At 58.8% G+C, this 115,343-nt stretch carries 95 protein-coding genes, 3 pseudogenes and 1 riboswitch (2 of these 99 running past the window's edge); of the genes and pseudogenes, 52 read left to right on the plus strand and 46 right to left on the minus strand.

Translation table 11 applies throughout. The features are described 5' to 3' along the window. Positions 1-605: the 5' end (the start) of an ABC transporter substrate-binding protein gene (locus tag RBH71_RS05515; RefSeq protein WP_111802590.1), read on the minus strand. It extends 922 nt beyond the left edge of the window; 605 of the gene's 1,527 nt are visible here — the first part of the coding sequence; its start codon is at positions 603-605; its stop codon lies off the left edge, out of view. 516 nt (positions 606-1,121) lie between these two features. Here RBH71_RS05515 and RBH71_RS05520 point away from each other — a divergent pair. The 6 genes from RBH71_RS05520 (at position 1,122) to RBH71_RS05545 (ending at position 9,707) form a co-directional block, all read left to right on the plus strand. After that, a complete protein-coding gene (locus RBH71_RS05520) occupies positions 1,122-2,246 on the plus strand; it encodes a glycosyltransferase family 4 protein (protein ID WP_003510798.1) in 1,125 nt (374 codons plus the stop codon). A gap of 400 nt (positions 2,247-2,646) precedes the next feature. Beyond that, positions 2,647-3,045 carry an XRE family transcriptional regulator gene (locus RBH71_RS05525; protein WP_323687196.1) on the plus strand — a complete coding sequence of 133 codons (399 nt, stop codon included), beginning with the start codon at positions 2,647-2,649 and terminating at the stop codon, positions 3,043-3,045. A gap of 173 nt (positions 3,046-3,218) precedes the next feature. Beyond that, a complete protein-coding gene (locus RBH71_RS05530; RefSeq protein ID WP_162692249.1) occupies positions 3,219-3,362 on the plus strand; it encodes a hypothetical protein in 144 nt (47 codons plus the stop codon). 412 nt (positions 3,363-3,774) lie between these two features. Next, entirely contained in the window at positions 3,775-4,971 is a 1,197-nt protein-coding gene (locus RBH71_RS05535; RefSeq protein ID WP_013761539.1) for a polysaccharide biosynthesis/export family protein, read from the plus strand. Between the two features lie 294 nt (positions 4,972-5,265). Then, positions 5,266-6,567, plus strand: coding sequence for an efflux RND transporter periplasmic adaptor subunit (locus tag RBH71_RS05540; protein WP_111802591.1), 1,302 nt, complete (start codon positions 5,266-5,268; stop codon positions 6,565-6,567). Then, complete coding sequence (locus RBH71_RS05545; RefSeq protein ID WP_038494007.1) at positions 6,564-9,707, plus strand: efflux RND transporter permease subunit; 3,144 nt, start codon at positions 6,564-6,566, stop codon at positions 9,705-9,707. The genes RBH71_RS05540 and RBH71_RS05545 overlap by 4 nt, the downstream gene beginning before the upstream one ends. 56 nt (positions 9,708-9,763) lie before the next feature. Here RBH71_RS05545 and RBH71_RS05550 read toward each other — a convergent pair. The 5 genes and pseudogenes from RBH71_RS05550 to RBH71_RS05570 all read right to left on the minus strand — a co-directional run bounded on the left by RBH71_RS05550 (position 9,764) and on the right by RBH71_RS05570 (position 17,121). Then, a pseudogene (locus tag RBH71_RS05550) lies at positions 9,764-10,347 on the minus strand (invasion associated locus B family protein). Beyond that, positions 10,347-14,159 carry an autotransporter domain-containing protein gene (locus RBH71_RS05555; protein ID WP_416349304.1) on the minus strand — a complete coding sequence of 1,271 codons (3,813 nt, stop codon included), beginning with the start codon at positions 14,157-14,159 and terminating at the stop codon, positions 10,347-10,349. The pseudogene RBH71_RS05550 and the gene RBH71_RS05555 overlap by 1 nt, the downstream one beginning before the upstream one ends. A gap of 387 nt (positions 14,160-14,546) precedes the next feature. After that, positions 14,547-15,071 (minus strand): flavin reductase family protein, encoded by a 525-nt coding sequence (locus RBH71_RS05560; RefSeq protein ID WP_038494015.1) that lies wholly within the window; start codon positions 15,069-15,071, stop codon positions 14,547-14,549. Next, on the minus strand, positions 15,071-15,964 hold the full coding sequence (locus tag RBH71_RS05565; protein WP_019564643.1) for an aldo/keto reductase: 894 nt from the start codon (positions 15,962-15,964) through the stop codon (positions 15,071-15,073). The genes RBH71_RS05560 and RBH71_RS05565 overlap by 1 nt, the downstream gene beginning before the upstream one ends. Further along, the gene (locus RBH71_RS05570) at positions 15,964-17,121 is read right to left on the minus strand and encodes an LLM class flavin-dependent oxidoreductase (protein ID WP_003510817.1); all 1,158 of its coding nucleotides are present in this window, start codon (positions 17,119-17,121) and stop codon (positions 15,964-15,966) included. Before RBH71_RS05570 ends, RBH71_RS05565 begins: the two co-directional genes overlap by 1 nt. 100 nt (positions 17,122-17,221) lie before the next feature. Between RBH71_RS05570 and RBH71_RS05575 the strand changes: the two genes are divergently transcribed. From RBH71_RS05575 to RBH71_RS05600, 6 genes are all read left to right on the plus strand, one after another. After that, complete coding sequence (locus tag RBH71_RS05575; protein ID WP_003510818.1) at positions 17,222-17,926, plus strand: GntR family transcriptional regulator; 705 nt, start codon at positions 17,222-17,224, stop codon at positions 17,924-17,926. A gap of 332 nt (positions 17,927-18,258) precedes the next feature. Beyond that, entirely contained in the window at positions 18,259-19,335 is a 1,077-nt protein-coding gene (locus RBH71_RS05580; RefSeq protein WP_038495792.1) for an ABC transporter ATP-binding protein, read from the plus strand. Positions 19,336-19,389: 54 nt separating this feature from the next. Next, positions 19,390-20,625 carry an ABC transporter substrate-binding protein gene (locus tag RBH71_RS05585; protein WP_323687197.1) on the plus strand — a complete coding sequence of 412 codons (1,236 nt, stop codon included), beginning with the start codon at positions 19,390-19,392 and terminating at the stop codon, positions 20,623-20,625. Between the two features lie 174 nt (positions 20,626-20,799). Continuing rightward, complete coding sequence (locus RBH71_RS05590) at positions 20,800-21,711, plus strand: carbohydrate ABC transporter permease (RefSeq protein WP_003510821.1); 912 nt, start codon at positions 20,800-20,802, stop codon at positions 21,709-21,711. 4 nt (positions 21,712-21,715) lie between these two features. Then, on the plus strand, positions 21,716-22,573 hold the full coding sequence (locus RBH71_RS05595) for a carbohydrate ABC transporter permease (RefSeq protein WP_003500737.1): 858 nt from the start codon (positions 21,716-21,718) through the stop codon (positions 22,571-22,573). A 12-nt stretch (positions 22,574-22,585) separates the two neighbouring features. Then, the gene (locus tag RBH71_RS05600; protein WP_323687198.1) at positions 22,586-24,580 is read left to right on the plus strand and encodes an alpha-glucosidase; all 1,995 of its coding nucleotides are present in this window, start codon (positions 22,586-22,588) and stop codon (positions 24,578-24,580) included. 84 nt (positions 24,581-24,664) lie between these two features. Here the strand turns inward: RBH71_RS05600 and RBH71_RS05605 are convergent, their stop codons facing one another. Next, positions 24,665-25,954: a TadE/TadG family type IV pilus assembly protein gene (locus RBH71_RS05605; RefSeq protein ID WP_038494024.1), complete on the minus strand. Its 1,290-nt coding sequence runs from the start codon at positions 25,952-25,954 to the stop codon at positions 24,665-24,667. A 181-nt stretch (positions 25,955-26,135) separates the two neighbouring features. Continuing rightward, positions 26,136-26,238: riboswitch (TPP riboswitch) on the plus strand. Between the two features lie 128 nt (positions 26,239-26,366). Between RBH71_RS05605 and RBH71_RS05610 the strand changes: the two genes are divergently transcribed. Genes RBH71_RS05610 through thiD form a run of 5 tightly spaced genes read left to right on the plus strand, consistent with a single transcriptional unit; the run spans position 26,367 to position 30,279 of the window. Then, positions 26,367-27,152, plus strand: a complete 786-nt coding sequence (locus RBH71_RS05610; protein WP_038494027.1) for an ABC transporter permease — start codon at positions 26,367-26,369, stop codon at positions 27,150-27,152. Next, the gene (locus RBH71_RS05615; protein WP_038494029.1) at positions 27,149-28,093 is read left to right on the plus strand and encodes an ABC transporter substrate-binding protein; all 945 of its coding nucleotides are present in this window, start codon (positions 27,149-27,151) and stop codon (positions 28,091-28,093) included. Before RBH71_RS05610 ends, RBH71_RS05615 begins: the two co-directional genes overlap by 4 nt. Before the next feature lie 2 nt (positions 28,094-28,095). Further along, a complete protein-coding gene (locus RBH71_RS05620) occupies positions 28,096-28,836 on the plus strand; it encodes a hydroxyethylthiazole kinase (protein ID WP_038494032.1) in 741 nt (246 codons plus the stop codon). Next, positions 28,823-29,485 carry a thiamine phosphate synthase gene (gene thiE, locus RBH71_RS05625; RefSeq protein ID WP_038494035.1) on the plus strand — a complete coding sequence of 221 codons (663 nt, stop codon included), beginning with the start codon at positions 28,823-28,825 and terminating at the stop codon, positions 29,483-29,485. The genes RBH71_RS05620 and thiE overlap by 14 nt, the downstream gene beginning before the upstream one ends. After that, complete coding sequence (gene thiD / locus RBH71_RS05630) at positions 29,482-30,279, plus strand: bifunctional hydroxymethylpyrimidine kinase/phosphomethylpyrimidine kinase (protein WP_038494038.1); 798 nt, start codon at positions 29,482-29,484, stop codon at positions 30,277-30,279. The genes thiE and thiD overlap by 4 nt, the downstream gene beginning before the upstream one ends. 226 nt (positions 30,280-30,505) lie before the next feature. Here the strand turns inward: thiD and RBH71_RS05635 are convergent, their stop codons facing one another. Next, positions 30,506-30,964, minus strand: a complete 459-nt coding sequence (locus RBH71_RS05635) for an Lrp/AsnC family transcriptional regulator (protein WP_003500727.1) — start codon at positions 30,962-30,964, stop codon at positions 30,506-30,508. 127 nt (positions 30,965-31,091) lie between these two features. On the opposite strand from RBH71_RS05635, the gene alr reads away from it, so the two are divergent. Both alr and RBH71_RS05645 read left to right on the plus strand, forming a co-directional pair. Next, the gene (gene alr, locus RBH71_RS05640; RefSeq protein ID WP_038494041.1) at positions 31,092-32,258 is read left to right on the plus strand and encodes an alanine racemase; all 1,167 of its coding nucleotides are present in this window, start codon (positions 31,092-31,094) and stop codon (positions 32,256-32,258) included. Between the two features lie 7 nt (positions 32,259-32,265). After that, positions 32,266-33,522 (plus strand): D-amino acid dehydrogenase, encoded by a 1,257-nt coding sequence (locus tag RBH71_RS05645; RefSeq protein WP_003510835.1) that lies wholly within the window; start codon positions 32,266-32,268, stop codon positions 33,520-33,522. A 52-nt stretch (positions 33,523-33,574) separates the two neighbouring features. Here RBH71_RS05645 and RBH71_RS05650 read toward each other — a convergent pair whose 3' ends face one another. Then, a complete protein-coding gene (locus RBH71_RS05650; protein ID WP_025595694.1) occupies positions 33,575-34,285 on the minus strand; it encodes a GntR family transcriptional regulator in 711 nt (236 codons plus the stop codon). Between the two features lie 176 nt (positions 34,286-34,461). Here RBH71_RS05650 and RBH71_RS05655 point away from each other — a divergent pair, with 176 nt between their 5' ends. Continuing rightward, positions 34,462-34,974: a BA14K family protein gene (locus RBH71_RS05655; RefSeq protein WP_003510838.1), complete on the plus strand. Its 513-nt coding sequence runs from the start codon at positions 34,462-34,464 to the stop codon at positions 34,972-34,974. Positions 34,975-35,074: 100 nt separating this feature from the next. On the opposite strand, the gene RBH71_RS05660 is transcribed toward RBH71_RS05655, so the two are convergent. Next, the gene (locus RBH71_RS05660; RefSeq protein ID WP_111802592.1) at positions 35,075-36,439 is read right to left on the minus strand and encodes a sigma-54-dependent transcriptional regulator; all 1,365 of its coding nucleotides are present in this window, start codon (positions 36,437-36,439) and stop codon (positions 35,075-35,077) included. A gap of 1 nt (position 36,440) precedes the next feature. Continuing rightward, complete coding sequence (locus tag RBH71_RS05665) at positions 36,441-38,282, minus strand: sensor histidine kinase (RefSeq protein WP_038494047.1); 1,842 nt, start codon at positions 38,280-38,282, stop codon at positions 36,441-36,443. A 236-nt stretch (positions 38,283-38,518) separates the two neighbouring features. On the opposite strand from RBH71_RS05665, the gene RBH71_RS05670 reads away from it, so the two are divergent. Together RBH71_RS05670 and RBH71_RS05675 are read left to right on the plus strand one after the other, a co-directional pair. Continuing rightward, entirely contained in the window at positions 38,519-39,865 is a 1,347-nt protein-coding gene (locus RBH71_RS05670) for a dicarboxylate/amino acid:cation symporter (RefSeq protein ID WP_013761559.1), read from the plus strand. A gap of 192 nt (positions 39,866-40,057) precedes the next feature. Continuing rightward, positions 40,058-40,495, plus strand: coding sequence for an EamA family transporter (locus tag RBH71_RS05675; protein WP_019564660.1), 438 nt, complete (start codon positions 40,058-40,060; stop codon positions 40,493-40,495). 56 nt (positions 40,496-40,551) lie between these two features. Here the strand turns inward: RBH71_RS05675 and RBH71_RS05680 are convergent, their stop codons facing one another. Further along, positions 40,552-41,904 (minus strand): aspartate aminotransferase family protein, encoded by a 1,353-nt coding sequence (locus RBH71_RS05680; RefSeq protein ID WP_323687199.1) that lies wholly within the window; start codon positions 41,902-41,904, stop codon positions 40,552-40,554. Positions 41,905-41,942: 38 nt separating this feature from the next. Beyond that, entirely contained in the window at positions 41,943-42,677 is a 735-nt protein-coding gene (locus RBH71_RS05685; RefSeq protein ID WP_003510849.1) for an SDR family NAD(P)-dependent oxidoreductase, read from the minus strand. A gap of 233 nt (positions 42,678-42,910) precedes the next feature. Here RBH71_RS05685 and RBH71_RS05690 point away from each other — a divergent pair, with 233 nt between their 5' ends. Next, positions 42,911-44,557: a GNAT family N-acetyltransferase gene (locus RBH71_RS05690; protein WP_111802593.1), complete on the plus strand. Its 1,647-nt coding sequence runs from the start codon at positions 42,911-42,913 to the stop codon at positions 44,555-44,557. 60 nt (positions 44,558-44,617) lie between these two features. After that, entirely contained in the window at positions 44,618-45,772 is a 1,155-nt protein-coding gene (locus tag RBH71_RS05695) for an amidohydrolase (protein WP_323687200.1), read from the plus strand. Between the two features lie 30 nt (positions 45,773-45,802). Here RBH71_RS05695 and RBH71_RS05700 read toward each other — a convergent pair whose 3' ends face one another. The 5 genes and pseudogenes from RBH71_RS05700 to bcsN all read right to left on the minus strand — a co-directional run bounded on the left by RBH71_RS05700 (position 45,803) and on the right by bcsN (position 54,852). Next, on the minus strand, positions 45,803-48,145 hold the full coding sequence (locus RBH71_RS05700) for a cellulose synthesis protein (protein WP_013761565.1): 2,343 nt from the start codon (positions 48,143-48,145) through the stop codon (positions 45,803-45,805). Further along, entirely contained in the window at positions 48,142-49,197 is a 1,056-nt protein-coding gene (locus RBH71_RS05705; RefSeq protein WP_003510860.1) for a glycosyl hydrolase family 8, read from the minus strand. Before RBH71_RS05705 ends, RBH71_RS05700 begins: the two co-directional genes overlap by 4 nt. Then, positions 49,194-51,681, minus strand: a pseudogene (locus RBH71_RS05710) (cellulose biosynthesis cyclic di-GMP-binding regulatory protein BcsB). The gene RBH71_RS05705 and the pseudogene RBH71_RS05710 overlap by 4 nt, the downstream one beginning before the upstream one ends. Continuing rightward, a complete protein-coding gene (gene bcsA, locus RBH71_RS05715; RefSeq protein WP_038494060.1) occupies positions 51,678-53,867 on the minus strand; it encodes a UDP-forming cellulose synthase catalytic subunit in 2,190 nt (729 codons plus the stop codon). Before bcsA ends, RBH71_RS05710 begins: the two are co-directional and overlap by 4 nt. Before the next feature lie 82 nt (positions 53,868-53,949). Next, positions 53,950-54,852 carry a cellulose biosynthesis protein BcsN gene (bcsN, locus tag RBH71_RS05720; RefSeq protein ID WP_013761568.1) on the minus strand — a complete coding sequence of 301 codons (903 nt, stop codon included), beginning with the start codon at positions 54,850-54,852 and terminating at the stop codon, positions 53,950-53,952. A gap of 433 nt (positions 54,853-55,285) precedes the next feature. Here bcsN and RBH71_RS05725 point away from each other — a divergent pair, with 433 nt between their 5' ends. Beyond that, positions 55,286-56,470 (plus strand): AGE family epimerase/isomerase, encoded by a 1,185-nt coding sequence (locus tag RBH71_RS05725; protein ID WP_111802594.1) that lies wholly within the window; start codon positions 55,286-55,288, stop codon positions 56,468-56,470. A gap of 48 nt (positions 56,471-56,518) precedes the next feature. Here the strand turns inward: RBH71_RS05725 and RBH71_RS05730 are convergent, their stop codons facing one another. From RBH71_RS05730 to RBH71_RS05750, 5 genes are read right to left on the minus strand one after another with little or no spacing between them, the layout of a single operon-like run. Then, a complete protein-coding gene (locus RBH71_RS05730; protein ID WP_003510877.1) occupies positions 56,519-57,484 on the minus strand; it encodes a glycoside hydrolase family 26 protein in 966 nt (321 codons plus the stop codon). 12 nt (positions 57,485-57,496) lie between these two features. Further along, positions 57,497-58,000 (minus strand): DUF995 domain-containing protein, encoded by a 504-nt coding sequence (locus RBH71_RS05735; protein WP_323687201.1) that lies wholly within the window; start codon positions 57,998-58,000, stop codon positions 57,497-57,499. A gap of 15 nt (positions 58,001-58,015) precedes the next feature. Next, positions 58,016-59,944, minus strand: coding sequence for a glycosyltransferase family 2 protein (locus RBH71_RS05740; protein ID WP_038494067.1), 1,929 nt, complete (start codon positions 59,942-59,944; stop codon positions 58,016-58,018). Next, positions 59,941-60,924, minus strand: a complete 984-nt coding sequence (gene galE, locus RBH71_RS05745) for a UDP-glucose 4-epimerase GalE (protein WP_003510883.1) — start codon at positions 60,922-60,924, stop codon at positions 59,941-59,943. The genes RBH71_RS05740 and galE overlap by 4 nt, the downstream gene beginning before the upstream one ends. A gap of 1 nt (position 60,925) precedes the next feature. Continuing rightward, entirely contained in the window at positions 60,926-61,948 is a 1,023-nt protein-coding gene (locus tag RBH71_RS05750) for a UDP-glucuronic acid decarboxylase family protein (protein ID WP_003510890.1), read from the minus strand. A 396-nt stretch (positions 61,949-62,344) separates the two neighbouring features. Between RBH71_RS05750 and RBH71_RS05755 the strand changes: the two genes are divergently transcribed. Then, entirely contained in the window at positions 62,345-62,695 is a 351-nt protein-coding gene (locus RBH71_RS05755) for a hypothetical protein (protein WP_013761572.1), read from the plus strand. A 60-nt stretch (positions 62,696-62,755) separates the two neighbouring features. On the opposite strand, the gene RBH71_RS05760 is transcribed toward RBH71_RS05755, so the two are convergent. Beyond that, entirely contained in the window at positions 62,756-63,526 is a 771-nt protein-coding gene (locus RBH71_RS05760; protein WP_038494070.1) for a helix-turn-helix domain-containing protein, read from the minus strand. 908 nt (positions 63,527-64,434) lie between these two features. On the opposite strand from RBH71_RS05760, the gene RBH71_RS05765 reads away from it, so the two are divergent. From RBH71_RS05765 to RBH71_RS05785, 5 genes are all read left to right on the plus strand, one after another. Then, positions 64,435-65,397, plus strand: a complete 963-nt coding sequence (locus tag RBH71_RS05765; RefSeq protein WP_035199459.1) for a hypothetical protein — start codon at positions 64,435-64,437, stop codon at positions 65,395-65,397. A gap of 151 nt (positions 65,398-65,548) precedes the next feature. Further along, the gene (locus RBH71_RS05770; protein ID WP_038494074.1) at positions 65,549-67,570 is read left to right on the plus strand and encodes a hypothetical protein; all 2,022 of its coding nucleotides are present in this window, start codon (positions 65,549-65,551) and stop codon (positions 67,568-67,570) included. 76 nt (positions 67,571-67,646) lie between these two features. Next, entirely contained in the window at positions 67,647-69,869 is a 2,223-nt protein-coding gene (locus RBH71_RS05775) for a type I secretion system permease/ATPase (protein ID WP_038494079.1), read from the plus strand. An 8-nt stretch (positions 69,870-69,877) separates the two neighbouring features. After that, on the plus strand, positions 69,878-71,242 hold the full coding sequence (locus RBH71_RS05780) for an HlyD family type I secretion periplasmic adaptor subunit (protein ID WP_111802595.1): 1,365 nt from the start codon (positions 69,878-69,880) through the stop codon (positions 71,240-71,242). A 137-nt stretch (positions 71,243-71,379) separates the two neighbouring features. Continuing rightward, positions 71,380-71,874, plus strand: coding sequence for a hypothetical protein (locus RBH71_RS05785; protein ID WP_038494084.1), 495 nt, complete (start codon positions 71,380-71,382; stop codon positions 71,872-71,874). 19 nt (positions 71,875-71,893) lie between these two features. Here RBH71_RS05785 and RBH71_RS05790 read toward each other — a convergent pair whose 3' ends face one another. The 3 genes from RBH71_RS05790 to RBH71_RS05800 form a co-directional block, all read right to left on the minus strand. After that, positions 71,894-73,162: an O-antigen ligase family protein gene (locus RBH71_RS05790; protein ID WP_003510903.1), complete on the minus strand. Its 1,269-nt coding sequence runs from the start codon at positions 73,160-73,162 to the stop codon at positions 71,894-71,896. Positions 73,163-73,169: 7 nt separating this feature from the next. Further along, positions 73,170-74,456: a polysaccharide biosynthesis/export family protein gene (locus RBH71_RS05795; protein ID WP_013761580.1), complete on the minus strand. Its 1,287-nt coding sequence runs from the start codon at positions 74,454-74,456 to the stop codon at positions 73,170-73,172. A 194-nt stretch (positions 74,457-74,650) separates the two neighbouring features. Continuing rightward, positions 74,651-75,331, minus strand: a complete 681-nt coding sequence (locus tag RBH71_RS05800; protein ID WP_003510909.1) for a sugar transferase — start codon at positions 75,329-75,331, stop codon at positions 74,651-74,653. 361 nt (positions 75,332-75,692) lie between these two features. Here RBH71_RS05800 and RBH71_RS05805 point away from each other — a divergent pair, with 361 nt between their 5' ends. Then, the gene (locus tag RBH71_RS05805; protein WP_051489716.1) at positions 75,693-75,926 is read left to right on the plus strand and encodes a hypothetical protein; all 234 of its coding nucleotides are present in this window, start codon (positions 75,693-75,695) and stop codon (positions 75,924-75,926) included. Between the two features lie 21 nt (positions 75,927-75,947). Here RBH71_RS05805 and RBH71_RS05810 read toward each other — a convergent pair whose 3' ends face one another. Beyond that, positions 75,948-76,496, minus strand: coding sequence for a cupin domain-containing protein (locus RBH71_RS05810; RefSeq protein ID WP_003510910.1), 549 nt, complete (start codon positions 76,494-76,496; stop codon positions 75,948-75,950). Between the two features lie 146 nt (positions 76,497-76,642). Here RBH71_RS05810 and RBH71_RS05815 point away from each other — a divergent pair, with 146 nt between their 5' ends. After that, positions 76,643-77,977 (plus strand): aspartate aminotransferase family protein, encoded by a 1,335-nt coding sequence (locus tag RBH71_RS05815; protein ID WP_111802596.1) that lies wholly within the window; start codon positions 76,643-76,645, stop codon positions 77,975-77,977. Positions 77,978-78,123: 146 nt separating this feature from the next. After that, positions 78,124-79,945, plus strand: a pseudogene (locus tag RBH71_RS05820) (methyl-accepting chemotaxis protein). A gap of 109 nt (positions 79,946-80,054) precedes the next feature. Here RBH71_RS05820 and RBH71_RS05825 read toward each other — a convergent pair. The 4 genes from RBH71_RS05825 to RBH71_RS05840 all read right to left on the minus strand — a co-directional run bounded on the left by RBH71_RS05825 (position 80,055) and on the right by RBH71_RS05840 (position 83,237). Then, positions 80,055-80,840, minus strand: a complete 786-nt coding sequence (locus RBH71_RS05825) for a L,D-transpeptidase (RefSeq protein ID WP_035251547.1) — start codon at positions 80,838-80,840, stop codon at positions 80,055-80,057. A 19-nt stretch (positions 80,841-80,859) separates the two neighbouring features. Further along, positions 80,860-81,915: a L,D-transpeptidase family protein gene (locus RBH71_RS05830; RefSeq protein WP_038494094.1), complete on the minus strand. Its 1,056-nt coding sequence runs from the start codon at positions 81,913-81,915 to the stop codon at positions 80,860-80,862. A gap of 156 nt (positions 81,916-82,071) precedes the next feature. Beyond that, on the minus strand, positions 82,072-82,857 hold the full coding sequence (locus RBH71_RS05835; protein WP_111802597.1) for an SDR family oxidoreductase: 786 nt from the start codon (positions 82,855-82,857) through the stop codon (positions 82,072-82,074). Next, a complete protein-coding gene (locus RBH71_RS05840) occupies positions 82,854-83,237 on the minus strand; it encodes a hypothetical protein (RefSeq protein ID WP_038494099.1) in 384 nt (127 codons plus the stop codon). The genes RBH71_RS05835 and RBH71_RS05840 overlap by 4 nt, the downstream gene beginning before the upstream one ends. 97 nt (positions 83,238-83,334) lie before the next feature. Here RBH71_RS05840 and RBH71_RS05845 point away from each other — a divergent pair, with 97 nt between their 5' ends. Then, the gene (locus RBH71_RS05845) at positions 83,335-83,910 is read left to right on the plus strand and encodes a DNA-3-methyladenine glycosylase (protein ID WP_038495795.1); all 576 of its coding nucleotides are present in this window, start codon (positions 83,335-83,337) and stop codon (positions 83,908-83,910) included. Positions 83,911-83,913: 3 nt separating this feature from the next. Here RBH71_RS05845 and RBH71_RS05850 read toward each other — a convergent pair whose 3' ends face one another. From RBH71_RS05850 to RBH71_RS05860, 3 genes are all read right to left on the minus strand, one after another. Continuing rightward, the gene (locus RBH71_RS05850; protein WP_035251458.1) at positions 83,914-84,072 is read right to left on the minus strand and encodes a hypothetical protein; all 159 of its coding nucleotides are present in this window, start codon (positions 84,070-84,072) and stop codon (positions 83,914-83,916) included. Between the two features lie 233 nt (positions 84,073-84,305). Continuing rightward, on the minus strand, positions 84,306-84,503 hold the full coding sequence (locus RBH71_RS05855) for a hypothetical protein (RefSeq protein ID WP_003510923.1): 198 nt from the start codon (positions 84,501-84,503) through the stop codon (positions 84,306-84,308). Between the two features lie 173 nt (positions 84,504-84,676). Next, positions 84,677-85,690: a substrate-binding domain-containing protein gene (locus RBH71_RS05860; RefSeq protein WP_003510924.1), complete on the minus strand. Its 1,014-nt coding sequence runs from the start codon at positions 85,688-85,690 to the stop codon at positions 84,677-84,679. A 268-nt stretch (positions 85,691-85,958) separates the two neighbouring features. On the opposite strand from RBH71_RS05860, the gene RBH71_RS05865 reads away from it, so the two are divergent. From RBH71_RS05865 to RBH71_RS05890, 6 genes are all read left to right on the plus strand, one after another. Continuing rightward, positions 85,959-87,224: an ABC transporter substrate-binding protein gene (locus RBH71_RS05865; RefSeq protein ID WP_003510925.1), complete on the plus strand. Its 1,266-nt coding sequence runs from the start codon at positions 85,959-85,961 to the stop codon at positions 87,222-87,224. 64 nt (positions 87,225-87,288) lie between these two features. After that, positions 87,289-88,263 carry a carbohydrate ABC transporter permease gene (locus RBH71_RS05870; RefSeq protein WP_038494108.1) on the plus strand — a complete coding sequence of 325 codons (975 nt, stop codon included), beginning with the start codon at positions 87,289-87,291 and terminating at the stop codon, positions 88,261-88,263. Next, positions 88,260-89,093, plus strand: coding sequence for a carbohydrate ABC transporter permease (locus RBH71_RS05875; RefSeq protein WP_003510927.1), 834 nt, complete (start codon positions 88,260-88,262; stop codon positions 89,091-89,093). Before RBH71_RS05870 ends, RBH71_RS05875 begins: the two co-directional genes overlap by 4 nt. Positions 89,094-89,103: 10 nt before the next feature. Next, positions 89,104-90,132, plus strand: coding sequence for an ABC transporter ATP-binding protein (locus tag RBH71_RS05880; RefSeq protein WP_013761592.1), 1,029 nt, complete (start codon positions 89,104-89,106; stop codon positions 90,130-90,132). Between the two features lie 56 nt (positions 90,133-90,188). Continuing rightward, positions 90,189-90,974, plus strand: a complete 786-nt coding sequence (locus tag RBH71_RS05885; RefSeq protein WP_111802598.1) for a ThuA domain-containing protein — start codon at positions 90,189-90,191, stop codon at positions 90,972-90,974. 6 nt (positions 90,975-90,980) lie between these two features. Then, positions 90,981-92,030, plus strand: a complete 1,050-nt coding sequence (locus RBH71_RS05890; RefSeq protein ID WP_003510934.1) for a Gfo/Idh/MocA family protein — start codon at positions 90,981-90,983, stop codon at positions 92,028-92,030. Positions 92,031-92,132: 102 nt separating this feature from the next. On the opposite strand, the gene queE is transcribed toward RBH71_RS05890, so the two are convergent. Genes queE through queC form a run of 3 tightly spaced genes read right to left on the minus strand, consistent with a single transcriptional unit; the run spans position 92,133 to position 93,951 of the window. Beyond that, positions 92,133-92,888, minus strand: coding sequence for a 7-carboxy-7-deazaguanine synthase QueE (queE, locus tag RBH71_RS05895; RefSeq protein WP_013761593.1), 756 nt, complete (start codon positions 92,886-92,888; stop codon positions 92,133-92,135). Further along, positions 92,885-93,241: a 6-carboxytetrahydropterin synthase QueD gene (gene queD / locus RBH71_RS05900; RefSeq protein WP_003510937.1), complete on the minus strand. Its 357-nt coding sequence runs from the start codon at positions 93,239-93,241 to the stop codon at positions 92,885-92,887. Before queD ends, queE begins: the two co-directional genes overlap by 4 nt. After that, positions 93,241-93,951: a 7-cyano-7-deazaguanine synthase QueC gene (gene queC, locus RBH71_RS05905; RefSeq protein ID WP_003510940.1), complete on the minus strand. Its 711-nt coding sequence runs from the start codon at positions 93,949-93,951 to the stop codon at positions 93,241-93,243. Before queC ends, queD begins: the two co-directional genes overlap by 1 nt. A gap of 225 nt (positions 93,952-94,176) precedes the next feature. On the opposite strand from queC, the gene RBH71_RS05910 reads away from it, so the two are divergent. Together RBH71_RS05910 and RBH71_RS05915 are read left to right on the plus strand one after the other, a co-directional pair. Further along, positions 94,177-94,314, plus strand: a complete 138-nt coding sequence (locus RBH71_RS05910) for a hypothetical protein (RefSeq protein ID WP_174003429.1) — start codon at positions 94,177-94,179, stop codon at positions 94,312-94,314. After that, on the plus strand, positions 94,307-94,477 hold the full coding sequence (locus tag RBH71_RS05915) for a hypothetical protein (protein WP_013761596.1): 171 nt from the start codon (positions 94,307-94,309) through the stop codon (positions 94,475-94,477). Before RBH71_RS05910 ends, RBH71_RS05915 begins: the two co-directional genes overlap by 8 nt. A gap of 86 nt (positions 94,478-94,563) precedes the next feature. On the opposite strand, the gene RBH71_RS05920 is transcribed toward RBH71_RS05915, so the two are convergent. The 6 genes from RBH71_RS05920 to RBH71_RS05945 all read right to left on the minus strand — a co-directional run bounded on the left by RBH71_RS05920 (position 94,564) and on the right by RBH71_RS05945 (position 100,848). Then, positions 94,564-95,697 carry a Gfo/Idh/MocA family protein gene (locus RBH71_RS05920; RefSeq protein WP_111802599.1) on the minus strand — a complete coding sequence of 378 codons (1,134 nt, stop codon included), beginning with the start codon at positions 95,695-95,697 and terminating at the stop codon, positions 94,564-94,566. Between the two features lie 21 nt (positions 95,698-95,718). Beyond that, complete coding sequence (locus RBH71_RS05925; RefSeq protein ID WP_013761597.1) at positions 95,719-96,483, minus strand: sugar phosphate isomerase/epimerase family protein; 765 nt, start codon at positions 96,481-96,483, stop codon at positions 95,719-95,721. Positions 96,484-96,543: 60 nt separating this feature from the next. Beyond that, on the minus strand, positions 96,544-97,632 hold the full coding sequence (locus tag RBH71_RS05930; RefSeq protein WP_003510949.1) for an ABC transporter ATP-binding protein: 1,089 nt from the start codon (positions 97,630-97,632) through the stop codon (positions 96,544-96,546). A gap of 5 nt (positions 97,633-97,637) precedes the next feature. Then, complete coding sequence (locus tag RBH71_RS05935; RefSeq protein WP_003510950.1) at positions 97,638-98,579, minus strand: carbohydrate ABC transporter permease; 942 nt, start codon at positions 98,577-98,579, stop codon at positions 97,638-97,640. Continuing rightward, on the minus strand, positions 98,572-99,474 hold the full coding sequence (locus tag RBH71_RS05940) for a carbohydrate ABC transporter permease (protein ID WP_003510951.1): 903 nt from the start codon (positions 99,472-99,474) through the stop codon (positions 98,572-98,574). The genes RBH71_RS05935 and RBH71_RS05940 overlap by 8 nt, the downstream gene beginning before the upstream one ends. 141 nt (positions 99,475-99,615) lie before the next feature. Next, positions 99,616-100,848, minus strand: a complete 1,233-nt coding sequence (locus RBH71_RS05945; RefSeq protein ID WP_111802600.1) for an ABC transporter substrate-binding protein — start codon at positions 100,846-100,848, stop codon at positions 99,616-99,618. A 331-nt stretch (positions 100,849-101,179) separates the two neighbouring features. Here RBH71_RS05945 and RBH71_RS05950 point away from each other — a divergent pair, with 331 nt between their 5' ends. After that, positions 101,180-101,878: a CPBP family intramembrane glutamic endopeptidase gene (locus tag RBH71_RS05950; RefSeq protein WP_323687202.1), complete on the plus strand. Its 699-nt coding sequence runs from the start codon at positions 101,180-101,182 to the stop codon at positions 101,876-101,878. Positions 101,879-101,964: 86 nt separating this feature from the next. Here the strand turns inward: RBH71_RS05950 and RBH71_RS05955 are convergent, their stop codons facing one another. Continuing rightward, complete coding sequence (locus RBH71_RS05955; RefSeq protein WP_025595636.1) at positions 101,965-103,395, minus strand: mannose-1-phosphate guanylyltransferase/mannose-6-phosphate isomerase; 1,431 nt, start codon at positions 103,393-103,395, stop codon at positions 101,965-101,967. A gap of 267 nt (positions 103,396-103,662) precedes the next feature. Further along, positions 103,663-106,092, minus strand: a complete 2,430-nt coding sequence (locus RBH71_RS05960) for a glucose/quinate/shikimate family membrane-bound PQQ-dependent dehydrogenase (RefSeq protein ID WP_060642293.1) — start codon at positions 106,090-106,092, stop codon at positions 103,663-103,665. Positions 106,093-106,419: 327 nt separating this feature from the next. Between RBH71_RS05960 and RBH71_RS05965 the strand changes: the two genes are divergently transcribed. The 8 genes from RBH71_RS05965 to RBH71_RS06000 all read left to right on the plus strand — a co-directional run. After that, positions 106,420-107,394 carry a LysR family transcriptional regulator gene (locus RBH71_RS05965; protein WP_323687203.1) on the plus strand — a complete coding sequence of 325 codons (975 nt, stop codon included), beginning with the start codon at positions 106,420-106,422 and terminating at the stop codon, positions 107,392-107,394. Between the two features lie 160 nt (positions 107,395-107,554). Then, positions 107,555-109,843, plus strand: a complete 2,289-nt coding sequence (locus RBH71_RS05970; RefSeq protein WP_003510961.1) for an NADP-dependent malic enzyme — start codon at positions 107,555-107,557, stop codon at positions 109,841-109,843. A 268-nt stretch (positions 109,844-110,111) separates the two neighbouring features. Then, complete coding sequence (locus RBH71_RS05975; RefSeq protein ID WP_003510963.1) at positions 110,112-110,951, plus strand: transporter substrate-binding domain-containing protein; 840 nt, start codon at positions 110,112-110,114, stop codon at positions 110,949-110,951. A gap of 202 nt (positions 110,952-111,153) precedes the next feature. Further along, the gene (locus tag RBH71_RS05980; protein WP_003510965.1) at positions 111,154-111,897 is read left to right on the plus strand and encodes an amino acid ABC transporter permease; all 744 of its coding nucleotides are present in this window, start codon (positions 111,154-111,156) and stop codon (positions 111,895-111,897) included. Next, positions 111,894-112,676 carry an amino acid ABC transporter permease gene (locus RBH71_RS05985; RefSeq protein ID WP_013761604.1) on the plus strand — a complete coding sequence of 261 codons (783 nt, stop codon included), beginning with the start codon at positions 111,894-111,896 and terminating at the stop codon, positions 112,674-112,676. Before RBH71_RS05980 ends, RBH71_RS05985 begins: the two co-directional genes overlap by 4 nt. Positions 112,677-112,688: 12 nt before the next feature. Further along, positions 112,689-113,489 carry an amino acid ABC transporter ATP-binding protein gene (locus tag RBH71_RS05990; RefSeq protein WP_013761605.1) on the plus strand — a complete coding sequence of 267 codons (801 nt, stop codon included), beginning with the start codon at positions 112,689-112,691 and terminating at the stop codon, positions 113,487-113,489. Positions 113,490-113,493: 4 nt separating this feature from the next. Beyond that, complete coding sequence (locus tag RBH71_RS05995; RefSeq protein WP_111802602.1) at positions 113,494-114,840, plus strand: MmgE/PrpD family protein; 1,347 nt, start codon at positions 113,494-113,496, stop codon at positions 114,838-114,840. An 18-nt stretch (positions 114,841-114,858) separates the two neighbouring features. After that, a protein-coding gene (locus RBH71_RS06000) for an LLM class flavin-dependent oxidoreductase (protein WP_035199474.1) crosses the window boundary here: on the plus strand, positions 114,859-115,343 show its start. 835 nt of this gene lie beyond the right edge of the window; only the first 485 of its 1,320 coding nucleotides appear in the window; its start codon is at positions 114,859-114,861; the stop codon falls past the right edge of the window.

Raw genomic sequence — 115,343 nt, forward strand, 5'->3', positions numbered from 1 at the left:
CCGTCGAAACGGACGAGCTGGATATATTGGTCCGCCTTGCGTTCCTTCAGCATATACGGGCCGGTACCGACAAATTCTGTCATCGGCTCAGCCTGCTTTTCAGCGGGCAGAATGATGGCTGCGGAGTTGTTGAAAGCAAGCAGCGAGGTCAGCGGCGCATAGGGCTGCTTGAGGGTGATTGTCACCCTCTCGGCATCAGGCGCGGAGATATTGTCGATGAAACCGGCGACCTGTTTTCCGCGTGATGCGATCTTCATCCAGCGGCCAAGCGAGGCGACGACATCTTCCGAGGTCATATCGCTGCCGTCATGGAACTTGATGCCCTTCCGCAGCTTGATCGTGTAGGTTTTGCCGTCCGCACTGATGTCAGGCAGGCTTTCAGCCAGAAGCGGCGTCACCTTCCACCCCTTGTCGAAGGTGTAGAGCGTTTCGAAAATATGTTGCGTGACAATGCCGACGAGATCGGCCGTCGAGGCCATGGGATCGAGTGTCGGCGGCTCGCCGATCGTGGCGACATTGATGACCCCGCCCTTTTCCGCAGCCATCATCACGCCCGGCGCTAGCATCAAAGCGGCAGTGGCGAGAAATGCAAGTTTACGTCTCATTGTTAAGCTCCCAGCTCCTGGTTCCGACCTTATGAGTTCCATTATTATGTTATATCAATCTTTATAACAGAATAACTCGATAGGGCGCCTTGTCAATGACAATGCGGCGCGAGTAATGGTTTCCAAGACAGGCGAAATGGAAGACGGGCCTTCGCAAGAGGCGGAAACGGAACGTAAGTCGAAGGAAAACAAGCTATTTCGCCCGAAACACGGCGCGCGGCAAACACCGCTGCTGCCAGCCGGAACTGCGGAAAACTACGGCTGGCTTTCGACGGGAAAACGAAGAGGAGGAATTAAGAGGCTTTGATATTTCGCATTTGCGAACAAAGTGCTATTGAGGATCAGACCAAGACCAGATTACGACAGACATAATCTCGCATTCTTATTAATAGTTACGTTATTCGCCTTCCCAGCCGTGATTTTAAGGGCTGCAGACAGACCAGATATTCTAAACCGCCGAGCTTTATTCCAGGGCGGGTTATAAATTTTTATTACGTTGAAATTATTGAGGAAATCATGAAGACGGCAATCGTGCATGACTGGCTCACCGACAGAGGTGGGGCCGAAAAAGTGCTTCACAACCTTCTTGAGATCTATCCTGACGCGGATCTCTATTGCCTTGTCGATTTCATGAGCGATCGAGACCGGGGCTTTCTCGGTGGCAGGCCGGTCAACACCTCCTTCATCCAGAAACTGCCTTTCGCTCGTAAAAAATATCGCTCCTATCTGCCGCTGATGCCGCTGGCCGTCGAACAATTTGATCTCAGCGGCTACGATCTGGTGATTTCCTCAAGCTACGCCGTCGCCAAGGGCGTCATCACCGGACCCGGCCAGTTTCACGTCTCCTATATTCACAGCCCCATCCGTTACGCCTGGGATCTCCAGCACCAATACCTGAAAGAATCGAAGCTTAGTCGCGGTTTCGCCTCGTGGATCGCCCGTGCCGTTCTTCACTATATTCGCATGTGGGACATCCGCACCGCCAATGGCGTCGATCTCATGACGGTCAATTCCAAATTCATTCGCAGCCGGGTTCGCAAATGCTACGGACGCGACTCTACGGTTATTTATCCGCCAGTGGATACTTCCCATCTCTCCCCTTCCGACCTGAAAGGCGATTATTTCGTCACGGCTTCGCGGCTGGTGCCTTACAAGAAGGTCCACCTCATCGTAGAAGCCTTTGCAAAAATGCCCGATAGACGACTGGTCGTCATCGGCGACGGCCCGGACATGAAACGCATCAAGGAAATCGCCACTCCCAACGTCGAGATCCTCGGCTTCGTCGGCAATGACGAGCTTCACAAATACATGGCGGAAGCCAAGGCATTCGTATTTGCCGCCGAAGACGATTTCGGCATCGTCCCGGTTGAATCGCAAGCGCTTGGAACACCCGTCATTGCCTATGGAAAAGGCGGTGTACTAGAGACCGTTGTTCCTCTCGGCGCTTCCAATCAGCCAACCGGGCTTTATTTCCGCGAGCAAACGCCTGAAGCCATCTGCGCTGCGGTGCAGGAGTTTGTCGATAACTCCGACAGTTTCGACAAGAACGCCTGTGTCGACAACGCCGCCCGCTTTTCAAGTGAACGCTTCCTGCGAGAATTTGCCGATACCGTGAATTTCGCGCTGGCTGAACGGGCCTGACATGAAATTTTCAAGGTCGAATATATCCATATTGGATATACTCTGTTGACGTCGACAGAGCCACTCATAGGTAAAGCGAGTGGCGTCACCGGCCTTCTCTTATCCAGTGCAGGCTCGCCGTCGCCTTGTCCGCAATGCAGTCGCCGTGCATAATGATTCCTCGTTGTGAGCGAGGCGGCCCTGACCGGCCTACCTCATGAGTGATTTAGTCTTTGTACAAACAGAGGAATGTCACAAATTGGTATCTCGTAAATACCAAATCGTGATATTTATGCGGAATTATGAGCAGGAAACGCGTCGAGCCAAAGACGCCGTTGGGAAAACGGCTGACCGAGGTCCGCAAAGCACTGAAATTTGACGAGCGTGAGCCATTTGCCGAGGCACAGGCCTGACAGTTGCAATGCTTGGTTACTATGAACGGGGCGACCGTATTCCCGACGCTGGCGTTTTGGCTCTCTATCGTGAGCGGTTCGGCATCAATATAAGTTGGCTCGTGGCCGGTATGGGCGACATGTTTGACACCGCGCCAGCGGCACGTACTCTTGCCTACGACGTTGCCCTGCTGCAAAAAATCAGCGACCGGGTCGAGACGATCTTCGTGGAGTGTCGCCAAAAGTCGCCTACACGGTCTACAATAACGGAGGCCGCGCTTATTTATAACGAACTGGCCAAAACCATATCGGACATTCGCGACGTCCAGATGGTAGAGGCAATTTTACCCGTGCTTCTGCTACGCTTCAGGGAGCGTATAACGACAGCGGGATCGGGCCTCAGCAAATACGAATCTTCAGGGTTTTAATATTCAGCATATTTATACAGCAGCCACAATAGACAGATTTTTAATCTCATTCAATACTTCCTATACATGATTAGTATTTCATAATAAATTTTGCATCCACATCAACTAAATAGTTCACTAAATTATAAATAATTTTAAAATTTACATTAGGTGTTTTCATGGAAGATAAGGCGTTGCGTGATCACAGCTATGATATAGCCAAGGGTCTCGGCATTCTGGTCGTTTTTGACCACACGGGAATGATGGCCGCTATCCGTTTCGGGGTCAATGAGCGGCTGGCGCCGCAGACCAACCGGGGACTAAGGATCAGCCGCTGACTTAGGGAAAACATACTGCAAAACAACCAATTATCGTGTTTTTAAGTCAAACATGAAAGAAACTGGACAAGCGTGACAAAACTGCACTAGCGCTATTCGGTAATCGCAGTGATTATGCCGTCCGATTGAATATTGAAGAACGATGATACTGACGCCATTCGGGTTCGTGAAGATTGTGCATGCTACGGATTTCCCAGCGCAATTGAGCGACGACTTAACTTGAAGTATCGCCTTAAGTTAGGCAATAAGCCTGATGCCAGCGTAGACATTTCGTGACACGATTCTGCTGAACGGATGTAATGCCCGGTTGAGATTTGATTTACCGGTGTCAAATATGAAGTGCCGATTTTTATAAAACTATACGATGTCCGGTTTGTTTCTTTTTTCGGACGAAATTTATTTTGAGGACCAAATGCGTTTATTGAATGTTTCGATTCTGCTTGCCTCCGCAGCACTTGCGGGGTGCACCGTGACCGCGGCATCAGGCCCCGATGCGGCAACAATCGAATCCAACGCTTCAGTGAAATTCAGTTCCAAGGACAAAAAGAAAACTGCGGGCGTTGACTACGCTCTCATCGATATCAACAGTTCCGTCCTGAACTATGTCGGCGATACCACCACCGCTACCCTGCTCGGCAGTTTCGGCGGCGGCAAGGGTGGTGTTCCGGCGTTGCCGATGGGCGTTGGTGACGTGGTGCAGGTCGCAATCTTCGAAAGCCAGGCGGGCGGACTTTTCATTCCAAACGATGCGGGCAGCCGTCCCGGCAACTTCATCAGCCTGCCGAACCAGACGGTAGACCGGGAAGGCAATATCAGCGTTCCCTATGCCGGCAAGATCCGCGCAACAGGCCGCAATGTCGAGGATGTGCAGAGCGAGATCGAGGAGCGTCTGGCCAACCGGGCCATCGAACCGCAGGTCCTCATCACCAAGATTTCCAGCCGCTCCGCACAGGCATCGGTGCTTGGCGACGTCAAGGAGCCGACGAAGGTCCAGCTTTCAGAAGCGGGTGACCGCGTTCTCGACGTCATCTCCTATGCAAAAGGCCTCAGCGCCCCAAATATCGAATCCTATGTCACGCTGATCCGTCGCGGCAAGACCGCGCGCGTCAACTACAATCACCTTGTCAGCACGCCTTCCGAGAACATCTATGTGGTTCCGGGCGACACGGTCATGGTGGAGCGTGAACGCCGCACCTATCTCGCTTTCGGCGCCTCCGGCCTCAATGGTCGTTTCGAATTTGAGGACGCCGCGCTGAAGCTCTCGGATGCACTGGGCAAGGCGGGCGGATTGCTTGACTCCCGCGCAGACCCTGCGCAGGTCTATGTCTATCGTACCGTCAAACGCGATCTTCTCGTGAAGCTTGGCATCGACATGTCGAAGTTCCCGGGACAGGAAGTTCCGGTCATCTTCCGCGCCAACCTGCGCGATCCTTCAACCTTCTTTGCCACCACGAAATTCCCGATGCAGGATCGCGATATCATCTACGTCACCAACTCGCAGGCAACCGAACTTTACAAGTTCCTGGACCTCGTTGGCTCCGTTCCCGCAACGGCCGGCAACGTCTCCGAGGATGTACTTGCGACGCGCAACGCCATCCGGGCGTTCTGACCCTCGGCGACTCGCCGCTCCTGTTCAAAGCCGCCCCGGAAACGAGGCGGCTTTTTATTTTGGTCACGATTGGGGTCAAGTTCCGTGCATCGAGCCCGGCGACGGGCATATGCCCAAAACCGCCACAACCCTTGTTTCGCAAGGCAACATGGCGGCAGACATCGTCGCCGCCATTACAAAAGTTTAAGGTGATTTTGCAGCGCATTGGGTGTCTTGTGGGAGCTAAAGCTGCTCCCAGGGCTTGCCGAACATGTTCGGGAAACATGTATTGCTCTCATTTTGCGGAACCGTCAGATGAAACGTTTCTGGACCGCCCTCAGCGTTCTCGCCATCGCAGCCGCCGGCGCGTGGTATTTTAAAGATCGCCTGCCCCTTGATCAAATTCCCTACCTCAAACAATTCGCCAGCGTTTCGCCACATGCAGAAACGGCAACGGCCGATGGATCTGCCGGCAAGAAGGGCCAGACGTCGCAGAACGGTCAAGCCGGCCAGCAGACAGGCCAGAGGCAAGGTGGCGGGCGGCGCAATGGCGGGCCGCCTACCGTCAGCACCATCGCCGTCAACAAGGCGACGTTGCCAATGGACGCTACGGCGACGGGATGGGCGGTTGCCGCCGACATCACCAATATAGCGCCGCTTCAGGCCGGTCTCGTCACGGAAATCTCCGCGAAGGACGGCCAGCATATCAAGGCGGGTGATCTGATCCTCAAGATGGATGACCGTATCGCCCGCGCAGCCGTCGACAAGGACAAGGCCAATATCGCTGCCGATCAGGCAACGCTGGAACAGACGGAAGCCGCCTTCCAGCGCGCCGCCAATCTGGTCAAGCAGAGCGCAGAGTCCCAGCAGGTGCTGGATCAGGCAAGGGCAGCCAGGGACAGCGCCGCCGCAAAGATCGATGCCGACAAGGCGACTCTTGCTTCCGACCAAGTAACGCTCGAACATATGGAGATCCGTGCGCCCTTCGATGGGCGACTGGGCGATGTTACCGTCAGCCCCGGTGCCTATCTCAGCGCTGGCATCAATATTGTGACGATCACGAAATACGATCCCATCTCTGTCAGTTTTCGCCTGTCGCAGCGCTACCTGCCGCAATTGCGCGAAGGCGTTCAGAAGGACACGGCGGTCGATGTAGACCCGGCGGCAACCGGCGGCGAGCCCATGAGCGGCATGCTGCGTTTTTACGACAACGTCGTAGACCAAACGTCCGGTACCGTACTTGCCAAAGCGGAATTCAAGAACGATCGCGGGCTGTTGTGGCCCGGCCAGTCCGTCAACGTCACGGCTCATTTCGTATCCGACGCGGAGATGATCGTCGTGCCGACGGTTACCGTGCGGCCGGGGCCGAAGGGCAATTTCGTCTACATCGTCGATGACAACCACCGTGTTCATATGACGACCGTGGAGGTTGCCCGCTCCAACGGCGATATGACAGCCATTGCCAGCGGCCTCACCGGCGGCGAGCATGTGATCATCGAAGGCCAGTCGGGACTTGCCGACGGTCAACAGGTGGTCGAGCAATTCTCGGACAAGGGCGGCGCGGCCGCCAATCTGGCCGCCAATATTCCGCAGCAGGAACAGGTGGGTAACCCATGATCCCGAATTTCTGCATCAACCGACCCGTTGCAACCACCCTTCTCGCCATCGGCCTCGTGCTCGCCGGGCTTGCCGGTTTCCGCCTGTTGCCCGTCGCTGCGCTGCCGAAAGTCGATTTTCCGACGATCAGCGTTTCGTCGTCGCTGTCGGGCGCCTCGCCGCAAACCATGGCCACCTCGGTCACCACGCCGCTGGTGAAGCAGTTCGAGACCATTCCGGGTGTCAGCGAAATCAGCGCCACCAACACGCTGGGCAACAGCTCCATCGTGCTGCAATTCGATCTCAACCGTGACATCGACGCAGCGGCAGCAGATGTTCAGGCGGCGATTTCGCGCGCACAGCGGCAATTGCCAAGCAACATGACGACAACGCCGAGTTACCGCAAGACCAACCCGGCCGATGCGCCGGTACTGCTGCTTGCCATCAACAGCAAGGAGATGCCGACCAGCAAGGTGGACGAAATCGCCGAGAACATCATCTCGCCGCTGCTTTCAACCATCTCCGGCGTCGCGCAGGTGAGTATCTACGGCGCGCAGACCTATGCCGTGCGCATTGGCCTCGATCCCTCGCAGCTTCAGGCAAGAGGGCTTGGCGTCGATACCGTCACAACCGCCATCGCGCAGGCGAACAATCAGGTGCCCGTGGGCGCGTTGCAGAACGACAACCAGCGCCTGACGATAGAGGCAGACACCCAGCGCACCGATGCAGCGGCCTTCCGCTCGCTGGTGGTGGCGACAAGCAACGGTGCTTCCATCCATCTCGGCGATATCGCCAATGTCACCGACAGTATCGACAACCCCAATGCCGGCAGTTGGTTCGATGGCGAACAGGCGATCGTTCTTGCCGTGCAGCGCCAGCCGGACGCCAACACCGTTGATGTGGTGGATGCCATCCGGGCCAAGTTACCGGCGCTGCGCCAGCAATTGCCGCCATCGGTCAATATCAACGTCATGAATGACGCCTCGACCGCGATCAAGGACGCGATTGCCGACGTACAGTTCACGCTGCTCCTCACCATCGGGCTGGTGGTCGCGGTTATCTATCTCTTCACCGGGCATCTGACGGCGACCATTATTCCGGGCCTTGCCGTGCCGCTATCACTGATTACCGCCTTCGGGGCCATGTATGTTCTGGGGTACAGTATCGACAATATCTCGCTACTCGGGCTGACATTGTCGGTCGGACTTGTGGTGGACGATGCGATCGTCATGCTGGAAAACATCCTGCGACTGCACGAGGAAAAAGGCCTGACGATGCGCGAGGCGGCCCTTCAGGGCGCCGCGGAAGTCAGCGGCACCATTCTGTCCATGTCCATCTCACTGGTCGCAGTGTTCATTCCCATTCTGCTGATGGGCGGAGTGATCGGCAGGCTGTTTAACGAATTCGGCATGGTGGTCACGCTGGCGATCATGGCGTCGGCGCTGGTTTCGCTGACTGTCACGCCGATGCTCGCCTCACGGCTTTCGGGTCATTCCTCCAGACCGCCGGCCATCATCCGTTGGTTCGACGCCGGCTTCGAGCGCACGCTTCGCCTCTATGGCAAGGCCGTCGGCTGGTGCCTTTCCCATCGCCGCGTGGTTCTGGGCGCATTCCTGGCATCGGTTGCAGCATCGCTTTATCTGTTCGAGACTTTGCCTTCCAGCTTCTTCCCGCAGGAAGATATCGGTCGCCTTTCCGTGTCGACGCAGGCGCGTGAGGACATTTCCTATACCGCGATGCGCGATCTTCAGGCGCAGGTGGCCGATCAGATCCGCAAGAACCCGGCCGTGGTGCATGTGACCTCTACAGTCGGCGGCAACTCCCGCAACCCGCTGAATAACGGCTCGATGTTCGTGGAGCTGAAGCCGAAGGAAGAGCGTGCACCGCTAAGCCAGGTATTGGCGGAACTTGGCCAGGCGACATCGAAGGTGGCGGGCATCCGCACATATATCAATCCCCAGCAAAGCTTACGTTTGGGCGGGCGCAGCTCCGCCAGCCAATACCAGCTCGTCATTCAGGGCCTGAACGCCGACGCGACCAATGAATGGTCGAACAAGCTGATGGAGGCGATGCGCCGCGACCGCACATTCGCCGCCGTCAATTCCGACGCTCAGAACGGCGCAATTGCGGCGACGATTTCGGTCGACCCGGAAAAGGCAGCCGCCTTCGGCATCACCAACGACCAATTGCGCAAGACGCTGGAAATGTCGTTCGGCGGTTATACGGCGGCGCAAATCCAGTCGACCGGTGATAGCTATGATGTGATCGTCGAATTCGACAGTTCGAAACAGTGGAATGACGATTTCCTGAGCGACATCAACATTCTCTCGGCAAAATCGGGTGTTCTGGTTCCGCTTTCCAACTTCGCCACCCTCACCCGCACGCAGGCGCCGGTGACCATCAACCAGACGGGCCAGCTCGTTTCTACGACCGTCTCCTTCAACCTGCCGGATGGCGTGGCGCTTTCGGATGCGACGAGCCGTATTGACCAGATCAAAACCACCATCGGCCTGCCGCAGGACGTGTTCACCAGCTATGGCGGCACGGCGGCGATATTCCAGCAGAGCCAGGGCAATACCGGCATCCTCATTCTTGCGGCGGTGTTGACCATCTATGTGGTGCTGGGTGTGCTTTACGAAAGCTTCATCCACCCGCTGACCATCCTTTCCGGTCTGCCGGCGGCGGCTTTTGGCGCGCTGGTGGCGCTGAAGGTGATGGGCATGGATTTCTCGATCATTGCGCTGATCGGGCTGTTGATGCTGATCGGCATCGTCAAGAAAAACGCGATCATGATGATCGACGTTGCGGTGGAACTGATCCGCGAAAAGGCCGAACCGCCCACCAGCGCCATCCACGAAGCCTGCGTGCGCCGTTTCCGGCCGATCATGATGACGACCTTCTGCGCGCTGCTGGGCGCCCTGCCCATCGCCCTCGGCTCAGGCGCCAGCTCGGAACTGCGCCAGCCACTTGGTGTTGCCGTGGTCGGTGGTCTCATCGTCTCGCAATTGCTGACGCTGTTCATCACCCCGGTCATCTTCGTGGAAATGGACAGGTTGGGTACCTACCTCACCGGGCTGTTTTCGCGCAAGACATCGGCTAAAAAACACGCGGAACCGCAAAAGCCGGAAAGTGCCAGCGAACCCGATTCCGTCGCGGCATAGATCGTAGATACGCATTTCCGGACACAAACCGCGATGCGGTTTCTACCGGAAATGCTCTAATGCAAGCTTCCGAGGCGCTCCAGTGCCTCGGAAAATCCCTGTCCCTGCAACTGGAACGAAACCGTTCGGCCCTGCAGATCGGGGGCCTCTATTGTCAGGGTTTGTCCGGCCTTCAGCGCGGTTACAAGTTCGACGAACGGCGTGAAGGAAACGATGCAGCCCACGGGCAGACACGTGCTGACCTGAACTTCCTGCAACCGCACATTTCCGGATTTTACCGAAAACAGCTTTGTGACGGCAAGGCCGAAAGGCATGACCACGGTGCCGGAAAGCTTACCCGGCGTCCCGACATCATCAAGCCGGAACTCGACGGAGACGACCAGTTTGCGTGTCTTCTCCTCAAGCTGGACCTGAGCGATGGCGCAGAGCGGTTTTGCCGTCTCCGCCACCGGCTTACTGGCGTCATTATCATCTTTTTTCGCAGGCGCGACGCAAGCAAGCTGCCAACTCCCGTGAACCTCACGCAACGGCGCGTCCGCCTTTTTTCTGCATCTTGCGCGGGAGCACCGCCTGCCACCAAACCGGCGGACAGGAACACCGTGAGAGCCGTTTTCCAAAGCGTGTTTTGACTGCGCTTCATCAGAAACGAACTCCAAGTTGGGCTGAAGCAGATTGATCCAGAAGACCCGCGCCAAAAACCGCGCCGTAACGGAATGTCAAGGTGGCGGATGGGTTGAGATTGTAGCTAAGCCCCAGATTGATCAATGCCACGTCGCGCGCCATGGCAGCACTTGTCACAGAAAACGCACTGCCACCATCGTAGAACAGTGCACTCTCCATCATCGGATCGCCATAGGCATGACGCCACCCGATATCGAGCATCGCGCGTCCAAGCATCCCCTCCAACGCAATGTCACGGCTGATGCGCGCCCCGAGCGTCGAATAAAACTCGTCGTGGCTGACGGCACCCGAAGAGACGGCGGCGATACCGCCCATCTCCCGGAAAGCATCCGTCCGCGTATTCACGTAAGCGATATTGGCGTAAGGCTCGATATGGGTGAGATCGAAATCGAACCGCCAGGCGGCTTCGGCAAAGACCTGCGTGGTGGAAGCGTCGTAACCAGCGGTTAGGTCCTCCTTCAATGTTGAAAAGGAAACCGCCCGGCGCGTTTCGACATCCTGAAAGGCGTGGGTTGCACCAAGACGCAGGGATGCAGGGCCAATTGTTTTGCCCGCATAACCCGCCACATAGTAGCTGTCCACGTCAGCAGATGCCGCAGGAGAACCCTGGCTGATCACATCGCGGCCGTATCCGGCGGCCACCCCGGCACGCCAGCCATCAGCCAAATCTCCGTCAATACCAAAGAGGACGCCGCCGCCCTTCATGTCGGCCGATGCGCCGTTTCCATCGCCATCGATGCGGCCGCGAGAGCCGAAACCACTGGACCAGAACGTGAGTGAACCCTCGTCAATGTCAAACGGGTTTGATCCGCCTTCAGCATAGGCGACCGGCAGGATCGGGCGCGCATCGACACCTTCGAAAGCACTGCGCAGCCGGTTGAGAATGACATCGCGGGTGAGTTGGCTGCGGTTGATCAAAGCCATGGCAAGCGAGGGATGAATTTCCCCGGCAAGCTGCGCGAAGGCGGATTGGGTTTCGCCCTGCTGCAGAAACACGGCCGCCTCGTAGAGCGGCGAGCTTTCCCCAAGCGCCTCTATGGCGTTGGCGGCCCCGCGCGCATTGGCCGTCGATGTTTCAGCGGCCAAAAAGCCGGCATCCGGTGATGCCCGGGCGAAGGAAAGATAGGTGCTGCCGTCGTCGGCACTCCGGGCTACCCTTGCGGTCAGATAGGCGAAATTTTCGCCGACATTTGAAAACGTACCGGTAATTCCGCCCGTTGCCGTCAGGATCGTGTAGCGGGTGCTGAGGCTATAGGCAGTTTGGTTCGCCAGCGACGTAACGACAAGACTGACATCATTGTCGATGGTGATAGTTCCGGTCACGGCAAGCCTGTCGGAATTGCCGGCGGCGTCGATTTCAACCTCATAGCGAGAGCCACTAGCAAATGTTGCGCTGCCCGTGGAAGCCAGCGTGCCGATCGAATTGCCGGGCGCGAGCGTGCCACCCGAGCCGACGGTCAGGCCGCCGATGGTGCCGGAGCCGCCGAGTGTGGCACCGGTACCGACCGAAACAGCGCTTGCAACCGAACCATTGACGCTGAGCTTTCCAGAGGAAACCGCAGTGGTGCCCGTATAGGTACTATTTCCGGTCAAGACCAGATTACCATCGCCGGTCTTTTCAAAGGTGCCAGTACCGCTGATGGCATTGGAAAGCGTGCCGGCACCATCGACAACGAGTTGCGCATCATTGGCGATGCCGCCCGAGCCGAAACTTTTTGAGGTGCCTTTCAGCGTGCCGGAGGAAATCGTGGTGCCGCCGTAATAGCTGTTATTGCCGCCAAGCGTTGTGACGCCAGCTTCGGCAACGACTTTGCCCGCACCTGAAATATCGGCTGAGAGTATATAGCCGGTCTCGGAATGGTTGAAGACGATGCTGCCGTTGCCTGCACCGAAAGCAATCGTGCGCGCTTCCAACGCACCGGCTGAGCGGGCGGTTTGGCCCGCGGCAGCTCCGATGTTGAGCACGCCTGTGGAACCCGCCGATGCGGCAATGAGAATAGTGGGCGCAGCCAGCGAGGCTCCGCCGGTTATCTCCACGGAACCGTTTCCGGCATCGCCAACGACCATGAGATTGCCAACCGCAACGCGCGATCCCACACCGCTGACCAGAACGTTTCCATTCGATCCCGCCGCACTGCCCGCATAGAGATCATAGGCATCAAGCGATCCGCCATTCGTAACGGTCAAGCTTCCGGAACCTTCAAAACCCACATCGACGGAGCCGGAGTTCACAACGCCGTTGTCGATATAAGCGGTGACGTTCGAACCCGCTCCTGTGATCGTCATCGTGCCGGAGGAACCGCCAAGATCACCTAGCATCACCTTGGCAGCTTTGATACCGCCGCCGGCGCTGACCGACATATTTCCTGTAGTCCCGCCTCCGTATCCGACAAAAAACGTTCCGGTCATCGCCCAGCTCGATCCGTCGCCCGCCACCGTTACGGTGGAAGTGGAACCGCCATGGGACGCAACATAGCCGTCGCGGCTTTGCACCGTGCCACCGGCCTCGACGGTCATGGAACCGTTGCCGTCAAGGCCGACATTGAGATCGGCGCGGCTTTGCAATTTGCTGCCTGCGCCGGATACCCGGGCGGAACCAGTACCACCGGCATTTGTTCCGATGATGATATTCGCTGCATCGACAAGGCCGCCGCCCGTGACCGCCAGCGAACCCGTGCCATTTACCCCCACCTCGAGATCGCCACGGTTGACTGTCCAGACCGAGCCCTGCCCATCCACGGCGGCAGCGCCCGTTGCACCCGCCACAACGCCAAGCCGCGCCGTCGTACTATCAACGGAGCCACCTGCCAGGACGTTGAGCTTGCCGTTGCCAGCGGCACCGCCCAGATCGGCGGTGTCGCCGCCGATCTGCAGATTGCCGGTCCTCCAGTTGGAGCCGTCGCCGGTCACGGTCGCCTCACTCACCGAGTGGCGACCGATAATGGCCTCGCCACTGGTTACGGTCCCTGCGGCCTCTACGAGAAGCGTTGCAGCTCCAGAATTGCCAACGACGAGCGATCCGCCGCTTTGCAGCGCGGAGCCCAGACGGCTTACCGTCACGGAACTTCCGTCCGCAGAAGCCAGATTTGCAATCACCGTCGTTGTCTGACTGATGACCGTGCCGCCACCGGTTACGGTGAGCTTACCAACGCCTGCTTCGCCAACGACCATATCCCCGGACATGGTCCAGTGGCTGTCTTCACCGGAAACCAGCGCGGTTCCCGTCGTGCCGAGGTCTTCGGCCAGAACGCCTCTCGCGCTGTAAAGCTCGCTGGCGCCGAGCACCTCCAGATTTCCACCGCCGCCAGCTCCGGAAGACGACCCGCTCACAAAAACGGTGTCGGAAGTCGTGAGAGTGGAAGAGTTATCGAGCTTGAGGGAGCCATTTCCAGTCCCGCTTCCGCCAATAAGGACGTTCTTCGACGATGCCGTCGTGCCGTGCAAAAGGGAAAGGTTACCCACGCCGCTGCCACCGATGGAGACATCACCGTCATTCTGCCATTTCGCACCGATGAAACTTGCCGTGCCGGACGCGCCACTGACAGCGCCGAGAAAAACTGAATCTGTCTGCAAGCCGCCCTGCACTACCAGCGTGCCGGCCCCTGGCGCGGTGCCTATCAACAATTCACGGGCTTTGGCGCTCGTCCCTATCGTAATGACCGGCCCGTAGGTATCGATCATCACATCATCGCTGGCACCAGGCACGCGGCGCGACGGACCCCAGTCCGCGTCGGTAAACCAGTCACCCCCATCGGACCCCGTCCAGAGCAACGTTTCGGCGATAGCCTCCGATGTAGCGGCAAGCGAAAATATAAAGAAAAAAGACCCGCCGTCCCGCAGACGAAAAGCCTGCTTGGCGTCAAGGCACGCATTTCCGCTGTCGGACAGGTTTCCCCTTCCGAAACATGGCAGAAACAAGCGGACATTCAGTCTCCCTAACCCGCGCGACTTGCGGTCTTCCTTTGATCGAGCGAATCATTTTTTGAATCAGATCAACTACGCCAGTTTGAAAGATGATTTCCAGTATGAACAGCGCAAAGCGTGGTTTTTACTGACAGACGAAACAAAAACGGAGCACGACAGGCGTGCTCCGTTAAATAAGCAACAGATGGCTGGAGTAAATCTCTGCCGAGATCGAACGGGAAAATCCCGTTCTGCCTACTGCTTTGAAAACCGCCCGAAGGCTCCGCCTGAAAAGCACAGGGGATCGCCATCGCGGTGGGCGGCACGCAGCACTTCGCCGACGATGATGGTGTGATCGCCCGCATCATGGGCTGCCGCCTGCCGGCATTCGAAACGGGCGAGCGTGCCCGGAATGACCGGAACGCCCTCGTCGTTGATTTCCCAGTCAAGATCGTCAAATGCGCGGCCGCTGCGGGTGAAGCGGGCGCTCAGCACGTCCTGATCTGCGCTCAGCACATGGATGGCGAAATGCGTTGCGCCGCTGAAGGCCGGATAGCGCGATGAATTTTTGGCAGGCGACCACAGCACCAGCGGCGGATCGAGCGATACCGACGCGAAGCTGTTGACCGTCATACCGATCGGCCCTTCGGGCGTCGTTGCCGTCACCACCGTCACGCCGGTGGTGAAAGCGCCGAGCGCATTGCGAAAGCTGCGGCTGTTTTCGCCGCCGGGAACAAATACGTGCTCATTGGGCATTTTGATCGCTTCTGCGACTGTCATCACGGCACCTCGCTTCCAATTGCAAGTGTGTAAAGCTCAAACCATGTCTGGCGGTCGATGGTGACGCGCAGGGCATCGGCCGCCGTTTTTATGCGCTGAATATTGTTGGTGCCGAGCACGGGCACGATCTTTGCCGGATGCCGCAGCAGCCAGGCGATGGCAACGGCAGTGGCATCGACACCCTGCTCGTTGCCGATGCGCTGCAGGGCAGCCATGGTTCCACCATGCGCACCGGAAAACAGCGAACCGCCGCCAAGCGGCGACCATGCCATTGGTGAAACGCGCTTTTCCTGCAGGAAGGCCAGATCGCCATTGGTGAAGCTATCGGTAGCAAGCAAGCTCATTTCGATCTGGTTCGTAACCAGCCTATTGCTCATAGCCGATTGCAGCAGGGAGAAATCCCAAGGGCGAAAATTGGAAACGCCCACGGCCTTGACCTTGCCGGACGCTACCAGTGCATCGAGCGCCTTGCCGGTTTCTTCGGGATCGATCAGCGGATCGGGCCGGTGGATCAGCAACAGATCGACATGATCTGTGCCCATGTCACGCAAGGAGGCCTCGACTGAAGCGTTGATATGGCCAGCCGTGGTATCGTAATGCTTGACACGGGCGGCTGAGTGACGCCCGGCTGGCGCCACGATGCCGCATTTCGTCACGATCTCGATCTTGTCGCGAAGGGATGGAGCTGCCTTGAGGCCGGCACCCAGAATGGCTTCCGCCGTGTATCCACCGTATATATCAGCCTGATCCATGGTGGTGATGCCCTGCGCCAGGCAGGCTTCGATCTTTGCCTGTACATGGGAAGGCGAAGTATCAGCATCGTCGCCGATGCGCCACATGCCGTAAACGATGCGGCTAAGTTCCAGGTTTTCAGAAAGAGCGATACGTTCCATCAGTGGCGTTCCCCGTTGCCCAGCGGCGTGGCAGGTGTTTCAGAAGGCACCCGGCCGTATGCATGCGGCAGGGAGCAGGTTTTCATTTGCGGCAGGACCTTGGTTCCGAAGTGTTCAGCCTCGTCGAGATGCGGATAACCCGAGAGGATGAAGGCGCGAATACCCATTTTCTGGTATTCCTCCAGCGCCGAAAGGACCTTGTCGGTGGAGCCGACGAGCGCTGCACCACAGCCGGAGCGCGCCCGGCCGATGCCGGTCCACAGGTTGGGTTCGACATAACCGAACTTGTCGGCCAGTTCCCGGGCCCGCGCCTGATGCGACACACCGAGTGAGCCGCTGTCGTGGGCGCGGTTGCGGATTAGCTGGCCATATTCGTCGTCGAGCTTCGAAACCAGATGCTCGGCATATTCACGCGCTTCCTGTTCGGTATCGCGCACGACCATGTGGACTCGCAGGCCGTAATCCAGCGTGCGGCCATGGGCTGCGGCACGCTCATGGGCAGCGCGCATGCGGTCTGCGAGCTGGTCTTTCGTTTCGGGCCACATCAGATACACGTCGCATTGCGCGCCGCACAGCTCCAGCGCATCCGGCGAATAACCGCCGAAATAGAGCAGCGGACCGCCGTTCTGCTGGTACGGACGTGCAGGCTCGGTGGAGACACCCTTGAATTGGTATATCTCGCCGTCATGGTCAATCGTGTCACGGGTCCAGGCCTGGCGCAAAATCTGCACGACTTCATGGCTGCGTTTGTAGCGAAACGCGCTGTCAGCCACCTCGCCGGGAAAATCGGAGCTGATGACGTTGAGCGTCAGGCGGCCCTTCAGCATGTGATCGAGCGTCGCCACCGTACGCGCCAGCATGATCGGCTGCATTTCGCCGCAACGGATTGCAGCAAGGAAATTGATGCGGTCACTGATCGGAGCGCAACCTGCCACGAAGCTCAACGTGTCCTGGCCGACCTGATAGGAAGAGGGGCAGAGAATGTTACGAAAACCGAGTTCCTCGGCCTTTTTGACGATATCCGAGCAATGTTCGAAGCTGGAGCGCAGGCTACCATCCGGCACGCCCAGATAGGCGTAATCATCGGAACAAAGGGCAGAAAACCAGGAGACCTCGGCAGCATCGAGATCAGCGGATGTAACGGGTACGACGGTCATGCAATTCCTCCTCAAGGCCGCTCTCGTTTTTCTTGCATAACATCAAGAAATATGTAAATCAATGATGTATCAATTTTTGTTTTGCGGAGGGGATGGCATCATGAAACACACGGGCGGCAGCCTGCCTATGTATTTGCAGATCGCCGAAATGCTGGTGCGCGAAGTCGCTGCGGGCCGTCTGACAGATGGTGAAAAGCTTGCTCCCGAAAGGGATATGGCAGCCGATCTCGGCATTGCGGTCGGCACGCTTCGCAAGGCGCTTGCGGAGTTGCAGGAGCGTGGACTGCTGGAGCGTGTGCAGGGTTCCGGCAATTATATCCGCGCGGTCAGCGATCCCCAGAGCGTTTATGCCTTCTTCCGGCTAGAGATGATCGAGGGCGGTGGCCTGCCAACGGCGGAGGTGCTGGATGTTGCGCGCCTTGCCAAGCCATCCACCCTGCCCGCCTTTGGCACATCGCCGGAAGGCCACCGCATCCGCCGCCTGAGGCGTATCGCGGGGAAACCAGCGGCAATCGAGGAGATCTGGCTAGACGGTTCCTATGTCGACACGATTACCATCGAGAACCTGTCGGAATCGCTCTATCTCTATTATCGCACCCGCCTCAATCTCTGGATATCGAAGGCAGAAGACCGCATCGACCTCGGGGAAGTGCCAGAATGGGCGCCTGCACAATTCGGCCAGAAACCCGGCGCGTCGGTGCCGCGGGTCCTTCGCCTGAGCCAGGGTCAGGACGGAGCCGTAGCTGAAGTCTCATGGACATGGTTCGACCACACCGTCGCACGGTACGTTTCACGCATACGTTGAAAACGCACGAAATTCGCGTGATCCACATGGACAGAGAAAATTGACCACAGGCAAGGAAGCCGCGACCTGCCACGCCGGGGTTTTCGTTGAAATATTTCTACAAATCAAAGCTTTGCCGGTTTTTGATTTCTGTCAGAAATAAAATTGATACACTATTGATTTCCTTTTGACGAAAGGTAATATCACGGGCCTAGGGAGACAGGCGTTTGGCCGTCCCACGATATCGCCGGACGATCGGGATGATTTTTTCGAAAAGCGATGCGTGGATTTGAAGGTTGATGCCGGGTTTGCGTTCATCCGATTTTGGACGCCCCGGACGTGAGGAGGAAAAGATGGCTTCAGTCAGCCTGCGCAAGCTGGACAAGAGTTACGGTTCCCTGCGCATCGTCAAGGGTATCGACCTTGAAATCAACGATGGTGAATTCGTGGTTTTCGTCGGCCCCTCCGGCTGCGGAAAATCCACGACGTTGCGCATGGTCGCCGGGCTGGAAAGCATCAGCGGCGGTGAGGTGATGATCGGCGACCGCGTTGTCAACAAACTGCCGCCGCGCGAGCGTGACATCGCCATGGTGTTTCAGGACTACGCGCTTTACCCGCACAAGACTGTGCGTGAAAACATGGGTTTCAGCCTGAAGGTACGTGGTGTAAGCGCCTCGCAGGCCAATGCCAGCATTGATGAGGCAGCGAATATGCTGGGCATCAGCCATCTGCTGGACCGTCGTCCGGGCCAGCTTTCCGGCGGCCAGCGCCAGCGCGTGGCCATGGGTCGCGCCATCGTGCGCCGCCCGCAGGTGTTTCTGTTCGACGAGCCGCTTTCCAACCTCGACGCAAAACTGCGCGGACAGGTTCGCACGGAAATCAAGCGCCTGCACCAGCAGCTCGGCACCACCATCATCTACGTTACGCATGATCAGGTGGAGGCGATGACGCTGGCTGACCGCATCGTCATTCTGCGCGGCGGCGATATCGAGCAGGTGGGCACGCCGGACGAGGTCTATAACCGTCCGGAAAGCGTGTTCGTCGGCGGTTTCGTCGGTGCGCCTGCCATGAATTTCGCTCGCGCCAGAGTGACCGGCGACAGGCTGACATTTACGGACGGCAACTCTCTTCCACTGGCAGCAATCAGACCGTCCCGTGAAACGGCGCTCGATGGACGGGAGGTCATCGTCGGCATTCGCCCTGAACATTTCGGTCCCGCCGGGGGATTTGACACACAGCTCTCCGTCAAGGTGCAGGTGGTGGAGCCTTTGGGGTCGGATACGCTGGTGCATTTCACCCTCGGTGATGCGGCGCTGACGGCGAGAATGCCGCCAGAGATGAAACCGGCTCCGAATGAGGAACTGAAGATCGGCCTCGACCCATCGAAGGTGCACCTGTTCGACGTGACGACGGAACGCTCCATTCAGTGACAGGATCGGGCCGCCACCGGCCCGGCTTCAAGATTTCAATAACGGGAGGAAAACATGAAATTCAAAGCCCTTACGGGAGCGGCGCTCTGCGCAACGATGCTCAGCTTTTCGGGACAGGCCTTTGCCGACGCCGAACTCAAAATCTTCGTTTCCAGCCAGCATCAACCCGATGTGTGGCGCAAGGCGCTCGATCAATATGAGGCGAAGACGCCGGGCGTGAAAGTCGTGATCGAGACCGGCGGTAACACCTCCGAAATGCAGGCGCAATATCTCAACACCGTCATGTCTGCCAAGGATTCAAGCCTCGACGTGCTGATGCTCGATGTCATCCGTCCCGCACAGTTCGCAACCGCTGGCTGGACCAGCGATTTCTCCGGCAAAGACTTGTCCGCCTACCTGCCGACCTATGCAGAAGCAAACACCGTGAACGGCAAGATCGTGGCGCTGCCGGCGTTCGCCGATTCCATGTTCCTTTACTATCGCAAGGACTTGCTGGACAAATACGGCATCCAGCCGCCGACCACCTGGGATGAGCTGAAGGAAGCCTCAAAAAAGGTGATGGAGGGCGAAAAGAACCCCGAACTTCAGGGCCTCTCCTTCCAGGGTAAGGCCATCGAAGGTGCGGTATGCACGTTCCTGCTGCCCTACTGGAGCGAAGGCAAGTCGCTGGTTCAAAACGGCAAGCTGAATTTCGACAATCAGGCGGCCGTGGATTTGCTGAAGCTCTGGAAGAGCTTCGTCGACGAAGGCATTTCCAAGAAGAACATTTCCGAAGTGGCGACCGACGACACGCGCAAGGAATTCCAGGCGGGCAAGGTTCTCTTCGCCGTCAACTGGTCCTACGCCTGGACCCATTTTCAGGGCAAGGAATCCCAAGTGAACGACAAGGTTGGCGTCGCCCGGTTGCCGGCCGTCAAGGGCGGAGAGCAGACGACGTGCCTCGGCGGCTGGGAATTCGGCGTTTCCGCCTATTCCAAGCAGCAGGACGAAGCCAAGAAACTGGTGGAATATCTGTCCAGCCAGGATGTTTCGAAGTTCATGGCCATCAATGCCGCGCTGCTGCCCACCTATGCCTCGCTCTACAAGGATGCTGATGTGACCAAGTCCATCCCTTGGTTTGCGGATGCTCTTCCGGTTGTTGAAACGGCAAAGGCCCGTCCGGTCACACCGCGTTACAACGAGGTCAGCGAAACGATCCGCACCACCGTCAATGGCGTGCTTGCGGGCGTGATGTCGCCGGAAGACGGCGCAAAGCAGATGGAAAGCCGTCTGCGCCGCGTATTGCGCTAAGCCCTGTGGCCGGGGACGGCATGCAGGACATGCCGTTGCCGGCCCGTTTGGCCGAACCAGTGAAAATCGCCTGAACGGCGCGATAAACGGGCCGGGACTTAACCGGTCTGATCGGGAGACGATGACGTGAATTCAGTTGCGGGAGTGGCAGACGTGACGATGCCGGAGAGAACAATGGTCAGGGTGGACGAGAAACCGCAGCCGCGCTGGACGCGGTGGCTCGATCTCGGTGACCGGTCGCTTGCCGTGCTTTTGCTGGCGCCTGCAGCCATTCTTCTTTCGCTTATCATCGTCTATCCGGTGGCGCGTCTCGTATACACCTCGTTTTTCAGCCTTTCGCTGACATCGGGCCTGCCGGCGGAATTCATCGGCTTTGAAAACTACACGGCGATGCTCGATGACCCGATTTTCTGGGAAACGACCTGGAATACGGTGCTGATAACGCTGATAACGGTGCCTGGAGCGCTGTTCATGGGCCTGGGCCTTGCGCTCCTCGCCAACCTGCCGTTTTCGATGCAATGGCCGATGCGCCTGTCACTGCTCATCCCCTGGGCGCTGCCTCTGTCGTTCGCCGGCCTCATCTTCGCGTGGTTTTTCCACTACGAATACGGCGTGGTCAACGATGTGCTGAACCGGCTGGGCTTTGAAGGCATCATCTGGTTCAACTCGCCGAACTGGGCCTTCGCAGCCATCTGCCTGACGATCATCTGGAAGACCTCCTCCTTCATGGCACTGATGATCCTTGCAGGGCTGCAAACCATTCCGCGCTCGCTCTATGAAGCCGCCGATGTGGATGGCGCCGGCAAGCTCAGGCAGTTCTTCGAGATCACGCTGCCGCTCCTAAAGCCGTCGATCGTCGTTGCTCTCATCTTCCGTACGATTACGGCGCTGCAGACTTTTGATATTCCATACATGATGACCGGCGGCGGCCCCGGCACATCAACCACGACGCTCGCCATGTACATTCACCAGAACACTGTTTCCTTCCTCGATCTCGGTTACGGTTCGGCACTGGCGGTCATGATGTTTGCGCTCTCCATGTGCGTCACTGCCGTTTATCTCCGCATTATCAGGACGAAGGACTGATCCCATGAGCACCGTTGCGACCTCCTCCGGTCTGTCCTCCTTCTTCTCCGGCAAGCCGCTGCGCTTCATTGCGGCCTCCATATTGCTGGTCAACGGCCTGTTTCCGGCAATATGGATCCTGTTCACCTCGCTGAAAACTGAAGCGGAACTGACTGTGAAACCGATCACATGGTTTCCGCATGCGCCGACGCTTGCCAATTACATGCAGGCCTTTTCCGACCAGCCGTTGCACCTCTTCCTGTTCAACAGCTTCATGGTCGCGCTGCTTTCCACCGCACTCACAATTCTGATTTCGGTGCTGGCAGCCTATGCGCTGGCGCGGCTCGATCTCAAGTACCGGGCGCTGATCCTCTCGCTCATCATCGCCGTTTCCACATTCCCGCTGGTAACGCTGCTGGTGCCTCTGTTCGAGATCATGCGTGCGCTCAACCTGCTCAATAGCTGGACCGCTCTTATACTGCCTTACACCGTGCTCTCCCTGCCGGTCTGCACGCTGATGCTGGTGTCCTTCTTCGAAAGCATCCCGCGCGATCTGGAAAACGCCGCCATGATTGATGGCTGCACCCGTATCGGCGCGCTGTTCAAGGTTGTCGTGCCGCTATGCGCGCCAGGCGTCTTCACCGCCGGCATTCTCGCTTTCGTGAACGCCTGGGACGAATTCCTGCTGGCGCTTTCCTTCAATTCCAATCCGGCACTGCGCACGCTGCCGGTCGGCATCCAGCTTTACCAGGGTGAGTTCGCTTTCCCGTGGCCCGTCATCTCGGCGGCGCTGGTGGTCGGCATCGTCCCGGTTGCGATCCTGATCGTCATCTTTCAGGAACGCGTCGTCTCCGGTCTCACCGCCGGCGGTCTCAAGGGTTAAACAGGTACAGTCATGCAATTCGAAAAGACCAGAGACGGCTTCACGCTTGCGATTGGCAGCCACACCATTCTTTCTCATTCGCCTGAGAACCCGGCTTTCTTCGCCGGTTTCGGCAAGGAGCGGATGGATATGTATCGCGGCAATTTCGATATCGAGGACTATGTCATCGAACGAACTGCGCTCCGCCACGCCGAAGTCAGTGGCGACAGCGTTACGCTGTCTTCCGCACCCGGGCAGGCCGCACGCCTTCATCTGGCCCTGGATGGAAATGCCATCAGGGTCACGGCGCTGGATGAAACCATCAATCGGCTGTGGCTGCGGATCATCGCAGATGAGGACGAACATGTCTGGGGCGGTGGCGAACAGATGTCCTATTTCGACATGCGCGGCCGCCGCTTTCCGCTCTGGACCTCCGAACCCGGTGTCGGCCGCGACAAGACCGCTGAAATCACCTTCAAGGCTGACGTCAGCGGCAAGGCGGGTGGCGATTATTACAACACCAATTACCCGCAGCCGACCTATCTGTCGTCGCGCAAATATGCGCTGCATGTGGAAACCAGCGCCTATTCGGTCTTCGATTTCCGCAACGAAGATTTCCATGAAGTCGAGATATGGGCGATCCCCGAGAGGATCGAGTTTTTCACCGGCGATCGTTTCACCGATATCGTTTCCGCCCTCTCGCTGCGGTTCGGACGCCAGCCGGAACTGCCGGAGTGGGTCTATGGCGGCGCGATCATCGGGTTAAAGGATGGCGCCAACTCCTTTGCCCGGCTGGAAAAAATCCGCGCTGCCGGAACCAAGGTCTCCGGCCTGTGGTGCGAGGGCTGGGTGGGGCTTCGCCAGACATCATTCGGCGCCCGGCTCTTCTGGGACTGGCAGGCCAATGAGGCGCGTTATCCGCATTTGCGTCAGAAGATCGCGGAGCTTGCCGATCAGGGCATTCGTTTTCTGGGATACGTGAACCCCTATCTCTGCGTCGACGGCCCGCTTTTTCCGGAGGCGGAGGCGGCCGGTTATTTCGCCACCGGCGCGGACGGCAAGACGGCGCTCGTGGATTTCGGCGAGTTCGATTGTGGCGTGGTCGATTTCACCAATCCGGCCGCAGCCGAGTGGTTTGCCGAAGAGATCATCGGCAAGAATATGCTGGATTTCGGCCTTTCCGGCTGGATGGCCGATTTCGGCGAATATCTGCCGATCGACATCACGCTATCGAACGGCATCGACGCCAAGCTGATGCACAATGCCTGGCCGACGCTCTGGGCAGAGGTCAACGCCAAGGCTGTTGAAAGCCGTGGCAAAACCGGCGAAGCGCTGTTCTTCATGCGGGCGGGCTTTACCGGTGTGCAAGCCCACTGCCCGCTGCTGTGGGGCGGCGACCAGTCCGTCGATTTTTCCCGCCATGACGGTCTCGTCACCGTCATATGCGGTGCGCTGTCCTCCGGTCTTCTCGGCAATGCCTATCACCATTCCGATATTGGCGGTTATACCAGCCTGTTCGGCAATGTCAGAACCCCGGAACTCATCATGCGCTGGACGGAGATGGCAGCCTTTACTCCTGTCATGCGAACCCATGAGGGCAATCGCCCGCGCGACAATCTCCAGATCGATCAGGACGAGACCGTTCTTGGCCATTTTGCCCGCATGACGGCAATCTATGTCGCACTCGCCCCCTATCTGAAATCGCTTTCCACTGAAGCGGCCGAAAACGGCCTGCCGGTACAGCGCCCGCTTTTCCTGCATCATGAGAACGACCGGCAGACCTATGCCATTCAGGACAGCTATCTCTATGGGGCCGACATGCTGGTCGCACCAGTGTGGAAGGCGGGGGAGACGCAGCGCACGCTTTACCTTCCGGGCGATGGGGAATGGATGCATCTTTGGAATGGCGCGCGGTATTTTGGCGGGCACGAGATCACCGTGGAGGCTCCGATAGGCCAGCCGGCTGTGTTCTACCGCGCTGAAACGCCCTTTACTGCGTTATTTGAACAGCTTCGCAATATCGCTTGAAGCATCACCTTCCGGCCATTTCAAAAAACGCCGCAAATATTGCGGCGTTCAACCGATGCTCTAACAGGCCTCGCTAAACGGCCATCAGCCCGTCAGGCGTGGTGATGTAATGGCTTTCTTGAACAGCACCGTCATCGCGTCACTGATGCCCTGGGAGGGGCTGACTTCGAAATACAGGCCCGGGGAAGCGCAGCTCTGCATGCGTGAGCCGATTTCCGCCTGAAAGGGCTTGATCCAGCTATTATACCAGTCATTCGTCGGCAGCGGCAGATAGGTGGTATAAAGCACCGCGATACGAAAACCCTTTTCCTTCAGTTTCGTACAGTCTTTGATGTCGATCGGCTCCTGACAGCGGCCTCCCGTCAGTTTTTTCGTACAGGAGGACGGCTTGTAACTGTCGCCCACCCCGTCTGAAACAAAGAAAATAACCTTATCCGGGTTCGCCGAGCTTGCGCCCGTGCCCGAACTGCCGACCTTATCTCCAATCTGGATCAGTGCCCGGTCGAAATCTGTTTGCTGGTCGTTGTTGTATCCCTGATAGGGGATTGACATAAGGTTGATTTCACCAGCTTTTTTCTTTGCTGCGTCCAGATCCGATGTCAGCGAAACGACCTCAAGCAGCTTGGTATCTTCCGCCCGTTCCCCGAAGGTATAGACGGCCATGCGATATTGATTGCTGCTTTTGCGCGTGGACTTTGCCGTGTCCATCAGGCTGGCGGTTGCCTTGGCAACCACGTCGATACGCGTCGTAACCCCGAGTTTCTTGGCCTTGAAGTAATAGCTGTTCGGGTCTGCCACGCCGTCCTTCACGATGTGGCAGGCAAAAGCGCATTTATCGCCAGTGTTCGCAACCAGGGTGGCAACATCCGTGGGTGTCGCGCCCACTCCCATGGAGGGCGTATTATCAAGCAGAAGATAGAAATCGCTGAAGGTTTCCGTTTCGTATTTGGCCGTGGCCGTGCCGGCAACCGAAACGAAATCCTTCCCCAGAAGCCCTGAGAGGGTCGTGCTGACCGACGCCTTGAAGCTGACGGACGACTCGACCACATTGCCGTGCTTGATCACCGAGACATCGACAGAGGTAATGGTGTAGTCCGCGTCGCCGCGCTGATTGCCATCGAAGAATGCCCGGGCTTCTTCATTGCCGACGGGAATGACACCGTCCCCCGACATCTTCTTTGCCGCCTGAACACTTGCGGACATATCGGCGACTGCCGCCAGAGCCGCGGAATCCGCCGCCTGCTGCAGATCGGCTTTGACCGACATGCCGCGCGTAATATCGAGCGCCACACCGGCAGCCCCGCACAGAGGCACCATGAGCAGCGCGGTCAGAATGCCAAAATTTCCAGATTTCTCTCGCCAGAAGTTTTTCAAGTTCGCCCCCAACCAATCTGGGAGCTGAAGCTAATACAGCGGAATTGAAAAGCGGTTTCAATAAATAACTAATTTTTGATAAACTTAATATAATCGACAACTAATATGTTCGCGGCAAATTCGCCAATATTCTCGTTAACTTTCAACGTTGACATTACTTCAAAACCCTCCTAGCAAAACAGTCTCTTCCGAGGGGAGCACCTGACGGTGCTGAGATGGCGATGAGCCGGACCCTTGAACCTGATCCGGGTCATGCCGGCGTAGGAACGGAAACTGTAGCGCGTTTGCGGTACTGCCCTTTCTCTTCTCCGCTTTGCCCGGATCTCCGTGATCGCCACAGCTGGAGACCGAACGATGATGATGAAACATCCTTCCCTTCGTATACGGTACGGCTGCGTCTGAGCCCCGGCCGATGCGTGCCTCCCATGCGCTGAAGGGCGTCGTTCTTATTCTGATTGTCTGGCAGCTGGGCATCTGGCTGCTTGCACCGCCCCGCTACATCCTGCCCTCGCCGGCCGATGTTGCCGCAGCACTCCTGCGCCAGCCAGCCTTCCTGTTCGGACAGGCCATGGTGACATCAGGTGAAATGGCTGTCGGGCTTGCGGCTGGCATTGCCGCCGGCATTCTCGTTGCCTTTACGATTGCCGCCGTCCCGCGTTTTGGCCGCCTCGTCTGGCCCATGGTTCTCGTGTTGCAGGCATTTCCGGTCTTCGTGCTGGCCCCCATTCTCGTACTCTGGTTCGGTTTCGGCATGGCCTCGAAAGTTGTCATGACGGCGATCATCATCTTTTTCCCCGTCGCTTCAGCCTTCACCGACGGCCTCAATCGCACGGATCGGACAATCCTCGATGCCGCCTCGCTGACAGAGGCGAGCCACTGGCAAATCCTCACCCGGCTGCGTGTGCCGCTGGCGCTTCCCTCACTCATTTCCGGGCTGAGGGTCGCAGCTCCGCTCGCCCCGCTCGGCGCGGTCATTGGCGAATGGGTGGGCGCCTCCGCCGGGCTCGGTTTTGTCATGATCCAGTCCAATGCCCGCATGCAGACCGACACAATGTTCGCCGCCATGACCATTCTCGCCCTCATGGCGGTGCTGCTGCGGCTTGTCGTCGACCGGGCAACGGCCAACCTCGCCCCCTGGGCCAAAGAAACAGACCATCTCATTCCTTTCAAACATTTGCGGAGACTTTCGGCACCATGAAACGAACTCTTCTTTCCCTCGTCGTCGCGGCAGCAAGCGTGCTTTCGCCTGTGCAATCGCAGGCGGCCGACAAGCTTACCGTGTTGCTGGAATGGTTCGTGAACCCGGACCATGCCCCGATGGTGATTGCCAAGGAACGCGGCCTTTTCGCCGATGCAGGGCTGGAGGTCGAGTTGATCCCGCCCGCAGACCCATCCGCCGTACCGCGTCTGGTCTCGGCAAAGCAGGCCGATATCGGTGTACACTACCAGCCGAACCTCTATCTCGACCACGATGCAGGGCTGCCGCTCGTCCGTTTCGGCACGCTGGTCGAAACGCCGCTGAACACCGTCACCGTTCTGGCCGACGGGCCGATCAAGAGCCTGAAGGACCTGAAAGGCAAGAAGGTCGGCTTCTCGGTTTCCGGTTTCGAGGATGCGATGCTGAAGCGCATGCTGGAGAAGGAGGGACTGACAAAGGACGATGTTGAACTGGTCAACGTCAATTTCTCACTCTCGCCATCCCTGATCGCCGGCAAGGTCGATGCCACGCTTGGCGGCTTCCGTAATTTCGAACTGACGCAGATGAAGCTTGAAGGCCACGAAGGCCGCTCGTTCTTCCCCGAGGAACATGGCGTGCCCGCCTATGACGAGCTCATCTTCGTCACCCATCGTGATCTCGTGAAAGATAGCCGCCTGCCGCGTTTTCTCTCGGCCGTTGAGCAGGCTGCTATTTTCATCACCAACCACCCGCAAGAATCCTGGCAGCTTTTCATCAAGGCCTATCCGAACCTTGACGACGGGCTGAACAAGCAGGCGTTTTTCGATACGCTGCCGCGTTTCGCCAAACGTCCAGCCGCACTCGATCGCACCCGCTACACACGCTTCGGCACCTTCATGCAGGACATGCAACTGATCAAGCGGGCGCCGGCGGCGGAAGACATTGCCGTGGAGTTGCAATAACCATGGCAAACAGTTTTCCGACTGCGGCGAAGGCCGCAGAGATCCTCGAAAGGGTAAGGCAGACGCGCCCGCGCGTGCATTGCCTGATGAACACCGTGGTACAGAAATTCACCGCGGACGGCATTACCGTTGTCGGCGGCATACCCTCGATGACAACCTCACTCGAAGAAATCGGTGCTTTCGTCACGAAAGCCGATGCGGTAACGATCAATCTCGGCACGCTCGACGCCGACCGGCGAAAAGTCATTCGATTTGCCGTCGAGATCGCCCGCGCGGCTGGCAAGCCGTGGATTCTGGACCCCGTGCATTGCGACTATTCGCCATCGCGACTGGCGTTCGCGCGTGACCTGATCTCGCTTGGACCCACCATCGTGCGCGGCAACAGCGCTGAGATGAGCCTGATCGGTGCTGTTCCGAACGCCATCAGGATAGAGACCGGACCTGTCGATAACCTGCGCGACGCCACAAGGAGTGTCAGAATCGTCAACGGTCACCCGTGGATGGCGAAGGTGACAGGCACGGGTTGCCTATCGGGTGGGGTCATCGCCGCCTTCATGGCGGTGGAAAAAGACGCACTGACGGCCGCCGCCGCCGCCCTCGCCATCACGGGTGTCGCAGCCGAACTGGCAGCGAAAAACGCCAAAGGCCCCGGCACATTCGAGCCGGCATTTCTCGATGTGCTTTCAGAAATTTCCGGCGAAGACATAATAAACGATGCGAGGATTGAGCATGAACAAGGTTGATTACCGTCTCAACGCGTTGGTCGATGCGAGCCTCGGCGATGTTGCGCCCTTGGGCGAGCTTGCTCTGGCGGCCGCACTCAACGGCGCGACCATTCTCCAATATCGCGACAAACACGCCTCCACGCGGGAGATGATCGAAAACGCCAGCGCAATTCGCGAAGCCATTGCCGGCACGGGCGTGCCGCTGGTCATCAACGACCGGGTGGATGTGGCGCTCGCCTCTGGCGCGGACGGGGTGCATCTCGGCGCCGATGATATGGATGCCAAAACCGCCAGACGCATCCTTGGAGATAAGGCGATCATCGGCCTCACCGTCAAGAACCGCGCCGATGCCGAGCGGGCGGCCTCCATGCCCGCCGATTACGCCTGCATTGGTGGCGTGTTCGAAACCGTTTCCAAGGTCAATCCAGACAAGCCTGTCGGCCTCGACGGCTTTACGACGCTCCGCACTCTGCTCCGCGAATTGCGGCCGGGCATGCCGGTGGGCGCCATCGCCGGTATCGATCTTGCCCGCGTGCCGAACGTCATCGCCGCCGGTGCGGATGGTGTCGCCGTCATTTCTGCAATCTTCCGCGCAAACGATATTGCCAGCACAACCAGGGACTTCCGCGCGGCAGTCGATGCAGCGCTGAAAGCGAGACAGCCATGACAGCAATCGCATTGACCATCGCCGGCTCAGACAGCGGCGGCGGCGCGGGCATTCAGGCCGACATCAAGACTTTTTCGGCACTCGGCGCCTATGCCGCCAGCGTCATCACCGCCATCACCGCCCAGAACACCAAAGGTGTGACGGCAGTGGAGGATATTTCCGTCGCCACCATCGTCGCGCAGATGGACGCTGTTTTTTCCGATCTTGCCGTCAATGCGGTGAAGATCGGCATGGTATCGCGGATCGAAACCATCGCGGCCATAGCTGCAAGGCTTCGGCAGCAGCCCCAGCCGGTGGTGCTCGACCCCGTGATGGTTGCGACCTCCGGCGACCGTCTGTTGCATGCGGATGCGATCGAGACATTACGGCGCGACCTGCTGCCGCTCGCCACCATCGTCACGCCGAACCTGCCTGAAGCAGCGCTTCTCACCGGCTTGCCTATTGCAGACACCGAGGCGGAGATCACCCGTCAGGCCGAGATGATCCTAAAGGTGGGCGCGAAAGCCGTGCTCATCAAGGGCGGCCATGGCGACGGGCCGCAGAGTACGGATTATCTGTTTGCAGACGGCACCGTGCAGGCGCTTTCCGCTACGCGAGTTGACACGAAAAACGACCATGGGACCGGCTGCACGCTGGCGGCGGCGATTACGGCTCATTTGGCCAAGAGTTGTGAATTGCGTGAGGCGGTTGGTCTTGCGAAGGACTATCTGAATGGGGCGCTTAACGCTGGTCGGGGGCTTGCCGTCGGGAACGGTCGGGGACCGGTGCATCATTTTTATCGGTGGTGGGAGTGAAGGTTAGAGTGGAGCGTAGGGCTTACCCCCCTCTGTCCTGCCGGACATTTCCCCCTCAAGGGGGAGATCGACAAGTGGCCTGCCCCGGGCGTTTTAGTTGGCGGACGAGATCGCGATACCGACGTTAATGGGGACCGAGGCGAAAACCTCACCCGATCTCCCCCCTTGAGGGGAAGATGTCCGGCAGGACAGAGGGGGGTGAGCCCCACGCTCTGCGCATCCGCCTTCACCGCGCCTTCGGCGTCGCCAGCACATTCCTGATCGCAAAACTCGAATGAATCCGCGAAACACCCGGCAGCTTCGACAGAATCTCCTTATGGATGCGCTCGAAATCGCCCGCACTTTCCGCCTCACATCGCAGGAAATAATCCGACCCGCCCGTCATCAGGTAACATTCGCGGATTTCTGGATAACGCCGCACCGCGTTCTCAAACCTGTTGAGAAAATCCTCCGTCTGGCGGTCGAGCGTGATCTGCACGATGACCGAGATCACCTCGCCGCCGGCAAGGCCGCTGGTCAGCGCCGTATAGCCCCGGATGATACCCTCCCGTTCCAGAATATCGACCCGGCGAAGGCAGGCAGAGGCCGAAAGGCCGACTTCCGCAGCAAGTTTCGCATTGCTGATGCGGGCATTGAGCCGGAGCAGGCGAATGATGTGGCGGTCGGTCGCGTCGAGTGACGACATAGAAAATTCCAATATGACAATGAAAGTTGCGTATATTGCATTTTTATCGCATCTTATTCGAACAATAGCCAAGAAATTCGACAATCGTTGCAATACTCTCATGTGATAAAAATGAGGGTGAACGACCATGGACATGCAGATCAGCCGCCAGCAGGCAGCGGGTGGTGCAAGCGGCCATCTGACCATCGATCTTGGCGCATTGCGCGATAATTATCTCGCGCTTGCGGCAATGGCACCCACATCGCAGACGGCAGCGGTCGTCAAGGCTGACGCATACGGCCTCGGCGCGGATATCGTCTCGCAGGTGCTGTTTGAAGCGGGCTGCCGGAATTTCTTCGTCGCCCATATCGATGAAGCGCTGGCGCTCCGGCTGCGTCTTTCAGCGGAAGCGCGGATTTTCGTCCTCAACGGGCTTCAGCCCGGTAACGAAACCTCCTGCGCAGCCATGGCCGTCACACCGGTTCTGAATTCGCTCGAGCAGATCGCCCAATGGGCGACCCACGCCAAAAATCTTGGCAAGACATTACCCGCCGCAGTGCAGATCGATACCGGCATGTGCCGTCTCGGCCTCTCTCCCGAGGAGCTTGAAGTCCTCGCCTCCCGGCCGCAACTGCTTGATGGTATCGACATCGCCTTCGTGATGAGCCACCTCGCCTGCGCCGACGAGCCGGATCACCTCTCCAATGCCGCCCAACTCTCTGTGATGCGAAAAGCCGCTGCAGCTTTTCCTGATGTATCCGTCTGTTTTTCCAATTCCGGCGGCATCTTTCTGGGCAACGACTATCACAACTCCCTGCTACGCCCCGGCATTGCGCTTTATGGCGGCGCGCCCTCCGTTACCCGTCCCAACCCGATGAAACCGGTCGTCCGGCTTAATGTCGCCGTTATTCAGACCCGCGAAGTTCCCGCCGGATCGCTGGTCGGTTATGGTGGCTCTTTCGAAGCGGCCGGGCCGACGCGGCTTGCGACGATCGCGGCTGGTTATGCCGATGGCCTGCCGCGATCGCTCAGCAATCGCGGTGCGGCATGGTACAATGGCGTTCGCCTGCCCATTGCTGGTCGAGTTTCAATGGACAGCATCATTCTCGACATATCCGCCCTGCCCTTGGGAACATTGACGCAAGGCAGCTTCGTGCAGATGATCGGGCCTGACCAGACGCTGGAAGACATTGCCGAGGATGCGGGCACGATCGCCTATGAAATCCTGACCGGCCTCGGACGCCGTTACCGCCGCAATTATATTCAGCCGGGCGAAACCCCGGCCGTCGCTTCAACATCTGTCAGCCATAAGTGAGACGATCATGAACGTCACTATCCTCGGAGCCGGCGTCGTCGGCGTGACCTCCGCCTGGTATCTGGCCAAAGCCGGACACAAGGTGACGGTGATCGACCGCCAGCCGGCGGCAGCACTTGAAACCAGCTTTGCCAATGCCGGCGAGGTTTCCCCCGGCTATTCCTCGCCATGGGCCGCGCCCGGCATTCCGATGAAGGCCATGAAATGGCTGTTCATGAAACATGCCCCGCTCATCATCCGCCCGACCGCCGATCCGGCGGCGTGGCGCTGGATGAGCCAGATGCTGCGCAATTGCACATCGGCGCGTTATGCCATCAACAAGAGCCGCATGGTGCGCATTGCCGAATATAGCCGCGATTGCCTAATGGCGCTGCGCGACGAAACCGGGATAGAATACGACCAGCGCATGCAGGGCACACTGGAGGTTTTCCGCACCCAGAAGCAGTTCGACGCCATCGGCAAGGATGTGGACGTGCTGACGGCAGGTGGCGTGCCTTTCGAAATTCTCGACCGCGACGGCTGCGCCGCCATCGAGCCCGGCCTTTCTCCTTCCAGGGAAAAGATCGTCGGCGGACTGCGCCTGCCCGGTGATGAAACCGGCGACTGCTTCATGTTCACCACCGAACTTGCGCGCATGGCTGAAGAGGCGGGAGTCACCTTCATCTACGATACCGGCATCATGCGCCCCATCGTCGAGGCAGGCCGTATCAAGGCCGTGGAGACCACCAAGGGGCTGGTGGAAGCCGATATTTTCGTCGCCGCACTGGGCAGCTATTCCCCGCAATTCGTCCGCCAGCTCGGCCTTACCCTGCCGGTTTACCCGGTCAAGGGCTACTCCATCACGGTTCCGATCGTGAAGGAAGAACGCGCGCCCGTTTCGACCGTGATGGACGAAACGTTCAAGGTGGCGATCACCCGGCTCGGCTCGCGCATCCGCGCCGGTGGCATGGCGGAAATCGCCGGTTTCAGCAAGGATCTGCCCGCAGCAAGACAGGAAACTCTGGCCCATTCGGTGGAAGACCTGTTCGGCGGCGCAGGTGACCAGAGCCAGGCGAAATTCTGGTGCGGCCTGCGCCCGATGACGCCGGATGGTACGCCTGTCATCGGCGCCACCCGCTACAGCAATCTTTATCTCAACACCGGCCACGGTACGCTTGGCTGGACCATGTCCTGCGGCTCGGCCCGTGTGCTTGCCGATCTCATCAGCGGGAACAAGCCCGAGATAGACACGCACGATCTGGCACTCAGCCGTTACGCAGCCTGAAGTGCGACAGGGCGGCGCTTATCCCCGTCTTAAGGGCGCGGATGGTGGCCGCTCAAAGTGCCAGTGCATCCTTCAGCGCCAATCCTTCCTTCATGCGAAGGTCGAGATCGGCCTCGATGTGATCGAGGTGCTGCAGCATCAAGGCACGGGCCTTTGCCGCATCCTTCGCCTCCAGTGCATCGAGCAGGTCGGCATGATCGTTGTGGCCGCAGCTTGAAACGCCCGAGCGCCCGTAGAGCGCGATAACCAGCGACGAGCGGGCGACCAGTTCGTCCATGAATTTTTCGAGGATGGCATTGCCGGCAAGCGAGGCCAGCATCAGGTGGAAATCGCCTGATGCCTTGATTTCCGCGCGCCTGGCGTGCGGGCCGCGCTCATGCTGGTGGCGGCTTTCCTGAACCAGATGCTCTCTCAGCTGCTTCACCGCCGCAGGCGTGATCTTTTCGATTGCGGCGTCCAGAACGCCGGGCTCGATCAGCCGTCGCGACGCAAAAACCTGCCGCGCTTCGTCCGGTGTGGGATTGGAGACAAAAGCGCCGCGGTTGCGCTCGGCCTTGACCAGTCCTTCGTAAGCCAGCATCTGAAGAGCCGCCCGCACCACCGTGCGGCTGACATCGAACAGCGTTCCCACTTCCGATTCCGACAGCTTCGTTCCCGGGGCAAGCCGTCGGTCGACAATGGCGTCGCGCAGCGTATCTCGAATAGCCTGGGCACGGTCTTCGTGGGATGAATCGGAATTGACGGTTATATGGGCAAGGCTCATGGAATTGTCCTGTTTGAACTTGAGTTCTAGCGCGAAGCGCGGCTTGCGCAAACAGGAATTGCGAGCTGTCGCCAGCCGCCACAATTCATTCAGCGCCCGTTCAGCAGGCGCGCTATATTTCTTTAACCATCGAATTTGCAACTGGCAGCGCCCTGCCATCCGGATGGAAGAAGATCATGTCGTCCTTTGCAGCTAAAACCGTTCTGGCTATCGCCGTCGCCGCCGCCACCATCGTGCCCTTCAACAGCGCATCCGCCGATGACTGGGGCCGCCGCGACCGTCGCGATGCCGCTATTCTGGGTGGCGTGCTTGGCCTTGCCGCCGGTGTCGCCGTTGGCTCAGCCCTTTCCCGCCCGGCACCGGTAGACGACGAGCGCGTCTATATCGACCCACCGCGTCGCTATGAACCGAGCTACGTGTACGAAGAGCCGGACTACCGCTATTATCAGCCACAGCCGCAGCCCGTTTATCGACCCGCTCCGGTCTATCGTCCGGCACCGGTTTACCGTGCCCAACCGGTCTATGACAATAATTCCGGCTACTACCAGCAACGCCGTACCTACCGCACCATCGAGCCGTGGACGAACGCCTGGTACGATTATTGCTCGCAACGTTATCGCAGCTTCAACGGCCGCTCCGGCACCTATGTCGGCAATGACGGCCAGCGTCATTTCTGCGTAGCGGGTTGATCGGGGACAACGTCTGCGCAGTTATTGCTGTTAATAATCAGGCCGCGGACGGAAACGTCCGCGGCTTTTCATTAAGTGTCACCCCAGATCCTGCGGCACCTCAAGCAGCGCCGTTTTTCACATAATCCGCCCGGTTGATGCCGTGACGTTGCAGCTTGTCGTAAAAGGTCTTGCGGGCAATGCCGAGTGTCGCAATGGTTTCGGCCACGTCGCCATTCGATTGCACAAGCGTTTCGCGGATGATCTGCGCTTCTATTTCATCCATTCGCTCCGGCAGGGTGCCGGAAGCCGGAATGCTCGATTGCGAAACAGTCGTGGTGACCGCATCCATCTCCAGCCCCAATACTACCCTTTCAGCGAAATGCCCGAGTTCGCGCACATTGCCCGGCCAGTCGTAGTCGTTAAGGCGGCGGGAAACGCCGGCGCTGATCTGCGGCACAGTCATGTTGAACCGGTTGGCGGCCTTGGTGACGAAGTGCGAAAACAGCAGCGGAATATCCGCCTTGCGTTCGCGCAGCGGCGGTATCGACAGCGTCACCACATTCAGCCGGTAATATAGGTCCTCGCGAAACGTGCCACGCTCGGCCGGGTCGCCGAGATCCACCTTCGCCGCCGCCACCACGCGAATATCGACCGGTCGCTCCTCATTTGAACCGAGTGGCGAGACCTCGCGCATTTCCAGAACGCGCAACATCTTCACCTGTACGGCAAGCGGCATGCTTTCGATCTCGTCGAGAAACAGCGTGCCGCCGCTTGAATGTTCGATGCGACCAACGCGTTTTTTCTGCGCACCGGTGAAAGCACCCGGCTCATGGCCGAAAAGCTCGCTTTCGATCACCGTTTCCGGCAGCGCCCCGCAATTCAGTGCCACAAAATTGCCCCTCGATCGCTTCTTGCTCCAGCGATGCAGCGCCGTTGCCACCACTTCCTTGCCGCTGCCCGTCTCACCTGCCACCAGCACGTCCACGTCCGTATCAGCAATGTGCCGGAGCGTGGTGCGCAGGCGTTCCATGGCGGGCGTCTGGCCAATCAGCGGCAAATCGTCCTCGGCTTGAGCACTCGCCCGGCGAAGCGCGCGGTTTTCCAGCACGAGGCGGCGCTTTTCCAGCGCGCGGCGGGCGCTTTCAACCATGCGTTCGGCGGGGAATGGTTTGGCGATAAAATCATAGGCGCCGTTGTGCAGGGCATCGACCGCCATCGGCACATCACCGTGGCCGGTGATGAGGATAACCGGCAGATCGGCATCAATCCTGCGGACATGGTCGAAGAACTCAAGCCCGGTCATGCCGGGCATGCGCACATCGGTGATGACGACGCCGTCGAAATCCTCGTTGAGCGCCGCAAGTGCCTGTTCGGCGCGGGAAAAGGAGGTGACGGGCAATCCGTCGAGTTCCAACGTCTGCACCATCGCCTTACGCAGCTGGGAGTCGTCATCCACCAGAAATATGGTTCCACCTGCCATCATGTCATGCTCGCTTCAGATATACGGAAAAAGACGTGCCTGCCTCGCTGCTCGTTACCTCAATACGCCCGCCATAATCGGAGGCGATATCGTTGGAGATGACGAGACCAAGGCCTAGGCCGCTTTCCTTGGATGTATTAAAGGGAGAAAAAAGCTGGGCGCGGATCGCTTCGGGAATGCCGGTCCCATTGTCGCTGACCGAAAGCAAGACCATGTCCCCTTCCTCGCGCACCCGCACCTCGACACGCGCCGCATCAATCGCATCAGTGGCTTCCAGTGCGTTTTGCAGAAGGTTGATGAGAATTTGCTCGAGCCGGATGCGGCTGCCAAGCACCTTCAGGTCTTGATCCGGCAACACGATATCAAGTGCATCCATCTGTCCGGAAAAACGACTGCGCAACAGCATCACCGCGCCTTCGATGACCAGTTTGAGACTGACCGGTTCGGCAGCGGTGCGGCCCTTGCGCGCCAATATCTTCAGGTCGCCGGTAATCGTGCCGATGCGATCGGTCAATGCCGCGATGTTTTCGAGATTTTCGTTGGCCTCCGCCATGCGGTCGCGTTTCAGCAGGGTGCGGGCGTTGTCGGCAAAGGCGCGGATCGTCGCTACCGGCTGGTTGATTTCGTGGGCAACGCCCGCCGCCACCTGCCCTAGAATGGAGAGACGGTTGGCCTGCACCAACTCGTGCTGCACGTTGCGCAATTCACCTGTCGTCTTTTCGTGCAGGGCAATTTCCGCCTGAAGATGGTCGCGGGTCCTCGTCAGATCACGGGTGCGCTCCTGCACCTTCATTTCCAGCTCGGTGCGGGCGCGCTGCTCCTCTTCCTTTTCCCTCAGCGCCTTGTGCCTGCGCCACAGCCACAGAGCCGAAAGCGCCATCAGCGGCATCAGCGTTGCCAGCGCCACCACCCTGCCCTCGCGAATGGCGGCGTTCAGCGCCGGTGCCACCGGCTGCAGATAATGCAGTGTCCATGAGGTCGTCGGCACCGGCGTTTCCAACCGCAGATAATCGCCGCGCTCACTTGCCGGGTCATCGACACGGATGAGCGGAACGCCGTCGCTCGAGAGTCGCACCATCCGGAACGGCAGCGTCGTAAGCGCCTCGTTACCGAATTGCAGGCTTTCGGAAATGGCTTTGCGTCGCGCCTCGTCAATCGGCGCTACGGTCTTGAAGCGCCAATCCGGCACGCTCGTCATCAGCACGACGCCGTTCCTGTCAACCACATAGACCGGTTTGCCGCCGATGTTCCAATCCGCCTCCAGACGGTTGAACTCCACCTTGGCGATGACGACGCCGAGCGGCCGCCCGTCTGCGGCATCGATGCGGCGCGAGATATAAAGGCCCGGCCGGCGGCTGACATTGCCAAGCGCATAATGTTCGGACATGCCGGTATTCATCGCCGCCTGAAAATATTCGCGGAAGGCATAATTGGAGCCGACGAAGCTGTCGGCCTGTCGCCAGTTACTGGAGGCAATTGTCAAGCCGGTCGGTCCGGTCACGTAGATGACAGAGGACTGCGTGCCTTCGATCAGCCCCTCCAGCTTGCGGTTCAGCCGGTCAATGGCAGACGCGCCACCGCCATCCAGCGCAGTCGCAAGGTCGGGATCGCCGGACAGAACCAGCGGAATGGCTCGCGGCCGCTCCAGCGCGACATTCAGAAGCGCGATCTTGAGTTCGGCATCGGTGGAGGCCTCGGACGCGGCGGTGCGTATTGCCTGGTTTCGCGCAAAGTCATCGGCAACCAACAGAAGTCCCAGGCTGACGAGCAGCCACAAGCCCGCCAACGCCAGCCATTGAGCGCGCCGTCGTGCCTGGGAATGAGAGGCCTGATCTTCTTGGGTCATGCGACAATTGTGCGGATTTACACACAGACCGCAAGAGGTTTTGTCCGGATATCCGCACATACGCCGGCGAGCTGATACGGCGTCAATAAAAAGTACTTTTTAAATCAGCGAGTTACACCAAATAAGCAAGTCTGGCATGCGTATTGCACATGACTCCTCAATCGGCGCGAAGCCGTCAACGACACGGCGATCCCGGGAGGCCAATTAAGGCAGGGTGAGGCCGAGGAGGAAAAAACATGATCGATACAACAACCGTGGCGGCAGGCCACGCCAAGCAGCCATTCTACAAGCATCTGTATTTCCAGGTTCTGGTCGCCATTATCGCCGGTATCGCGCTTGGCCATTTCTATCCGGCCTTTGGCGAACAGCTGAAGCCGCTCGGCGACGGTTTTATCCGTCTCGTCAAGATGATCATCGCTCCCGTCATCTTCCTCACTGTCGCAACCGGCATCGCCGGCATGAACGATATGAAGAAGGTTGGACGCGTGGCCGGCAAGGCCATGATCTACTTCCTCGTGTTCTCCACCCTCGCGCTCATTGTCGGCCTCATCGTCGCCAACACTGTGCAGCCGGGTGCCGGCATGAACATCGATCCGGCCACGCTGGATGCCAAGGCCGTCGCGACCTACGCCGACAAGGCCCATGAGCAGACCATCACCGGCTTCCTGATGAACATCATCCCGACCACCATCGTCGGCGCATTCGCCAGCGGTGATATCCTGCAGGTGCTGTTCTTCTCCGTGCTGTTCGGCATCGCGCTCGGTATCGTCGGCGAAAAGGGCAAGCCTGTCACCGATTTCATGCATGCCATGATGTATCCGATCTTCAAGCTGGTCGCGATCCTGATGAAGGCCGCCCCCATCGGTGCCTTCGGCGCCATGGCATTCACCATCGGCAAATACGGCATCTCGTCCGTCACCAACCTCGCGATGCTGATCGGCACCTTCTACGTCACATCAGCACTGTTCGTGTTCGTGGTCCTCGGCGCTGTCTGCCGCTATAACGGCTTCTCGATCGTCGCGCTTATCCGCTACATCAAGGAAGAACTGCTGCTGGTTCTCGGCACCTCGTCTTCGGAAGCCGCCCTGCCGGGCCTGATGAGCAAGATGGAAAAGGCGGGCTGCAAGCGCTCTGTCGTCGGTCTCGTCATCCCCACCGGCTACTCCTTCAACCTCGACGGAACCAACATCTACATGACGCTGGCTGCCCTGTTCATCGCACAGGCGACCGGCATCCACCTCTCCTTCGGCGAACAGATCCTTCTGCTGCTCGTGGCCATGCTCTCCTCCAAGGGTGCTGCCGGCATCACAGGCGCTGGCTTCATCACATTGGCCGCAACGCTCTCCGTCGTGCCGTCGGTTCCGGTTGCCGGCATGGCGCTCATCCTCGGCATCGACCGCTTCATGTCGGAATGCCGCGCACTCACCAACTTCGTCGGCAATGCGGTCGCCACCATCGTTGTTGCCCGCTGGGAAGGTGAACTGGATCAGGAGCAGCTCGCCCGCGTTCTCAGCGGCAAGGAAGAATTCACCGGCATCGCCGATGTGGATTCGCTTCCGGGTGCGGTTCAGCCCGCCGAATAACACGACCTCCCAAGGTCCAGCCTGTCCCGGTTTGTCGGGGCAGGCTCTCGCATGAAGGCCGGCGCATCAGATCGATGCTCCGGCCTTTCATCGTTTGAAGCCCTCCCAACCGTCGAAAACGGTTTTTATCGCCGTGCGGATGTTATAGGCCAGAGCGAGCGAGAACGAATGCGAAAAACGGAGTAGGCCCTTATGAAGAACCTGTTTCTGGCCTGGCAATTCTGGGCACTGCTATCGGCGGCCTTTGCGGCATTGACCGCGATTTTTGCGAAAATCGGCATCGAAAACGTCAATTCCGATTTCGCCACCTTCATACGCACCATCGTCATTCTCGCTGCCGCTGGCCTGATGGTTTATGTTACCGGCAACTGGCAGCAGCCCTCCACCATTTCGGCGCGGACCTGGACCTTTCTCGTGCTTTCGGGGCTGGCGACCGGCGCATCTTGGATATGTTACTTCCGGGCGCTGAAAATCGGCGATGCCGCCCGCGTCGCCCCCATCGACAAGCTCAGTGTCGTGTTCGTCGCCGTCTTCGCGGTTCTGTTTCTGGGGGAACGGCTGTCGCTGCCAAACTGGCTGGGTGTGGTGCTAATCGCCTGCGGCGCGGTGCTTGTGGCATACCGGGGATAGTGCAAGCTGACAGCGGTGCCCGGCCGGACGAACCGGCCGGGACATTCGCAAAGTCATCAGGCGCGTGCGGCCGCAACCTTGTCCAGTCCCCGCTTAACGCCGGCGAACAGCTCATCAAGCTGCTCGGCCGTGATGATCAGCGGTGGACAGAAGCAGATCGATTCGCCGATCGGGCGAGTGATCACGCCCTCATCCTCAATGGCGGCGGCAATGGCGAGCGTCGCATCGCCCGGCTTCGTACCTTCCCACGGCTTTATCTCCAGCGCGCCAAGAAGACCGACGCCGCGCGAGGAATGCACCAGCGGATGGCCGGAAAGCGCTTTCAGATGATCGAGGAACTTGCCTTCCAGTCTCGCGACATTACCGACCAGATCGCGCTCCTGAATAATCTTCAGGTTTTCGAGACCGACGGCCGTCGCGACCGGGTGGCCGGAGGCGGTATAACCATGACCGAAGGAGCCGATCCGGTCGGATTCGTCGGCGATCGGCTGGTAGAAACCGTCATTCATGATGATCGCCGACAGCGGCATATAGGATGAGGATATCTGCTTGGAAACAACAAGCACATCCGGCTTGATGCCGTAGGTCTCGCAGGCGAACATCTTGCCGGTGCGGCCGAACCCGCAGATGACCTCGTCCACGACAAGCAGAATGTCGTATTTCTTCAGGATCGCCTGCACACCTTCCCAATAACCTTCAGGCGGCAGAAGAACCCCGCCGGCACCCATCACCGGCTCGCCCCAGAAGGCGGCAACGGTTTCCGGGCCTTCGCTGAGGATCAGATCTTCGAGTTCCTTCAGAATACGCGCGGTAAAATCCGCCTCGCTTTCACCTTGCTTGCCGAAGTGCACATAGGAGGGGCAGGCCGTATGCAGCATGCGGTCCAGCGGCAGGTCGAAGCTTTCATGGTTGCGCGGCAGGCCGGTGATCGAGGCAGAGGCAATCGTCACGCCATGATAACCCTTGATGCGGCCAATGATCTTCTTCTTCTCCTTTTTGCCCAGCGCATTGGAGCGATACCACACCATCTTGGCAACGAGATCGTTCGCCTCCGATCCCGAAGACGTGAAATGGACCTTCGACATCGGCACTGGTGCAAGTTCGATCAGCAACTCGGCAAGATCGACCGATGGGCCGTGCGTCTTGTAGGAGAAGGTGTGGTAATAGGGCAGCTTCTGCATCTGCTTCGTCGCAGCGTCCACCAGTCGCTGTTCACCGAAGCCAAGCGCCACAGACCAAAGCCCCGCCATCGCCTCGATATAACGCTTGCCGCTGCTGTCGGTCACATAGATGCCTTCACCACTTTCGATGACCAGACCACCGGTCTTTTCGAATTTACGCAGATTGACGTTTGGATGCATCTGGTAGGCGATATCGCGTGCCTCGACGGAATTCGGCAGAATGGTCATGGGATAAAGGCTCCGTTTCGGTTGGATGGACTGAAGCGTCAGACGTGCTGGCCGCCATTGATGAGAATTTCTGCGCCGTTGATGTAGCTCGACTGCTCCGAGCAGAGGAAGTAGATGGTCTGCGCCACCTCCGCCGTGGTGCCGAGCCGCCCGAGCGGGACCTGCGCTTCCACGAGTTCAGCGGTTCCGGGTGAAAGTATGGCGGTGTTGATTTCGCCGGGCGCTATGGCATTGGCGCGCACGCCGCGCGGGCCGAATTCATGCGCCAGCTCCCGTGTCAGAGCCGCAAGTCCCGCCTTCGATGCGGCATAGGCGACGCCCGCGAAAGGGTGCACCCGCGAGCCGACAATGGAGGTAACGTTGACGATGCAGCCTTTTGCCGCCTCCAGTTCTGGCAAAAGCGCACGGGCAAGAAGCGCCGTCGAGACGAGATTGACGTTTAGCACCCGCGTCCAGATCTCCGCCGTTGTGTCGGCAACGCCAAGGCGGCTACCGCCTTCGCCCTTCGGCGAGATTCCGGCATTGTTGACGAGTGCGGCCAGCTTTCCTTCCGGCAGGCGCGAGCGCACCTCGTCGGCCAGATCGTCGATGCGGGACAGGTCCTCCAGATCGGCCTGGATATGGCTTTCGCGCGCAGATGGCCAGCGGCATTCCTCCGAAAAGGGTTGTCGCGATACGGTCAGGATTCTCCAGCCTTTTTCCTGAAACAGCTTGACGGTGGCATGCCCTATTCCGCGGCTCGCACCAGTCAAAAGCATAAAAGGAACAGCCATGAAAGAACTCCTTTGCCATGCGAACCGTTGAGCCGGCCGCGCATTCAGCCCGCATGTTAGAGTGCTGCGACCCGCTGACAAGGGCTATTTTGTCGCGGTGCACGAATGGTTGCCGCGTCACGGGCTAATCCCATTTGATATAGGCCTTTCACCCGAAGGGAATATTTGAAGCCAGCCATTTGCTCATAAAATGCGATCTCCCGAATCTGTGATCTGTATTGGGAGGGGGACGAATGCGTATCGACATCATCGACACCGACGCCGGCTTCGAGGCTATCCGGCAAAACTGGGAAACGGTGTTCATGGCCGATCCCCATTCCCGACACTTCCTTTCCTGGGGCTGGCTGCGGGATTACATGCCGCGCCGCAAGCGCTGGTTCATCCTGGCGCTCAGGGAACGCCCCGAAGGCTCGCCCTATGTGGCATTTTTTCCGCTGCGCATCGTCACCGAACCGGACAAGAAAACCGGTCGCTTCCACGACAGCATAGTCATGGCTGGCAATGCCGCGGCGGATTACACCGGCTTCATCACTCTGCCGGAATATGAAAATAACGCGGTTGCCGGTTTCTGTGCCTATATTCGGCAGCAGAACTGGACCGAACTCAAGCTCGACTATCTTTCCGGCCCACCGGAGCGGCGCGACGCGATGATCCGCGCGCTTCAGGGGCCGCTCGTTATGTTCCGCGACAACATGCCGACCAACCCCTATAACATCAACAATTGCATCTGCCCGGTCGTGGCCCTGCCGGACACGTTCGACTCCTATCTCGACAGCCATATGAGCAGCCAGTCCCGGCAAAAGCTCCGGCGCTTCATGAGGAAGGTGGAAGGCGGTGACGAATACCGCATCACCTTCGCAACGAAAGAAACAATCAAGCGGGACATGGGCATCCTGTTCGATTTCTGGCGCATCCGCTGGGCGCCGCACAAGGGCAAGGAGCGCACCGAACTGTTGATCGGCGCAACACGGCAAATGCTGATGGATGTCTATATACGCGGCGATCTGGAAGTGCCGGTCCTGTGGTTCGGCGACCAGCCGCTCGGCGCGCTTGCCAACATTATCGACCGGCAGAAAAAATCAGTATTGTTCTACATTACCGGTCGTGACGAGAACTGGAAGACCCCCTCACCCGGCCTCGTGCTGCACGGACACTGCATCCGCAGGGCGATCGAACAGGGTTTCAAGACTTATGATTTCCTGCGAGGCAACGAGCCGTACAAATATTTCTTCGGCCCGGAGGAGCACAAGCTCAGCTGCACGCTGTTCCGCACCCGCTCGGGCGACAATCTCGGCGGCAAGCTCCACCCGCGCAGCATACGCTTCGTCTACGAAGAGGGTCTTAAACTTTACAAGACGGGCAAGAAGGCGGCCGCCAACATCGCCTTTTCCCAGGTGCTGTCAGCCGCGCCCGATCACCTTGGCGCACAATTCGGGCTGGCCAATCTGACCTTCGACCGCGGTGAATTCCGTGAAGCGGAAATCGCTTTCCTCGGTCTCCTCGGCAGCGCTCAGGACCCGGTTCTGCTATGGATGCGCATAGGCGAAGCGCGGTTGGCGCAACGGCAATATCACGAGGCGTCCGAAGCATTCCGTCAGGTGACCAATCGCGCCCCCTTCCACCGCGAGGCGCTCTACAAATGCGCCGTGGCGCTGATTGCGGCCGAAAGAACGATGGAAGGCGCCGAAATCCTCGACAGATTGCAGCATTACCATTCTGACGACGCTACGCATCTGGAATATGCCGAAAAGGCGCGCGCAGCCCTTGCCCGGCTGGAACTGGGAAAGGCCAGGATTCCGCTGCCTGCCGATGTCATCACGCTGAGCGCCAGGCCAAAATCGACGGGCAAGCGCTGGCGTCCGCCAAAGGTTTTGCATTGAACGTAATGACCTGTAAGTTGCGGCAGAAAAAATCGGCCGGACGACTTGCAAGGGTTTTTTATGTTTCTGACCAACAAGGATATGCTCGACCTCATCGAGCTGCGCCATGATCTGCACCGCCATCCGGAAATTTCCGGCGAGGAGAAGGAAACAGCGCGGCGTATTCGCGATTTCCTCGAGCAGGCAAAACCGGATCGGATGTTCACCGATCTGGGTGGTCATGGCGTGGCAGCGGTCTATGACAGCGGCAAAAGCGGTCCGGTAGTCCTCATCCGCTCGGAACTCGACGCTCTGCCCATTCAGGAAAAAACCGACGCCGAATACCGCTCCGGCACAGATGGTAAGGGCCATCTTTGCGGCCATGACGGTCATTCCACCATTCTGACGGCGCTTGCACTTGGACTTTCCAGAAAGCGCCCGGAAACCGGCAGCGTCGTACTGCTCTACCAACCGGCAGAAGAGACAGGTGCGGGCGCGGCCGCCGTCATCGCCGATCCGCGCTTTGGCGAGGTGAAGCCGGATTATTCCTTTTCTCTTCACAATCTTCCAGGCCTGCTATTCGGCCATGTCAGCGTGGTGGAAGGGCCGGTCAACTGCGCATCACGCGGCATCAAAATCCGCTTCTCCGGCAAGACCGCGCACGCCTCCTCACCGGAGCATGGCGTCTCGCCGATGCGGGCGATATCTGAGTTGATGCCGGCTTTGACCGATCTCGGTTCCGGCTTTCCACCGCAACCCGATTTTTCGATGGTGACAATCACCCATGCCGTGATGGGTGAAGCGGCCTTCGGCATTTCTCCGGCAGACGCGGAAATCTGGGCGACGCTCCGGACGCTGACAGACGACCGAATGGAAAAATTCTGCGCGGATGCGGAAGCGCTGGCAAAAAAGGTGGCCGAAGAACAGAAACTGACACTCGATATCGCCTATGACGATATTTTCCTGCATTGCGAAAATGCGCCGGAAGCCGTCGACCATATCCTGCGGGCGCTGACTGCAGAGAAAATTTCCCACGGTTCGGAAGGTTTGCCCATGCGAGCCTCCGAGGATTTCGGAAGGTTCCGCGCCGTCTCGTCATCGGCCATGTTCTTTTTGGGCGCAGGCAAGGACTATCCCAACCTGCACAATCCCGACTACGACTTTCCGGATGGGCTGATCGATATCGGCGCACGCATCTTCATGCGCATCATCCGCAACCTCACCGACGCGGGGTGAGCAACGGCAGCCCATTGCCGCCCAACGCCATCAGCCGCCCTGGGGCCCTCTGCTCGGCCGGGCGGCACGGACCGCTGCCAGTCCCCTGATGCCCTCCTTATCGCCAATGGACGTCAGACTTTCGAAAATCTGCGCAGCATCGGCGTAGCGGTTCATGGCAAGATAGGAATAACCGCGCAATACCATGAGATCGGTGCGCTCATCGGCAAGCCGCGCACGCTGATCAAGCAGGAGAAGCGTTTCCGCATAACGTTTCGACTGGAAGGCGGAAACCGCCCTGTCGGCCAGGATTGAAACCTGCAACTCAGTCGCGCGCGGGCGGTCCATGCGCGATTTCGTCGCCGAGACAGCGGCATGGTCAGTCAGCCCCATGCGCAGATAGGCAAGGCTCTGGCCATAGGCCGCATCGCTTTTAACAGTCGACTGGCCGCCGGCAATGGCGGATTCGAAAGCCTTCAGGGCTTCCGCCGGCCGGTTGGTCTCCATCAGGCACCAGCCGAGATCAAGCGCCTGCTGTGCGGGCAGGCGCTGGGGATCGGGATAGACCGCGCAGGAGCGTGGACGTGACGAGGCACTTACGGTCCTCTGCGTCTGCGCTGGCAGACGCGCCTGCTTCCGCGAAGGTTCCGGAGCCGGCTGCTGGACAGACGGCTGGCTATAAGCCACCACTGTCTCAGGCTGCGGCGCATAGGGCGCGGGTGCCGTTGTCTGGGAAGCTGTGGCGACAGGCGGTGCGGTGACGGGCGCTATCTGCTGCGCGGACTGGTCCACCATACGTGCCGTTCCCACATCAGCGATGCGTTGCGAGCGGCTTGCCCATTGCTGCTGTATGCTGCGCAGACCGGCGAGATTGCGCAGATCGTGATAGCTGACTGCCATGCCATAGGCCGATGGTTCGTCATCGGCTTTCCAGCCAAGTGCTGTGCTGAACCATTGCAAGGCGAGCGGCGTCTGCCGGAAAGCAAGCGAATACCAGCCGAACTGCTGCGCGGTTGCCGCATCCTTCCGGGTTATTGTTTCAGCGGCGATGCGCTGCAGCACATCCGGCGGCAGGACCACAGGCGGCTCAAGCGCCAGAAGATTGGCTGTCGCGGCAAGATAGGTCGCAAGCCCGTCGTCCGAAGCGGTGCGCCACTTATACATGACCTCCTCAGCTTCACGTGGCTCGTTGCGGTCGATCAGCGCCAGCGCCAACCCCTGCGAAGCAGACGCGCTGTCTTCCTCTTCCCGCGCTTTGCGAAACCACTTTTCCGCCTCCGCCATGTTCTTCTGGCGGATATTATACCAGCCGAGCAACAAGGCATCGCTTGCAAGCTTGTCGGTCTCGGCAAGCCTTTCAAGCCGCATCAGATAGGCGGAAGGAACGGAAATTCCCTCCTTCTCCCCTGCCTTGGCCACGAACTGGCGGGCGAGATCGTTCTTGACCGGTTCGAATTCCAGCTGACCGTCTGCGTTGGGCTTTTCCTTGGCAAGCAAATCGCCGATCATCTCCGCCGGCAAAAGCGCGGACGCCTTCTGCACCGTGGCGAGCCTGTCGCTTGGCGTCGTGCAATTGTTGAGAATGTAGAGATAGGCGTCGCGCGCTCGTCCCATACGGTCGGTATTGGCAAACGCATCGGCAACCCGCCACAGGACATCCACCTCGCTACAGGTCAGCAGGCCGGGATTGCTGGCGGCCGCGTCCACCACTGTCGAATATTGCTTGAGATCGGAAGCGTTGACGAGCCGCTGGCGGGCCTCGGCGAGGGAAAGCATGCCGGTCAGATTGTCGGGAGGCTGCCAGCCGGGTTCCGCCTGCTGGCGGTCGGCGATCGCCTTTCTGACCTCGGCGTAACGGCCGTCGCTATAAAGCTGCCACATGGCATCGAGCCGGGGATCGCCGTTAACGGGAATGGCGAGCGGATCGGCAGGCGGTGTCCAGTTCGGATAGAGCGTGCGCAGCCTCGCGATTTCGGCCTGAAGCCGCTGGGTATCGCCCTTGGCCGCGAAATAGCGCAGCGCGCTGAGATCGACCTCGGGCATGTCTGATGACGCCGGCTGGGTCTGGCGGGGTGCGGGCGCCTGCGCCATTTGGGGCTGCGATATCTGTCCACCCGTCTGTGTCTGCGTAACCGGCGGTTGCGGATCAGTCGCCGGCACCGTTACCGCTGGCGTCACGGGTTGGGTTAGCTGCGCCATCTCGCGATTTTTAAGGAACGCGTTGATCTGGGCCGGATTGGCTGCCGCTGGAGAAACGCGCTGCGCCGCACGGTTGTCGCCAACCGCCGAAGTATGAATGTCCGATACACGTCCGAGAATGGTGTCGCGCCAGTGGAAGGCGGCGAGAGCAATCAGAAGCAGGATGAGAGCCGAGGTAGACAGCGGTTTGTTCATCGGCACTCCCCGTTATTCCTTGCCAGAAACGACAATGCCAGAAGATGCAATGTAGAAGGATAATAAAGCGTTGGCTGAAAGCCTTTCAGTTCGGCAGGCACAGCCGGGCCGCCGCCGGCGCAGGCTGCGAGCGCCGGAATGATGCGATAACCGGGATCCGACAGAACGTCCTTGACCGCGCCGCTCTTGAGATCGAAAGTTCCCGCAGCACCGCTTTCCAGCGTCATGCCGTTTTTCAGGCGGTCAAGCAGCTCCGGCGAGCCCATTTTCGCCCTTGCAAGATAAAGCGGAATCCGCACCGCATTGTAACCGAACTCGGGCGGAAACGCCGATGCCGGTTGCGGTTTCGTCTTCATCGACACCCAGTCGGCGGGCAGTTTCCTGTCGCTGAAAGCAAACGTACCGATCTGCGCCACGCCGTCGTCGGCAAGCGCCTTCCAGAGTGGCGATGGTGCGACGAGATTGAGGACCGGAAATGCTTCGAAAATCAGATAGGAAGGATTGACCACCGGGCCGTCGCCCCGGTCAACCTCGCCAAAGCCGCTGGCGGCGGGCAAAAGCAGCGTTCGCCCGCCGCGCTGAACGACAGTCTTCTTGAGGACGGCTGATGCGATGGCCGCCGATGCCTCGGCATAGTCCTGCCGGTTCCACTGGCCGGCAGCCAGCGCCAGCGCGTAGGCAATCAGAATATCGCCGTCCGTGGCATTGTTGATGTCAGTCACATGCGGTCTGGTGCGCGGATCCCATTTCCACGCAGAGAGACCGTCGTCGCGCACCAGGAGTTCCGTGCGGGTGAAACTCCATATCAGCTCGAAGTCGGCAATGTTCTCTGAAAGAACGGCAAGCCACATGCCGTAACCCTGACCTTCGCTGTGGCTGATATTGCCGTTACCGGTATCGATGATGCGCCCGCCGGGATCGAGAAACGCACTTTTATAAGCCGACCAGGCCTCAGGCGAGACAGATGCGGCGCGGGCAATCGAGATGCTTGAGATCAACGCCATCAGCGACACGCAGAAAATGCCGGCAAGTCTAAAAATCCCACGCCTCATCGGTGTCGCCCCATCATACGCAGCATCGCGAAGGTGGCAAAGCCCAGGAGCGACACGAACCCGATGAATGCCAGCGAATAGGAAAGAACATTGGAAGACAGCCAATTAGCAGCGATCAGCCTCCAGTTCGAGAGGGAAAACGCCCGCGTGACATAGAAATACGGCTGCCCCACCTCGACCGTTTCGATCTTTTCTGCACCGGCATCATAAGCTGCGACCCGCCCGGTGACGTCGCGCCAATGGTTTTCACGCACCATCGAAGACATGCCGTCACGAAGCTCCGCCGACGTCGGGGCGGTAGCCAGCGTCCAGACCCCTTCGCCGGAAGGGCTTAGACCCTGCACCAGCATGAAGGAGACATTGCCGGGCGGCGCATAGGGCTGCTCGGCCGCCGGCAGGAAACGCAGCGTATCGGAACTCAGATCGAAATTCCGCTTCATCCACTCCTCAAAGGAGGAAACCTGGCCTTGCCAGATGCCGCCGTCCACCCGCTCTCGCCAGTCATTAAAGAGGGTTTCGCTGTTCTGCGCAGGCGGCTGAACGCCCGTTCCCATTTTCCAGGATATCTGGCTGGAAGGGACAAGATTGAACTGGCTGATCAGCGATTGCGGGAATTGCGAAATCGTCCCGACGAACAGGGCGTCACGGTCCCCGATCACCAGCGGCGATGCGACGGTCTCGACATTGATCGGATATCCCGCAGCGCTTGCCAGCCGGCTGACCAATGTCGCCGCCGCCGACATGGTGTCGGTATCGAAACGATCAAGCGACAATGCGACGGGATTTGCGGCAAACCTGTAGGGCTGCCCGGCACCGGACATCGCGGCGAGATCGGGCTTGCGACCGATCTGCGCGTAATCGGGAATATGGATTTCCGATGTGTCGAACAGGGCAAAACGCGGGGTCGTGCTGGCCGGCGCTCCCGGCGCGCAGACCTGATCCTGCGCCGTCATCAACACGGCCTCGATGGTGACCTTGTTCGGGCCAGGCTTGAAGTGGCGCATCGTCACATTGATGGGCAGATGCCGGAAAATGCCGCCACCATTGTTGGAGATCGGCACGGTCGAGGCGATCTCGTCATTGACGTAGATGTCTATATGGCTACCGGGCAGCACCTGCGAGGAATATGCGGCATCGAGCAGCATGGCCGCCTCGCCATAGGCCGACGCATAAAAGTCGGCGGGCATGCCGACGTAGAATTCGTTGCGGAAACGCCGTCCGCCAAATTCGCTGCTCTCAAGCCCAAGCTCGGAAAGCGCGATGCGACGGTCCGACATGACGAGCGGCACATCCGGCGCGTGCCAGCTGCGGGTGGAAAAGGTCGTTCTCTGGGCACCGGGCGTGCGCGAGATCGAGGAAAAGAGCGTCTCAATCGCCGCCTGTACCGCCTGCGGGGTGGGACCGCTGACGAAGAGTGGCGAGAGGCCACCCGGTGCAGTGGTATCGAAGCCGGCAAAAGCACCCGCCGACGCCTCGGGCGGCACCGCGCCGGTGAAGCCGGCAATCTCGCGTGCGGTGCCGACAAAAACCACCAGCGTTCCCGCCTTGCGTTCGGCGGAGGGTGCTGCCACGAAACGGATCGTCTGGTTCGGCATCTGGGTTCGGAGTGCCAGAGCCTGCGAAAGGCGCAGCAGCGAGATCTGCAAATGCCGGATTGCCGAGTGCAGGTGCAACGATCTCGATCGACGTCGCCGCCTTGGCGTCCGGACCGGTTGCCTGGATATCGTCGATATTGGTGAAGTTGCCCGCGACATCGGCGTTAAAGCCGATATAGGTATTTGCCGGATTAACATCGGTCCAAAGATCATAAGTGGACTGGATCGTGCAATCGGTTCTGTGGCGTTGCTGCACGCCAAGCGTCACGACATTCGCGCCCACCTGCAGGACACCGGGTGGAATTTTCAAGGAAACATTGCCCTCACCGTCGGGCGCCTCAATGCGCGCCGTCTCCAGCGGAACATTGTTGAGGCTGACCTGGAAATTCGAGTCTTCCGGCGCGACCACGATGGCGTTCTGATAACCAATATTCAGCGAAACGGCGGCATTCACCTGCTCGGGCGTCAGATAAATGCTCCACTGCCGCCGATCCATTTCGCCGGAAAGGCTGAGCTTTTCGTACGGCAAGATATACCGGCGACGGCTATCCGCCGCGGGTGACGATGCCTGAACGGGTGCGGGTCTCGCCTGACCCTGCGGCGGCATGGATACGGGTGGCGTCAGCGGCCGCAGCGGCGGTTGCGGCGCAGGTGCGGGCTGCATTACCACAGGAGGCTGGCCCACTGCAGGCTGGGTCGATTGCTGGGCTGGCTGCGGCTGGCGCGGTACAGCTGGGGGAAGTGTCGGCGGCGGAACGGGTGCCGGAGCTGTCTGTGCAGGCTTCTCCGGCGACATGTCGAAGGGTGAGGACTGCGCCATCGCACCGGTTGCGACGACACCCAACATCAGCGCTGTCAGTGAACTCCTGATCGTTTTACCGCCGTTCATTTTACAACTCCGGCAGGTTTGACGGTTTTGGAGGCGGGCCGGAGCGCCTTGGCCAGATAGAACAGGCCGCGCTGCGTCTGGAACAGCGATATCGCCAGAAAGATCGCCGTGCCTCTGATGAGGCCGGGGTTCTTGCGGCGCACGCGCTGGAACTCGCTCCATTGCTCGGAATTGGCGAAGATCAGGTCGGCGATCAGGCGGTGATCGATGGCGCGCTGCGGCGAGAATGTGCAGCCTATGGAAATGAAACCGTCGCTCCGGACCGTGCGGACCACATTGATGGCCATGGTTTCCGGCACGCCCTCGCTATGAGGCTTCACCCTAATGATCGCTGTCGTGTTCTTTTCGATAGCGGTGGTGCTGTCGAAAAGATTGATCAGCAGGCCATGCACCGACACGTTGTCAATGGAGGCCGGCACCCATGCGTCACTACCCTCAAGCTTGACCTCGCAGCGCCGCTTGACGGTGATGCGCCGCGACGCCGATTTTTCGCCGCGCTCGGAGACGACGCCAAGCGCACAGCCCGCGAAGATAAGGTTGAGCAGGTTCCAGCCGCCGACGACGAGTGTGACGTCCGCCTTGTATGGCTCGGCGTAGATGCGCCAGATGGCAAAGGCCATCGCAACCAGCAAAAGTGCGAAAATGACGAAGAACGGGCGGCTGATTTCCGAAAGCCGCGCCTCGGCGATGGATTCGTCCTTCGCCGTCACCTTGAAGGTCGGCTTGCCCGGATTGAAGATCACCGACACGACTGCTGGCAGAAGGTGGACCGTCTGCACATATTCGTAGAGTTCAGAAATCCACGGCCAGCGGAAGCTGCCATAGAGATAGTTCTGCATCATCAGGTTCACGAGCATATACGCGGCCGTATAAGCCAAAAACTCGCCGCCGGAAGCCACGAAAATCTGAAGATCGAAGAACAGGTAGAACAACGGCGCAAACAGGAAGATCGTGCGCGGGAACGGGAAAAGCCAGAACAGCGTCGACGACATGTAGCAAAGACGCTGCGTGAAGGAGAGACCACGGCGGAACAGAGGCTGGCGAAAGATCAGGATCTGCATCATGCCCTGCGCCCAGCGGCTACGCTGGCCGATGAAGCTTGCGAAGGTGGCCGGTTGCAGCCCGGCGATCAGGGGCTTATCGACATAGACGCTGTTCCAGCCGCGCGAATGCAGCGCGAGCGCCGTTTCGCAGTCCTCGGTGATGCTGACGCCGCTGAACCCTTCCGTATCCAGCAGTGCCTCGCGCCGCAGCACGGCGGCGGAACCACAGAAGAACGCGCCGTTCCACTTGTCGAGACCGCGCTGGATGATGCCGTAAAACATCTCGTTTTCGCTCGGCATCGTCTCGAAGGTGCGCAGATTGCGCTCGATCGGATCGGGATTGACGAAGAAGTGCGGCGTCTGCACCAGGAACAGCCGGGGATCTTCCTCGAAATAGCCCACCGTTTCCAGAAGGAAATCGCGCGCCGGCGCATGGTCGGCGTCAAACACCGTCACCAGTTCGCCGGTGGAATGGGCGAGGCCGTTATTGAGATTTCCGGCCTTGGCGTGGACGTTGCGCTCGCGCGTCAGATAACGCACGTCGAGGTCCTCGCAAAGCTTCTTCAACTCCTCATGGCGGCGCTGTGCCGCCTGTGCCTCGACGATATTGCTGGCATTGCGCTTCTGCACCGAGCCGCCGTCGTCCAACAGCCAGACGGTGAACTTGTCGGCCGGGTAATCCATGTTCTTCGCAGCCGCCAGCGTATTGGCGAGAAGCTCCGCGTCCTCGTTGTAACTCGGCACGAAAACATCGACCGTCGGCCGGTAATCGGGTGAGCCAGGCCGGGTCTTGCGGGAAGGCAGCGGCATCGACACGATGACGAGGCTGAGACCCAGCATCACGACGCTGTACATTTCCGCGAGATAAAGCAGAAAGCCGGGAATGAAGTTTTCGAGCTGGTTGACGGGCGGCAGCGTGCTCGTGGTGCGCCAATAGACATAACGAAGCACGATGGCCGTGCCGAACCCAAGCGCCACGAGCCGCCAGGCTCCCTGCCCGTTGAAACTCTTTATTGTAGCGAGAAGGACGAGCGAGATCGCCGTGGCGACCAGGTGCGTCTGCAGGCTGACCGGCATCGTGACGATGGCCAGAACGCAAAGCGACACAAGAAACCAGACAATGATTGTGATGGCCTTGTTCATCCCGAAACTTTCCGCTCTCTTCCCCGCCCGGAATTTTTACCGGGATCTTTTGCAATGCCCTCTTCTGCTGTTGCTCCAGCCATCACCTGCATCCCGGAGGCGCTGCCGAACCGGACAGACATGTGGGCGACGGAATGGCCACCTGCGGAACCTGCGTCGGCTGCTGGCTCTCCACCTGCACGCTGGCCGCGCGCCTGCCGACTACAGCAGCAGGCCTCGCGGGCTGGGCGGGCGCGCCAACGGATGCGGGTGACGGAATACTGACTGCCGCCACCGGCGGTAGCGGCTGCGCCGTTGGCTGAACAGGCGTGACGGGTACGGCAGCACGGCGCACGGGTTGCAATGGTATGCTCGCAGTAACTTCACTGCCGGGCCGCATCGGCACCTCATTGGTCTTCATGGGATAGACCGGATGGCCCGGCCGCCCAAGGTTCTGATCCACCGCCTGCGGCGTGCCATAGGGGTTCCAGCTTTGCGAGGCATAGGTGCCGGTGATCGTGTAATTATACATGACCGTCAGAAGCTGCTCGACGCTTGCCCCCGACTGGCAGAGGCGCAGTCGCACCTTGATACGCCCCAGGTTGCGGAAATCCTGCCGCATGCTTTCGGGCGAGCGGATGTCCTGCCAGCCATAAAGGCAGGTATCGCTGCCTCGGCCCTTGCCGGCCGCATAAGAAAAGGCGCCGTAACCGTTCTGCAGATAATTCGCCGACATGACGATGTTCTCACCCGGAAACTCCGAGCGGATCTCCCGCGCGACGGAGGATGCCTTAAAGCCGGAGAAAGTCAAAGCATCGCGATCAGTGTCGCCGGCTTGCTGCGGACCGAAGAACTCGGCCTTGATGTAGTTCTGTCCGGGCGTAGCGGCTTCGGCGCGCAATACGACCTGCTGCGCCACGGCATTGGAATAGGTGCGGTTGACCACGGTGACGATTTCCGGACCGCCGGGCGGTGGGAAAACCAGCGCTTCGGACGCAGACAACATCTTTGCGCCCCCGAACGACCTGACGCCCGAGGGAGTATTGCAGCCCGAAAGAACTGCAATAGAGAATAGCAATGAAGTAAAGGCAGAAAATTTCACTGCCCCGTGCCCCTTTATTTCCCCAAGCCCTAACAGGTTAAAAGGAGACCGAATCACTAATGACCAGACCATTGTTACGAAATACGGGAGGCAGGCGAATAAGCAATATCAAATTTATATTGTAATTTCTGATGCTTTGTGGCCTCCGAATCGTTTCGGATCCCTTCTTTGCCGGACGAGACGACGGAACCAAATCGCGCTGGTGCGGGTTCGCTCGGCGTGAGGTCGATATTTTTACGGTTGCAGCGCAATATGTCCCATGGTCTACTTGCGTCTATAATGACGTATTTTTATTGATCACTTTTTTCATTCAACTGTAAAAACAGAGAGTTGACGCATGACTGTGCAATTTCCGAGTATCTCGCAGGCGCTTGCCGAAGAGATCGGGACCTTACGGAAATGGCTTGAAGAGGACGCACTGCCGCTGTGGTGGGAGGTTGGCTCCGCCCGTCCGGACGGCGGTTTTTACGAGCGCCTCGGCCAGGATGCGAAACCGGTTTTTTCTGATGACCGCCGCGCCCGCGTGCAACCTCGTCAGGCCTATTGTTTCGCTGCCGCCGGCCAGAACGGCTGGCCGGGTCCGTGGAAGGATGCGTTGCTGCATGGGCTGAGCTGGTTCGAAAAGGTCTATCGCCTCGATAACGGCCTTTACGGCAACCTCGCCGACCAGACCGGCAAGCTGATCGATCCGTCCTTCGATCTCTACAATCAGGCTTTCGCGCTTTTCGCCGCAGCACAGACGGCCGCAGCCCTTCCCGACCGCAAGGACGAGATGCGTGCCCGGGCGCTCGAGATCCTCGCCGTCCTCAATCGCGACTACAAACACCCCGTCGCCGGCTTTGAGGAAGCGAACCCGCCGCGCACGCCGCTGTGCTCCAATCCGCATATGCATCTTTTCGAGGCGATGCTTGCCTGGGAAGTGCAGGACCCCGAAGGTCCATGGACCGCGCTGGCCGACGAGATCGCCGGCCTTGCACTCACCCGCTTCATCGATGGCAGCAATGGCGGGCTACGCGAATTCTTCGGCCATGACTGGATGCCGTTTGAAGGCGAGAAGGGCCGCATCATGGAGCCCGGTCACCAGTTCGAATGGGCCTGGCTTCTGGTGCGCTGGGGCAGCCTGCGCAACAATGGCGAGGCAATCGCCAAGGCCAAGCGCATGTTCGAGATCGGCGAAGCGCATGGCATCTGCCCACGCCGCAAGGTCGCGATCATGAGCTTGTACGATGATTTTTCGGTACATGACGGGCTGGCACGGCTCTGGCCGCAGACGGAATGGCTGAAGGCAGCCTTGCGCCTTGCCAGCGTGACCATTGGTGAAGAAAGACAGCGTTATCTTGCCTCGGGCCTGAGAGCCATCGGCGCGCTGCAGCCTTTCCTCGACACACCGGTCAAAGGGCTTTGGTTCGACAAATGGCCGGCCGACAAGCCGATGTTGGACGAACCGGCACCGGCCAGCACTTTCTACCACATCGTCTGCGCCATCTATGAGGCTGAGGCCGTACTCGCCTCCAGCCATTAGAGTCCGGGCGGGCGAGCGGGCCGGGCGTCCGCTCTACCCGCTCCAGCCTCAGTTAAGCCGCGCCGGGCGCACAACGCGCCAGTCGGGCTTGCCGAGATTGTGCGGCCATGGATGCACGTCCTTGTCGTTGAAATAGACCACCTCTTCCAGCTTTGGAAAATCCGCCTGTTTCAGCGTCACGTCGTTCATCCATGGACGGACGTAGGAATCGCCGCCTTCATAACCCAGTTCAGCAACCCAGACCGGTTTATTGAAGGTTTCGACAAGCCCATAGCCCTTGCGCAGGAGATCGGTGAACTTCTGCGGCCCGCCATATTCGATCTTGTCATAGTCCTCGAGACCGAAGACCGAGAGACCGACCAGGTCCGCGTAATTGTCACCAGGATAGTAAGCGCGCAGACCGTCGAGACCTTTCGGCGACCACATCACCTTGACGCCGGGGACCGCCTTGCGGGTCATGTCCACCATGCGTTTGTAGGCCGTGATATAGTCCTGCGGGTTCCAGCCCGACCACGAGAAGCGGCCGGATGTGTCTTCCATTTCCTGTCCCCAACGCAGGATCAGCGGGCTCTTCATTGCGGACATGCGTGCGGCGATCGCCTGCATGTTCTTGTCGTAATCGCCTCCCATCACCTTGCGGCGCAACTCGTCGGAGGTGAGCCGCCAGTTGACGTCCCATGACCAGGGTTCGACCGTGATCAGCACGTTACGCTTGCGCTCCAGAGCGTAGGCATCTGCGAGCGCGAGGCTGTCGAGATCCACGTCCTCCCAGGGCAGGAACAGATGTTCCGTCGCCACCCCGGTCTGGCCGGTGAAATCGCCGTGCGGATCGTAGGCGCCGAAGCGTATACCATCCGCGTGCAATGTCGGACGTTTGTCGGCAAGCGTCTTCATGCCCGTGGAGCCCATGGGCGCGACCCCCTGGGCATCCAGTTTGAATATGGGGTACATGCTGGCTGAAGCAGCAACAGCAGCCCCGCTTGCAAAGAGCAGTCTTCTTCTTGTTATTTGCATGACACTTTCCTCCTACCTCGTCGCAGTCATCGCCTTGCCATAGGCGGCGATTTGCGGGGTGACGTCGTCCTTGTGGACAAGTTTCAGGAATTCATCTCCGGGCCGTGGCGGATTATGCCGGAAGACGTACCAGGGGCCGCCCTGCTTGCGCTGGTAAAGCACCTGACCGATGCGACCGTGGTCGAAACACGTGTCGGCCTTGCCGTTTCCGGCATCGGTTTTCCAGGTAGCGCGCATGCACAGCGTACCTTTGGCATCGACAGTCCAGCGGCCTTCACCGACGGCCTTCTTGCCTTTCTCTTCAGTCAGGGCGATGAACTTGCGGCCATCGGCGATGAAGCGTCCGCCACCAGTCTCCCATTTCCAGGTCTTGTCGTAATACATATCTACGACTTCGCTGGTCCGGAGCGGTTTCGGCGTCTTCGTGCCGCCCGCGGCGTGGACGGCACTTGGCGCGATCACCGCAAGGCAGAGTACGAAAGCGGAGAACCCGCATTTGCTTATTGTTGTTCTCATCACAGCCTCCTCCTTCTATTGTCCGACCCTATTGTCGGCCAGCATGATTTCTCCGGTTGTCATGACCGGCGGCGGCACCGTGGGCTCCGCCTGCATGTTTCGAATTCCGGGCAATCCCGGCAGTACGATGCGCAGTTTCAGACGCACCGATCTCGCTCCCTCCACGCCAGCACCGGCCACGGTGAACCGCGTTTCGGTGAAGCTGACATAGGGTTGCCCGTGCGACAGGGCCTCCAGCCCACCAATCGCATGGGAGCTGAGTTCCGCGGCACTACCTGCCACAAGCAGCAACGAACAGGCGGCAACCGTCGCCCCACCGCGCAATGCCGGCAGCCGTGGCAAGCCGTTTTCCATGGTGTGTCGGACGAGAAGAAAAACCGAAAGGCCCGCGTAGATCGCCACATTGATCGCGGCGAAGACGAAGAAACCTTCCGCAGCGTTTTCACGCGGCGCCAGCACCATTGCGAGAAGGCTTAGTGCCGCCAGAACCATGTAAGGCGCGATTACGCGCAGCGGCAGCGGCGGTTTTGCCTGCGTGCCCTTGGGTGTAATGCGAAAGTCGACGAAATCACCACGGATCGTATCGCGTATCGCCGCAAGCACACCCATCAACGACCAGGGCCAGCGCAGGAACAGAAACACGATGGCTTCCCACCCGAAGAGTTTCGCATCATGCGGGCGAAAGGCCCCCGTGGCCCGCCAGAAAAAGGCGAACACGATCATGATGAATGAAATCGGCAGGAAATGCGCCAGAAACACTGGATAGGAGGCATTGACGAGTACCTGGCCGCTCAACAGTGCAAAAGCGGGAAGCACGAACATCAGTGCCATGAAGCCGGAAAACAGGGGATACCAGAGCTGTGAAAACAGGAACTGGAATTTCAACCGCAAGGGAAGCTTCGGCACGTAATGCCGCGAATATTGCAAGAGGATGGTCATCAGACTGCGTGACCACTGGAATTCCTGCACCACGAGATCGGTAAAAGTCACCGGCCCGTCGCCATGCGCTATTGCGTTGACAGCGTGGACGCCGCGCCAGCCGCCCGCGTTCATCAAAAGCGTGGTGGAATGGTCCTCGGCAAGCTCGGGTCCCAGACCGCCCACCTCACGCAGGGCTTTGGTGCGCACGGCATAATGCGAGCCGATACAAAGCGGCGCCCAGCTGTTGTTGTAACCCAGCTGCAGGGCGCCGTGCAGGCTTGCCTCGGCATAAAGCCTGCCACGCGCAGCCCAGCTTTCCTTTGCATTGGCATCGCAGATGCTTGGTGCGGAGACATATCCAACCGCCGGATCGGCGAAAGGACGGATGATTTCACTCAGATAGTCCGGTTCCGGAACGTGATCGGCGTCGAATTGCGCGACGAAATCATAACGCTCATACCCGTAATGATCGTAGAAATAAGCGAGATTGCCTTCCTTGCAACGGGTGCGGCGAGGCCATGTCTTGCGGTGATAATCGACGACACCCTTCCGCGTCGAAACGAAAACACCGTGCGCGCCGCACCATTTCAACGTTTGCGCATCCGGGTCCTCATCCGCAAGCCACACGTCGAATTCCAGGCCCTTCTGCTCCAGCATGGCCTGCAGCGTCTTTTGTACTACGGTAAAAGGCTCCGACGGCGCCTTGGTTACAACCATCGCCACCCTGCCTTGCGGCAGAGGAGAGCGCCGGTCAACGACCCTGGCGTTCAGGAAGATGAAGATGAAATAGGACGGCAGAAGCGTGATCCACGCGAGTGTTACCGTAACGATCGTAAAATACGGCCAGTCGATGACCCGATCCCGGTCCAGCCACCAGATCCAGAAATAGGCAAGCGTCACCAGCCAACCGCCAATGCCGAGACGATAGGCCATGCGGTTCCAGCCGGTGAAGACGGGCAGCATTGGCAATTGGCCCGCGACGGGACGCGATGATGGTACGGAAGGGGTAGAGCGAGCTTTCATGACAGCACCTCCAGCCCGAAGCCGGGACCAGCCGTGCGGATGATGGTGTCTATATCGGAGCGCTTCGGCGCAAAGCCGAGGGTCGCCCTCGCTCTTTCTATATCAGCGAACAGGGCGGGCGGATCACCAGCGCGCCTTGCGCCGAAATGCACCGGCACTTCCTGTCCCGTGACGCGATGGATCGCGCGGATGATATCCCCGACCGATGTGCCGTGGCCGGAGCCGAGATTGACACGCAGGGTCTCGCCGCCATCGGCAAGATAGTTGACGGCGGCCACATGGGCATCAGCCAGATCGCTGACATGGATGTAGTCGCGGATACAGGTGCCGTCGCTGGTGTCGTAATCCTGGCCGAATACATCAAGTTGCGGCAGCCGCGAGGCGGCAGCCATCAGTGCCCGGGGGATCAGATGGGTTTCCGGCTCGTGGCGTTCGTAAAGTTCGCCATCCGGGTCGGCACCCGCCGCATTGAAGTAGCGCAGAGCGACGAAACGCATGCCATAGGCGGCAGCGTAATCATCGAGCGCCATTTCGAAAATCAGCTTCGTACGACCGTACGGATTGACCGGCATCTGAGCCGTTTCCTCGCGGATCGGTAATTGCGGTGGCACGCCATAGGTGGCGCAGCTGGAGGAAAATACCAGACCGCCGATATTCTGGTCGAGACAGGCATCCAGAAGCGCCAGACTGCCCCCGACATTGTTGCGGTAATATTTGCGCGGATCCTCGACGGATTCGCCGACATAGGCATTTGCGGCGCAATGGATGACGAAGGCTGGCGAGAACTCCTTGAGCGTGGCCTTCAAGAGACCACGATCCAGAATGTCGCCTTCAATGAAGGGACCCCAGCGAACTGAATCCGCGTGACCCGTCGAGAGATTATCGTAAGCAATGGGCTTGAAGCCGGAATGCGCCAGCGCCTTGCAGATGTGGCTGCCTATGAATCCGGCCCCGCCCGTGACGAGGATTGTACGGGACATCTCATACGGCCTCCGCAACCTTCTTGCCGGCCAGTAGCGCATCGAAATAGACGATGGTTTTCTCCAGACCGGTTTCGAGCGGTACGCGCGGTTGCCATCTGAGCATTTCCTTGGCACGCGAAATATCGGGACGGCGCTGCTGCGGATCATCGATCGCAGCGGGCAGATGCACGATGCGCGAGCGGGAATTCGTCATGCGGATGACGATATCGGCCAGCTGCCGCACCGGAATTTCGCTAGGGTTGCCGAGATTGATCGGTCCGCTGCAATCCTTCGGCTTGGCTGAAAAACGCAGGAACCCGTCGATCAGATCATCGACGTAGCAGAAGGAGCGCGTCTGGCTGCCGTCGCCATAAATGGTGATGTCCGACCCCTTCAGCGCCTGGACGATGAAGTTGGAGACCACCCGCCCGTCATCGGGGCGCATGCGCGGCCCATAGGTGTTGAAGATGCGCCCAACCTTGATATCGACGCCATAAAAGCGGTGATAATCGAAAAAAAGCGTTTCGGCGCTGCGCTTGCCCTCATCGTAGCAGGCTCGCGGCCCGATTGTATTTACGTTGCCGAAATAGCTTTCCGGCTGCGGATTGACGAGCGGGTCGCCATAGACTTCCGATGTCGAGGATTGCACCACGGTTGCACCGCATCTGCGAGCGACTTCGAGAACGTTGACCGCGCCGAGCACATTGGTAAGCAGGGTGCCGACTGGATCACGCTGGTAGTCCGGCGGCGAGGCCGGCGACGCGAAGTTGAAGATCAGCGAGACGTCGATGTCATAGGGCTTGCGGACATCATGCTCGACCATCAAAAACCGCTTGTTGGCTTGCAAATGCTCAACATTCACGGTCCGTCCAGTCGAAAGATCGTCGAGACAGATCACCTCATGACCGCAAGCCAACAGACGTTCGCAAAGATGGGAGCCAAGGAAACCAGCCCCGCCGTTGACCAGAACGCGCTGGCCTGGCCGCCACTCGGAATAGATTGTAGCGCCGTTGTCATGGTCGTTGGGAACGAAATTACGCATTACACACTCCTCCCAATGAGGAACCAGCCCGGCTGATTCGACTTGAACTAGATCAAACTTCAGATTGCATGATATTTCGAATGTCACCTCCGGTTTTTATTTCTTCTGGAGGTTTTAATATTTGGATTCGATATATTTCAACTTTTATGATAGGCGCGTCACAAAACAGGTCAACTTTATTTTATCGAAATATTACAATTGATTACCCCGAATTACTCGTATTAATCACTCGATTTAATACTTTTTAACTACGCCTCCATTATGCCTTTCTTATTGAGCATTAGCGCAAGCTTCGCTCAACCAGTCGGGACTATTCTGGTTTTGTAAGGCTCGGTCCACCGGGGCAAAACCACCCGGCGAGATGCGACAGCTAGTCGATTTCAGGGGACATACATCATGAATGAAATGCCTTATTCCCATAACAGCAAAGCGGCCCGCCGCTGTCGTTTTGCACTTGTTGCCGCCGCACTTGCGACGTTCACTTTCGCAACGGCCTCGTGCTCCGTCGTTGAAGATGCCGTTCTGATCAAGACCGCATCTGCTAATACGGCGACGATCAAGAGCCGGGTTGCTCCAGCCAAGGCGTCCTACGGCTATGACAAGACAGGCAACGCAGCCGTCACGCTTGTTGCCGATACTTACGACACACCGACGATATCGCCGCGGCATTCCTATTCCGGTTCTTCTCCCTATATCTGCTCACCGAGCGGATTTGGTCAGAAGTCCCGCTGTTTCCTGAGGCCCTGAGCCTCAGGCATAACCTCTGCTTGAAACTGGCGTCATTGCGGCATCAGGCCCGCCAGATGTTCAGTTTCTCCAGCCGGAGATAGCCGCGTCGTCGTCCTTGTGAAAGAAGCGCGACGCTGCCTCCGTTCGGTTGCGCACATTCATCTTCTTGTAGATGTTGCGAACGTGCACCTTCACGGTATTCTCGGACAGGTGAAGCCGGTCGGCGATAATCTTGTTTTGCGTTCCCTTGCAAAGCAGGTCGAGGATCTGCACCTCGCGCGTCGTCAGCGCCGCCATTTCACTCTTGCTGACGGCAAGAGCGTCGGCGCGGTTGGCGATCACGGCGTTGCTTTGAACGCTTTTGCCGTTCACGGCCTGGGAATAGGGGGTGAGCTTGCCAAGAAGGGCAGCGGGAAAATGCTCCCCGCCCTTCATGAGGAGATCAACCGCCGCCATGAAAACGTCGAGCCGCAGATTAAGCGGCAGCACGCCATCGATGATACGCATCCCCACCAGTTGCTTCAGCGGCTCCTCAAACTTGTCGATGGTTTCGACGACAAGTGCAATTGGGGCATCCGGATGCTTTTCGCGGACTGCCGAAAGAACGCTATGAAGCCGCTCGCCCGACATGCGGTACGGCAGGACCAGCCGGACATTGGCGCCATAGTCATCGTCGATCGTTGCCGACGACATCACGCTCATCACAGCGAATGTAGGGAACTTTTTGCCCAGCGCCTCCACGAGGCACTCGGAAAACAGGTCCGGATCCGCGATGATCAATAAAGTTCCATTTACAGGCGCAACGGCTCCACTTTGTTTTGCCGCATAATCTGAAGTTCCCATGAACATCGACGTCTCCCCTAAAGCGCTACGCATTACGTTCTTTTTGGTTGTGTGCTCTGTCATTCGCCGGGATACCCCTAGAAACAAATGGGGCAACTCCCGCTTCACGGCATGTCAACTATCATTAATTACCCGTTAATTAAGGAGGCTAATACGAAAAGCTGTGCAAAGAAATGGCCCAAATGGGTTATTTCTTGCAATTGACGTACAAAATTGGTTACGCCCGTAATGAATCGTTGAGCCCGGAACCAGTGTAAAAACAAACACATCGGAAAAGCTTTCGCTCCGGTTTTGCAATCCGGGAAAATATAACTTTTGGTTGATATCCCTTTACATACCTGCCCGGCAAACGAGCTTCCGGAATGTGCCATTTCGGGATAGGGACCCTTCTCACCGCCATTGACTATATTTTTAGAAAAAGCAGCTTTTCCCGGCCTGAGCGCGATTATTTGCGTCTGAACCGGCTGCAAATCTCCATGTGACCGCCTTCCGACATATATATTGGTGGTAAGGGTGCCGATATGTTTAGCCCGAATTGATAGCTAGGAAGCGCGATTTTTCTGCTGCACAGTCTGACCGTCGCTGCAAACAGTGACCGATGGAAAGACAACCCTGGCCTTTGACGTGTGTTTGCAAACGCCGGTTCCTTTTCAAGACATAACGAAAGCAAAAAGACGAAGCCACCGCGCTCCCAACGGAGCGAGGAACGGATTTGTGCGCCTTAATACCGAGTAGCGCACAAGGGCTGAACGAGAAGAGCCCGGTTACGGGCCGATGCCAAGCCGCAGATGAGACGTACCGAGTGCATCTGCAGAACATCAATCTTTGTGCAACGCGGAGCAAGCGCGAAAAAATCCCGTTTTAGATGAGAGGGATTTCGAAAGCTGCTCCGAGCTTTTTCGGAGGAAATCGACATGGGTTACAATCCACAGCCTGCGGGCGACGACATCACCAAGATTGGCGCGCTTTCGGAGGGTTTCGCCAACACCTCGACCAATGACGCAAAGGTGGACGACAGCAACGTCGGCACCGCAAACGGTGAAAACCGCAACAACGACAACAGCGACAACAGCACCAATGTGGATGTTGACGCCAAAATCGACGTTGCAGTGGGCAACGGCGACAATCGCGACAACGACTATGACTGGAGCTATGACAGCAAGTCTTACAGCGACAACGATACGACCGTAAAGACGAGCACCGAAACCAGCACCGAAATCAAGACCGATTACGACTGGAGCTATGAAAGCAAGTCGTACAGCGACAACGACACCAACGTGAAGACGGTCACGGATACGGACACCAAGACCTTCTCCTATTCCGACGACGACACGACAACAACAACAACGACGACTTCCGACAGCTTCAACTCCGCTGACAGTTTCTACAAGTCGGATGACGACTTCGGCAACATCGCCGGCGTCAAGGATGTCGGCAATCTCGGTATCGCTGGCGGAGACCTCACCTTTAACCTCGGTGACGACTTCTCCTTCACACTTGATGTCGACAATATCCTCAACAGCTCGCTCAACGGCGAAGGCAACGACACGGGCTTCAGCCTTGTGCAGGCCAACCACCTGGCGGATCAGGATCAGGCCTGGGATGTCAGGATGGACAATGGTGGTGCCCAGAACCACCTGAGCGCGAATGCCGGCGACGCCTTTGGCGCAGAAGGCATGGACGGCAAGGGATGGGACCTCAAGGCTGGCGACGACGCTGCGGGTACCAGCACTGCAGATGCATCGGCTATCCTTGCAAACTCCGGCTTCCATCTGGAACTGGTGCAGGGCGCCAACATGCTCTCCAATGCCGTTGATGTCTCGGTCACAGGCGGTAACTCGCATGTTTCCGATACCGGCGAGGACAGCGGCTCCTGACGAGTACCTCTCTATGAAAAAAGCTGCACCGGCATTCGCCGGTGCAGTTTGCGGTTGAAGGACCGGGTTTGCGCGAAGACGAAGCACCGCCTCTTGGACGTGTGCCGCCCGCCGCCCAGGCTCTGCCGCGATGATCAGGGAGGGACCTGCAATGCAAATCGACAGAATTTCAGACATGATTGCGCATTTCATCGGCCTGTTCGACACGGTGATCGAGGAAGCGCGTCTAAGAAGCAACTATGCAGAAGGCACGGCACACGCGAACCAAGACCGGTTGTCGGATGATGACGCGGCAAGACTGCTAGACAAGAACTACGACTTGCAGCTTCAGGATTACGATCCCGGCGTTAAATATCGCGCCGGCTACTACGACTTCGACTATCTGCAACCGCATTTCGCTCGCATGGTCGAACACGACATGCAGCAGCTTGCAAATGCGATACCGGTCGATATGTCAGCCGCGCATTTCCGTTTTCCGGGCAGTGTCTCCTTTGAGCAAGAACGCGAACTGGTGGTGCACACCGGCCCTGGCTCCGTTATCGCCCATGTCACGCAGGTCAACATTCTTCAGGACGACGACTATCTGAACATGACGGACGGCCCCAATGTGGCGCGCGACACCAGTTTCGTGACCCAGCGCACCGTCGAGTTCTATAACGAAGCAGCCGTCTTCACGCCCTTTTCCGTTTTCCAGCGCACCGACAGCTACGACGCGTTACAGGCGCTCGCCAAATCAGCACATGATTATATCGGCCATGCACGCGAAAATGACGTGACGTCCCTTGGAACCGGCGCTGAACAGGATTTCGTTCTCGCCGGCAATGACATCAACGGCCTCTACATCAATGGCTCCATGGCAAGCGAAAAGCCAACACTCGACGACTTCATGCCGGATCGTGGCATTGCCAAGCCCGCTGAAGAGCCGGAAAAGAGCGATGTTTCGCTGCATGAGGATAGCCCCGCCGGAAACAGCCTCGATGTGGCTGCCGGCGCAAATGTCGTCGCCAACATAGCAACGCTGGTCAATACTGCCGTCATGGCCTCCGTCACCACCGTCATGGGCGATTATCACCAGATCGACGCAATCACCCAGGCCTATGTCTATAGCGACCGCGATGAGGTCGATTCCGTTTTCACGCAGTCCGAAGACCATGACGCAACCGCCGCATACAATATTGCGACCTTCTCACGCAGTGTCTATCCGGGTGCGGAAAGCGCCGACAGCAGCCACGATAGTGGTGAAACGCCAATATTTCCCACCGCCTGGCGTGTCAGCGTCCTCGAAGGAGACGTGTCCTTCGTCCACTGGATCGAGCAGTACCAGTTCATCAGCGACAACGACACACTGACGGTTACCTCTTCGGGTGCCAGCGTCAGCTTGCTGAGCGGTGGCAACGCTGCCCTAAACATCGCCAATTTCCTCGGCATCGGCATGCAGTACGATCTGGTCATCGTCGGCGGCAATGTGCTGGACATGAACCTCATCAGCCAGATCGCCGTGCTTTACGACAATGACTGGATCCGCGCCAACCCCGACGCGCCTGAGGGCGCCACCGTTCAGTCCGGCAACAACCTGTTGTGGAACGACGCCAGCATCCACAATGTCGGTAGCAACGACCGTTTCGAAACTATGCCGGACTACATGGCGCAGACGGTGAAAGCGATTAACGAGCGTGATCCGAACATGCCGGACGCGCTTGCCCACGATGCCAATTTTGCGGGCTATCAGGGGATCAACGTCCTTTACATCACTGGCAATCTTTATGACGTCAGCATCATCAAACAGGTGAGCGTGCTGGGCGATTCCGACTATGTGACGCAGGCAGCCGCAAAGATTCTCGAAAACAACGAGAACGTCACGATCCATATCGATACCGGCAGCAACGCCGTCATCAATCTCGCGCAGATTATCGATTACGACAGCTTCGGTTCCACCACCTACGTCGCAGGCGGGCTTTATTCGGATGCTATCCTGATACAGGGCGGCATCATCGAAAACGATGCGTCGCAACCGGGTCACCAAGGCCAGCAGCTGGCAAACGAAGTGATCGCGTTTCTGCACGACGATCCCGCCACCATTCAGAATGAATCCGATGGCGTCATCAACGCCGGTCACGACATGTCGTGGTCGAGCGCGCATTCATCCGACGTCATGCAGGCGGTCACTGCATAGGTTTTGACAGGCGGGGAGAAACGCCCGCCGCCAAAGCCGCAGAAACCGCGAGATCACCGAGGGGATTAATAAAAAAATGGATCATATTTCAAGAAAAACCATTACCGCCGGGCACTCGCTGGACTTGCCGCTGGATCAGGATGCGGAAGACAGCAAGCTGACTGATGCCTGCATTTCGGCCATAAACGAGGCCGTCGAAAACCTGCGCCATCTGTCCGGCGCGGAACCGACCGCGAAAGCAGCCCCGCCCTCCCCTGAGATCACACCGCCCCGGCCGCTTCCGCAACATTCCCCATACGCCGAACAACCGCAAATGCGTGACGTTCCGCAGGAAAGGCCAGTGCCGCCGCAGCAAGACCGGCGCCCCGCCTCACCGCCGGAGCCAGAAGCAAAGGTGGACAATACTGAGCTGAAAAGCGCACCCGACCTGCCCTTCGTCAAGACAATCGACAATAATGACGGGCCCATCCGTGAAAACGAGCGCCGTCCGGTGACGGGCGGCGGCGGCAACGGCAAGGAGCCGACGGAGAATGGCGGTGGTGGCGGAGGCGGCGGCGGAAGCCAGAGCGGCTTCCACAAGCGCAGTGAACCCGTCAATTTCGCCGCCAGCCTCGCCAAGGGCATCGCCGCGATACGGCGCAACATGGCGATCGTGATGCTGTTCACCATCGCCATCAACGTTCTGCTGCTTGCCATCCCGCTCTATCTGTTCCAAATCTCGGACCGGGTACTGACAAGCCGCTCCATGGATACCCTCGTCATGCTGACGGTCGCCGTTCTCGGCGCGGTTCTGTTGCAAGCCTTCATGGACGCCATCCGGCGCTTCATCCTGATGCGCACCGCTGTCGAGCTTGAAGTGCAGCTTGGAGCGCCGATCCTGTCGGCAGCGGCCCGTGCCTCCCTGCATGGCAGCGGCAAGGACTACCAGATCCTGCAAGACCTGCAGCAGCTGCGTTCCTTCATTACCTCCGGTACCCTGATCGCCTTTCTCGATGCGCCGTTGATGCCCCTCTTCATCGTGGTGGTCTATCTTGTACATCCGCATCTCGGCATCATCATCATGGTCTGCTGCGCGGTGCTGTTCATCATAGCCTGGCTGAACCAGCGCTTCACCGCCAGACAGTTCGCGGAAGCCTCCGGTTATCTGAGCCGCGCCAATTTCCATCTTGATTCCATGTCGCGCAACTCGCAGATCATCAATGCCATGGCGATGATCCCAGAGGCCGTGAAGATGTGGGGTCGTGAAACAGCCGGATCGCTGAAGTCGCATGTGGCGGCGCAGGATCGCAACATCATGTTCTCAGGTGTTTCCAAAGCAGCCCGCATGATCACGCAGGTCGCACTTCTGGGTTGGGGCGCGCATCTGTCTCTCGCAGGCGAATTGACCGGCGGCATGGTGATCGCAGCATCCATCATTTCCGGCCGCGCGCTTGCACCGATCGAAGGGGCGATCGAGGGCTGGCATCAGTTCAACAAATCTGCAGCCTCCTATAGCCGTATCAAGCAGCTTCTCATCACCTCACCGCTCAATTTCCCGCGTCTGCGCCTGCCCAATCCGGAAGGGCGCCTGGATGTGGAACGTATCCTTTTCGTGCCGCCGCCGCAGAAGAAGGTGATCTTGAACGGCATTTCCTTTTCGCTGAAGAAAGGGGAATCCCTTGCCATCATCGGCAATTCCGGTTCCGGCAAGACGACGCTTGGCAAGATGCTGGTCGGCTCCATCCTTCCCACTTCCGGCAATGTCCGCCTTGACCTCATGGACCTGCGCAACTGGGACCAGCGGCAATTCGGTGAAAGCATCGGTTATCTGCCCCAGGACGTGCAGCTGTTTCCCGGCACCATCAAGGCCAATATCTGTCGCATGCGTGACGATGTTGAAGACCGGCAGATCTACGAGGCGGCTGTGCTCGCTGACGTACACGAGCTGATCGCCGGTTTCCCGCAGGGTTACGAAACCGTGGTTGCCGCCGATGGCGCACCGCTTTCGGGCGGCCAGAAGCAGCGCATCGCGCTTGCCCGCGCCTTCTTCGGTGATCCCAAATTCGTGGTTCTGGACGAACCAAACTCCAACCTTGATACGCAGGGCGAACAGGCGCTGGCAAAAGCCATTCTGCACGCCAAGAAACAGGGCATCACCACCGTCACCATCACCCAGCGACCCGCACTTCTTCAGTGCGTCGACAAGATAATGGTGCTGAAGGACGGATCGGTCGCCATGTTCGGCGAACGGATGGACGTACTGAAGGCTATTTCCGGCAATGGCCGGCAAAGTAGCCAGTCTCCGCAGATCGAGGGTTGAGGATCGTCATGTTCAAGAAAAAAACCGCCGTCGCCGTCGCAGAGGTAAAACCCCAGGGCCAGCTTGAGTGGTACAGCGAAGTGCCACGTTCCATTCGCCTCCACAGTTCAATCGGTCTTGCCGTGCTGCTCGCTTCCTTTGGCGGTTTCGGGTACTGGGCCGGCACTGCACCGCTCTCCGCCGCCATCATTGCCCAGGGCAGCTTTGTCGCCACAGGCAACAACAAGGTCGTGCAGCATCTGGAGGGCGGCATCATCAAGGAAATGATGGTCAGCGAAGGCGACACCGTCAAGGAAGGCGACGTGCTTCTGACGCTCGACAAGACGACGGCGCTCGCCAACGAGCGCATGTTCCAGCTAAGACGCCTTCGCCTCGAAACCATCGTCACGCGCCTGCGCGCCGAGGCACAGGGCCAAAAAAGCTTCAAGGTGCCTGACATCGTCATGAAGGAAGCCAGCGATCCTGATATCAAATCCATCATCCAGAGCCAGAACATCGTGTTCCACAGCAAGATCGTGAAGCTCGACGAGCAGCTGAATCTCATCGAAAAGAACATCAAGTCGCTGGAGTTTCGCTATACGGGCTATGAGGGGCAGAAGCAGTCCTTCGACCGCCAGCTGGCACTTCTGACCCAGGAGCGTGATTCCAAGGAAAGGCTTGCCAAGGACGGTGTCATCCGCAAGACTGACATGCTGGCGCTGGAGCGCGCCATTGCCGATGCCATGGGCGATATCGCCCGACTGACCGGCGAGATGAACCAGAGCGAGGCTGAAATCGCCAAGTTCAAGCAGGAAGCGGTCATTGCCATCAACGCCAACAAGCAGGCTGCTCTCGACGCGCTCGAAACCGCAGAAGCCGATCTGGACAGCGTGCGCGAGCAAGTGCGCGGTGCCGCCGAAGTGCTGGAACGCACCGTCATCCGCTCCCCGGTCAACGGTACCGTGGTGCGCGCCTATTACCACACGGCAGGCGGCGTCATCACCACCGGCAAGCCAATCATGGAAATCCTGCCCGCCCACGTTCCCCTGATCCTTGAGGCGCAGGTTCTCAGAACCTCCATCGACCAGTTGCATGAAGGCCAGACGGCAGCGATCCGCCTTTCGGCACTGAACCGCCGCACCACGCCTGTTCTGAACGGTAAGGTCTTTTACGTCTCCGCCGATAGCATCGAGGAAAATGCAGGCCTGCAGGTTAAGGACGTCTATATCGTGCGCGTGCAGGTTTCAGACGAGGAGATCGCGAAGGTCCATAATTTCCATCCCGTTCCCGGCATGCCGGCGGATGTCCTGATCCAGACTTCGGAGCGAACCTTCTTCGAATATCTGACCAAGCCTATCTCCGAGAGCATGTCCCGAGCATTCAAGGAAAGATGAAGAAATACCGCTTTTCCAGGAAGGTTGGATGGCGGTTTTGCGTCTGGAAAATGCGGAACGCAGAAGGACCTACACTGTCAATCCCGTCCAGATCGGCATAGAATGCCAGTATATGTCTGGTGGGGCGGGAGAACAGCATGGCGGCAATGTCGGATATATTGCTGATGGTCGGCAGGCTGAATTACGTGTGGACCAACACCGAAAGCCTGATGATCTATCTGATCGTCCATCTCCTGAAAGTGGAGAAGGAAGCGGCCATCGTCGTGTTTCTGACGCTCAACACCACGCGCGCGCGCATGGATCTCATCGAGCGTCTGGCAAAACTTCCCTCAACGCCGGCGCCGGATCGCAAGACCATTCTATCCATCATGGCGCGGCTCAAGAAAGAATCGAAAACGCGCAACAAATACAATCATTGCATCTACTCCTTCGACGAAAAGGGCGAAATTGCCAGCACCCAGCTCATGCGACTGGTGGAGGACGAAACCCAGGTCCGTTACGGTAAGGTAGAACGCATGGACGAGAAAGAAATCGAACACCTCGAGAAATCCATCGCCGACATCGTCTCTGTCAGCAGGGACATGTGGAGTTTCATCCACGCCAGCCCGCACGTCTCATCGGATTACCTCTAGGATCGGGCAGAGCGAATGCTCAGGCTCGCGTCTGTAACCGCACGCCAATCGCGGGATGAGTTTCGCTGTTCTGCGTGGCTTTCGCCGGCAGGCATAGTTTTCCGGCGGCGAAATACAGCAGGAACGAGCCGATCTGGAATGGGAAGATGATATCGATCTCCACGAAGGAGCGGACGACGAACAGCGCGCAGATGGCAAAGAGAATGACGCCCTGCGGATCGCGCTGGCGCATCAGGACCGAGCGCAGATGGCCGAGCAGCGTTCCGTAAAGCACCATGCCGAGCAGAACCATGCCGACGATGCCATTCTCCACCACCGTCTCGATATAAGTGTTGTGAAAATGGAAGCCGCTGCGTCCGGTAATGAAGAAGTCGTTCCACAGGCGCTCGGCATCGGCAAAACCCACCACCCAGAACCCCTGGTAACCAACGCCGAGGATCGGTGTCTGCTTTGCCGCTTCGATGCCCTGCTGCCAGAGATAGGTGCGTCCTGTCAGTGTCGAATCCTTGCCGAAAAGGCCGAGAATGGCATCAAGCAAGCCGAACTGCAGGGACGCGACCACCAGCAATATGCCAATACCGCCGAGTGCGAAAAAGGTCATCTTGCGGTTCGCCGGTGAAAGCATGCCAATCGGGATGAAACCGATGATGAGGGCGACCACCGCCGCCGTGGTAATGGTGGATGTGGCCGATTGCGAAGCAATTAGGCTATAGGCCGATAAGAGCCCGGTGATGCCCGCGATCGGCAGCCAGATACCCCTTTGCTTGAGGATCAGCACGGATGAGACAGCGAAAATGACGCCGAGCGAGGCGTAAAAGCCAAGCTGGTTCTTCGATGAGAAAGCTCCGACGAAACTGTAGGTTCCATCAAGCGCATCGAAAAGGTGGACACCGAACAGCAGCGAATAGAGCAGAATGACGGTGATGCCGATCAACGCCCCACGCGTCAGCGTGCGGATGGAGACCACCCGCATGGCGATAAGTGCACAGACGATATGCGTCATATACTGTATGGAAGCGCGCATGGTGACCGATGCTGCCTCCGACCAGAAGCTCGACAGCACGGTCAGGATGCCGAAGGCGAATATCCACAGATAGCGCGGATAGTTACCCAGCACGCGCCGGTAATTGACCACTACAAGGGGCAGCCACATGCCATAATAGGCCAGAATCGAGATTTGCCCGAAACGCGACGAATAGGCGAAAACGAAGAATGACAGCGCAATCGCCGCCATTCCGTAGACTTCATTGCGTTCGGGATCGATCAGTGCCGATTTGGCGATCCGCATGAAAACCTCACTGCATCAGGATTTCGGACGAGACCTTGATGACGTCGCCTGGCTGGAGCATGGCGTTTTCATCCACCTTCACTTCCTTCGGCTTGCCGTTTTCCTCACGCACCACGACGTAGCTGATTGTCGCGGATTTTCCCGACGGATCGAAACGGATCGCCTCAGCCGATTGTGCGAGCGCCTCCGACATCAATTCCCGGCTTGTACCCAGTTGCAGATTGAGCTTGTCGAGTTCCGCTTCCGTGTCCTGCAATTCCTTGGAGCGCTGTGCCACCCAGTCATTGCGCAGGTTGATTTCATCCTGGGTCGCCTTGTTGATATCCTGCTTGGCCCGCAATGACTGCGTGTCGATATCAAGCAGTGCGGCTTCCACCTCCGCTGCACGTTCTTCCGCGGAAATACGCCGTTGCGATAGTGCAAGGCCCTGCTCGTTCAGCCGGTTGACACGGTCTCGGTCCTCATTGGCAAGCTCGAGCTGGCGGTTTTGCGTTTCCGATTTCTTTTTCAGCGACTCGACTTCGCTTTCCAGAAGCGCATGCAGATCCGTCAGTGCCTTGAGCTGCAAAGTGTAACGCTCGGTGCGCGATTTCATCAGCGCACTTTCGCTGGCGAGAAGCGCGTCGATCTCGGCAATCTTTTCCATCTCCGGCGTCTTGGCGATGACCGTGTCACCCTTGACCTCGGCGATCAACCGCGCCTGACGGGCAAGCAGCCTTGCGCGCTGGTTGTCGTAAACGGCTGCGTCGCCGCGGGCATTTATGAAGTCGCGGGCAAAACGCTGCCCGGCATCGGAGCGCCGCAACCCACCGGCAAGGCTTACGGCCTTCAACACCGTGAGATTGGCAGCATAGGGATATTCGCCGGGCGTCTGTACATCTCCGCTGAGGAAGATCGGCCGGAACTGGGCGATTTCGACAGAAGCCGACGGCAGGTTGCGAAGGGCGAACTTGCTCTGAAGCTGGGCTCCAATCGCCTCACCGACCTCCGCGGACGTCTTCCCCGCCACATCCAGCTGGCCGATGAAGGGCAGCGACAGCGCGCCGGATGGGCCGACGGAATAATCGCCGTTGATGACATCCCAGTTGCGGATGCTTCCATCGGCCGGCTGCCATTCGGCAACGCGGATGCGCAGCTTGTCGGCGGTGCCAAGCTTGTATTGAGCGCCTTCTGCAGCCATTGCGGAAAGCGGCGCTCCGAATGCGACGGATGCAACAAGCAGAAGGGCGGAGAAAGTGCGTCCGGCGGTTCTTTTTGCAAGCGGACGGCTGGCGACGGCAATAGGACCGTTCATCGGGAAACTCCCTGTTTGCGGATCGCCGCTCGGGCGATCAGGCGATAGAGCAGCCGGACGGTGCCGGCTGCACAGCGCCGCAAAAAGCGGCCATTATGATTTGCACCAATGACGCACCCAAAGACCGGACTTGGGATCCCGGTCAGGGTGCGTGGCAAAACAAAGATCGATAAAGCCAAACTCAATATCGGTTTTCAGTAGCTTCCGCGTGAAAGGCACACGGCGGGAATGGTCTTGACGATGATGAAGACGTCCTGTCGCATCGACCAGTTCTGCACATATTGCGTGTCGAAAGCCACGCGGGTCTTGTAGCTTACGTCATTGCGGCCGCTGATCTGCCAAAGGCCGGTCAGGCCCGGACGGGTGCTGAGGTAATAGGCGGCATCGCTTTCGTAGTAGCTCAGCTCCTCGTCGACGACGGGGCGCGGGCCAACGACGCTCATTTCGCCGCGGATGATGTTGAGAAGCTGCGGCAGCTCATCAAGGCTGAGCTTGCGCAGCACGGCACCAACTGCGGTTACGCGCGGATCATTCTTGAGTTTGCGGGTCGCACGCCATTCCTCGGCGGCCTCCGGATTGGCGGCAAGATATTGCCGCAACATTTCATCACCGTTCATCGCCATCGTCCTGAATTTCAGGCAATGGAAATAGCGGCCATTATGTCCCACACGCCGGTGCCCATAAAAGATCGGGCCGGGATCGGACAATTTCACCAGTGCGGCGATCAACAGAAAAATCGGGCTGAAGATGAGCAGCGCAAGCAGGGCCGATGTCATATCGAAGCTGCGTTTTGCGATGCCCCCGATAGGGAAACTGACATCGAAGTCTTCGGAACTGCTGAGTGTCTGTTCAGCCGATTGGGTCGCGGACTTCATAGAGAGAACTCCATTTATGTTTTGCGATTGGTCGGTGCCCGGAGGCGTGTCTTTCCGTCTAAAAGAGATAACAAGTCTGTGTTCTGAATTTGATGCTAATGGATTTTTTGTAAGGCACATTGCCCCTGACCGTCTATGCGATTTCTTGCGAGAGCGGCCGATCAACGTCAGGGCAATATTAACGGTTGCATAAAAAAGCAACAAATGTGCCGGCGGCCATGTGTTGAGAGCATGGGTGCCGCTCCCGCATGTATTGCGTTTTCGACAACAGATAGTCTTTTCTTATATGTTTCTTGTGACTTAATCACGTGAGACAGGAACGCCAAGAACAGCCATGCGTCAGGAAGAATATTAAATTTTTTTGCAGCGCAGCAAGATTGTGGCAATGCATATAAAATTTGACATATTAGCCGGGATTTTTTTGCCGGCACGCCAACTTCGCCAAGAAAAAGCGATGGAAAAATTGCAAAAGCGGCGCAAAAGCGGCAAAATAATGGCAGGAACCCGTATCAAAGTTCGGTCGGATCGTAGAAAATCTCTCCGGCTGGACCATATTATCTCCGGCTGCAACGGTCCGACCACCATTCCGGCGTGACTTTACGCGAAAGCCATAGAATCAGAAGGTGGGTGGCGTGCAGGCGCTGATGACCTCGCACGGCACTGGACCAACGCAGCGGAAGCGATGCGGCCTGCGGCTTTCGAAATAATAGGCATCCCCCGGACCAAGAACCCGCCGCTCCTCGTCTACCGTCACCTCCAGACGCCCGGAGAGGATGATACCCCCCTCTTCTCCATCGTGGACCAGTGGCACCTTGCCGGTATCGGCACCCGGCTGGTAACATTCCTTAAGGATTTGCAGGCTGCGGCCGAAAACATTTTCGCCCACCTGCCGGAAGGATATCGGTCCTTTGCCGATTTCGACAAGTTCATCCGCGCGGTAAAATGCCTTGCGGCTGGTCTCCGGCTCGTAGGCGAAAAATTCGGCAAGGCCGATCGGTATACCGTCGAGAATGCGCTTCAGCGCGCCGACGGACGGGTTGGAGGTGTTGGATTCGATCAGGGAAATCGTCGAATTGGTAACGCCAGCACGTCTTGCCAGTTCACGCTGGGAAATATTGTGACGCAGCCGCAAATGGCGCAAACGCCCGCCTATATCCACCGACATGCGTGATCCCCCGTTGCCGTTGTTCGAAATATCGAAAACTACCTTTCCCGCCTATAACATTTTCAATGGCTTGGCCACAGCGAGAAAAGGGCTTGTTCAGCCCGGAAAATAGCTTTCAATCACCGGCACCGAACAGGAGAACCGTTATGGACAACCCCAACCGATCCAACTCCACCTCACTCGACAGCTACTGGATGCCATTTACCGCCAACCGGCAGTTCAAGGCCAATCCCCGCCTGCTGACGAGCGCGGAGGGCATGTATTACACCAGCAATGACGGTCGTCAGGTTCTCGACGGCACAGCTGGCCTGTGGTGCGTCAATGTCGGCCATGGCCGCCACCAGATTGCATCTGCCGTCAAACACCAGCTTTCGACCATGGATTATGCGCCCTCGTTTCAGATGGGCCATCCCGCCGCCTTCGAATTCGCCGAGCGGCTGGCGGAAATCGCGCCCGGCCCGGAAGGCGCGAAGCTCGACCGCGTGTTCTACACCGGCTCGGGTTCTGAATCAGTCGATACGGCGCTGAAGATTGCCATCGCTTATCAGCGCGCCATCGGTCAGGGCACCCGCAGCCGTCTGATCGGCCGTGAGCGCGGTTATCACGGCGTCGGTTTCGGCGGCATCTCCGTTGGCGGCCTTGTTAACAACCGCCGTGTTTTTCCGCAAATCCCGGCCGACCACCTGCGTCACACCCACGATTTGGCGAAAAACAGCTTCGTAAAGGGCCAGCCCGAGCATGGTGCCGAACTGGCAGACGATCTGGAACGGGTGGTTGCTCTGCATGGGGCCGAAACAATCGCGGCCTGTATCGTTGAACCGGTAGCCGGCTCCACCGGCGTGCTGGTGCCGCCGAAGGGTTATCTGGAGCGCCTGCGGGCCATCTGCGACAAGCACGGCATTCTGCTGATCTTCGATGAGGTTATCACCGGTTTCGGCCGTATGGGCTCGTCCTTTGCCAGCAACTACTTCGGCGTGACGCCTGACATCGTCACCACCGCCAAGGGGCTGACCAACGGCGCAATCCCGATGGGTGCGGTTTTCACCAGCCGCAAGGTGCACGATGCGTTGATGCATGGGCCGGACAACCAGATAGAGCTGTTCCACGGCTATACCTATTCCGGACATCCGGTTGCCTGCGCCGCCGGCATCGCCACGCTCAACATCTACCGCGACGAAGGGCTCTTTACCCGCGCGGCAGAAATGCAGGATGTGTGGCACGACGCCATCCATTCGCTGAAGGGCCTGCCCAATGTCATCGACATCCGCACCATCGGCTTCATCGCCGGCATCGAGCTGCAATCTCGTGATGGAGCTATCGGTGCGCGCGCCTATGACGTTTTCGTGGATTGCTTCGAGCGCGGTCTGCTCATTCGCGTCACGGGCGATATCATTGCCCTTTCGCCGCCGCTTATCGCCGAAAAATCCCATTTCGACGATATCGTCTCGATCTTGGGCGACGCGCTGAAGAGAGCGGATTAAAAGTATAAATCTCTAATAAATAAAAGGCTGCAATTTCTATTGCAGCCTTTTTTTTGCATTTATCAAGACCGCAACAAAAATAGATCATTTCTTAAGCATATTCTATTAATTTCCCGTAGTATAACCAACCGAGCGGGAATGGCCTCATGGCGTCGATTCAGAAAAAAATTATATTGGCAAGCATTGCGATCTTTTCCATCACCGGAAGCGCGGCGGGGGTCGGTATCTGGGCGACGAATACGCTCAATCGCAATAGTACGGATGTATCGCGGTCCGCCGAGATACTTCATAATCATATGCGTGCCGACATGATGCACGATGCGCTGCGCTCAGACGTGCTGGCAGCCATTCTTTCCACGAATGATACGATGGGCCTGTCGTTCGACGCGGTAAAGGCCGACCTTGCCGAACATGAAGCCACTTTCCTTGAAGCAATGAAGCTAAACAAGGCGCTTACCGAAGGTACGAACGCCAAAGCCGTTATCGAGAGCGTTGAAAAACCGCTTCAGTCCTATCTTGAAAGCGCCAAAACGGTGGTTGGCCTCGTCAACGCCGATCCGGGCGCGGCGACAAAAATGATTCCGGACTTCATGCGCCAGTTCACCACTCTCGAAACCGCGATGGAAACGGCGAGCGAACAGATCGACGCGCTTTCCGAAGCAACTGTCGCGGAAAGCCAGGAGACGAAGGCGGTAATCGAGCTCGTATTAGAAGGGCTGCTGGTTCTGGCGACGCTCTTCTGCGTAGGCCTCTTTATCATCACCCGCAAAACGGTAACGGGTCCAATCCTGCGCCTGTCGAAGACGATGGAAATCCTTGCCAGCGGCGACACGTCACAGCCTCCTTCCGGCATGGACCGGAAGGATGAGATCGGCTCCATGTCCAGCGCGGTCGAAATATTCCGGCAGGCGGCGATTGCCAATCGGGCGCTCGAAGAACAGGCCGCAGCAGCCAGACTGCAGGCAGAAGCCGATCAGGCGGCCGCGCGACAGCAAGCGGAGGACGATGCGTCTGAGCGGCTGCGCATCGCCACTTCCGGTCTTGCGACAGGACTGAAGCGGCTGGCATCGGGCGATCTGGCCTTTCAGCTCGATCAGGCCTTTGCCCCTCAATTCGAGGCCTTGCGCCACGATTTCAACAGCTCAGTGCGTCAACTCGGCGAAACGCTGTTCGCCATTTCCGATGGCATCAGCACGATTGACGGCAGCAGCCGGGAAATCGCCGCAGGTGCCGGCGATCTTTCCCGCCGCACGGAAAATCAGGCAGCGTCTCTGGAACAGACCGCAGCAGCGCTCGATGAAATCACGGTCAATGTTTCAAACGCCAACAAGCGTGCCGCCGAAGCGCGGCTCGCCGCCACCGATGCTAACCACAGCGCACTGAAATCTGTGGAGGTTGTCAGCCATGCGGAAGAGGCGATGCGCCGCATCGAAACCTCGTCCCGGCAGATCACCGGCATCGTCGGCGCCATAGACGAGATCGCCTTCCAGACAAATCTTCTGGCATTGAATGCAGGCGTCGAAGCCGCACGCGCCGGTGAAGCCGGCAAGGGATTTGCGGTAGTGGCGCAGGAAGTGCGCGATCTCGCCCAGCGCGCAGCAAAGGCCGCAAGCGAAATCCGCGATCATATCCGGCAATCCTCGACGGAAGTGGAAAGCGGCGTGAAACTGGTTCTCGACACCGGCACGGCGCTGAAGGAGATTGGCGAGCGTATCGCCGGCATCGATCGCCATATGAACGCCATCGCCACATCGGCGACCGAACAATCGACCGGTCTTGCCGAAATCAACGCGGCGGTAAACTCCATGGATCACGCCACCCAGCAAAATGCTGCCATGGTGGAACAATCCACTGCGGCTTCTGCAATGCTCGCCGCCGAAACGGCAAAAGCTGCGCTCGCTTGTATCGCGGTTCCGTCTGGAAATGGAAAGTGCCGGTAGCCGCGACGTTACCCGTCGCGTTGCCTGAGGTCGCTGCCGCAGATCGAGCCGGCAGCAGCAGTATCGAAGCGCTTTGATTGCGCCTTCATTCATTACCCATTTCCAGCCGCCTCTCAGGCGGCTGGAAATTTTGTCTATCAATAGGTCTGCATTGGTTGCGACAGGCCGTCGCCGACCACGCCGCCGCCATACTGCGCCACGGGCACGCCCGCCTGCCCGATAGGAACACCCTGCTGTGCCGGCCCGAGCGCCGTCACCACAATCGGCGTACCATCAGGCACACGGTTATAGAGGTCGACAATATCCTGGTTCAGCAGACGCACGCAGCCGGAGGAAACCGACTTGCCGATCGTCCACCATTCCGGCGAGCCGTGCAGACGGTAGATCGTGTCCTTGCCGTCCTTGAAGATATAAAGTGCACGCGCACCGAGCGGATTCTTGAGGCCCGGCTCCATGCCGCCATTGCGGCCGCTATAGGGTTCCAGCTCAGGCTGGCGGGCAATCATCTCGTCGGGCGGCGTCCAGCGCGGCCATTGACGCTTGTACTGGATAACGCCGCGTCCGGCCCATTCGAAGCCCGCGCGGCCGAGACCGACGCCATAACGCATGGCCTGGTTGTTCTCGTAGGTGAGATAAAGGAAATGGTTGGCGGTATCGACCACAATGATGCCGGGACGCTCACCGGTGGGATTTTCCACCATTTGCCGCAGGAACTGGCGCGGGATCCGCTTGTAGGGAATTTCCGGCAACGGAAACTGCTCGTCGGGCTTCGGACCGTACATCAGGGCATACATCGGGTCGTCGGCCGGGGCTGTTGGCCGTGTGGCCTCACGCGCGGTGGTGTTGCAGCCTGCAAGGCCGGCCAGCGCCAATCCGCCCGCTCCAAGCAGGAAACCTCGCCGGGTCGTTGTCGTGTCGTTCAATTGAAAAACCTCATCTGCGTCATCTTGCGCTGGCAAAGGGATCTGCCAGCGCCGCCTCGGGGCGGCTTATAGGGTACTTCGTGCCGGAGACCTGCGATGCCATGGCCTTTGCGCCACTGGATTTCAGGATGGCACGGAAGCTTGGGTGCATGCCGCCGTCCACATACGCGCTGACCGGGGCAGAAGTTCCATCGTTCATCGCGGCGGCAAATTTCTGTTGCTCTTCGGCCATTTTCGACGCCACCAAGGGGTCCGGCTGGTTTATCGCAGGTGGGCAGGCCGCCAGCGGATCGGCAGGCTCACCGCCGGCAAATTCGCTGTTAAAAACGTATCGCCGGCCACAAACGGAAACCTTTGGCTGGCGGCGCGTCACCTCGAAATAGTCATAGCCTTCCTTGAGCGTCTTCCAGAAGGGCATATTGGGATCGTCCCGATTCGCCACCATGTTTCGGGCGCTCATGCGGAAGGGATAGGCCTGAACCTGAAAGCGGTCCTGCCCGCCCTGCAGCGCGCGCGCCACGACCGCATAAATCTCGCCGACCTGTTGATCGGTCATCGCGTAACAGCCCGACGAAGAACAGGCGCCATGCACCATCAACGCTTCGCCGGTGTAACCAAGCGCCGATTCCAGCCGGTTGGGATAGCCGAGATTGAAGGAGACGTAATATTGCGAATTGGGGTTCAGCATGCCTGCGGAGACATGATAAAACCCTTCCGGCGCCTGCCGGTCGCCCGTCTTCGTCTTCGGGCCAAGTTTTCCGGACCAGCGGCACATGGGATAGGTCTTGAGCAGCGCATAATTACCGGTCTTGTCGATCTTCCAGACCTCAAGCTCGCTTTCCTGCTTGAAAATGCGAACGAGAACCGGGCTTTCCGGGCGCATGCTCTTGGCAGACATCTGCGCCATCATCTTGGATGACAGCTTCGGCGGGTCCTTTTTGACGCTGTCGAGACCCATGGAGGTGCACGCGGCGAGACCGCCGCCGATCGCGACGACCGCAGCTATTCTCATTCCCGCTTTTACCCTGCGCCGCAGCCCCGCACTTGCGAAGTTCAGCAATGCATTCATACCCATGGATCGTTCTGCCCGCCCGATTTGCCCGCCTTTGTGGCAGAGGCTTAACTAGCGAAGGTGGCCATATGGCGGCAACCTCCCGCAAGGACAAAGTCTCGTGAACAGACGTTACCCATTCGTTAATCATACGCACACAAGCCTGTGATGGGACTGCTGCTACCGAAGAAGCCCCTGCCCGCCATCGATCCATACCGGCGTCCCGGTGATATGGCGCGACTGGTCCGATGCCAGAAAACCGATCAATGCAGCAACATCCTCGCTCGTCCCTGCAACCCCGCCGGTGACCGGAATGTCACCCGCCGGGAAACGGACTGGCACTTCGGTCCTGTCGCGCCCGCGTATGTCGGTATTTTCGTCAATCGCCGTTTCAATTTCGCCCGGACACACCGCGTTGACACGGATGCGATGACGCCCGAGCTCCAGCGCCAGTTGCTGGGCCATGGCAAGCTGCCCGGCCTTCGTCACCGAATAGGCGGTAGCGCCCGGCGAGTTGAAAGTGCGTGTGCCGTTGATGGAAGAGACGATGACGATGGAGCCGCCACCTGCCGCCTTCAGATGCGGCACACTGGCATGGATAGTGAGATAGGTGCCGCGCAGGTTGATGCGGATCGTATCGTCCCACTCCGAAGGCGTCAGCTCGTCAATCGGCGCCCAGACGCCGTTGACGCCCGCATTGGCCACCACGACATCCAGACGGCCGAAAGCATCCGCAAGCTCTGCAACGGAGTGTCGCATAGCTGCCTCCTCCGCCACATCGGCGACGAGGACCTTAGAAGCGCCAGATAAGGCGGAAATCTCATTTTTCACTGCCTGCAATTCAGATTCGGTACGGCCGAGAAGGCCTACGGAAAAGCCTTCGGCAGCCAGATGAAGGGCAGCAGCCCGGCCGATGCCGGAGCCAGCGCCGGTGACGAGGGCGACTTTACCACTGGCCAAGGTCACAGCCCTCCTTTTCTAGACGCGATCGAGGTGACCGTTGCCGAGACGGGGTCGCTGGCCGGAAAACTGTCTTCCAGCCCCTCTTCCAGTTCCTCTTCAAGAATGTCACGATCCTTCGATGTGCGGGCGCTCGCCTGACCGTGCGGGACCTGATCCTGCGCCGTGCCGAGAGCGGAAAACTGCGACGGCGCATCGGCGCCTTGACGCGTTCCGAATGCCGTCAGCTGAACCATCACCGCGCTCGCGCGTTTGATGGCCTCCGCATCGTCGACGCCATCAAGACCGTCGGCAAGGCGGACCGAGACCTGATCGCCGTCGCTGCCGACGAATTCCACGGAAATCACTCCGTTATCCCGTTTTACATAGGTCGTAGAAAGTTGCATGACATGCCCTCCGATTTGAAAAAGCATCGACGTAATCCGATGCGACAACACACTGAAACCTGAATTCACAACGATGGCAGAGCAGAAGGGGTTCCAGATGGATCAGGCCTTGGGCCCGGAAATGCAGGAGCGCTTCTTTCAGCGCGATCCCGTTGACGTTGCGCGCGCCCTCATCGGCATGGAATTCCGCGTTGGCAATACCGGCGGCATCATTGTGGAAACCGAAGCCTATCATCCAGATGATCCGGCATCCCATAGTTTCAATGGACAGACCCCCCGCACCAAGGCGATGTTCGGCCCGGCTGGCCATCTCTATGTCTACCGGTCCTATGGCATTCACTGGTGCGCAAACTTCGTATGCGCTCCGGGCTCCGCTGTGCTTCTGCGTGCAATCGAACCCCTCACCGGCATAGATATGATGAAACTGCGGCGAGGAACTGACAAACTGAAACTGTTATGTTCCGGCCCCGGCAGGCTTTGTCAGGCCTTGGCCATTACCGGAGAAATGGACGGAGCAGCGCTGGACCGCCCGCCGTTTTTCCTCCGTCTGCCAAAGGAGGCCGCCGCCGTTACCAGCGGCAGACGCATCGGCATAAGCCGCGCGCAGGATTATCCGTGGCGGTTTGGTCTTGAAGGCTCGGCCTTCCTCAGCAAGAAATTCGAACAGGCCTGAAACCTACAAGACCTTGGGCGGTCCGTCGTTTTCATCTGGATTGGGGTTTGGCGCCTCGTCCGGCAGCCTGTCGGGCTCCGGCTCTTTGACCGGCGGTATATCCGGCTGTGGCGGCACCGGCATTGGCGGGTCTGGATAGGGTTCAACGGGAACAGTTGGCATTGAAGCTCCTGGATATAAGCGCTTTCGTCCAATGCGGAATCGAAATGCGCTTTCATCTGCTGGGACAACGCGAGCGCACCGCCCCTCATCAGGCGGCGCAACACCCAATTCGCCCATCGGTCAGATGCCGGTCAGGTCCCTTCGGTTTCATTGCGCCGCCCTGCGGATTGTACAGGACAAACGCGGGAAAACGCCGGTCAGTTCCGTTTTTTTTGGGAAGCTTTTGCGAGTGGTCAGGCGAAACCCAGCGAGCTGCGGGAAATATCGCGGTTTTCGCAATAGTCGCGGGAGTGGGCCTCATGGCCGTGTTCGCGAGCGGTGGAACGGGTCAGTTCCGGGCTGGGTACGTTGAGCAGCGCATCGGCATAGGTACCGGTTGCCTCCACATCATCGATCACAGTCTGTTGTTGCGGCTTTAAAAATTCAAACATCGGTCACCTCCTTCAACACGTCCCCTCAACGCGCTGGCCCAGGTCCTGTTCCAAAAGGCCTGTGCAGCTTCAATTATACACGAGATGCCGCTGCCGTATAGGCGATGAAAGACGAACGGCAATCAATTGACGTTCACAAAATGGAATGGAATCAGTGAGCTATGGCGACGAGCTCAGGCTGGACCGACCGATTCCCGCAGGATCAGTTCGACCGGCCACAATTCCTGAACCTCGCGGACAGGACGGCCGCCGACGATCTGCAGAAGCAGGTCCGTAACCCGCATGCCAGCCATGCGCATGGGCGAGCGTGTGGTGGAAAGCGGCGGCATCATGCTTTCCGGAGTGAGGTAAGGAAACACGTCGTCATGGGCGATGACGGACACGTCCTTACCGATCACCAGTCCCAGTTGGGTTGCCGCGCGATAGACGCCCTGCGCCGTCATCATCGCGCCGGCGACGAAGGCGGTCGGTCGCGGCGTCTGCTCCAGCAGCGAGCGGGCGAAACGGAAGGCGGCATCTTCGCTGAAATGCTCGCTCATCATGAGGCGCGGATCAGGCGTGATGCCATGGGTCGCGAGCGCGTCACGAAAACCCTGTTCGCGGTCCTGCACGAATGTACGGCCTGTCGGGCCGTTGATCATCGCGATGCGACGGTGGCCACGTTCCAGAAAATGGATTGTCGGACGATACGTCACATCATGATTGTCGATATCGAGCCAGGCGTGCTCGAACGCCGTCTTCGAGCGGCCATGCACGATGAAAGGCACGCCCAGCCGATTGAGCAGCGCGATGCGCTCGTCCTCCGGACGCGGCGAATGCACGATTATGCCATCCACTCGTCCGCTCGACGCCAGCCGGCTGAAAATCGCGAGCTCTTCCTCAATGTTATTGTCGACGGTGACGCTGACGAGAATGTCGGTCTCTTCGCCTTCCAGCCGCGTCGCCATGCCGCCCATGAATTCCGAAAAGAAATGCCCGCCGCCCGAACGGCCCATCACGACACCGATCGCGCCAGCCCTGCCTGTTGCCAGCCTGACCGCGTTGGCATTGGGCCGATAGCCGTATTTCAGCGCAGCATCCATCACCCGCTGGCGCGTCTCTTCACGCACCTCGGGATAGCCGCCAAGCGCACGGCTGACGGTGGTGGGCGACAGCCCGACCTTTTCTGCGAATTCCTTGAGCTTCATGTTTTCTGCCAATTTGCTCCTGCATGCGTCGCCGCCGCAGATTTTTCAAGCGGACAAAAATTGAAATCGCTTTCAATTTATTCCCACCTGAAACCTTACAGTTCGCCGTTTCGAAAGGCAAACCCTCCGTGACAACACCCGAAGATGCCCAATTTCCGCGCCATAAGAAAGAGTATTGACAGATTTGTCGGCTTTTGCGAACTTCACATCGGTCAAAAGCGCTTTCAATTTTGAGGATGATTGGAAGCGTCAACGGAGGAGTTTGACAATGAATATTTCCATGAAGACTTTGTTGCTGTGTGGCAGCGTGCTGTCTGCGGCGGTTTCCGCGCAGGCGGCCGAACTTTCCATCGCCGCCAACTCGACCGGCAAGAACATTGCATTTTTCAAGGAGCGGATCGCCGCCTTCGAAAAAGAGACCGGCCACAAGGTCAATCTTGTCACCATGCCGTCATCGTCCAGTGAGCAGTTCAGCCAGTACAGGCTATGGCTTGCCGCGGGCAACAAGGATGTCGACGTCTATCAGACGGACGTGATCTGGGCGCCGCAGCTCTCCGACCAATTCGTGGATCTGACCGAAGCGACGAAGGATGTCATTGGCGATCATTTCCCCTCCATCGTGGCGTCACAGACCGTGGACGGCAAGCTTGTCGCCATGCCGATGTTCACCGATGCACCCGCTCTGTTCTACCGCAAGGACCTTCTGGAAAAATACGGCAAGCAGCCGCCGAAAACCTGGAAGGAACTGGGCGAGACCGCCAAGGAAATTCAGGACAAGGAGCGCACAGCCGGGCAGAAAGACCTGTGGGGCTTTGTCTTCCAGGGCAGCGCCTATGAGGGCCTGACCTGCAACGCTCTGGAATGGATTGCGTCCGCCGGTGGCGGCCATATCGTTGAGACCAACGGCGACATCTCCATCAACAACGAGAAAGCCGCAGCCGCGATTGAAGCCGCCAAGGGCTGGGTCGGCACCATCGCGCCGCAGGGCGTGCTTGCCTACAAGGAAGAGGAAGCACGCGGCGTCTGGCAGACCGGCAATTCCGTCTTCATGCGCAACTGGCCCTATGCCTATGCGCTTGGAAACGGTGCCGACAGCGCCATCAAGGGCAAATTCGGCGTCACGCCGTTGCCGGCCGGTGAAGAGGGTGCGGCACCCGCCTCAACGCTCGGCGGCTGGAACCTCGCCGTTTCGAAATATTCCGACGATCAGGAAGCTGCCATCCAACTTGTGAAGTTCCTCGCATCGAAGGATACCCAGAAGATGCGTGCGATTCAGCTTTCCAACATGCCCACGATCGCCTCGCTTTACGACGACAAGGATGTCGCGGACGCACAGCCTTTCATGCCGACATGGAAGCCGATTTTCCAGACCGCCGTTCCACGCCCCTCTGCCTCGGCGAAGGTGAAATACAACGAGGTTTCGGCCAAATTCTGGGGTGCCGTGCACAACACGCTCTCCGGCAACGGCACGGCGGCGGAAAACCTTGAGCTCCTTGAAGTCGAATTGACCGATCTCAAAGGCAACGGCTGGTAATCCGGCCCGTGTGGGAAGCGGTCTCGCCTGAGCGTTTCCCACACCCCAACTGCGAGATATCCCAATGAACGATACCGCCCTTGAAAGACCGGTCGCGGCATCCGGCACCGGCTCCGACCTTCAGTCGGAACGCCTGAAATCCGCATGGCTGTTCCTAGCCCCCACGTTTCTGGTACTTGCGATGGTGGCCGGCTGGCCGCTGGTGCGCACCGTCTGGTTCAGCCTCACCGACGCGTCGCTGACCAATCTCGACGGCGCACAATTCGTTGGCTTCAAGAACTACCTCACCTGGATCACGCTCAGCAGCGGCCGCACCATCTATCGCGGCCTGTTGGCTGATCCCGCCTGGTGGGGCGCGGTTCTGAACACGCTGAAATTCACCATCCTTTCGGTCAGCTTCGAAACCGTTCTCGGCCTTATCGTTGCGCTGGTGCTGAACGCGGAATTCAAGGGACGCGGCCTCGTGCGCGCCGCCATCCTCGTTCCATGGGCCATTCCCACCATCGTTTCGGCGCAGATGTGGGCGTGGATGCTGAACGACCAGTTCGGTATCTTGAACGACCTGTTCCTCAATCTCGGGCTGATCTCTCACAAGATCGCATGGACCGCCAATCCGGACACCGCAATGGTCGCCGTTCTTATTGTCGATATCTGGAAGACGACGCCCTTCATGGCGTTGCTCATTCTCGCCGGCCTGCAAATGGTGCCGAAGGACATGTATGAGGCGGCGAAGGTGGACGGTATCCACCCCGTCAAGGTGTTCTTCCGCGTCACCCTTCCAATGATCCGGCCAGCGCTTATGGTTGCCGTCATCTTCCGTATGCTGGATGCGATGCGCGTCTTTGACCTCATCTACATTCTGACGCCGAATAACGCCCAGACCCGCACGATGTCGGTGCTGGCGCGTGAGAACCTGTTCGATTTCGACAAGTTCGCCTATGGCGCAGCCGCTTCCACCATGCTGTTCCTCATCATCGCCTCGATAACAGTCGTTTATATGTGGCTCGGGCGCGTCAACACAGATGGAGCTTCGCGATGACCCTGCCAAGCATCCTGAAAACCACCGCCTTTTATGCGCTGGTCGCCGTCATCATGGTGATTTCGGTATTCCCGTTCTATTACGCGATACTGACCAGCCTGAAATCCGGCTCAGCGCTGTTCCAGGTGAATTACTGGCCGCGTGAATTCTCGTTGACCAATTACAACTTCGTCATCGGCAACGGCACGTTCCTGCGCAATCTCGGCAATTCGCTGTTCGTTGCATCTTCAGTCGTCGTACTGTCGCTGTTCCTTGCGGTAACGGCGTCCTATGCCCTGGCCCGTGTCCGTTTCCGGGGCCGCTCGCTGCTTCTGCTCACCATCCTCTCGGTCTCGATGTTTCCACAGATCGCCGTTCTCGCCGGCCTGTTCGAACTTATCCGCTGGGCTGGCATCTTCAACACGCCGCTCGCGCTGATCTTTTCCTACATGATCTTCACCCTGCCCTTCACTGTCTGGGTGCTGACGACATTCATGCGCGACCTGCCGATCGAAATCGAGGAAGCGGCAATCGTCGATGGCGCAACGCCATGGGTCATCATCACCCAGGTCTTCATGCCGCTGATGTGGCCGGCGCTCGTCACCACAGGGCTCCTCGCCTTCATTGCGGCATGGAACGAGTTCCTCTTCGCGCTCACATTCACCTCATCGAACGAACAGCGCACGGTGCCGGTCGCCATCGCACTTCTTTCGGGCGGTTCGCAGTTTGAAATCCCCTGGGGAACGATCATGGCGGCCTCCGTCATCGTCACCGCCCCGCTCGTCGTCCTCGTTCTTATCTTCCAGCGACGCATCATTTCCGGCCTCACCGCCGGCGGCGTCAAAGGCTAGGAGAAAACTTATGACCACCATTCAACTGCGCAATCTTCGCAAATCCTTCGGCGCCTTCGATGTCATCAAGGGCATCGACATGGACATCCGCTCCGGCGAGTTCATGGTTTTCGTCGGCCCTTCCGGTTGCGGCAAGTCCACGCTGCTACGCCTCATCTGCGGGCTCGAGGAAATCACTGGCGGCACGCTCTCCTTTGACGGAGAGGCCGTCAACCGCCTGCCACCCGCCAAGCGTGGCGTCGCCATGGTCTTCCAGTCCTATGCGCTTTATCCGCATATGACCGTATTCGAAAACATGGCCTTCGGCATGAAACTCTCTGGCGCCGACAAGGAGCAGCGCCGCAAGCGTGTAGAGGCGGCAGCGGAAATGCTGCAGCTCACGCCCTATCTGGAACGTCTGCCGAAGCAGCTTTCCGGCGGCCAGCGCCAGCGTGTCGCCATCGGCCGTGCCATCGTGCGTGATCCGAAGGTGTTCCTGTTCGACGAACCGCTCTCCAACCTCGATGCGGCGCTGCGCGTCGCAACCCGTCTCGAAATCGCCAAGCTGCACCGGGAGATGCATGATACGACGATGATCTACGTCACCCACGATCAGGTGGAAGCCATGACGCTTGCCGACCGCATCTGCGTTCTGCGCGATGGCCGCGTCGAACAGATCGGCACGCCGCTCGAGCTTTACGAAAGCCCGGTCAACACCTTCGTTGCCGGCTTCATCGGCTCGCCGAAGATGAACTTCCTTGCCGGCAAATATGCGGAAGTCGAAGGTGCCGCGACCATCGGCATCCGCCCCGAACACCTTGCGATCGGTGCCGGTGAGACCGGCTGGAACGGTGAAATCATCCATTCGGAAATGCTGGGATCGGACAGCTACATCTATGTCGAGATTGGTGCTGGCGAACCCATCGTCGTTCGAGAGGAAGGCGTGACCGACCGCAAGCCGGGAGAAAAAATCGTTCTCGTGCCGGATGCGGCGCAGATCCACCGCTTCGACGCGCAGGGCCAGGCCCTTGCCCGCAATCCCGTGCGCGGCGCCGCCTGAACAGTTAACTTTCGCCGGATCACCCAAGCTTCCGGCTTTCACCAAGGAGCAAGAAAATGACCATCAACACCGTTGTATGGGGCGAAAATATCCACGAACACATCAACGAGACGGTGCGTTCGATCTACCCCGATGGTATGCACAACACCATTGCCGATGCGCTGAATAACAACCCTGAGATCAGCGCCACCACCGCCACGCTTCAGGAACCGGAACACGGCCTTTCGCAGGAGCGTCTGGACAAGACCGACGTTCTGGTCTGGTGGGGCCACAAGGACCACGGTGCGGTTCAGGATGAGATCGTCGAGCGCGTTGCCAAGCGTGTCTGGGAAGGCATGGGCCTCATCGTCCTGCATTCCGGCCACTTCTCCAAGCCTTTCAAGCGACTGATGGGTACGCCCTGCGCGCTTAAATGGCGTGAGGCGGGCGAACGCGAACGCCTGTGGACGATCAATCCGCGCCACCCGATCGCAGCCGGCCTGCCCGAGCATTTCGAGCTGGAAAACGAAGAGATGTATGGCGAGCAGTTCTCCGTGCCGGAGCCGCTGGAAACCGTGTTCATCTCCTGGTTTCAGGGCGGCGAAGTCTTCCGTTCTGGCCTCACCTGGCGCCGTGGCGCAGGCAACATCTTCTATTTCCGCCCCGGTCACGAGACTTATCCGACCTATCACGACGCCAATGTACAGAAGGTCATCAGCAATTCGGTGAAATGGGCCTATAATCCGGTCGGCGCACTGAAAAGCATTCATGACGCCCCCAACGTTCCCGTCGACAAGGCGCTGGAGCCTATCGAAGAACGCGGCCCCAAGCTGCACAAGGCAGGCGAAGCAGGTTACAGGTAAACAGCCATGAGACTTCTCATTCTCGGAACCGGCGGCATGGCCAACAACCATGCCACATATTTCTCGCAAATCCCCGGCGTCGAACTGGTGGCTGCGGTGGATGTGGATGATGTGGTTGTGCGGGGCTTTGCGCTTCGCCACAACATTCCACTCTCCTTTACCTCGCTGGATGACGCGATTGCCTGGGGCGAGTTCGACGCGGCGGCAAACGTCACGCCGGATGCCATCCACCACCCGACCAGCCTCAAGCTTCTGGCGGCGGGCAAACATGTTTTCTGCGAAAAGCCGCTGGCGGAAAACTACGCCAAGGCCGCCGAAATGGCCGATGCCGCAGAAAAAGCGGGCCTTGTTGCCATGGTCAACCTTACTTATCGCAATGTCGCCCCCTTGCAGGCGGCACGCGAAATGGTGCTGGCCGGCAAGATCGGCAAGGTGCGCCATCTGGAAGCCTCCTATCTCCAGAGCTGGCTCGTTTCCAAGGCCTGGGGCGACTGGATGACGGAGAGCAAGTGGCTGTGGCGGCTTTCCACCAAGCACGGCTCAAACGGTGTTCTGGGTGATGTCGGCATCCACATTCTCGACTTCGCCTCCTATGGCGCGGGCAGCGATGTGGAGCGCATCTTCACGCGCCTGAAGACCTTCGACAAATATGAAGGCAACAAAATCGGCGCCTACGATCTCGACGCCAATGACAGCTTCACCATGACCGCCGAGTTGGAAAACGGCGCCATGGGCGTCATTCACGCCAGCCGCTGGGCAACGGGCCATCTCAACGAACTGCGCCTGCGCATCCACGGCGACAAGGGTGCGCTGGAGGTGATTCATACGCCTGACTATTCCAGCCTGCGGGCCTGCATCGGCGACGATGTGGAAAAGGCGATCTGGAAGACAATCGATGTCGACCCGGTTCCGACGAATTACGAAAAATTCGCCAAGGCCGTCATGGAAGGTGGCATTGCTGATCCGGACTTCCGCCACGCCGCGAATTTGCAGAAGGTGCTTGATCTCTCGATCATCGCCGACCGCGAACGGCGGGAGCTGGCCGTCTCTGCTTGAATTGCAAGGGCGCGGCGGCGTAAGCCGCCGCTTCCAATACTGCAGCGTGTACCGTTATCTCCCGTCACCCCGAATCTAGACCGGCATGACGGAGGTACTACCTCAAACGCCTCGCCTATTCCCCCACAAGAGCACATGCAGCTGCGGCAGCACCCGGGCGGAAAACCAACGGTCTTCGCTGACCTTGTCCACCAGCCACAACATGCGATCCATGATCCCATCGATATCCACACGCGCGTTGTCGTCATCAGGCGGCGGCGGGGTGTGGTTGCCGGGCTGGAGGTAAATCGGCAAATGCGGGAAACGGGCTGATGCAGCCTTGGCATAAGCATAGTCCGCATCGTCAAACACCACGATCTTCAGCGCCACCTGCGGTCCATCGCCGGCGGCGGCAAGACAGTCTTCAAAGGCCTGCCAGTCGGTTTCCATGCCGCTCGATGGTGGCTTCGGGCTCAGCACCAGATGATCGAGATCGCCAAACCAGTCTTTTGCGATGCTGCCCTGCGTTTCCAGCGCGAACCTATAGCCCTCGCCCTGCCCCTTCGCGATTAGTTGCCCAAGGGGCTGGATGGCGGGATTGCCGCCCGAAAGCGACACCGTCAGCGGCACACCGCCGGAAAGCCGTCGCACCTCCTGCCAGATCGCCTCCACGGACATCGGTTTCCATGTGTCGCGATACTCGCTGTCGACGGCATGCAGCGTATCGCACCAGGAGCAGCGGTAATCGCAGCCGCCAGTGCGAACGAAAACGGTAGGCAGACCAATCAGCAAACCCTCGCCCTGAATGGTCGGGCCGAAGATTTCGCTGATGCGGATCGCTGTTTCCTTCGCTGCAACTTTCTGTGCAGCCGCCGTCATGGCCGGTATTCCGCCCAGGTCTTGGCGGTTTCGCTCACTCGCACGGCGCTGGTTTCCGGCAGGCTCGTCTTGCACCAATCGTAAAAGTGCTTCGCCAGACATTCCGCGGTGACCCGGTCATGGCCGAGAACGTCGTTCAGGTGGCGATGATCGAAATGATCGTCGATGTAGCGCTTCAGCGGCGCGAGTTCGTGGTAATCACGCACGAAACCGTGCTCGTTCAGCTCTTCGCCTGATAGTTCGACCTCAACGATGTAATTATGCCCGTGCAGGCGGGCGCACTGATGGTCGGCGGGCAGGCTTTTCAGTTGGTGAGAGGCGGAGAAATGGAACTCCTTGGTGATGCGAAACATCAACGCACCTCCTGTGCCGCATAAGCATGGGTGGCCGCCACCCAGAAATCCGGGTCCTCATAGTCCGTCGGATCGGTAACACCTGCCAGATGGAAGGCCTCGCGCCGCTCCACGCAGGTGCCGCAACGGCCACAATGGCGAGAGCCGCCCTTGTAACAGGACCAGGTTTCGCCAAATGGGGTCCCGTATTTGACCGCGTCAGTCACAATCGCCGCTTTGGAGACGGTGACATAGGGCGCAAACAAGGTGACGTCTGCGTAGCCTTCCAGCGCATGCGCCTGCATGGCATTAAAGCTGTCGATGAAGCCCGGCCGGCAATCGGGATAGATGAAATGGTCGCCGCCATGCACGGCGATCGCCACCGCATCAGCCTGCTGGGCGGCGGCAAGGCCGAAGGCGATGGTCAGCATGATGGCGTTGCGGTTCGGCACCACCGTGGAGCGCATGGTCTCTTCCGCATAATGTCCGTCCGGCACGTCGATATCGTCCGTCAGCGCGGAACCGGTGAGGTGCGCGCCGATGGTTGTGATGTCGATGAGATGATGCGGCACGCCGAGACGTTTTGCGCAGTCGGCTGCGAAATCCAGCTCCTTCTTGTGGCGCTGGCCGTAATCGAAGGAGACAAGAGCGAGAAGTTCATGTTCCGCCGCGATTTTGTGCGCAAGCGAAACGGAGTCCAATCCGCCGGAGCAGATGACGATGGTTTTCATACGTTGGGATCCCTTGTTTTGACCGGGTGGGCTGCGACCGGATTACGGGGGCGGCTTTAAACCAAAGCGAAGCGATTGTGAAGGGCTTTGCGGAAATAGCGGAAATTCCGCGCAATCCACGAAATTGCCCCGCCGCAGCAACAAGACGAAACAATCGCGACATAAGCGGGAAACCGGCTTGATCTAGAACGGACTGAACGTTGCAGTTCTTGAAGGATGTTGCCGATGGCGGCCGGTTCTATGTTCCTCTTTTCGCTAAGCGATCTCAGCTCCATCGGCTCCGGCATTTTGATGGCGTTGGCAGGCACGCTTTATGTCACCCTTACCGTTCGTGGGCTGATGGCCACCGTGCGTCATGGATAAGGCACTCGGCAACAGGCGCCCAGGGCTCAGGCGCAATCTTGCAGTCCTACTTTTCGTGGCCTCCGCGACGCTCGTCGCCACGATAGGGATCGCCCCGTTCGTCTTCCTGATCTGGATGGTCACGACCGTCGCACGCTGGCTTGGTTTTTTCATCGGCTTTTGAGACACGAAGCTCGCCCATGATGCGGCGGAGCGGAAGGAGCCCGGCAAAACGGCAGTGCGCCGGGCTCTTTTTCCGATAAACCGGGCTTAGCGCAGCAGCGCCTGCGCCTCCTCGATGCCGAGTGCTGCCGGCTGCGTGCAGGTTGTGGTCATCTCGATGAAGCGGCCTTCTTCCCCGGATTTGAGGATGGAGGTCATCACGTCGATACCGTGCAGGGAGCGATCCAGCGAGCAGCGGGCATCGCGGCCTTCAAGGATAGCAATCGCCATATCGGCCAGGCCTGCCGTGCGATAATTGGCGCGCGGGCCATTCGGGCTTTCCTGGTTGGCAATGCCGAAGGGATGCGCCCAGTCTTCCAGCGGCTGGATATTTTTGTCGCGTCCGCTCGCCTCCACCACACCGCCGAAGAAGTTGGGGTCCGGCACGTAGATCGATCCTTCCGTACCGTAAAGTTCCATATTGGCGTGGCGATGCGACCACACATCCCAGCTGGCCGAAAGTGTGATCGTTGCTCCGTTCACGAATTCCAGAAGCGCATGGATGTTGGTTGGCGTTTCTACCGGTATGATCTCGCCGTTCAGCGGCTGGCTGGTCACCGTTCGGGTGGGGTTGGCCATTGATGTCAGTGCGCCAACGCGCTTGACCGGGCCGATGAGGTTGATGAGGTTCGCCACATAATAGGGGCCAAGATCGAGGATCGGCCCGCCCCCCTTCAGGAAGAAGAAGCCCGGATTGGGGTGCCACATCTCCATGCCGGGGCTCATCACATGGCAGGTGCCGGAGGTGATGCGTCCTACCTTGCCCTCGTCGATATATTGCCGGGCAAGCTGATGCGCGCCGCCAAGGAAAGTATCAGGCGCGCAGCCAACGGAAAGGTTCTTCTCGCGAGCGATGCGCCGCAACTCCTCGCCTTCCTCCAGCGAAAGCACCAGCGGCTTTTCCGAATAGACGTGATTACCCGCCTCGAGTGCCGCCTTCGACACGGGAAAATGCGCGGCGGGAATAGTGAGGTTCACCACCACGTCGATGTCCTTGTTGGCGAGGAGTTCCTCGATCGACTGCGCCGTGACACCAAATTCTTCTGCCCTCAGTTCCGCCGCATTGCGGTTAAGGTCGGCGCAGGCCAGCACCTTGATGCCCTTGAAGAGCGGTGCCAGCGAAAAGTAAGCAGACGAGATGTTGCCGCACCCGATGATGCCGACGCCCAGTTCCCTTTGCATGATGAAACTCCGGATTGATGCTCAATAGGTTTTGAAAGATGCGATGGAGCGAGTGATCAGCCGATCGATATCCTTGGGATTGTCGTGTTCGACCACGAAATGTTTCGTGGCGGATTTTGCCCTCAGTGCTGCCACGAGGGCCTTCCAGTCCACCGTGCCGTGGCCGACATCCGCCCAGCCGTCCTCATCCGTATTTTCGCCTGATGGTGCGATGTCCTTCACGTGCACGGCGGTAATGCGCTTGCCGTAGCTTTCGATCCAGGCGAGCGGATCGGCATTGCCTCTGATAATCCAGGCAATATCCGCTTCCCATTTCAGGTCCGGTCCGCCGGCAAAAATCTGCTCCTGCGGGGTGGAGCCGTCCGGGAGCACCTTGAACTCGAAATCGTGGTTGTGCCAGCCGAAGGTCAGCCCGGCATCCACGAATGGTTTACCCGCTTCCTGCAGGCGCTTGCCGAAGGCGAACCAACCAGCCGCGTCCGCCGGGCGCTGGTCGGGCATCAGGTAAGGGCAATAAATCGCTTCCACGCCCAGAACCTTGGCGATGTTCAGAGCCTTTTTCGGATCACCCTCGAGAAGGTCGAGGCCGAAATGGCCGGTCGGCATGGCAAGACCATTGGCATCGAGTTCGGAGCGCAGGCTGTTCAACCCAGCGTCATCAAGCGAGGCGTACATGGCGCCGTAACCTTCGACCTGTTTGTAACCAGCCGCCGAAAGCTTCTTCAAAATATTGGAAAACGGCTGGAAATTGCGGGCGCTGTAAAGCTGGAAACCGAGTTCTGTCATTATCTCCTCCATAGAGATGTGGGTGCTTGGGATGGTGTTGGGGGTAAAACGGGGCCCTTCCTAAAGCCGCTCTTCGCTCTGTGCGTCGAACAGCGAGGCCATGGTGAGGTCTAGGCCGAGGCGAACCCGGGTGCCCGGCGCAAACCGCCTGTGGCCGCCAACGCGCACGGACAAGGTATGACCGGCATGTTTGAGCCAGATCAGATTGTCGGCGCCCATCGGCTCCTCGATGTCAACGATCGCCTCATGCACCTCGCCGCTGACGATGTCGGCATCGACGCGCACATGTTCGGGACGCACACCGAGAACCACGGCACGACCGGCGACAAGCGGCGCCTCCGGCTGATAACCATCCAGTGAGAAGGTGACGCCGTTGGTGGTGAAGACCACCTTGCCGTCCTTCTCGATCAATTCGCCACGCAAAAAATTCATCGAGGGCGAACCGATGAAGCCCGCGACGAAGAGGTTCCTTGGCTTGTTGTAGATGGTGACGGGATCGGCAAGCTGCTGGATGACGCCGCTTTTCATGATGGCGATACGATCAGCCAGTGTCAGCGCCTCGATCTGATCGTGTGTCACGTAGATCATGGTGTTTTTCAGCGCCTGGTGCAGCCGTTTGATCTCCACGCGCAGTTCCGAGCGCAGCTTGGCATCGAGGTTGGAAAGCGGTTCATCGAACAGGAACACATCCACATCGCGCACCAGCGCCCGGCCGATCGCCACGCGCTGGCGCTGGCCGCCGGAAAGCTCGGCGGGCTTGCGCTTCAGGAGTGGTTCGATCTGCAATATGCCCGCCGCCCTTTTGACGCGCCGGTCGATTTCCTCTTTCGGAACCTTGGCCACCTGAAGGCCGAAGGAGAGGTTCTTCTCCACCGTCATCTGCGGATAAAGCGCATAGGACTGGAACACCATGCCGATGCCACGATCCTTCGGCTCCTCCCAGGTAACGTTGCGGTCCTTGATGAAGATTTGCCCGTCGGTTGGCTCCAGAAGGCCCGCAATGCAATTGAGAAGTGTCGACTTGCCGCAGCCGGAAGAGCCGAGCAGCACGAGGAACTCGCCGTCGTAAATATCGAGATTGAGGTCTTTCAGGACAGTAACGGCACCGAAGGACAGGGAAAGATCGCGAATGGAAACGCTTTTGTTCATATAACTCAACCTTTTACTGCGCCTGCGGCGATGCCACGGACGAAAAGCCTGCCGGAAACGAAATAAACGATCAAAGGCACGGCCCCGGTGAGAAGGGTTGCGGCCATGTTGACGTTGTATTCCTTCACGCCCTGCACGGAGTTGACGATATTATTGAGCTGCACTGTCATCGGGTAATATTCCGGCCGCGTGAACACGACGCCGAACAGGAAGTCGTTCCAGATGCCGGTGACCTGCAGGATCATCGCCACGACGAAGATCGGCAGCGACATGGGCAGCATGATGCGAAAATAGATCTGCCAGAAATTGGCGCCATCAATACGTGCCGCCTTGAACAGTTCCTCCGGCAGCGACGCGAAATAGTTGCGGAAGAGCAGCGTCAGGATCGGCATGCCAAAAATCGTGTGCACGATCACGAGGCCGGTCAGCGTGCCATAAATGCCCAATTCGCGCAGCACGATGACGATCGGGTAGATCATTACCTGATAGGGGATGAAGGCGCCGATGATGAGGATCGAGAAGAACAGTTCCGAACCCTTGAACTTCCAGTTCGCGATGGCGTAACCGCTGACGGAAGCCACGATGATCGAGATGACGACCGACGGTATGAGGATGCGTACCGAGTTCCAGAAGCCGCGTGAAAGCCCGTCGCAGTTCAGCCCGGTGCAGGCATTCGCCCAGGCTTTCACCCAGGGTTCGAAGGTGATTTCCACCGGTGGCGCGAAAATGTTGCCGAGCCGTATTTCCGGCATGCCCTTCAGAGAGGTGACGACCATCACGTAAAGCGGCAGCAGGTAATAGGCGGCAGCGACAAACAGCGTGCCATAGAGAATGATGTTGCGGCGGGAAAACGTTTTTTTCGGCTTCTTGCCGCGGGGACCGGAAAGGTCCGTGGCAACCGCATCGGTTGCGGCGGCGACCGTGTTCAATGTGCTGATATTAGCCACGCTTCTTGCCTCCGAATTCGAGGTACGCCCATGGAATGACGATAATGGCGACGGTTAGAAGCATCATGGTGGAGGCGGCAAAGCCCTGCCCCAGATTCTGCGCCTGGAACATGTAGTCATAGACATATTTCGCCGGCACTTCGGATGCGATGCCCGGTCCGCCACTGGTCTGCGCCACCACCAGATCGTACACCTTGACGATGCCGCTCGCGATAATGACGAGCGTGGTGATGAAGACCGGCCGCATCATGGGAATGATGATGAGGATATAGGTCTTCCACATCGGAATGCCGTCGACGCGCGTCGCCTTCCAGATATCCTCGTCTATGCCGCGAAGACCGGCCAGCATCAGGCACATGACGAGCCCCGTGCCCTGCCAGAGCGCCGCGATCAGGATGCCGTAGATAACGATCTCGGAATTATAAAGCGGGTCGAAGGTGAAGCTTTCCCACCCCATCGAGCGGACCACGGACTGAATGCCGAATTCCGGGTTCAACAGCCATTGCCAGACAAGGCCGGTTACGATGAACGACAGAGCAAAGGGATAAAGGAAGATGGTGCGGAAGGTGTTCTCGAAACGGATCTTCTGATCCATCAGCGCCGCCAGCACGAAGCCGATCACCAGACTGAAGATCAGTGACAGAATGCCGTAGATCGCCAGATTCTGGATGGAAATGATCCAGCGCGGCGCGGCCCACAACCGCTCATACTGGTCGAAACCGATGAAGCTTGCACGTGGCAGAAGCTTGGAATTGGTGAATGAATAAATCACCGTCCAGACCGTTCCGCCGAGAAAAATCACGACGGCGGTCAATATCATGGGAATGGAAGCAATCTTAGAATTGAGATTGCGGAAAAGCTGGTTGGGGCGGCCGGAGCGCGCTAGACCCGCCATGGATGACCCTCCTGTAACGTTGCCGTTGATAGCCAGGCAAGGTCTCAAAGACCTTGCCCCAATCCTCCGGGCTTGCGCGTTTACGCATCCCGCAGGGAGCTTGCGGCGGATGGATGCCACCCGCCGCACAAGAGGTTGCGGTTAGTCAGCGGAACCGATGATGCCGGCGAAGCGCTTCTGTGCATCTTCTGCAGTCATCGCGCTGGCAAAAAACTCTGCCATCAGGTCTTCTTTCTGCTTCTGCGTATCAGCAGAAATCAGCTGGTCTGTGCTGGTCAGCGCATTGCCCTTGGCCAGAATTTCCAGACCCTTCTTCATGCAGTCATTGGCCGCATTGAGGTCGACGTCGCCACGAATCGGCAGCGAGCCTTTCTTAAGGTTGAAAGCCACCTGCGTTTTAGGATCGACGATGGTTGCGGCCAGAACGTCCTGCGCCTTGGATTTTGCTTCATCCTTCAGCAGCGGGAAATAAAAGGCGTCGCCGCCGGTGGTGAGATAGTCGTTAAGGCCGAGACCCGGCAGGCAAGTGTAGTCGGTACCCGCCTTCTGGTTGGCAAGCTGGAACTCGCCCTGCGCCCAGTCACCCATGATCTGGCCGCCGGCCTTGCCTGTTATGACCATGTTGGTGGCCTGGTTCCAGTCCTGAACATTGGTGCCCTTGGCCATGTCGCGCGCCTCGACGGCGGCCGCAAAAATCTTGGCCATGTCGGGACCGGCCGCTGCTTCGGCATCCTTGTCGCCATAGACCTTCTGATAAAGATCCTTGCCGCCGATCGAAAGCGTCAACGTGTCGAACAGGCCATTGGCCTGCCATGCCTGACCGCCGAGCGCGAGCGGCTGGATGCCGGCTTTTTTCAGTGCCGGTGCTGCGGCAGCAAATTCAGTCCAGTTCTTGGGAACTTCGACGCCCGCTTTCTTGAACGCTTCGTTGGAAAGCCACAGCCATTGCCAGGAATGGATGTTGACCGGCGCGCAATAGATCTTGCCGTCGATGGTGCAACTGTCGAGCAGGCTTGCCGGCTTTATGACGTCTTTCCACTTGCCCTTTTCGGCAACATCGGTCAGGTCGCGCATCAGGCCGGCCTGCACCAGCTCTTCCGCCTGTCTGCCATGGTTGAACTGGGTGGCACCCATCGGGTCGCCGCCGGTGATACGGCTGATCATGATCGGCCGGGCGGTGCCGCCCGAACCGGCAATAGCGCCGTCCACCCACTTGTTGCCGGTGGCATCAAAAGCCTTGGCAAGTTCGGCAACGGCAGCGGCTTCACCGCCCGATGTCCACCAATGGGTAACTTCAAGATCGGTAGCCCCAGCGACACCCGCCGGAATCATAACACTGGCCAAAAAGGTCGCAGAAATAAAGCGCATTCGCATGAGTCTCCTCCCTCACTGAAACGTTGCAGTTGGAACGTAAGCGAAGATTTTTGATTAGGCAACCGCCTAAAAATGAATCTCGCCGCAGCTCGCCGCGCTGTTTCGAGCAGATACAAACGTGCCGAACGGCTAGATTTTGTTGAGAAAGAAGATTGGGAAATTGGAAGGATGCCGAATGGCACGACAAAGACTGCGCACCGGTAATCTGCAGGCAACGTAGTATCTTCATAGTCCTCCGACTTTGGCGTCGGTTCCTGCGCACAGAGTGCCAAGCCCGCATGGACGGGCAAACATAAGGTGAGCGATCGTGAAACGTTGGCACATTCTTTTGATGATCGGTGTGGCGGGCGTGTTATCGCTTTTGCTCGCACCGTTCGAACGGCTGGCGTCGGGACAGGATCTTTCCTTCACGATATGGGGTGTGATGCTCGTCCAGCCGGCAGTCCTGATCATTGCTGCGGTGGCGACGGGTCAAGCGCTCGCCGGCAAACTCGGGCTCGGCACTCCGCTGATCGATGCCTGGCTGAAAGGAACCGGGTTCGAGCCAGTCTTGCGCAGGCAAGCCCCATCAGCTTTGCTGACGGGTCTTATCGTCGGCCTGTTGATGATCGCTTATTCGTCTGTGATCCTGCCTGCCTTCACCGATACGGCAACCATGGAAAAAATGGCGGCGTTTGAAGTCCCACTTGTCACCCGGCTTCTCTATGGCGGCATAACGGAGGAGCTGCTGACCCGATGGGGCTTGATGGCATTATTCGCATGGGCGCTCTGGCGAATAGTGGGCAAGGGGCAAGTCCAGCCGGTCATGCTGTGGACTGCCATTGTCATCGCAGCGGCCCTTTTTGCCTTGGGCCACCTGCCCTTTCTGTTTGCCATTACCGTTCATCCGCAACCATTGCTGATTGTCAGTGTCATGCTCGGCAATTTTATCCCCGGACTGATGTTCGGGTGGCTGTCCTGGCATCGCGGGCTGGAAGCAGCGATGCTTTCCCACGCTTTCGCCCACTGCGTGAATGCAACTGTCTCCTGACCCGTCGAACCGACAGGTAAGTCAGAGATTTATCATCCCGGCCTCGCCGGCCGGGATAAAATGCCGCTTCGGTGCGGGCAGCAGTCCTAATGCCTCTTATAATCATCCTCGATGCGGATGACGTCGTCTTCGCCAAGATAGGCGCCGGTCTGGATTTCGACCAACTCAAGCGGAATCTGCCCCTCATTGGCAAGCCGGTGCGGTTGGCCAATCGGGATATAGACGGACTGGTTTTCCGTCAGCAGCCGGGTTTCGTCGCCAATCGTTACGGTTGCCGTGCCCTTGACGATGATCCAGTGCTCCGAGCGGTGATAGTGTTTCTGGAACGAGATGCGGTGGCCAGGATCAACCGTGATGTGGCCCACGCGGTAGCGCTCGTCCACATACATATGTTCGATGTAACCCCATGGACGATACACTCGCCTGTGCGCTTGCGTCCGCGGCGCGTGTTCGCCATCCTTCAGTGTCTCCACCAGGCCCTTCACGTCCTGCACCCGGTTTTTCGGCACCACCAGAACCGCATCCTTGGTAGCCACCACCACCAGATCCTTTGCCCCCACCACGGTCGTCAGCAATTGCGTGGAATGGATCAGGCAGCCCTCGGAATCGATGAAGACGCCGTCGCCCTCGAGCGCATTGTCGTTGCCGTGCTTGTCGGCGATTTCCCAGATCGCGTCCCAGCTGCCAATATCCGACCAGCGGAAATGGCCGTGCACCACCGCCATGCGCTTGGTCTTCTCGATCACCGCATAGTCGATGGAGTTTTTCGGCGAGGCTTCGAAGCTCGCCTGATGCAGGCGCACGAAGCCAAGGTCGCTTTCATATTGTTCGACCGACTGCGTTACTGCCGCAAGAATCTCCGGCGCGAATGCCTTGAGTTCGGCAATCATCACGTCGGAACGAAACAGGAAGTTGCCGGAGTTCCAGAGATAACCCTTCTCCAGATAGGAGATTGCCGTCTTCACATCCGGTTTTTCCACGAATGCCTCGACGATGCTCAGGTCAGCCTCACCATCAATTGCTTCACCAGGCTTGATGTAGCCGTAAGAGGTGCGCGGCTCGGTTGGCACCAGACCGAAAACGACGATATTGCCCTGATCGGCGGCCTTGGCGCCAAGCCTCACGGACTCTGAAAATTTGTCGGCATCCAGCACCACATGGTCGGCGGCGAGCGCCAGCACCAGGCATCCCGGCTCCCGGCGCTCGGCCAGCACGGCGGCAGCGGCCATGGCGGCGGCACTGTCGCGGCGGGCGGGTTCGAGAACCACCGTCGCCGGAAGATCGATCTCCTCAGCCTGGCGGCGGGCGAAGAAGCGGAAATCCTCGTTGGTGATCACCAGCGGCTCGGCATAAAGCGCCTTGTCGGCCACGCGCGTCAGTGTCTGCTGATAGGTCGAAAGATTGCCGACCAGCGGCTGGAACTGCTTGGGCAACTGATCGCGCGATACCGGCCAAAGCCGTGATCCCGCCCCACCAGCAAGAAGAACCGGCGTGATCTTTCGAGATTGTTCCGTCACAATAAAAACCTTTCCAACTTTAAAAAATTCCCGGCGGGCCGGACAATATACATATTTACCAATGCTGCCATCATCGGTTCACGGGCGGATAAGCGCAAGCTCATAAGTTCGCCTTGTGAAAGCTTGGTGAATGTCGGACCCGTTTTGCTAACGCAAGCCACAGGGTGAGGTTCCGCGCAAAGGTAGTTCAGTGGCTTTGACAGGCCGCAAAGAAAAACCCGGGCGAATGGCCCGGGTTTCCGTTTTCAGAGCGATGACCTGTCAGGATCAGTTCGGCAGCGCGTAAGCGATCACGTAGTCGCCACGGTCAGGAGACTGACGTGCACCGCCGGCCGAGATGACGACATATTGCTTGCCTGTTTTCGGAGACTTGTAGCTCATCGGGCCGCCCTGGCTACCGACAGGAAGGCGGGCCTTCCAGACTTCCTTGCCGGTCGCCGTATCGAAGGCGCGCAGATAATAATCCTGGGTGCCGGCGATGAAGACGAGACCGCCCTGGGTGGCAAGCGTTCCGCCGAGCGTGGGCATGCCGATCGGGATCGGCAGACCCATCTTGATGCCAAGCGGACCGGTATCCTCAACGGTGCCGACAGGAACCTGCCACTTGATCTGCTGCGTCTTCATGTCAATCGCAGTCATCGAGCCATAGGGCGGAGCCTGGCAGGGAATGCCGAGAGCAGACAGGAAACGGTTCTTGTTCACCGCATAGGGCGTGCCCTTCATGGGAACGACGCCCATGCCGGTATTGACGCTTTCGCCGCCGCTTGCCGTTGCCTTGGTGGGAGCAGCTTCCTTCATCTCAATCCACAGGCCGAGGCGCATATCGTTGATGAAGATTGTGTTGGTCGTCGGGTCAGTAGAGATGCCGCCCCAGTTCATGCCGCCGAGCGAGCCCGGGAAGGCGAGGGAGAGGTCCGTGCCTGGCGCCGTATAGAGGCCTTCATAACGCATGCCCTTGAAAGCGATACGGCACAGAAGCTGATCGAAAGGGGTGGCACCCCACATATCGGCTTCCGTCAGCGTCTGCGCGCCGATTTGCGGCATGCCCACCGAACGCGGCTGCGTTGGTGCATATGGCTCGTTCGGAATGTTGCCGGCCTTGACCGGAACGTCTTCCACCTTGGTCAGCGGCTGGCCAGTCGCACGGTCCAGCACATAGATCTGACCGGCCTTGGTGCCGAAGACCAAAGCCGGAACGGTCGTTCCGTCAGCCTTCGGGAAATCGACGAAGCTCGGCTGCATCGGCACGTCGAAGTCCCATAGGTCGTTATGAACCGTCTGGTAGACCCACTTTTCGCGGCCGGTCGTGGCATCGAGTGCCAGCATGGAAGCGCCGTATTTATGATCGAGCGGTGTGCGCGTCGCGCCATAAAGATCGACCGAGGGGCTGCCCACCGGCATGAAGACCGTGTTCAGCTCCGGATCGTAGGACATGGATGCCCAGACGTTCGGCGTGGAACGGGTGTAGGTCTGGCCCTCGGGCGGCAGTTTGGTGATTTCAGGGTTGCCGGGATCGAAAGCCCAGCGAAGCTCACCCGTCACCACGTCGAAACCGCGCATCACGCCGCCAGGCATATCCACCTGAACGTTGTCAGCGATACGTCCGCCGACCACGACGGTGGTGCCAGCCAGTGTGGGGGCCGATGTCAGCACATATTGCGGGTCTGGCGCATCACCAAGACCGATCTTCAGATCGACGCGGCCATTGGTGCCGAAATCCGGGCAAAACGCGCCGGTGTCGGCGTCGAGCGCGATGAGTTCCGCGTTGATGGTGTTCATGAGAATGCGGCGCTGGCAAAGCGCGCCGTCGGCTACGATCGCCGGGGTGACAGGCGTTGCGCCCGGAGCGGTCGGCTGCTTCAGCGGCGCCTTGGCATCGAAATAGGCAAGACCACGGCAACGCATCCAGACGGTGGATTTGGCGTTGATTTCGGTCTTCCACTTCTGCGCGCCGGTATCGGCGTCGAGCGCGATGACATTGTTGTGCGGTGTGCACACAAACACGGTGTCGCCGACCTGAAGCGGCGTTTCCTGATCTTCCGCACCGTTCGCGCCGGGGCTGATCGGGATGTCGCCGGTCCGATAGGTCCATGCCACCTCAAGGTTCTTGACGTTATCGCGGTTGATTTCGTCAAGCGCAACAAAGCGGCTGCCGCCCGCCGTATTGCCGTAATGTTCCCAGTTCTTCTGCTCTTTTTCCGGCGTTACCGGCGTCAGTGCAGCAACCTCACCCTTGAAGGCGACGGTCGGATGCGGCACGAACATGCCGGCAAAACCGGCAGCGGACGCGATGGCCAGAACGCCAGCAAGGGCAAAGGACGCGCCGTAAGCTGGCGTCTTGCCAGCCGCGCGCCGCAGCAGCGGATAGGAGAGCGCAACCACCGTGGCGCCCACGCCCAACGCCAGCAGGCGGGAGATGAGCGGCCAGAAGTGCAGTCCGGCTTCCCACACTGCCCAAACACCGCTAACGATGAAGACAAGGCCGAACAGGAGCGCGCCGGCAGGCTTGCGCAGGAGAATAAGCAAGCCGGAGACGATCAGCGCGATACCCGCCAAGACAAAATAGAGGCTGCCGCCGAGTGTTGCGAGTTGCCCACCGCCAATGGCGAAAAACAGTCCCGCAGCGACAATGACGGCGCCGAGCACGAAGAGCCATAATCTGGCTGCAAGCGACGTTGAGGTTGCTGGTTTACTCATGAAATTAAATATCCGGTTAGGAGAGCCGCCGCGAAGGCTGACGCCCGATGATCTTTCAATGCCCGGCCCAGGCCAGACAGTCCGCCGCACTTACGGCTGAGCGAAGATGCGCTGAAGGCGACGAGGCGAAATGGGGAACAATGGTGCGGGAGACTTCCGTGGTGACTGTCATTTTGACCCATTCACTGCAGTTTATCGCCGGCCCCAATGGACGGCGGACAATGTGCTCGAACAAATCCTCCCAAGTTCGTATCGCAGAGGCCCGCATGCGGGCACTGGGCGACCGAAACCTCGGTGCGGTATAACGTCGCCTGCGACAAGATGACAATGCGCAAGACGGGCATTTTTGATAAGCTGCGCTTATACCATATCAACACCTACAACACAAAGACCTCTCCGCCGATGGATATTCGCCAGCTCGCCATTTTTGTGGAAGCCGCAAGGGCCAAAAATTTCCGCGCGGCCGCTTTGCAGCTGGGCATCGCCCAACCGGCCGTAACGCAGCGTATCCGGCAACTGGAAGAGAATCTGGGCTTCAAGCTTTTCCTCCGTGTCAACCGCGGTGTGGAACTTACGCCGGCTGGGCAGTCGATGCTGCTAGATGCGGAGGAAATTCTTGCCCGCACCAAGGGCGCGCTAGAAAAAGCACACCAGATCAGGCGGGGCCAGCTCGGCACGCTGCGCATCGGCTTCGGCACCAGCGTAATGGCGGAACGAAAATTGCCGGCGCTGATCACCCGCTATGGCAACGACCACAGGGAGGTGACGCTTGAACTCCTGCCCGGCATGACGATGGAACAATTGATCGAGCAGGTGGCGACGCGCAAGACAGACGTCGCTTTCATTCGCGCACCCCTGCCCCAATTGCCGCAGAGCTTGCGGGCCATGCCCTTCGACCGCTCCAAACTGTGCGTCGCCCTGCCGGAGCGCCATCCGCTCGCCTCCCGCTCCAGAGTTTCGGTTGGCGATATCGTGCAGGAGAAACTGCTGCTGCCGGTGGACGAGATCGGCCTGGGGCTCAGCAGCAGCGCGCTTTCCCTTTTCGAGGATGCAGGCTGTGAGCCGGAAATCGGCATGCGCATCGCTAACGTCAACACCATCCTTGCCCTCGTGGAAGCTGGCGCGGGAATTTCCATTCTGCCGGAAAGCACCGTGCGCTCCACAAGGGGCATCACAGGTGTGCCGCTCGAAAGCGCCGATGCCTGGTCAGATAGCGTGCTGGTCGTCAGACGCGGTCCGCTTGCCCTCCACGTGGAGGCCTTCGTGAATATGGTACGGCAGGCCTACCAGTCCCACCTATAATGCCGACAATACGCACTTAATCGATTGAATCGGCCACAAATTTCGCCACGGCTAAATTTGCTGCACTGAACAACATTCAACGCTTGGCACGCGCGCGAAAAATACAATAACAACGACGGATATTTTTGCACTGTTATCGACACGAAAGCACACTCAGCCCATGTCCGACACGACGAAGCCCGCCAGCCCCAGAACATCGGTTACAGATCAGGAAGCACTGGATTTCCACGCGCAAGGCAGACCGGGGAAACTGGAAATCACCCCGACCAAGCCGATGGCGACTCAGCGGGATCTGTCGCTTGCCTATTCGCCGGGAGTGGCCGTGCCGGTGAAAGCCATCGCCGAAAATCCGGCGACCGCTTACGATTATACGACACGCGGCAACATGGTAGCAGTGATCTCCAACGGTACGGCGATCCTCGGTCTCGGCAATCTCGGCGCGCTCGCCTCCAAGCCTGTCATGGAAGGCAAGTCCGTTCTGTTCAAGCGCTTTGCGGATGTGGATTCCATCGATCTCGAGGTCGATACCGAAGACGCCGACGAATTTATCAATTGCGTGCGTTACCTTGGCCCCTCTTTCGGCGGCATCAATCTGGAAGACATCAAGGCGCCGGAGTGTTTCATCATCGAAAGCCGCCTGCGCGAGCTGATGGACATTCCTGTTTTCCATGACGACCAGCACGGAACCGCCATCATCGCCGCCGCCGGTCTCATCAACGCCATCGAACTGACAGGCCGAGACTTCAAGACGACGAAGCTCGTCTGTAACGGCGCAGGTGCTGCTGCCATCGCCTGCATGGACCTTATCAAGGCCATGGGTTTCAACCCCGAAAACATCACGCTTTGCGACACCAAGGGCGTGATCTACCAGGGCCGCACCGAAGGCATGAACCAGTGGAAATCCGCCCATGCGGTAAAGACTGACAACCGCACGCTGACTGAGGCCATGAAGGGCGCGGATGTCGTCTTCGGCCTGTCGCAGAAGGGTGCCTTCACCGAAGAGATGATCCGCTCCATGGCGCCAAAGCCGATCATTTTCGCAATGGCCAACCCTGACCCGGAAATCACCCCGGAAGAAGTCGCCCGCATCCGCGACGACGCCATCATGGCGACGGGGCGTTCGGATTATCCGAACCAGGTCAACAACGTCCTCGGCTTTCCCTATATCTTCCGCGGCGCGCTCGATGTCCGTGCAAGCCAGATCAACGACGCAATGAAGATTGCCGCTGCACAGGCGCTGGCCGATCTTGCCCGCGAGGATGTGCCGGATGATGTGGCCGCCGCCTATCAGGGCAACCGCCCGCGCTTCGGATCGCAATATATCATTCCCGTTCCCTTCGATCCCCGACTGATCTCGGCCATTCCGGTGGCCGTGGCGAAGGCCGCCATCGAAACCGGCGTCGCTCGCCGCGAATTGCCCGATCTCGATGCCTATGCCCGCGAGCTTTCCGCCCGCCGCGACCCCATGGCGTCGACCACGCAGCGCCTTTACGAGCGTGTGCGCCGCTCTCCGAAGCGGGTCGTTTTCGCCGAAGCGGAAGAAGAACAGGTGATGCGCGCAGCGATCTCGTTTACCGCGCAGGGGCTTGGCACCGCCATCCTACTCGGCCGTGACGACATCATCAAGGCCAATGCGGAGCGTGCAGGCATCGATCTCGACCGCGCCAATATAGAGATCACCAATGCCCGCCTTTCCAGCCGCGTCGATGCCTATGTCGATTATCTCTATGCGCGTTTGCAGCGCGGCGGCTTCCTGCTGCGCGACGTGCAGCGCCTGATCCACAACGACCGTAACCATTTCGCCGCCTGCATGGTGGCGATGGGCGATGCGGACGCCGTGGTCACCGGCGTTACCCGCAACTATTCCACGGCGCTCGAGGATATCCGCCGCTGCATCAACACCAAACCCGGCCACCGTGTCATCGGCGTTTCTCTGGTCGTGTCGCGCAACCGAACGGTCTTCGTGGCAGATACCGCCGTGCACGACATGCCGTCTGCCGAAGACCTTGCCGATATCGCCGAGGAAGCAGCCGGTCTCGCCCGCCGTTTCGGCTACGAACCGCGTGTGGCGATGCTCGCCTATTCCACCTTCGGCCAGCCGGTTGGCGAACGCTCCGACAAGGTGCGCGAAGCGGTGAAAATCCTCGACAAGCGCAACGTCAATTTTGAGGTCGACGGGGAAATGTCGGCCGATGTGGCGCTGAACCATCATCGCATGCAGAGCCAGTATCCCTTTGCCCGCCTTTCCGGTGCGGCCAACGTGCTGGTCATGCCAGCCATCCATTCCGCCTCGATCTCCACCAAGATGCTACAGGAGCTGGGCGGCGCGACCGTCATCGGCCCGCTTCTCGTCGGCCTCGACAAATCGGTGCAGATCACCTCGATGGGTGCCAAGGACAGCGACATCGTCAATATGGCGGCGATCGCGGCCTATAACGCCGGTCGGTAACGATGTGGGAGCGCTCTTCGGGAGAAGGGTGCTCAAGATGCCCAGGCATAGCCAACATATCCTCTCCCCCGTGGCGAGGATATGCCAAAGCGCCGAACCCCGCCACCGCAAGAACAAGATTCTACGATTTCAAATTATTAGGTTATTTTTTCTCACCAGAGAACTTATTGGAACACGATTTTATTTATACGATTTTTTGCGCAACGCCAATTCTCGCTCTCGACGGACGCCTCATGTAGTTTCCACCCACAATCAAAAGGAAATACCCATGGCCCTCTCCTTCTCCAGATTTGCCGCAAAACTCATCGCCGGAACCGTCGTCATCGCTTCGATGGCCACCGCCGCTCACGCGGATGCGACGCTCGACCGTATCAAGGGTCGCGGCAAGCTCACCGTCGGCGTCATCCTGTCCGGCGCGCCTTTCGGCTTCATCGATCCGAAGACGCAGGAGCAGAAGGGCCTCAACATCGACGTCGCCAAGGCGCTGGCCGCCGGTCTCGGTGTGGAGTTGGTGACCGAAACCGTGACCCCGCCCAACCGCGTGCAGTTCCTGCAGCAGGGCAAGGTCGATATTCTGATCGCCAACATGCAGTACACGGAAGAGCGCGCCAAAACGCTCGATTACGTGCCCACCCCCTATGACCGCCAGGGCGGCGCAGCCATCGGTCGAAAGGACTCGGGCATCAAGGACTGGCCGGACCTGAAGGGCAAGATTGCCTGCGTATCGCAGGGCTCCAACTACACCCAGCCGCTGATCGAGCAATATGGCGCGCAGGTAAAGGCGTTGCCGAGCCAGCCGGAATCGCTGCTCGCGCTGAAGGGCGGCAATTGCGATGTCTCAGTGCACGTCAACGGCACGCTGAGCCTGATGCTTCAGGACCGCGCCGATGAGTGGAAGGATTACGGCATCCTGATCCCCACCGACCTTATCCCTTCTGACTCCGTCATCTGGCTGCGCAAGGGCGAGGCCGACACGCAGGCTGCGCTCGACAAGATCGTCAAGGAGCTGCACGCTTCCGGCAAAATGATCGAATTCGCCAAGGCCAACCGCCTGCCGAGCATCGGCTTCATGGAAGAGCAGAAGACGAAGCTCTCCGCGGCGCAGTAAAGGCTGGGCAATCCCACTTGCTCCGCCACCCCGGACCTGGTCCGGGGGACCGGCATGTCGTAGGGGCATCTGCCATCACGGAGATTTCCCTCACCACTGAGAACGGCCGGTTTCGCCCGCCGTTCTTTTCTGCTTTATAGCAAGACAGGTCATTCTGGCACCGCCTGCCGGGCGGCAGCCGCGACAACAGCATGGATATCCGATGCAGGATGGATTTACAGCGCGTTTCATAGAGTTGGCCGCGCACATAGGCCTCAACTATGACTTTCTGAACAGCGGCTACGAGGTTCAGATATGGCTCGACGGCATGAAGATGACGCTCATCCTCGTCGCCGTCACCCTGCCGCTCAGCCTCGTTTTCGGCTTCATTTTCGCCGCCATGCTCACGTCAGGCAAAGGCTGGCTCGCCGGTCCGGTGCGCGCCTATGTGGAATTGACGCGCAACACGCCGACGCTGGTGCAGCTGATGTGTGGTTTCCTTGTGCTCAACATGTTGATTTCAAACGCGCTCGGCGGCGCGCAGAACAATCCGCTCACCCCGTTCTTCTGGGTCGTCGCCATCACCGGCCTGCACGTTGCCGCCTTCCATGCGGAAGCCTTGCGCGGCGGTATCGAGGCGGTGCCGGCTACCACCATCGAAGCGGCACGCGCCATCGGTTTCAGCTCTTTCGAGATTTTACGTTACGTGGAATTTCCGCTGGCAATCCGCACGGCACTTCCTTCCATCATCAACAATCTCATCAATCTGGTGAAGCTCACCACCGTCGGCTCGGCGATTGCGGTCGGTGAAATCACCTATGCCTCGATCCTGATCTGGACGCAGCGCGACAATGTGGTCGAACTGATGCTGGTGATCCTCATCTTTTTCAGTGTCATCAATTTCATCGTCGCAAGGGCGGGCCTGTGGCTTGAGCGGCGTCTTGCGGTTCCGGGGTTCGGTCAATGAGCGCGGTGGTCTCTCCAACACAGGCGGCGAAGAAGCTGCCTTTCGGCACCATTCTTCTGTGCGGCGTGCTGGTTGCCGTCGTGCTGTGGCTGGTTCTCGATCCCTCGCTCGGACAGGTGCTGCTGGAATGGCTGCCCTATCTCGGCAAGGGTTTTGCCATGAATGTGCTGATCAGCATCCTGGCGATTGCCATCGGCACCATCATCGGCGTCGTGCTTGGCATCATGGAGCTTGCGCCCTATCGCCTCGTGCGCGCGCCGGCGCTCACCTACGTGCAAATCTTCCGCAACGCCCCGCATCTGGTGCTGATTTTCGCCGCGACCTACATCTTCCCCTTCGAGATCGTCGCCTTCGGCAACTACATTCCGTTTCCAGACTGGATCAAGGCCGTGGTCGGGCTTGCGATTCCGGCCAGCGCCCACATCGCCGAAATCACCCGAGGCGCCATCCAGTCCATTCCCACTGCACAATGGGAAGCGGCGCAGGGCCTCGGGTTTTCACGCAACCAGACGCTGCGCTGGATCATCCTGCCGCAATGCGTGAAGCGCTCGCTGCCGCCGTGGATGAACCTTTACGCCTCCATCACCATGGGCACGGCGCTTGCCTCGCTGGTCGGCGTGCATGAGCTTCTCCACGCCGCAACCGATGCCAGCACCGCCGTGCAGCGCAACGATTTCACCGTCGTGGTCTATCTCACCGTCCTGATGGCGTTCTTCCTGTTCTGCTATCCCGTGTCCCGTTTCACGCAGCGCCTTGAACGGCGCTTCGCTTCCCGCTGATTGGAATACACCATGTCCGCATCCGCCCCCCAAACCGCCGCCAAAGCTCTGGTTGAACTGGAAGGCGTGCACCTGTCCTTCGGCGACAATCAAGTGCTCAAAGGCATTGATCTCACCGTCAACAAGGGCGACGCCGTCTCCATCATCGGCCCTTCCGGCTCGGGCAAATCCACGATCCTGCGCTGCATCAACGGCCTGCTCATTCCGCAATCTGGCAAGATCACCGTGGGGGGCACCCGCGTCGATCAGCTGAAAACGGAAGCTGAGCGCATAACGCTGCGCAAGCGCATCGGCATTGTCTTCCAGCAGTTCAACCTCTTCCCGCATCTGACTGTCATGGAAAATATCACAATCGCGCCGATTAAAATCCTCGGCACGCCGAAGGCGGAAGCCGAGCGTCATGCCCGCGAATTGCTGGAAAAAGTCCGCCTGTCGCAGAAGGTGGATGCCTATCCCGGTCAGCTGTCTGGCGGCCAGCAGCAGCGTGTGGCCATTGCCCGCGCGCTTGCCATGCGGCCTGAATTGGTGCTGTTCGACGAGGTTACCTCCGCACTTGATCCGGAAACCGTGGGCGAAGTGCTCGCCGTCATCCGCGATCTCGTCAATGACGGCATGACCAGCATTCTCGTGACCCACGAAATGCGCTTCGCCGAGGAAATCAGCGACAATATCGTCTTCACGGAAAACGGCCTGATCGTTGATCAGGGCACGCCGGAGCACATCTTCTACAAGTCGACCAATCCGCGTATCAACGCCTTCGTAAAGGGCCTCGGCGGACAGGTGGCACGGGTCGCCGACGGTGAAGGGATCTGACGCCATGACCGCCGACGAAAAACTCACCCTTCATCTGGCAGAAGCCATCGCCGCCTCTGATCCGCTCCGCGACGAAGAGGCTGTGACGATCGCCCGCACGGCGCTGATCGACTTTTTTGCCTGTATGCTGGGTGGCGCTTCCGACCGAAGCACGAAAATCCTCATCGACAGCTTTACGTCAGGCACATACGGCACGGCTGGCATTGTCGGCCATGATCTGCGCACGGATGCTTTCACGGCCGCACTCATCAATGGTCATGCGGGGCACGTGCTGGATTATGACGACGTCCATGGCAGCGTGCGCGGCCACCCCACCGTCGCCATCGTTCCAGCTCTATTGGCTGTTGCGGTCGAGGAAGGCTCTACGGCGGATGCATTTATCGCCGCCTATATTGTCGGGCTGGAAACCATGGCGAGGCTTGGCCTGTCGCTCGGCACCAAGCATTACGAAAATGGCTTCCACGCCACCGCGACCCTCGGCCCCATCGGTGCGGCGGCGGCCATTGCCCATCTTCTGAAATTCACCCCGCAGACGACCGCTATCGCAATCGGCCTTGCCGCCACGCAGTCGGCCGGACTTCGCCTGCAATTTGGTTATGATGCGAAGCCCCTGCATGCCGGGCTTGCGACACGCGCTGGCCTCACCGCCGCGCAGCTGGCAAGATCAGGTTTTCAGGGTGCGCAGGATTTTCTGGAAAACCCTATCGGCTTTTATTCCGCCTTCGCCTTTGGCGCGGAACAGCCGAAACGGCTCCTGTCCGGCTGGGGTACACCCTGGCAGATCGTCTCTCCCGGATTGACGCTCAAGGCATTTCCCTGCTGCACCGCCAGCCACCCTGTTGCCGTTGGTGCGCTTGCACTGCGCAGCGCCAATGATCTGGCACCAGATGAAATCGAAACTGTCGTCATCACCTTTCCCCCGGGAGGCGATGCCGCTCTTGTGGGTTCGGCCACACCCGCCACGGGCATCGATGCGCGTTTCAGCGCCGAATATGTCTTCGCCGCCGCACTGACGGATGGCGCACTCGGCATCAGCCATTTCGACGAACGCCCTGCACGCGCCGACCTGCTTGGACTTTCCGCAAAAGTCTCGCGCCGGCACGACGAGACCGCCCGCCGCCTCTCGCCGGATCCTACCACCCGTTTCGTGGTCATCGACGTGACGAAGAAGGATGGCACGGTGCTGTCGCGCCGTATTGACGGTCTTCCCGGCATTGATGACCCCACGGAAAAATTTGCCGACGCCACCGGCGGCAATGAAAAATTCGCCGGAATTCCGGCACTGGTGCGGACCATGAAAACCTCAGCCGACCTCAAGAAGCTAGAAGTGCTTCTGGCAACGCAAATATAACACGACTGAAATAAAGGCATGATCACCATGACCACGAATACCCGCAAAAGACAGATGCATCTTGGCCTGTTCCTGCAAGGAGCCGGCCACCACGTTTCCGGCTGGCGTCACCCGGATGCGGAAGCCGGCAGCGAGAATTTCGACCTGTTGACCCGTGTCACAAAAATGGCCGAAGATGCCAAGTTCGACATGGTCTTTCTGGCCGATGGTCTCACAAGCGGCGTCGACGCCCATCCCTCGATGATCGCCCGTTTCGAGCCGCTTACCCTGCTTGCGGCGCTTGCCATGGTGACAAACAAGATCGGACTGGCCGCCACCGCCTCCACCACCTATGGTGAGCCCTACCACACCGCACGCGCCTTCGCCTCCATCGACCATCTCAGCCACGGGCGTGCGGCGTGGAACATCGTTACCACCTCCTACGCCCGCACGGCGGCGAACTTCTCCAAGAGTCATCCCGAGCATGACGAGCGTTATGCCGTTGCGGAAGAATATGTGAACGT

Origin of the sequence: Rhizobium sp. AN68 (assembly GCF_030758035.1) — a bacterium.
Classification (GTDB): Bacteria; Pseudomonadota; Alphaproteobacteria; order Rhizobiales; family Rhizobiaceae; genus Agrobacterium; species Agrobacterium tumefaciens.

Coding starts and splice junctions, on each gene's coding strand:
- RBH71_RS05520 (WP_003510798.1), top strand. CDS start 1,122: ATGAAGACGGCAATCGTGCATGACTGGCTCACCGACAGAGGTGGGGCC.
- RBH71_RS05525 (WP_323687196.1), top strand. CDS start 2,647: ATGCTTGGTTACTATGAACGGGGCGACCGTATTCCCGACGCTGGCGTT.
- RBH71_RS05535 (WP_013761539.1), top strand. CDS start 3,775: ATGCGTTTATTGAATGTTTCGATTCTGCTTGCCTCCGCAGCACTTGCG.
- RBH71_RS05540 (WP_111802591.1), top strand. CDS start 5,266: ATGAAACGTTTCTGGACCGCCCTCAGCGTTCTCGCCATCGCAGCCGCC.
- RBH71_RS05545 (WP_038494007.1), top strand. CDS start 6,564: ATGATCCCGAATTTCTGCATCAACCGACCCGTTGCAACCACCCTTCTC.
- RBH71_RS05560 (WP_038494015.1), bottom strand. CDS start 15,071: ATGACAGTCGCAGAAGCGATCAAAATGCCCAATGAGCACGTATTTGTT.
- RBH71_RS05565 (WP_019564643.1), bottom strand. CDS start 15,964: ATGGAACGTATCGCTCTTTCTGAAAACCTGGAACTTAGCCGCATCGTT.
- RBH71_RS05570 (WP_003510817.1), bottom strand. CDS start 17,121: ATGACCGTCGTACCCGTTACATCCGCTGATCTCGATGCTGCCGAGGTC.
- RBH71_RS05575 (WP_003510818.1), top strand. CDS start 17,222: ATGAAACACACGGGCGGCAGCCTGCCTATGTATTTGCAGATCGCCGAA.
- RBH71_RS05580 (WP_038495792.1), top strand. CDS start 18,259: ATGGCTTCAGTCAGCCTGCGCAAGCTGGACAAGAGTTACGGTTCCCTG.
- RBH71_RS05585 (WP_323687197.1), top strand. CDS start 19,390: ATGAAATTCAAAGCCCTTACGGGAGCGGCGCTCTGCGCAACGATGCTC.
- RBH71_RS05590 (WP_003510821.1), top strand. CDS start 20,800: ATGGTCAGGGTGGACGAGAAACCGCAGCCGCGCTGGACGCGGTGGCTC.
- RBH71_RS05595 (WP_003500737.1), top strand. CDS start 21,716: ATGAGCACCGTTGCGACCTCCTCCGGTCTGTCCTCCTTCTTCTCCGGC.
- RBH71_RS05600 (WP_323687198.1), top strand. CDS start 22,586: ATGCAATTCGAAAAGACCAGAGACGGCTTCACGCTTGCGATTGGCAGC.
- RBH71_RS05610 (WP_038494027.1), top strand. CDS start 26,367: ATGCGTGCCTCCCATGCGCTGAAGGGCGTCGTTCTTATTCTGATTGTC.
- RBH71_RS05615 (WP_038494029.1), top strand. CDS start 27,149: ATGAAACGAACTCTTCTTTCCCTCGTCGTCGCGGCAGCAAGCGTGCTT.
- RBH71_RS05620 (WP_038494032.1), top strand. CDS start 28,096: ATGGCAAACAGTTTTCCGACTGCGGCGAAGGCCGCAGAGATCCTCGAA.
- thiE (WP_038494035.1), top strand. CDS start 28,823: ATGAACAAGGTTGATTACCGTCTCAACGCGTTGGTCGATGCGAGCCTC.
- thiD (WP_038494038.1), top strand. CDS start 29,482: ATGACAGCAATCGCATTGACCATCGCCGGCTCAGACAGCGGCGGCGGC.
- RBH71_RS05635 (WP_003500727.1), bottom strand. CDS start 30,964: ATGTCGTCACTCGACGCGACCGACCGCCACATCATTCGCCTGCTCCGG.
- alr (WP_038494041.1), top strand. CDS start 31,092: ATGGACATGCAGATCAGCCGCCAGCAGGCAGCGGGTGGTGCAAGCGGC.
- RBH71_RS05645 (WP_003510835.1), top strand. CDS start 32,266: ATGAACGTCACTATCCTCGGAGCCGGCGTCGTCGGCGTGACCTCCGCC.
- RBH71_RS05650 (WP_025595694.1), bottom strand. CDS start 34,285: ATGAGCCTTGCCCATATAACCGTCAATTCCGATTCATCCCACGAAGAC.
- RBH71_RS05655 (WP_003510838.1), top strand. CDS start 34,462: ATGTCGTCCTTTGCAGCTAAAACCGTTCTGGCTATCGCCGTCGCCGCC.
- RBH71_RS05660 (WP_111802592.1), bottom strand. CDS start 36,439: ATGATGGCAGGTGGAACCATATTTCTGGTGGATGACGACTCCCAGCTG.
- RBH71_RS05665 (WP_038494047.1), bottom strand. CDS start 38,282: ATGACCCAAGAAGATCAGGCCTCTCATTCCCAGGCACGACGGCGCGCT.
- RBH71_RS05670 (WP_013761559.1), top strand. CDS start 38,519: ATGATCGATACAACAACCGTGGCGGCAGGCCACGCCAAGCAGCCATTC.
- RBH71_RS05675 (WP_019564660.1), top strand. CDS start 40,058: ATGAAGAACCTGTTTCTGGCCTGGCAATTCTGGGCACTGCTATCGGCG.
- RBH71_RS05680 (WP_323687199.1), bottom strand. CDS start 41,904: ATGACCATTCTGCCGAATTCCGTCGAGGCACGCGATATCGCCTACCAG.
- RBH71_RS05685 (WP_003510849.1), bottom strand. CDS start 42,677: ATGGCTGTTCCTTTTATGCTTTTGACTGGTGCGAGCCGCGGAATAGGG.
- RBH71_RS05690 (WP_111802593.1), top strand. CDS start 42,911: ATGCGTATCGACATCATCGACACCGACGCCGGCTTCGAGGCTATCCGG.
- RBH71_RS05695 (WP_323687200.1), top strand. CDS start 44,618: ATGTTTCTGACCAACAAGGATATGCTCGACCTCATCGAGCTGCGCCAT.
- RBH71_RS05700 (WP_013761565.1), bottom strand. CDS start 48,145: ATGAACAAACCGCTGTCTACCTCGGCTCTCATCCTGCTTCTGATTGCT.
- RBH71_RS05705 (WP_003510860.1), bottom strand. CDS start 49,197: ATGAGGCGTGGGATTTTTAGACTTGCCGGCATTTTCTGCGTGTCGCTG.
- bcsA (WP_038494060.1), bottom strand. CDS start 53,867: ATGAACAAGGCCATCACAATCATTGTCTGGTTTCTTGTGTCGCTTTGC.
- bcsN (WP_013761568.1), bottom strand. CDS start 54,852: ATGTTGTCTGCGTCCGAAGCGCTGGTTTTCCCACCGCCCGGCGGTCCG.
- RBH71_RS05725 (WP_111802594.1), top strand. CDS start 55,286: ATGACTGTGCAATTTCCGAGTATCTCGCAGGCGCTTGCCGAAGAGATC.
- RBH71_RS05730 (WP_003510877.1), bottom strand. CDS start 57,484: ATGCAAATAACAAGAAGAAGACTGCTCTTTGCAAGCGGGGCTGCTGTT.
- RBH71_RS05735 (WP_323687201.1), bottom strand. CDS start 58,000: ATGAGAACAACAATAAGCAAATGCGGGTTCTCCGCTTTCGTACTCTGC.
- RBH71_RS05740 (WP_038494067.1), bottom strand. CDS start 59,944: ATGAAAGCTCGCTCTACCCCTTCCGTACCATCATCGCGTCCCGTCGCG.
- galE (WP_003510883.1), bottom strand. CDS start 60,924: ATGTCCCGTACAATCCTCGTCACGGGCGGGGCCGGATTCATAGGCAGC.
- RBH71_RS05750 (WP_003510890.1), bottom strand. CDS start 61,948: ATGCGTAATTTCGTTCCCAACGACCATGACAACGGCGCTACAATCTAT.
- RBH71_RS05755 (WP_013761572.1), top strand. CDS start 62,345: ATGAATGAAATGCCTTATTCCCATAACAGCAAAGCGGCCCGCCGCTGT.
- RBH71_RS05760 (WP_038494070.1), bottom strand. CDS start 63,526: ATGTTCATGGGAACTTCAGATTATGCGGCAAAACAAAGTGGAGCCGTT.
- RBH71_RS05765 (WP_035199459.1), top strand. CDS start 64,435: ATGGGTTACAATCCACAGCCTGCGGGCGACGACATCACCAAGATTGGC.
- RBH71_RS05770 (WP_038494074.1), top strand. CDS start 65,549: ATGCAAATCGACAGAATTTCAGACATGATTGCGCATTTCATCGGCCTG.
- RBH71_RS05775 (WP_038494079.1), top strand. CDS start 67,647: ATGGATCATATTTCAAGAAAAACCATTACCGCCGGGCACTCGCTGGAC.
- RBH71_RS05780 (WP_111802595.1), top strand. CDS start 69,878: ATGTTCAAGAAAAAAACCGCCGTCGCCGTCGCAGAGGTAAAACCCCAG.
- RBH71_RS05785 (WP_038494084.1), top strand. CDS start 71,380: ATGGCGGCAATGTCGGATATATTGCTGATGGTCGGCAGGCTGAATTAC.
- RBH71_RS05790 (WP_003510903.1), bottom strand. CDS start 73,162: ATGCGGATCGCCAAATCGGCACTGATCGATCCCGAACGCAATGAAGTC.
- RBH71_RS05795 (WP_013761580.1), bottom strand. CDS start 74,456: ATGAACGGTCCTATTGCCGTCGCCAGCCGTCCGCTTGCAAAAAGAACC.
- RBH71_RS05800 (WP_003510909.1), bottom strand. CDS start 75,331: ATGAAGTCCGCGACCCAATCGGCTGAACAGACACTCAGCAGTTCCGAA.
- RBH71_RS05810 (WP_003510910.1), bottom strand. CDS start 76,496: ATGTCGGTGGATATAGGCGGGCGTTTGCGCCATTTGCGGCTGCGTCAC.
- RBH71_RS05815 (WP_111802596.1), top strand. CDS start 76,643: ATGGACAACCCCAACCGATCCAACTCCACCTCACTCGACAGCTACTGG.
- RBH71_RS05830 (WP_038494094.1), bottom strand. CDS start 81,915: ATGGGTATGAATGCATTGCTGAACTTCGCAAGTGCGGGGCTGCGGCGC.
- RBH71_RS05840 (WP_038494099.1), bottom strand. CDS start 83,237: ATGCAACTTTCTACGACCTATGTAAAACGGGATAACGGAGTGATTTCC.
- RBH71_RS05845 (WP_038495795.1), top strand. CDS start 83,335: ATGGATCAGGCCTTGGGCCCGGAAATGCAGGAGCGCTTCTTTCAGCGC.
- RBH71_RS05850 (WP_035251458.1), bottom strand. CDS start 84,072: ATGCCAACTGTTCCCGTTGAACCCTATCCAGACCCGCCAATGCCGGTG.
- RBH71_RS05855 (WP_003510923.1), bottom strand. CDS start 84,503: ATGTTTGAATTTTTAAAGCCGCAACAACAGACTGTGATCGATGATGTG.
- RBH71_RS05860 (WP_003510924.1), bottom strand. CDS start 85,690: ATGAAGCTCAAGGAATTCGCAGAAAAGGTCGGGCTGTCGCCCACCACC.
- RBH71_RS05865 (WP_003510925.1), top strand. CDS start 85,959: ATGAATATTTCCATGAAGACTTTGTTGCTGTGTGGCAGCGTGCTGTCT.
- RBH71_RS05870 (WP_038494108.1), top strand. CDS start 87,289: ATGAACGATACCGCCCTTGAAAGACCGGTCGCGGCATCCGGCACCGGC.
- RBH71_RS05875 (WP_003510927.1), top strand. CDS start 88,260: ATGACCCTGCCAAGCATCCTGAAAACCACCGCCTTTTATGCGCTGGTC.
- RBH71_RS05880 (WP_013761592.1), top strand. CDS start 89,104: ATGACCACCATTCAACTGCGCAATCTTCGCAAATCCTTCGGCGCCTTC.
- RBH71_RS05885 (WP_111802598.1), top strand. CDS start 90,189: ATGACCATCAACACCGTTGTATGGGGCGAAAATATCCACGAACACATC.
- RBH71_RS05890 (WP_003510934.1), top strand. CDS start 90,981: ATGAGACTTCTCATTCTCGGAACCGGCGGCATGGCCAACAACCATGCC.
- queE (WP_013761593.1), bottom strand. CDS start 92,888: ATGACGGCGGCTGCACAGAAAGTTGCAGCGAAGGAAACAGCGATCCGC.
- queD (WP_003510937.1), bottom strand. CDS start 93,241: ATGTTTCGCATCACCAAGGAGTTCCATTTCTCCGCCTCTCACCAACTG.
- queC (WP_003510940.1), bottom strand. CDS start 93,951: ATGAAAACCATCGTCATCTGCTCCGGCGGATTGGACTCCGTTTCGCTT.
- RBH71_RS05910 (WP_174003429.1), top strand. CDS start 94,177: ATGGCGGCCGGTTCTATGTTCCTCTTTTCGCTAAGCGATCTCAGCTCC.
- RBH71_RS05915 (WP_013761596.1), top strand. CDS start 94,307: ATGGATAAGGCACTCGGCAACAGGCGCCCAGGGCTCAGGCGCAATCTT.
- RBH71_RS05920 (WP_111802599.1), bottom strand. CDS start 95,697: ATGCAAAGGGAACTGGGCGTCGGCATCATCGGGTGCGGCAACATCTCG.
- RBH71_RS05925 (WP_013761597.1), bottom strand. CDS start 96,483: ATGACAGAACTCGGTTTCCAGCTTTACAGCGCCCGCAATTTCCAGCCG.
- RBH71_RS05930 (WP_003510949.1), bottom strand. CDS start 97,632: ATGAACAAAAGCGTTTCCATTCGCGATCTTTCCCTGTCCTTCGGTGCC.
- RBH71_RS05940 (WP_003510951.1), bottom strand. CDS start 99,474: ATGGCGGGTCTAGCGCGCTCCGGCCGCCCCAACCAGCTTTTCCGCAAT.
- RBH71_RS05945 (WP_111802600.1), bottom strand. CDS start 100,848: ATGCGAATGCGCTTTATTTCTGCGACCTTTTTGGCCAGTGTTATGATT.
- RBH71_RS05950 (WP_323687202.1), top strand. CDS start 101,180: ATGATCGGTGTGGCGGGCGTGTTATCGCTTTTGCTCGCACCGTTCGAA.
- RBH71_RS05960 (WP_060642293.1), bottom strand. CDS start 106,092: ATGAGTAAACCAGCAACCTCAACGTCGCTTGCAGCCAGATTATGGCTC.
- RBH71_RS05965 (WP_323687203.1), top strand. CDS start 106,420: ATGCGCAAGACGGGCATTTTTGATAAGCTGCGCTTATACCATATCAAC.
- RBH71_RS05970 (WP_003510961.1), top strand. CDS start 107,555: ATGTCCGACACGACGAAGCCCGCCAGCCCCAGAACATCGGTTACAGAT.
- RBH71_RS05975 (WP_003510963.1), top strand. CDS start 110,112: ATGGCCCTCTCCTTCTCCAGATTTGCCGCAAAACTCATCGCCGGAACC.
- RBH71_RS05980 (WP_003510965.1), top strand. CDS start 111,154: ATGCAGGATGGATTTACAGCGCGTTTCATAGAGTTGGCCGCGCACATA.
- RBH71_RS05985 (WP_013761604.1), top strand. CDS start 111,894: ATGAGCGCGGTGGTCTCTCCAACACAGGCGGCGAAGAAGCTGCCTTTC.
- RBH71_RS05990 (WP_013761605.1), top strand. CDS start 112,689: ATGTCCGCATCCGCCCCCCAAACCGCCGCCAAAGCTCTGGTTGAACTG.
- RBH71_RS05995 (WP_111802602.1), top strand. CDS start 113,494: ATGACCGCCGACGAAAAACTCACCCTTCATCTGGCAGAAGCCATCGCC.